Origin of the sequence: Shouchella tritolerans (assembly GCF_025770735.1) — a bacterium.
Classification (GTDB): domain Bacteria; phylum Bacillota; class Bacilli; order Bacillales; family Bacillaceae_D; genus Shouchella; species Shouchella tritolerans.
Map to the genome: position 1 here is coordinate 1 of NZ_JAODPB010000002.1, position 115,343 is coordinate 115,343.

Here is a 115,343-nt window from a genome sequence, read left to right on the forward strand (position 1 = left end):
TCCCATGGCGTAAGCCAGTAAGACCCCTTAGAGATGATGAGGTTGATAGGTCAGAAGTGGAAGCGTGGCGACACGTGGAGCGGACTGATACTAATCGGTCGAGGACTTATCCTATACATTCTTGACAATTGAGTATTTCGGATTTAGTTTTGAAAGAATCACCGATTCTTTCCATATCCTTCAGTGCAGACGAAACGATTCGCCGCATCTGAAGTAAAATGATTGACAAAGAGAAGCAAGAAGGTCGAGGACCGGAAGTGTTCGACTGAAGGAGCGTACAAACGTACGTGACTGAAGAAGAATCACGAACGAGACGAAGAGATTCGCCGCTTATCTGAAGTCAAAAAAGAGCTACGAAGAGAAGCAAGGAGTTCGAGGACAGGAGTGCTCGAAGAAGGGAGCGTACCCAAACGTACGTGACCGACTGAGAGACACGAACTGGACGAAGAAATCCGAAGCTTATCTGAAGTAGAGTCCGGTGACAATGGCAAAGAGGTCACACCCGTTCCCATGCCGAACACGGCCGTTAAGCTCTTTTGCGCCAATGGTAGTTGGAGGCTTCCTCCTGCGAGAGTAGGACGTTGCCGGGCTTACATATCGTTCCACAGTAGCTCAGTGGTAGAGCTATCGGCTGTTAACCGATCGGTCGCAGGTTCGAATCCTGCCTGTGGAGCCATTAGGAGAGCTGTCCGAGTTGGCCGAAGGAGCACGATTGGAAATCGTGTAGGCGGTGTAAAACCGTCTCGAGGGTTCGAATCCCTCGCTCTCCGCCATACATAAAAGGCCCGTTGGTCAAGCGGTTAAGACACCGCCCTTTCACGGCGGTAACACGGGTTCGAATCCCGTACGGGTCACCATCCATTTTTGAAGATAATAAATAGAATTGTAGGAAATGATGGAGGATTAGCTCAGCTGGGAGAGCATCTGCCTTACAAGCAGAGGGTCGGCGGTTCGAGCCCGTCATCCTCCACCATCGCACTCAAATTAGAGTAAAGTAATCCCACATTTGTTGATAACGACGCGGGGTGGAGCAACGAGCGAAAGCGAGTTGTCTCGACGCAACCAAGCTTCCCCGAATAGGCTAGCAGAGGAAGAGACAGCCTCCTCTATCAACCAATAGTAAAGCAAATCCATATTTATTCCTAACGACGCGGGGTGGAGCAACGAACGAAGTGAGTTGTCTCGACGCACCAAACATCCCCGAAAAAGCTATCAGAGGAAGAGACAGCCATGCTCTTTCAATCAATAGCACAGCAAAATTTCATTTATTCCTAACGACGCGGGGTGGAGCAACGAGCGCAGCGAGTTGTCTCGACGCAACCAAGCTTCTCCGAATAAGCTAGCAGAGGAAGAGACAGCCTCCTCTATCAACCAATAGTAAAGCAAATCCATATTTATTCCTAACGACGCGGGGTGGAGCAACGAACGAAGTGAGTTGTCTCGACGCACCAAACATCCCCGAAAAAACTATCAGAGGAAGAGACAGCCATGCTCTTTCAATCAATAGCACAGCAAAATTCATTTATTCCTAACGACGCGGGGTGGAGCAGCCTGGTAGCTCGTCGGGCTCATAACCCGAAGGTCGGCGGTTCAAATCCGTCCCCCGCAACCAATACAAAAACAAAAAATGGTCCGGTAGTTCAGTCGGTTAGAATGCCTGCCTGTCACGCAGGAGGTCGCGGGTTCGAGTCCCGTCCGGACCGCCATTTAAATAGAAGGGCTCGATAGCTCAGTTGGTAGAGCAACGGACTGAAAATCCGTGTGTCGGCGGTTCGATTCCGTCTCGAGCCACCATCATGCGATTTGGGCCGGTCTAGCTCAATTGGTAGAGCAACTGAATCGTAATCAGTAGGTTGGGGGTTCAAGTCCTCTGGCCGGCATCACTTATCAAAAAATCATTGACATTTTGATCAATTACGGATATGATAAGTATTGTCTTTTGAAACTGGAGGGGTAGCGAAGTGGCTAAACGCGGCGGACTGTAAATCCGCTCCCTCAGGGTTCGGCGGTTCGAATCCGTCCCCCTCCACCATTTTCATAGGGGCATAGTTTAACGGTAGAACAGAGGTCTCCAAAACCTCCAGTGTGGGTTCGATTCCTACTGCCCCTGCCAACTTGAATTGTTTAACCATATATCGATATGGCGGTTGTGGCGAAGTGGTTAACGCACCGGATTGTGGTTCCGGCATTCGTGGGTTCGATTCCCATCAGCCGCCCCATTTAAATAGCAATGGGCTATAGCCAAGCGGTAAGGCAACGGATTTTGATTCCGTGATTCCCTGGTTCGAATCCAGGTAGCCCAGCCATATGCGGAAGTAGTTCAGTGGTAGAATATCACCTTGCCAAGGTGGGGGTCGCGGGTTCGAATCCCGTCTTCCGCTTTAGTTTTTACGGCGGCATAGCCAAGTGGTAAGGCACGGGTCTGCAAAACCCTTATCACCGGTTCAAATCCGGTTGCCGCCTCCAATTTAAAAAATAAGTTGTTTAGTCCTAGATAGGCCGGGGTGGTGGAATTGGCAGACACACAGGACTTAAAATCCTGCGGTAGGTGACTACCGTGCCGGTTCGAGTCCGGCCCTCGGCATCTCATGAAACGAAATGAAGAAAATTGCGCCCGTAGCTCAACTGGATAGAGTACTTGACTACGAATCAAGCGGTTAGAGGTTCGAATCCTCTCGGGCGCGTATGCAAACTGACCTTAAAATGGTCAGTTTTTTTGTTTTTAAATGACTTCCTTCTCTTTTAAACGTAACTGCTTTTCACAAGCAGAATAAAAGGAGGAGGCGTTTTCCTTTATGAAAAACGACGAATTGAAAGCAAGTTCATACGAAGCAAAGGAAGTGCAGGACAAGGCTTTTGCTCATTTGACAGAAACGCTGCAACAAATTGAGGATACAAGGGTTGTTTACATCGATGACTTTATTCCTGAAGGGGAAGAAGAAAGTGACCAAACGAAGTATTTTGAAGAAGCGTTAGGCGACGGAAATGTCAAACTGATTTTAGGACCAAAGCGGTATTATGCAACTGTCAAGCTACCAAGTCGAACCGTGCTTGAAGGACAAGGGATGGAATTAACAACGATCCAAACTCCTGATCATGCGCCAAGTTATGAATGGACGGTGTCGGTAAAGGATAAAGACAATGGCGCCGAGTATATTGCCGTTCGTGATCTAAGCTTAGACGGCAACCGAAGAAGGGGCGTAGAGCCGGCCGGGGGCAGCCGTTCCAGTTGCTTAACATTCCATGGTGTAAAGTACGGTTGGGTAAATAATGTATTTGCCTACAACAGCACATTGCATGGATTTGACGTTACGTCGACAGGTCTAGATTATCATTATGGCGGAGATGGAACAGTTGATACAGGACCTTCCCAATATGTGTGGATTGATGGCTGTAAAGCAACTGACTGGATCGATGATGGGTTTACTACACATCATAGCGAATACATCACCATTTCCAATTGCTATGCCTATGAACCTACTAGTAGAGGAAATGCAAATGGAATTGAGATCGATGACGGAAGTCGCCATGTGCTTCTATCAAACAATTATTCCACGGGTTGTTATGGCGGCATCGAAATTAAAGCCCATGCCAACTCGAGTGCAGCGAACAATGTCCATATTCTTGGCCATATTTCTAGGGAAGACACACGTAGCTATAACTTCCGCCATATCGGCCATCATACTGGCGATGATCCTGATTCAAAAACGGCCTATCACATTACAGCTACTAATCTTGTGTCGCTGCATCCAAACAAAAAAAGAGGGTTCCAAAACAATACAGATCCCCGTGCTCTTGTGATTAGCGCTTATACGAATGTCAGCATTACCAATTTTACGGCAATTGGCGATCTATCCTATGACTTTGGCAATACGCCTGTCATTGCGATTCAATACAAAGCGAAAAATGTATCCCTTAATGGCATTAACGTAAGCCGTTTTCATAACGCTAGCGACGCTATCATTGTATTTGGTGGAGGAAACCGTGGCGACCACATTTCTTTGTCAAATATTCATATTTATGATGCAGGCAAAAATAACGGGATATACGTCGGCAGCGGACATAGCAACGTCTCCATTTCCAATGTGAATGCAATTAATTCTAAGGGAGAGGGAGAAAATGCAGTGGAAGCGGCGACAAACTCTGTCAACATTAGCGGTGTATCCGTAACTGGATACAAGTCTGCTGTCCGCAGCGGTGGCGTCGCCTATAAAGAGCCAATTACAGTGATCAAGGGAGGCGCACGGATCGCTTCAAGTACAGGGGCGCCGTCCACCGAACAATCGATCATACTTGCAAGCACTTCGTCGCCAACAGCTTCTGCTTCTAAAACGATGGTGGCTGCCTCATCTAATTCCCACTCAGTTGGCGAAGGGGCAATCGTCCTAGGAAGTGCAGGCAATTCACGGGCCCAAGGACCTCGGAGCGGCATCCTTAGCTCCAGCGGCGCAGTTGCTGGCCAGTCAGGAGGGGCATTTGGCTCGATGGTACTTGCGAGTAATTTGGTTTCCAACCCAAATGGCTATTCTGTAGTCGGCGGGTATGGGGCTTCAGGCAACCCAAGCAGCGCCAATATCAAGTGGGAGCTTAATAGCCGTACTGGAACAGTCCGAGCTGCGGGCACGCTATCAAGTGCACAGACGTTTACCGATTATGCCGAGTACTTCGAAAGCATAGATGGAAACCCCATTGCCACTGGCCTGCTTGTCACTCTTGACGGAGATAAAATCCGCGTGGCTGAGGAAGGAGACGATATTCTTGGTGCTATTTCTGAAACAGCAGGAGTCGTTCTTGGAGAATCGGCACTTTATTGGCAAGGCCGATACTTAACTAATGAATTTGGCGGCATTGTCTATGAGCCGCAAACAATCCGCACGTATGATGTCGATGAAGACGGCAATACGCTTCCTACGTATACAGAAGAGGTTGTCGAACTGCCATTAGAAAATCCTCAATATGATCCAAGGCTGCCTTACACTCCACGCAGTAAGCGTAAAGAGTGGAATATCGTTGGTCTAACAGGCCAAATTCACGTCCGTGTCTCTGACTCTGTCCAGCCAGGAGATTATGTAAAAGCCAACGGTGGAATAGGCGTGCCAGGAGAAAATGGACCGATTAAAGTCATGCGCCTTACAAAAGCGTACGATGAGGACAAGGGATATGGTGTCGCTTTGTGTTTTATCAAGTAACCATTGTATAGGAGAGCAGCAGCATTTTTGCTGCTCTCTAATTTATTTTATATTGATGGTTATTTTTTTATTAAAAAGTATTGACGATATTATCAATGCGTGGTATATTAGTTCTTGTCAGTTGATGAGAGCAACATAGTTTCTCAAAAAATGGGCCGGTGTGGCGGAATTGGCAGACGCGCACGACTCAAAATCGTGTTCCTTCGGGAGTGTCGGTTCGACCCCGACCACCGGTATTAGGTGCCAAACCTAAGTAATAGCAAAGTCTATTACACGAGAGCTTTCTACTTTGTAGGGAGCTTTTTTCATGTTTTGATTCCACTATATTGTTTGTAAGATCGTCTCTAGGCTAATAACTGTTTAATTTGTGCTATTTTTTCTTCTACTCCAATGTATGGCCCTCATTACACGCCATAAACCATTTCGAATATGACGAAAAAGAGAGAGCCGATATTTGTGACGTTCTCACAAATTCTCGGCTCTGCGTCTTAGCGTCTGGCTCTTTAATAACTGACATATTTAGTTGTTGTACATTAATTTAGGTTTTTCTTTTTGCATTTTGGACAGAACAACGGGAAGTTTTCAAGTATTAAAAGGTAACTTTGTGCAGCAACTGCGATGTCCCTAATTTCATTCCTGTTTGTTCTAGTCCATCAAACTGGACAAATGGGTGCCGTCAGCATTCCAGAAATTTTGTACGTTAAGCGAATTTCAACCTAAAAGAGTCGAATCCCTGCCCCAAGGAAACGACCGGGCTAATTTCGTGCGCACGAGTTCGTCCAACAAACCTATCAAATCACCCTATTTGAACCAAATACCGACAACACAATGTTGATTGCTCTTACTTTATTTTAATCGCCTGTAACAGAAGTAGGGGCGGCATCTGTCGCTCGATCGGCCTTAAATCCGGAAGCGAGCAGCAGGACCAAAAATCCCCCTGCGATGCCCCATAAAATGAAGGCATTTGAGCCAACTGCGTCCAGTCCGCCGAAGTACATCACTTCCCGTAGCCCTCCTGCCGCGAACCGCAATGGCGTCCAAGAATAGATCCAATCTCGCGTCGTCTGCGATAAGAACTCTGGAGCCACATTCAGCAGCGGCATGGAGAAGAACATCAGTAGTACGAGCAGCGGTATTGCCGGGAATCCGATCCAATTCAGCAAGGAAGATTGCAACAAGAAGAACGCCGATCCGGACAACCATAAGAACAACCAAGTATCCCCCACGTTCGCCAGTTCCATGCCGTACCACGACGAAGCCATCCATACGGTGAAGCCTGACGCTATGCCAACGGTCGCAAGTCCCCCGATAGCTTGCACCGAGCTGACTGTCCATCTCCTTGAACCCGCGGCGACCGCCTTCTGACTAGCCAGGAACAAGACGACTCCGGTCACCAGGCTGCCGATCCACATGATCTGGATCAACAAACCCGGCGCGTTCCCCGACGCATTATTCACCCCCGGCGGATGCACGACTTCCTCCTGAGTTTTAGCCGCTTCAGCCGGAATTTGCTCCGTTTGCTGTCCGATCTGCCCAAGTAGCTGCTGCAATAGTTCCCCATTGATCATATTCATCGCTTGTCCCATTGCCTGTCTTACGACCAACGAGGCTTGGGTGTTCATACCGTCGTTGGAGATGATCTTCACATTAGGATGAATCGGCGAGTGAGTTGTTAACGAGAGTAAATCGCTGCTTAGATCCTCCGGAATCACCATCGCTCCGTAATATTCGCGTTTATCCAGTCCTTTCCGAGCCTTTTCCTCAGAATCGACCACATGCCATGCGAACGGCATTGCCGGGTTCGACACCAACTTTTCACGGATCATTTCCCCTACCGCAAACGTTCCTCCAGTCGACAGCTCCGCCGGCTTATCGAGGATAACGAGAGCCACCGGGAGTTCCTTTGGCTTCGACCCAAGCACCGATCCCATCATCGCTACCCCGAATATAGTTAGCACGATCAGGACGAGCACCATTCCCAGCCACATCGTTTTTTGTGCCAGCATTTTCATGATCCTCTCCTCCTCGTAAGATTGTTGATTATTAACCGCAATATTCATTTGTGAAAGGCTTGCCTATTATATGGCTACACCACAAGGTCACTTAATTTAATTGTTATAAACAACGCTTCCCATCCATTTGATGACAAAATTGATTACTCAAATACATTCCCGAAACGAAAGACATCACCGTAATGACATTTGGCGATGCCTTTCTTGAGATTTAGCTACACAAACTTTAAAATCTACTGTTCGCATTTTTTCGTTTTTCTGCTGGCAAGATGGCCTCGATGACGTCCCAATGCTCAGCGATCTTTCCATCCTCTACGCGGAATAAATCGTAGAAAGCGGTATGCTGACCATCAAATAGGCCTTCACTCCCTGTAAGAACAAAATCGCCTTGCCCGATGACTTGATGAACATGAGTATATTGAAACTCAATATTTTTCTCCTTCAGAGCCTGTAAGGCAGCGTGAAGGCCAGGAAGACCGTCGGCTATATGGGGACTATGCTGAATGTAATTATCTCCATCAAAGTAAGAGGCAAGCAGGTCAGGGTTCTTCCCAAGCAAGATGTTCTCAACAAAGCTTTTGACAAATGCTTTGTTGGCCTCCGTCTTGTCGATATCCTTGATCGTAATCGGTCCGTCAATCATCGTATGATTGCTCGGTGTCTTTTCCACCATCTCTTGCAAATTATCCCAATGCTCAACGATTAGTCCATTCTCAAAACGGAAGATATCAAATACGATTTTAGGGCCGTGAAAATCATATACAGAATGAAGAGCCACATAATTTCCGTCGACTAAAGTCCGCTTAATGCTTACCTTAGTACCAATCTCCTTTAAATGATCAAGTGCGCCAAGCATGGCTTCACGACCATCGATTAAAGCCTGGTTGTGTTGAATATATTGATCTGGATGAACGTAAGCCGCAATCGCTTCGGGGTTGCCGCTCTCAAAACTTTTCAGTACGGCGACTGCCTTACGAACAAGCTCATTTTGATGGTTAGATGTCATTGGAATCTCCTCCTTGGAATTTTTTTGGTCATTAGATAAATAATGAACAATGCGTTGTTTATTTATCTGCTGCTCATTATAATAGAGGTTAATATAACGCTCAATATTCAATATTTTTAGTTATGATGGATAACAGACAACTTATAAAACTTTGTCGCTTAACGACCTAAATAAATTTAGGGGGAACGAAAACAATGAAGAAGAAAACCGACTTAAGAATACTGCGCACGAAACAATCGATTCGAAAGGCGTTTTATGAGCTTATTCAGGAAAAAGGATACGAGGCGATAACGGTCCAGGATATTGCCGATCAGGCTATGATCAATCGAAATACATTTTACCTCCACTACCAAAACAAGCCTGATTTATTAGATACATGTATGAATGAACTGTTAAGCGATTTAAAGGATGCAATCCTTTTTTGTCCGATCAGCATGAATCCTTTCAGCATTTCTCTACTCGAGACAGTCATGCAAACGGTACTGGAGCATATTTCTCTAAACATGACCTTTTACCGTTCCATGTTAATTGAAGAGAACCGAATCTATCCGTTTCAAGCGAAAATGGAGCATATCATTAAAGATAAATTAATGGAGGGGTGGAAACCTGCTCAGGAAAACGCCCCATTAGCGATATCCAATGAATTGCTGATCGAATACCTCGGATCGGCTTTCATGGGGATTGTCATTTGGTGGATTAAAAACGATAAGCCCCTTTCTAAAGAGGTGGTTTCATCTCAGTTTAGTAAAATTGTTGCCTATGGGCACTTAAGAGCTGGCGGCATCGCCGTAGAGGAATAAAATGAGCGAGAGTAGAAGAGAATTAATTAGGATTGACATATCGCAAAATGTAGATATAATAAAAGGCATGGATCCAATTAAAGTGTTCAAAGCGTTGTCTAACGAGTCGAGATTACAGATTTTACAGTGGCTTAAGGAGCCTGAAAAACATTTTGTGCCCCATGAAGGAGTGGATATGAAAGAAATCGGGGTGTGTGTCAGTCAAGTGACGGATAAGTTGAACATGACACAGTCGACAGCATCGCAGTATTTGTTCATTCTACAACGGGCCGGACTGATTCGAACTGAGCGGATCGGCAAATACACGTACTACAAACGAGATGAAGAGAAGATCAGTGAGTTGGCTGCATATTTGAATCAGAAACTTTAATCTGAACTGAATACCTTAAACGTATTCAGTTTTTCGGCCCTACATATCGACATATCGCGATATATAAATTGATTAAAAGGATCCTCGTATCAATAAAAAAAGGAGAAGTGAATGCATTGTCTAACACGTGGAGAGTCTATTTATTGGCTTTAGTTACTTTTTTAGTGGGTACATCAGAGTACGTTATTTCTGGCATCTTAGATAAAATCTCGGATACAATGGGTATTTCTGTTACTTCTGCGGGACAGTTAGTCACGATTTTTTCCTTTGTATACGCCATTGGCACCCCGATCCTTATGGCGTTGACTGCTAAGGTGGAAAGACAAAAACTGCTAGTTTGGGCGCTAGGTATCTTCGTAATTGGGAATGTACTGTCATTCGTTTTGCCTGGCTATGCATCGTTTCTCGCCGCTCGCGTCATCATGGCTCTAGGCGCGGGAATGGTCGTGGTAACTGCTTTGGACATCGCCGCGAAAATTGCTGCCCCAGGCAAACAAGCCAGCGCGATTGCTACCGTGGTGATGGGCTTTACGGCTTCTTTGATTATCGGCGTGCCGCTTGGACGTATCGTTGCAGCACAGTTCGGATGGAAAGCTGTTTTTGGTATATTGGCACTGGCCGGTCTGGTGGCTATGTTCGTTCTGTACGCCATCATCCCTCGAGTTCAAGGGGATAAACCGATTCCGTTGTCCAAGCAACTTGCCTTTTTGAAAAACGGAAACGTAGCGTTAGGACTTGCGATTACCTTTTTCTGGCTCGGCGGATACTCGATCGCCTACACCTACATTTCACCGTATCTACTTGAAGTTGCCGGATTGAAAGAAGGGATGCTGAGTGGAGTGCTGTTGGCTTTCGGCATCGCTAGCCTCCTCGGATCCAAATTCGGCGGTTTCAGCACGGATAAATGGGGGGTATTCCCGACGCTGTCAGGGGGGATGCTCTTGCACGTCATAGCGCTGCTTCTCCTCTCTTTAACCGTTACCTATACCCATTCGTGGCTGCCGATTGTCATCCTCCTGATTTTGTGGTCGTTTGCGGCATGGTCCTCCGGTCCAACGCAACAAGTCAATCTAGTTCGGATTGAACCGAATTATTCTGGAATCATGCTGAGCCTGAACCAATCCATGATGCAGTTGTCCATGGCTGCGGGCGCTGCAATCGGAGGCGTCATGATCGACCGTGTGTCTCTATCATCCATTACATGGGTCGGGATGGTTGGAGTCGCTATTGCGATCGTGGTAGTGACGTTCTTGAGGATGCGAATGAGTGCCGGCAGTCAAGGTACCGGAGAGTATCCTGGATGAAGTCTAAAAAGGCATTCATTTAATGAATTGAAGTTGCACCTGATGGCAAACGACTAAAATGCATCATCTTCTGGCTTTCGGAAGATGATGCATGACAACTAAATAACACGAGGAGAACCGTATCACAAATAGTGGTAAAGCCCAGGATCAAGGCTGTGATGATGCGTTCTGCAGAATTGGAAGAGGAAATTTAAGGAATCAAGTTTTAACCTAACCTGAAGACAAGAACTTGATTCCATTGATGTAAAGGACAGTGCTTGTTCAATCATCTACAGACCTTGCCCTAGCTGGGTAGGGAGGCACCTCAAATGAATTAATAATCGGTAATGTTTCCGCACCAGCGAGTGATTCCTTCATTTATGGTTTGCATTGGATTTGGATCGGATAGAGGAATCGCCCAGGCAATATGTCCATCCGGCCGAATAAGCGCTGTGTGGACGTCGTTCCAATCCGCGTCAGCCTCGGCCAAAGAGGCATGTACAACTTGAAGGTTGCTATACGTTTCCCATTGACCGCTAATCTGTTCATTAGAATGGAAATGCAACAAAAGAAAAGTACCTTTGTGCAGGAGCGGATAGGAGTTCATCAATTGTCCATCTTTCAGCTTTAAGCTGAGATCCTTGAACCGTTTCCCGTTTAAAGGATGGGAAGGTGCTTCGGCGTCGGGTGCATAATGTACATCCATGGCGGAAATCTGTTCAGCGATTTGATAATTAGCCTCCGGTATCTGAATCAGATTCGCCAGCATGCTTCGCAGTTCCGTGATGGGAGGAGTCACATCCAGAAGCAGGGTTTGGACCTCGGTATTCCGGAGCAAGGCCGTATTCCATGGAAAACGTTCGGCATGATAACTGTCCAATAGCCAGTCCGGAGCCCAGCCTTTGATTGCTCCTGCAAGCTTCCAGCCTAAGTTCATCGCTTCCTGTAAGCCGACGTTCATTCCCTGTCCACCAGCGGGAAAATGAATATGCGCCGAATCTCCCGCCAAGAACATTCGACCATTCCGATAGCGTCCTGCTTGCCGCGTCGCATTTCCGAAACGGGACATCCATTTCACATCGTTCAATCCTAGGTCGCTTCCGGTTGTACGGATGAGCGATGAACGAAACTCTTCCAATGTAACGGGCTCATCCTTAGGGATGTTACGTCTCTCCATATCGATCATCAAGACCCGATAGATATGATCATTGATCGGCATGATGCTGACCAATCCTTGTTCTGTAATCCGGGATATGACACTCATAGGAGCCAAATCAGATAGAACGGCATCGCCCAGAATCGCCGTGAAGGTCGCATCTGTACCTGCAAATGATATATTTGCATGTTTGCGAACCAAACTCCTAGCTCCATCCGTATCTACCACATAAGCTGATCTTAACGTTGTTTCTCCATGAGGTCCCGCGATCTTAACGTCAACCCCATCCTCATCCTGGTGCACAGATAGAGCCTCAACCTCTCTCCAGACCTCTGCGCCAAGGCTAAGCGCCCATTCCTCCAGGACCTTCTCCGTCTCACTCTGCGGTAAAAAGAGAGTGTGATTGGAAGAGGAATCCAACACCGAGAAATCCAAAGGAGTTTCTAATCCGGCGAAATGACCTCTCGAAAGTAAGCGGCCTTGCTTGATTAATTGTGATTTCACTCCACGCATATCTAAAATTTCCAGGGTGCGTGGATGTACGGTAAGCGCACGTGAATATGGAGTTGTCTCCTTTAGTCGCTCAATGACGCAGACTTTTACACCGGCTAATCCCAATTCTCCAGCCAACATCATGCCGACAGGACCGCCACCGATCAGGATGACTTCATAATTCATATCAATAACCTCTTTTCTTAAACATTATGGGAAGATCACGATAGCGTCTATTTCGATAAGCCATTCAGGATCGGCTAGCGCTTGAACGCCTATATAGGTACTTGCTGTCTTCGGCCAGTTAGGGCCAAACACATGAAATCCTGCGTCAAAAATAATCGAAATCAATTCCGGATTGTGGTTTACCACAAAAATATTCATTTTGGCAATGTACAATGGATCCGCTCCCACGGCTTCCAATGCATACTTGAGATTGGTGAACACTTGAATCGCTTGCGTATAATAGTCCCCTGAACCGACCAATGCGCCTGTTTCATCCACAGAAACCTGACCTGAGATGAAGGCCAGTTTGGAGGCAGTAGTTACCACGACATGAGAAATGACAGATGTAACCTTATCCGTCAATGTCTTTGGATTCACGATTTCCACAGGCAGGTATACACCTCCTTCATTAATTATTGTTTCGTTAGAAACTTTTCTATTGCTTGTAAAAATGGATGTAATAAAAATTACATATAATTTTAGTTTCCTATGAAACAATATCATTGTACTTGGTTACCCTTTATCCTGTCAATCCCAACGTCAATATGAGTATGACCGTTTGTTTCTCAGAGAACAATCTATGATATAATAAAACAAATGAGTCAAGGAGCCAGCATAAGCATGGATACTGTCAATAAAAACAAAACCGCCATTCATGAACGATTCGTTCAGTTTCTTGAGCAAAAAGAGCAATATGAAACTCGAATAACTGCCACATACCTGGAGGATATCCGGAAGCATATTGAATCGGAATTCAGCTTGAATATGACGGAACTGCACACCATTGCGTGCATCGGAGAGCAGGAACCGATCAATCTCACTTCCATCGCCGAGAGAAGCAATTTAAGCAAAGGAAATACATCCAAGATCGCAAATAAACTGCTAAAGGCAGGTTGGGTGCGAAAAGCCCAACTCAACGATAACAAAAAGGAAGTGTATTTTCGGCTAACGCCTGTCGGCAAAAAGCTGTTTGCTGCTCATGAGGAGCTCCACGCGAAGGAAAAGCAACGGATGTACGAGTTTTTGGAAAGATACAACGAACGCGAGCTTGAATTTATCAAACAGCTGTTTGAAGATATGGTTGACTTCTATCGCTGACATACCTCAAGAAACCAGAAAAAAGTTTTTACCAATTTATCGAATCCTATTCTGAGACGGAGTTACGAACGATCGGAAAATTTATGAGTGATTTGTTGGCGCGTGCCGCAAAACTCTACGGAAGGGAAGTTAGGAAGAATGACAACCTTAAAGATTGAGGATTTAAGATCCAAGATTGAAGGGAAGTAGATTTTAAAAGGGCTCACACTGGAGGTTCATGGCGGCGAGATTCATGCGATTATGGGGCCTAATGGGACGGGAAAAAGCGGGCCATCCCAAATGCGAAGTTACGGATGGCAAGGTGGCATTGGACGCGGACCTTTACCCAAATCTGTATGCAGAACGGGTTTGTAGTAGAACGAATGGAATAGGCTCAATAATCACTTATAATTTCAGTAATAGTTGGTGGTGTAGAAAATCAATGAACGTATTTTCTAAAAGAACAAAAATGGTATTTGTATTGCTCATTTTATTATTAACGATTACAGGATGCTCCACCAAAATGCCTATATTTTCAAATGAAAATCAATCTTTATCTGATCAACCTCAAAATACGAAACCTGTAGAAAATGCTGTACCTGAAACACCAGTTGCCGAAGTGAAGGACATACCACCAAACAAACCGGTTGATTATGATCCTGCCTGGCCGGACCGTTCGGTGAAGTCTTCTAACGGGCATCTTGTGAATACTTGTGTTCCGGATGAGCTGCGCAATAAAGCAACTACATTAACAACCAGTGATGGGGTGTATCTGTCTGCACTTGTGCTTGGCAGTGGAGATAAAGGAGTCCTGCTTGCACACGAGCAAGGTTATAACATTTGCTCTTTTCTTGACATGGGAACTGAACTGGCTGACAGTGGGTATCTGGTTGTTATTCCTGAATATCGTAATCATGGTGCCTCACAGAATTTTCCGGAGGATAATCAGAATATAGATCGTGATGCAGATGCTGCCTTAGGTGAGCTCGAACGATTGGGTGCAAAAAGAGTATTTTTGGCAGGAGCATCATGTGGCGGTAGTACAGCAATCATTGCAGGCGTTCGTCAGGCGCTGCCTATTGAGGGGCTGATTATTCTTTCTTCTCCTGCACAATGTGGGCCCCTTGATTCAATTCCGAGCGTTGAGAAGATTAAAGCACCATCCATGTTTGTTTTTTCACCTGGCGATTATGGAGGCTCAATTGAAAAAGAAGTGCGCCAATTATATCAAGCATCCGGAGCAACGGATAAAGAGCTAATTGTGGATGAGAGTGGTTATCACGGAACAGATATGTACCATAGGGGAGAGCACGGTGATGCCTTAAAGTCCAAGCTTATTGACTTTGTTAAAAAGGTATTTAATTAAAGTAAATACCTTTTGTAACAAAACCGTGGTTGATAAGAATTGTCAATTAATCCGGCCAAAGGTGCCTGCAAGGTCAAGAGAAAGCCGCTCGTTTCCCGACAGGGGAACTGAGCGGCAACATGATGCAGGATCAGGGGATGACCACGGTCCGTCTACTTTTCTTATTATCTGCTAGACAGTGTATTTAGATTTATTTCGAAACGGTTCTGATTCACCAGTTTTTTGTTCTAAAAGGTCTGAAGAATGCGCGAATGTCATCGGCAAAAAGCTCAGGTTCCTCTAGAGCGGTAAAATGTCCGCCGCGGGGCATCGAAGTCCAGCGGGTTACATTCAGGTTGCGCATGGCCCATTCCTTGGGCGGCAACAGGATATCCGCCGGGAATAGGGCAAGGCCAGTCGGAACCTCGATGTAGCCGATTGGCGGCAAAGAATGTGCATTATCATAATACATATGCGCTGTCGATCCTATGGTGTTCGTCACCCAATACACCATAATATGCGTAAGGAGTTCATCCTTGCTGAATTTTTGCGCAAGATCGCCGTTACAATCGCTCCATGATCGGAATTTCTCCATCATCCAACCGGCCAAACCTACGGGCGAGTCGGAAAGTCCATATGCGAGGGTTTGGGGGCGCGTCGATTGAATGGACATATAGCCGCCCTCCTGAGCCATCCATGCCGAAGCATTATTCTTGTATTGCCGCTCTTCTTCTGAAAGCGTGGCCTGATTAGATGAAGCTATGAGATCTCGGATAATCCCGATATCGGTCAGATGGATTCCGTATAACCGTTCGGGATGGTTTGCCGCCAGGTATCTGGTCACACCGGAGCCCATATCCCCACCGGCGGCAGCGAATTTACTGTAGCCTAATTCTTCGGTCATGAGCTTAACCCACATTTCGGCGACACGAAAATTGTTGACCCCGGGATGTTTAGGGCGGCTGGAGAATCCAAAGCCAGGTAATGAAGGGACGATTACGTCAAAAGCGTCCTCGGGGTTGCCGCCATGGCTGGCCGGATCTGTAAGTAGCGGGATGATTTTTTGGTAACGAAGGTAACTGTCGGGCCATCCGTGAGAAAGAATCAGGGGCAAAGGGTCAGGACCTTTACCGCGTTCATGTACGAAGTGCACGTCGATCCCATCGATCTTGCAGCGAAACTGGGAGAAGCGGTTCAACTTGGCTTCTTGTGCGCGCCAATCATAATGCTCCCTCCAATACGAAACTAACGATTTTAAGTAATTTAATTCCGTGCCCCGTTCCCAATCCGCATTTTCCAATTGATCCGGCCAACGGATGTGATGGATTCTGTATTGCAGATCGTTCAGGATTTCATCAGAGACCTGGATTTGAAAACGTTCAATAGTCAAAATGATTTCCCTCCTCTTCTTAATACATCGTCATTATATCCCTCCAGCCGGTGTGGTACACTGGCATAAATGAAATATTTAACTAATAAAACGCTCTATCGTTTTCTCAAACCATACCATAAAGCGATTTGGTTTTCAGCACATCCTAAATGAAGCCAAGCCTGTTGATTTTCGAAAGTGGCTCTGATCCTAGCATAAACCCCTGCATATGCTCTATTTCCTCCGTAACGTTAATCCCTACGCTAAGTTGGTGTCCTTTAAAATTGTTTTACCACATCATCTGAATCAGTGGAGTAAGCCAGCTCTTTCTGTGATTCCAGAGCGGCCAGTTTGTCCAGCAGGGCTGCCCGGATTTGCTCATAGGCGTCACTGCCCCACGCCATACGTTTCGGACCCTCTCCTTGGTCGACTCGGTGGATAATCTGCTGCGCCATTTTATCCGGATTGCCGACATCCATTTGATCTGCCAAAGTTGTGAGCCATACTGTTACTGCAAGTCATCCAGCACCCCCGGCTTGCGTACCGTTGCAGCTACACGCTCCCCCCTCTCAAGCAATCGGCGAGTTATACGTGAAGCCAAGCCTCCTGACGCTCCTGAAATGAACCATGTTTGCATACTACAATCGTTGTCTTCCACTGAATCATACAAACAACTGGAGGGTGCTAGCCACAGCACGTCTATTCTATTAACAGGAGTAACAGTCTACGGTAGCTGCCTGTCTTGCTCAAGTAAACGCAATAATCTCTTCTCCGTGCCTGAACCGGGCACCGGAACAAAGAAACACCAGTGCAGTCCCGGGTCATTATCGATTACAGCCGCGGAATGGAGCTCGAACTCCATCTCCTGTGCGTTAGGAACACGGAATAAAGCCGTGGCTACGCGTTTTTGTTTGATTTCATATAGCTCCCAGAAATGTACGAACTCCACGCTTTCCCGCATCAAGCGTTCAAACCGTTCCATATATAACGGGTTGTTCTTGTAAAGATCGAAGCTTGCCCGCAGAACGGCTACAGCGTAACGGGCAGCACCTTCCCAATTCACCAGTCTGTTGCGGTAATCAGGCTTTAAAAACATAATGTCCATCATATTCCGTTCGTTGTCCGGCAGACTGCCGAAATCGGCTACGATCAGTTCAGCCGCCCGATTCCAGACGATAACATCCGTACCTTCGTCCGTGATAAAAGAAGGATAATGCAGTTGATTGACGATTTTCTGCAGAACTCCCGTATCCGGCCCCCCGTTACTTGGCACTGTGACGACGTCCGCCACATCTACATTGGCCAGATCGAATAGATGCTTCCGCTCATCTTCGTCAAGCTGAAGCGCTTTGCTGATACTTAGCAGCACTTCCGGCGAAGGATTAACCTCCTTGCCTTGCTCCAGCCAAGCATAGTAAGTCACGCTTATATTGGCAAGATAAGAGACTTCTTCTCTTCGAAGTCCCGGAGTGCGTCTTCGTCCAGGCAGCGGCTGAATCCCGACCTCTGAAGGCTGCAACCTTTCTCTGCGAGATTTAAGGAAGTCACCTAATACGGATGAGGAACGATTCATTTTCAAGTGGGTCACCTCTATTTAATCATATGGAAGATACATATCGCTATTAACCAAATCGGCTAAAAGCACTCTATACAAGATTATTATAGTCTCTATTGAATGCCGTCTCTACAAAAGAGAACCAAAACGAGTACTGAGGCTATTAATCCCGCTAATAGTATAAACATGGTGTGGTTAACCGATGCCTATCGACAGTACGATGAAGATAATTTATGTCAGAGAAGTGCTAAATAGGGGGTTTTTTCTTGAACAGGTATACTTATCAAAACAAGCTAGCAGTAGTCACCGGTGCTTCATCCGGGATTGGGAAAGCGTATGCCAACGAATTGGCGGCACAAGGCTGTCATGTCGTTCTGGTAGCGCGCTCCCAGGACAAACTGGATTCAATGGCTAGGGAAATCAACCGCCAGTATGGCGTACAGGCTTATGCATTGGCTTGCGATTTGTCCAAAGCGAACGCCCCGCGCCAACTGGTCGAACAAATTTCCGAACTGGGGTTGTCCGTGGATATTCTCATCAACAACGCAGGCGTTGGCACTTATGGCCGTTTCGAGGAAATAGCCCCGGAGCGCGAGCAGGAGGAGATTATGCTGAACACGGCTGCGTTAGTCGATCTTACGCACCGGTTGCTGCCTAATATGCTGAAGCGAGAGGATGGAGTCATCGTTAACGTGGCATCGATGGCCGCGTTTATGCCTTGTGCTTATTCGGCCGTTTATGGGGCTACCAAAGCATTTGTATTGTCCTTCTCTGAGGCACTATGGGCGGAAATGCGTGGGCGAGGCGTTCGCGTGCTCGCACTGTGCCCTGGTGCAACCGAGACGGGTTTCTTCGATGCGGTAGGTAGCAAGGAAATGGGTGCGGGCCAAAAGCTCTCGACCCCGGAGAAGGTTGTCCAGGCCGGATTTCGCGGGATTGACCAGGGACGAAGTTACATCATTGATGGTCGTAACAATTACTTTATGGCTCAAATGATCCGATTTTTTAGCAGGCGCGGGGTAGCCTTGATCATGGAACGCATGTCAAGGCCAAAAAGACACGGATAGCGGGATCCGGTTCTTTTGAGGATCTTGCTCAGAATTATTAAGAAAGGTAAGACCTATCAGGATAAAGGAAAAGCCCCTTGCGCTATTGTTTCAGCGGAAGGGGCTAAGCTTAAAAAATACTTTTCGGTCTCTTCGTTGAAGGTGAGCTCGACGCTGCCGATGTGCTTCCTGTCGTCCAGCGTGATCCTCTTCACGATCAGGTGCATTAATGTGAAATGAAAGTTACATTAATTTCTCTTGTAGTAATGCTTTTAATCCTGCTGTATTTATTACATTCCATGGTGTGTTTAATTCTGGCTGAAAGAAGAAGTCGGCATAGGCCAATTGTTCTAATGTGCATCCGGTTTGAATCGCAAGGGAGACCGTATTGATAGTAGCAGTCAAATCAACTGTAGACATGATTTGTCCCCCTAAAATCTCTAAAGTTGTTGGATCGTAAACCAGTTTGAACATAACGGTCGTCTCCGGAGAAAACAGGGCTATCTCTTGTTCCAAGTAAACGGATTTTATTTCAATGCCCAGCTTTTTTGCCGTTTTATCATTCAAACCAGTTGTAGCGAAATAATAATCGAAAATATGCGCACCTGAAGAGCCTTGTACACCAGGAAGCGGATGAATGGCTTCGAATAAATTTTTTACTGCATAATGTGCTTGACGACGCGCGTTGGTTCCTAATGAAACATTCATCCGCATTTTCCCGGGATTGTACCAAACTGTTGTTGCATCCCCAATGGCGAAAATATCGGGATCACTTGTACGCATGTATTCATCTGTTTTAATTCTGCCATCCGGCAATAATTCCCTGCGCCTCGCAACCATTCCGTGTTGGGACGATTGCCGGCAGACAAGATGACCAAGTCAGCTGAATAGGTGCCTTTTGTAGTTACAACCTCGATGACTCTATCATTTTCATCACCGACAAATTCGGTGATCGAGTTACCCAGTGCCAATTCCACATCTCGATCTATCATTTCTTTTTCAAGTACATCCGTAAATTCTTTATCTAAATAGGAGCTTAAAGGACGATTGTTGATGTCCATTAACGTAACTTTTTTCCCTGATTCGGCAAATAATGAAGCTGCTCCAGTCCCAATGTATCCTGCGCCAACAATAACAACGTTTTTAATATCTGGATCTGCAGCATGTCTTCTCATATTGAATAGATCTTGTCGACTGCTCATCGTACCGATGTTTTTTAAATGCTGTCCAGGGACAGGAGGAATAAATGGCTTTGCACCAGGACTTAAAATGATTTTGTCATAACCCTCCTTGCGCGTTTTCCCTGTCGCATGATTGAATATTTCCACTTGGTGATGGCCAGGTTCTACTTTAGTTATTTCAGCATTACCGAAAATGGATACTCCTTGTTGTTGAATGGATTCAAGATCCTTCGTCGGAATGGAAAAGAAGTCTCCTTTGTCATACCATTGAACGTTTGCTTTCGGACAAATCAATTGTAACGCTTCAACCGCTTCAATCCCCCCGTGCGATGCGCCCAAAACAATAACTTTCATTATTACCTCTCCTTTAAATACATTAGTGTATCTTATTTTACGATTAGGATACATCAATGTATCTTAAAAAGTCAATTAGATACATACATGGATCTTATTTATTTAAGATACAGTTTGTTGTATAATGAACGTACAAGGAGAGAATGAGTGATGACGGAATCAAATAAAAGCCGCCGCCGCGGCGACCAATTACAAAATGATATTTATGCAGCAACGTATCGTCTGCTGGAGACGGAAGGGTATAGTGCGATTAATTTTACGCGTATTGCTCGTGAGGCGAAAACCAGTCGTTCGGTGGTTTATCGTTATTGGGATACCCCGTTTGATTTAGCGTTTGCAGCTGTCCGGCAACGGATGCAACAATCGAAAGGGAGATTCGAGAATCTGGATTTTGACAGGGGCAGTCTCCGTGATCATTTAGTATATGTTGGTCAACATTTTATTTTGGAGTCCAACAATGGACCGTTTAGATTGTTTAAAATGCTGTTTTCGGAGATGATTAACCAGCAGGAGCGAGAACGGACAGGCCAGATGTTGGCCGAAGCAACGGATTCCAATATTAAAATTATGGATGACGTTCTTCAACGGGCCATACAACGGGGGGAAATCACAAAATTCCCACCTAAAGCGACCAAACTCATTCTTTTTGAGCAAATTCGCTATACGTTTATGCTTGAAAATGGATTGGTGTCGCATCAGAAATTGGAAGAGATTGTTGATCATGTAGTGTTGCCGGCAATTTTATATTTTTCGAAACAGTGAATTCTCACCTGGAGCACGAATGGGTTAAACTTACCTGTACTAGAACAAAATAAATACAACAGGAACAGCCTATATGGATTCGGTGCTGCTGGTGGTCATAACGGATAACGTATCTACGACCTTCATGGGCACGGATGCTTTTCGGGAAGCGGACATTATTAGCATCACGATGCCGATTACGAAGCACAGCTACATGGTTCGCAATGTACACGACCTTCCTCGCATCATTCATGAAGCGTTCTGCATCGCAAATACGGGACGCAAAGATCCTGTGTTGATCGATATTCCAAAAGACGTAATCAACCAGCGGATGGCGTGTCGTCCAGCAGACACGGTTCAGTTACGCGGATACCATGGAGCCCTGGTACCGAATCCGGCATGAAGATGGCGATCTGCGCGCTTCATCATATACCAGTCAAAATCGTGGTTTTGGATAACCAGGTACTCGGCATGGTTAAGCAGCAGCAGGAATTGACGTACGAACGACGCTACACCCAGATTGATCTGTCCGGCAGTCCGGACTTCGTCAAGCTTGCGGAATTATATGGAAACAAGGGATAAGGGTCACGCAAGGCTGAAGCCTCTAAGGTCTGGCTTGAGGCGCTGCAGACAACAGGACCTGTGCTCGTCGAGTTCGTCATCCCGACCAATGAGAACGTGTACCCAATGGTGCTTGTCGGCACGCCGCTAGATAAAATGATTCTAGGGGACGAATAATAATTGCCCTGAAGAGAAGTCGTTACGCCTCCGGACCGCTCCTGTGGTGGCATGGAACGTGGTGAGGGTAAAACGGAGATGGTAGCTCCAGAACCATTTATATTTTATCGCCGTCCTCCTCTCCAACCAACTATTTACCTAACCTGGAGAGGAATGTGCTTTGGTTATCGAAACGGCGATAATCTTTACACTTTTGACAGTTTTGATGACCACTAATTTTAGAGCCTGAGAGCCTGAGGGCTCTTTTTTTATGAATTAAATTCGGAGGTGGTGGTGCTATTAAAATGATAGATTGGGAGGAAATAAGAAAAGAGTCGGAAACAACTAAAATTACATTAACGGTGTTTCATGATAGAACGTAGTTACAGATAGGGGGGGTTGTTATATGTATGGATTTAGGTAAAAGATTTCTTAACATTATTCGATGACTTTTTGGATATCAGACTTCAGAAATGGAACTTTAATACTATAAATGTCGAGACATCGTATTCCAATAAATTTTCAGGTATGTTAAAATTGTTTCTGTTATTGTAATCTAGTAATCTTATAGGGGGAACCTACATAATGGCAAAGGAAAAAGTTAAAAAGCCGTTTTATAAAAAATGGTGGGTTTGGGTAATTGCGATTATTATCATTGGGGCTGCTGTCAATGGCATTAATGATGAAAACGCGGACTCAAACCAAGCTGAAAGTAAGCCGGCTGTTACCGAATCAGCTAAGGATACGTCAGAAAAGAAAGAAGAGATAGAAGAGAAAGAAGAGATAGAAGAGGAATCAAAAAATGAAGAGGCGAAAGCAGAGGATGACGTTCCAGCGGAATATAATTCTGCTTTAAATAAAGCAGAATCGTATGCAAAAACGATGAGCATGTCCAAAACTGCTATTTATGACCAATTAACTGCAGAAAATGGTGAAAAGTTTTCCGCAGAAGCTGCTGAGTATGCAATGGATACTCTTGAATTTGACTGGAAAGCAAATGCTTTAAAAAAGGCTGAATCGTACGCAGAAACAATGCACATGTCAAAACAAGGAATTTATGACCAGCTGATTTCTGAATACGGTGAGAAATTTACTGCCGACGAAGCACAGTACGCAATTGACAATATAAAGGCCGATTTTAATAAAAGTGCCTTGGAAAAAGCAAAAATTTATCAAGACACAATGGATATGTCACCAGACGCGATAAAAGACCAATTGACTTCTGAACACGGTGAAAAATTTACACAAGAAGAAGCCGATTATGCTATTGAAAATTTAGATAAATAAAACATATAACACGCCCTCAACCAAAGTTGGGGGTGTGTTTGCTTAGAGTTGCATTTTCCTGACAGGACTAATCAGAAGCTAATTGGATTTAATTAGCTGAGTGGACTGTTCATTTGACTCACAGCAAGGGTGTAAGGACTACTTTCCATGTTCTCTAGTTGGTAGCTTTCGAGAAGTTGTGCCGCCAATGTCTCTTCTTGTTTTGACTTAAAAATAGAATAACGTTATAACAATAAGATACCTCGTTGACAATGTTTCGGATCTGCCGGTAATTGACCGCGGTTGTTTCTAGTGGTTGATAGTTGTGAAACGACTCTTGCTCCACAATAACCGAGGGATAGCCGTAGGCAATTTAGGGCTTCATCGGATGTCAACCTTGCAAAATTATTCAACTTTAATTCGAATCTTTGCCGATTTGTTTCCTGTCACACTTACTTGGTTTTAGCTACATAAAAGCGAGCTGTACGCTGAAACACCCTGTCGAACAAGCCGAATGCAAGGGAATACTTCTGAGTGTTTGTCGATCTGCTCGTGTACCCTTACAATGACCGCCAGCGACAGCCATGGAACATTAACCACCTTTATTCGCCTTTCAGGATATCCTCATACTTTTGCTTGATTTTATTCCATTCTGGAGTCAGTGGACCATTTGTTTTAAGTAATTCTTGAAGCTTGTCGCTGATGGACTTATGAATCGTCTGGCTACTTAGTTTATGAAGATCCAATGTGACCAATAGCACCTTCGCCCAATCGAGTGTGCAAGCATCGAATGTGTCGGTTATCGGGGGAAAGAACTTGTCCAGCATGTTTTGCGCAGTCCGATAATCCTCTTTGGAATACGTCAAATCATAAAGGACTTCAAAATGCTTGGCATATTTAGCACTTTCGAGCGATCGCCAAAACACCGAGTCCGGCCGTTCGTCATAGGGTGTTCCGATATATAGCGTATTACCGCTAATGTCAGTAACGATAAATCTTTGGTCGTCCGTTAAATCCTTCAATTTAGAAATGCGGGGATAACCGGAGCGGGGAACTTTGCCGATGTTTTTCTTCAGGTTTGAAGTGAATTCCTTATAGATCCATTCGACATCATCTACTTTGACGTAACACATTGTCGCGTTTTCTGCAGGTATCGTTTTCTTGCTTCCATAAAAGTGGATTTCCAATTCGCCATATCCCATCGAAAGATACGGATTAGGACGTGTAGACCTTTGAAGTGTCGTAAAGCCCAACGCTTCGTAAAATGCGGCTTGTTCCTTAATGGATTGGCAAGGCATGATTGGAATGATTCGATTCATGGCCATTCATCTCCCCTTTAGAATATCCCTTCACTCATTCTGCAACCTCATCGTACTACATTCATGCAAATGGTAATGTTCACTCCTTATTGTACGTATACCGTGCTTATGAATTTGTTGCCAATCGGTCATATACTTGAATGTTTGAGACGTCATGGCTTTAAAGGAATCTAGGCGTTTCGTGTTCAGTTTTAATGAAGTGTATGAAAGAAACTTGGGAAATTTAAAGGAAAGATTAAGTTAAGATGAGACAATGGTATCCCCTTGGCTAAAAGACGACCGGAACGATTCGATAAGTCATAAACTAAACAAAGGAGACCGTTATTTCCGTATTTCTACCATTTATACTATGCATAAATAATGTTTGCTATATTGCGTCAAAGATGGGCGGTTTGCATAATAGTGTGGCTATAAACTCATCACAATGAACTGATCACAATGAACAGAGTAAATCGGCGTAATGCCTAACGGTAGAAGGAACGGGCTTTTTCTACGTAATGGGATTGTTTTGATACCGCCATTGTTGGTCAGATCGTCTTTAGGCTAATAACTGTTTTATTTGTGCTACTTGTTTTTCTACTTCAAGTGTGCCATCCATTACATAATCGGCATGTTTGCTGACGATCTCTTCATGTGTAATAAATATCGGTCTTGCTTCTACTAAATAACATTTGGCCCATTTTAAAATGTCATTGCCAGAAAAATTAGGAAAATCTCTAAGTAGATATCTTGCAAAGGTGATATCCAAGGGGGTTTTTATATAAATGACTTTATCTATGTACATACCCATTTGTTTATTTTCATAACCGATTGGATAATCTAGAAAAATATAATCATATTTGTCTTGTACTTCCTTCAAGTCGTTCATCATCATATCTAATCTATAAGCATTAAAATAATCAGCTGGTTTGTTTAGAATTTCTTTCACATCTGGAGCATTTTCCAATTCATAATTGTCAAAATAAAAAGCGCATGCGCTCGGAAATTCCTTTACTAAAGTCCAGCAGTTACTCCACTAATAGCAATAACTTTAGCACTCATTTATTCAACTCCTATTCTAGGCTTCCTATCTCTTTCTAGCAAATCATGTTAAACCCTGCATCTCATCTAACAATGGATATACCCCACAAATATTTGTTGCTTTTTAAAGCTTGCGCCTACAGTTACTGTAGGTATTACAATGGGGATGAAAGGAGGCAATCAAATGGATGAAACGTATTCAATTGGTGAATTTTCAAAACTGACGGGCATCTCGGTAAGAACGTTGCATTATTATGAGGAGTTAGGTCTTCTAAAACCCTTTAGACAGGAAAACGGACATCGGGTATATAAGATTGAGGACATGGTGGAATTACAGAAAATATTGAATTTGAAGTTGCTTGGCTTCAGTCTAACCCAAATCGGTGAACTGCTGAAACTCCCCAAATATGATCAATCTCTGGTTGAGATGTTGAGGTTGCAACAGCAGGCATTAGAAGTAAAGCTTGTTCAGATAACACAATCACTTGAACTGATAGGCCGTATGATTGCAATCGTTCAGGCTGAGGATCAATTGGAACATCCGCTATTGTTCAGTCTGATTCGTAATATGAATCAGGAAGACATGCAACGGGAATGGGTGGCGAACCATCTATCCGAGTATACAGCACAAACGCTGTTTGATCGGTCAGCGGAGGCGATAAAGAAAATGGATGCGGAAACGGTTCGTTTCTCCCGAGATGTCAAACGATTATCAGAAGGTCCAAGCGATTCCCAGGAGGCTGAAACTGTGATCGGTGCTTATGTGAACTGGGCGATGACTTATATTGACCAGAAGGCAATTGACAATTTTGGAAATTTGGATGAGGAACAGTATACCCAACTTGATCAATTAGTGGAGATGCCATTCAATGAAAGGGAGAGCGCTTGGCTGGATAAGGCATTGAAACATTATTTATCTAAATATACGTTGACTGAACAAGGCGAGCTAAATAGTAAAAACGGCGAATCTCATAAGGCGATTATTACTACGGAATCATGAAAGTTTCGTAGAGTGTGATCGTTCACTCACAATTAAACTGAGGTGCAAAATAGTGAAAAAAGAAAAGATGCAACAACAATTTACGGCATTATCACAAGAAGTCAAAAAGCAAGGGAGTTTCAATGGCGTCGTTCTTATAGCTGTTGGTGGGAAAGCAATAGTCTGTGAAGCGATGGGGGTAGCAGAATACAGCGACAGTGGATCACGCGATTTGACGACGGACTCCATGTTCGAACTCGCTTCTGTATCCAAACCGATTACGGCTCTAGGCATTGTCCGTTTGCAGCAACTAGGGCAATTGCACTGGGATGATCCGATCGCTAACTGGATCCCCGAATTGCCATATCCAGGAATCACCATACGGCATTTGTTAAGCCATACATCGGGCTTGCCTGATTACATGGAGTTATTTGCAAATGTGTGGGATCCTACGCGTTATGCTCGCAATGAGGATGTGTTGCGTATGCTGATTGAGCATCAGCCTGATCCGTTGTTCGCTCCTAATGAGAGTTGGATGTACAGCAACACGGGCTATATTGTGCTAGCTATCCTGATTGAGCGGATTAGTGGCCAGCGTTATGGCGACTTTTTGGACGAGCAGATCTTTCAACCGCTTGGGATGACGCGAACGCAAGTGTATAATCGTCGGGTGGATCCGGGGCCTGTGCCTAATGATTATGCTTGGGGCTACGTCTATCGGATTGGACATGGCGGATATGTCCTGCCTGATGAAGTGCCTGAACTAAATTACGTCCAATATTTAGACGGCTTGCAAGGGGATGGGATGGTCAACAGTACAGTTGGCGATTTGTTGCGATTGGATCGAGCCTTGTATGATAATGAGTTCATTGATCCCATGCTGCGTCAACTGATGTTTTCGCCAGTGAAGATGAATAATGGTGAAACATTTCCCTATGGAATAGGCTGGCTAATTGAACATGACGATCGGTTTGGGAACATCGCTCACCACACCGGAGGATGGCCGGGATACTCTACATGGTTCAAACGCTATATTGATCGTGATATGACATTGATTATGCTACAAAATGGAGAGCGCGATCATGGGTACACGCAGCAGTTGGTGAAAAGCCTCGAACAGATTATGGCTGGAGAAGATTACGATGTACCGCGCCCTTTAGAGATAAAGAAAGTCATTCCCCTCGATCCGAAAAACGTAGAGGCGCAGCTTGGAAAGTACAGATTTGCCAACGAGACGGGAGATTCACTTGACGTAGCAGTATACGTAGAGCAGGATAAGCTCTATATGAGGTTAGGTAATGGGATGATATTATCGTTGCTGCCACTGACATCGACCCGTTATTATGAAGAACAGACGGCGACAGAGCTTGAGTTTTTTGAGAGTGAAGATGGCAAGGGCATGCGTCTAATTTGGTATACAGAGGATGATCCGGAAGTTGCTGAACGGGTGGGCTGTTGACACGCTACGCTTTGTGAAAGAAATGACCATCAATGATGCCGATTCCGAGCAATGATGGTCCGTTTTGGTGATTTTAATTACCATTCCTGAAGCAAGTGCTTCATGTTAATTTATCAATAGAAAGGAATGTATGGACTACATTTTCAAGTCTCAATAACGTTGATTGGAAAGAGAGTAAACAAACTTCTTAACAAACGGTCCATATATGAAGATCTGGGAAGAGACATCGAATGTATTGAGTACATTGACTTGGAAATAGGTCATTATATGTAGTTTGTCTTTACAGGATGAGGCACAGAGAGACAAAATTACTTCTGATCGTTAATAAATTATCGAAAATAAGAGGAAAACAAAAAATGGATATTGATAACGGGAGGTGTTATTTCAAAAATGAAAACTTATTACTGTGGCTTAGAGGTTACTTTAGATGTAATTGGAGGAAAGTGGAAGGCTCTTGTTTTGTATTATTTGATAAAAGGACCAAAGCGGACGAGTGAGTTAAAGAGACTGATACCAAGTATTACTCAAAAAATGCTTATTCAAACGCTTAGAGAATTAGAAATGAGTGGGCTCATACTTAGAAAAATGTATAATCAAGTACCTCCGAAAGTCGAGTATTCAACTACTGAACTTGGTCAATCTCTTGAATCTATTTTGGAAGCACTTTGCAATTGGGGTGGAATTTATGCAGAGAGCTCATTCGCCCAAGATGAATTCGAAATTTTGCATATGGATTAAACGTATAACGATGTACGAATGTCCCCACGCATCTCATTTGTTGAAAGAAATGCGTGGGGACATTCTAGTTTTTATCTGAATTAACGTTCATAAATCCAAAGCCTAGTCCAATTTACAATAACCAATAATAATATAGTAGAATTTCTGGAGTGGATGAAGTTATTGAGCGAAGTGGATCACCATAGTCCCAAAAATGTAGTTTTCATTTCATTTTTAATCAAGGAATGCGTGTATGACTACAATGGAAAACACAATTATTACTTTTTGGTTACTATATAACTAAAAAGTGTGTACTTTTCAATTTGACACTTTTGATTCATAATGACTCTTGTGCGATATAGGGAAGGAATGAGGTTTCAAAAACATGTTAAAGGGGTGTGACTATGTCCACAAATCAAGTTATTCTAAATATCCGTTTCAAAATAAAACCAGGTAAGAAAGAAATTTTCCGCGACAGTCTCTTTGCAATGATTAACAATTTCATAAACGAACCTACCTTCGTAACGGCCATCGTCTCCGATGATATCGATAATTCGAATGATCTTGTTATTTATGAAATCTGGCAAGGTACAAGAGATAGTTGGATACAGGAAGAATTTCCAAAGCCTTATCGCAAAGAATACGAAGAGGCTCTTACTAGTTTAATTGATGACAGAATTGTTAGCTGGCTTGAGCCTATCGGTGAATGGGGAAGCCAATTGACAAATGTTACTCGTTAAGTAAGACGTGATGATCTTGGTGGAGGCTTGATAAGCTCCCACTACAATTTTTATTTTTTTGGTTGAAACAACGGTATTCTTGCCGCTGTTTTACGACGATCTGTTTGGAGAGTCGTTTGGATTAAGTCCTTGAATCCGCTAAAGATAACGTTCCACTGAGCTGCGTTTGGCAAGAGAGGCATAATAGTCCTTGCCTCGGAGAAAAGCAGTATCTAAACAGTAGATGGGGGAATGGCACAAAGCTAAACTTATTTTTAGTTCGGTGCAAAACAGCAGAGAGGATAGGGGCCTCGACAGTTCTTTATTACGCTTAATTATTGAATTATAAAAAAATTCAACTAAAGGAGCTTTTAAATGAATAATACAGAACAGATTGTAATCATTGCACACCTCCAATTAAAACCTAATTCAGACAAGCAGGCTTTTTTTGCAAATTTGAAGACATTGTTTGACACTATGTCAAAAGAACCGACATTTGTAAATGCCATTGTTCATGAAAATGTTGATAATCCTGATGAAATGGTGTTTTATGAAATATGGAACTGCTCTAAGGAAACTTGGCTAGCAGAAGAAGCATCCAAAGCTTACCGTCAAGGTCCCTTAATGAGAGCTGCAGAATTTCTGTCAGGAAGAGAGTTTAGTTTTTACACAACAATGGGTGAATGGGGAACTACAATTACAGCAGGTAAGCATTTTTCCTAATATAAATGTTAACCAGTTAATCTGACGTCAGTAATCCGCTAGCGTCAGATAAGCAGGAGCTCATATAAGAGTATGCTCATAGTAAGCTGGCTTGAACACACTAGTGAATGGGAAGGCCACTTAACCAATGTACCCGTTAAACTAACGGCGAGGAAATTTGGTAGAAACCATTATCGTTCAGGTAGAGAAGGCAGAAGAACGACTGAAACCTACTTAATGATCTTATTTATGAAAAAAAAACTGATTTCAAAAGCAAAATATGAGCTTCACCAGGTCTATAAAGGTAAAAAGATCTCGTTACTTCTACAACCATTCTTGTCACCTTAAAAGGAAAGGTAGTCACTATCCCTTTTCTCGATTTTGGCCTTGAGCTGCAAGGGAATAGGAGTGTAAGAAGAGTGCTGGCAGCCCCCCACTAATCCAACTCCCTATTTTTCCCCGGCTTTGCGGCATACAGTTTCCGATACGTCTCTGGCGTCATCCCTTCTTTCTGCCGGAACGTGGCGACGAAGTGGCTCGCATCGCGAAAGCCGACCGCTTCCCCGATGCGGCGAACGGTCCAGTCGGGACGGGAAGGAAGCCATTCTTTTGCTTTGCGGAGCCTTAATTGGATCAAATAAGCGTATGCCGTCTGGCCGAATAGATCGCGAAAGCGTTCGTTCAGCTGCCGTTTCCCGATGCCGAGCTGCGCCGCCATTTCCGCCAATCCGATTTCTGGGTTGGCGTATTCTTGTTCGAGCCAGTGAAGCAAGTCATGGACTCGATCTAGCTGTTTGGAGATAGGTGGCCGTTTATCGGTGCGGGCTTCTGTTCGAAGCAATGTCAGGAAGCGGTATAAGTCCGCGGAGTAGCGCCATCCCGACGGATCGCCGCCAGATTCGGCAAAGGCAAGCAAGCTTTTCATCTGGTGGGTGATTGGATCGTGGCCAGCCCCCCACTGAAAGTGTTCAATGATGCTCCATCCCAGTGATTGGACGATGGTCCCAGCCGTGCTCCCGTGAAACGTGATGTAACCGGTTTGCCAGCTGTCGCTTCTTGGCTTGTAGTGGTGGGGGGTGCCTGGCGCGAGGAGAATGCCTGATCGTTCTGGCATGTTCCAGGTGCGCCCGTTCATCGACAGTTCGCCTTCTCCTGCCAGCGTTTGAAGCCAATGGTAACACGGGTACCCATGTGGCCTTGTCATCGGTTCTTGGTTATATTGAATGCCGATTGTCTCTAGCTGCAAGGGCAACAGCTCCGATGGGGTGGCAGGGACGGCTCGACGCATCTTACATACCTCCATATTCTTATATACGTGTACATCAATTTTATATTGGATCTAACGATTACAACACATATGATTAAACTATTAAATGCAGTTTTATCATATATGGCGAGGTGTGGCAAGATGATTAATGCGAAAAAACCGAAGATTTGGTACGGCGGTGATTACAATCCTGACCAATGGGATTCATCGGTTTGGGATGAAGATTTACGTATGTTTAAACTGGCGGGGATCGACGTGGTGACGCTCAATGTGTTCGCTTGGGCAAAAAACCAACCGGACGAGAATACATATGACTTCGGCTGGCTTGATACGATGATGGATAAGCTGCATGAAGACGGGATTGGCGTCTGCCTTGCGACGAGCACGGCCGCCCATCCGGCTTGGATGGCGCGCAAGTACCCTGATGTGCTCCAAGTTGACTTTTACGGGCGCAAACGAAAGTTCGGCGGACGTCATAATTCCTGTCCGAACAGCCCGACTTACCGTAAGTATGCAGTTCGCATAGCAGAAAAGCTTGCCGAGCGTTATAAAGATCATCCAGCTTTGCTTATTTGGCATATTAACAACGAGTATGGCGGGGCAGGCAATTGTTACTGCGATAATTGTGAAACCGCTTTCCGAGAATGGGCGAAGGCGCGTTACGGTTCCCTTGATGAAGTGAATCGAGCCTGGAATACCGGATTTTGGGGGCACACGTTCCATAGTTGGGAAGACATCGTTTTGCCTAGCGGACTGAGCGAGGAGTGGACAGGTGCGAACGGGCGGACGGAGACGAATTTCCAAGGAATCTCCCTCGACTATATGCGCTTCCATTCCGACAGTTTGCTCGAATGCTACAAGCTGGAATACGAAGCAGTCAAAAAGCATACGCCGTCCATTCCTGTCACGACCAATCTGATGGGCGCCTTTAAAAAACTGGACTACCATAAATGGGCAAAGCATATGGATGTCGTATCATGGGACAATTACCCACGGTTTGATACGCCTCACAGTTACACGGGGATGATGCACGACTTGATGCGCGGTTTGAAGCATGGACAGCCGTTCATGCTGATGGAACAGACGCCGAGTCAGCAAAATTGGCAGCCGTACAACTCGCTTAAACGTCCTGGTGTCATGAGGCTATGGAGTTACCAAGCAGCGGCGCGGGGAGCCGATACGATTCTATTTTTCCAGCTTCGCCGGTCAATCGGAGCCTGCGAAAAATATCATGGTGCCGTGATCGAGCATGTCGGCCATGAGCATACCCGTGTTTTTCGAGAATGTGCTACGCTCGGGCAGGAGCTTGGCAAGCTTGGCGATACGCTTCTCGATGCTAACGTCCAGGCGAAAGTCGCATTGCTGTTTGATTGGGAGAACTGGTGGGCGGTCGAAATGTCCAGCGGCCCGTCGATCGATCTTCGCTACGTGGACGAAGTCCATAAATATTATGATGCCCTTTACCGTTTAGGCATCTCGGTGGACGTTGTCGGCGTGGATGCCGATTTGAGTAGGTATGATCTTGTCATTGCCCCTGTGATGTATATGGTGAAAGCAGGTATAGCTGACAAGCTTGAAAAATATGTACATGGCGGCGGCTCGCTCATCACAACCTTTTTCAGTGGCATCGTCGACGAGAATGATCTAGTTAAAACAGGCGGATATCCTGGCGAACTTCGGAAACTGCTTGGCATATGGGCGGAGGAAATTGACGCCTTGCTTCCGGATCAACGTAACCGGATTGTCCTCTCAGAGCCAGCTTCTGGATTAAAATCGGAATACGAGTGCGGCATTCTTTGCGACTTGATCCATTCAGAAGGAGCCGAGGTTAAAGCGGTGTACGGCGACGATTTTTACCGGGGCATGCCAGTTCTGACTGTGAACAAATTTGGGGCAGGCCAAGCCTGGTATGTGGCGACTAGCCCGGAAGCGTCGTTCCTGCAAGATTGGTTGTCTCAGCTATGCTCTTCCATTGGCATTCACCCTCTCATTAACGATACGCCAGTAGGAGTGGAAACGACGCTTCGTTCAAAGGAAGGTCAATCGTATCTTTTCGTACTCAATCATAACGAGAACCCTGTCAGTATCAAGCTTGGCGAACGTGCTGGCGTTGAGCTGCTGAGCGGCCGTACGCTCGGTGGCGAACAAGAGGAGATTGCAGGCCGTGATGTATGGATTATTAAACAGAAGCAATCGTTCTTAGGGGCGTGAACGGATTGCCAGTAATCGAAATGGGAAGGACCAGGCCATGGTTCATTCGCGTTGAACCATGAAGATGAAACGAACAAATCGAGCACGCCGAGGGTGGCCAATATCATTGTTGGCCATCCGTATGAATGCATAATGGCGAAGTTGGTGCGTATTAGTAGCTTCTTTTATAAGGCCTGAGAGATTGTTGAATTACTGAGATTAATAGAAAACACATGGCAGGATGGCCGTGCGCAAACGACGACGTATGCGAGCATTTGTCTTCATTCTAGAACGGAATTGCCCCGTTCTAGTCTAAGCGGGACCGCGAAAGGGGTTAGGTGAAGATGCATGCATTTGAAAACCTAAAACAGCAGTTTTTGCGGCCATCAGATGAATTCACACCGATCCCGTTTTGGTTTTGGAACGACAAGCTGTCAAGGGAGGAGATCCTTCGGCAAATTCAAGATTTCCATGCGAAGGAGGTTAGCGGTTTCGTTCTTCATCCGCGGATGGGCTTGCCTCGAGAAATGCCATATTTGTCGGATCCCTTTATGGAGATGATTGAGGTCGCCTTATCGGAAGCCGAGAAGTTGGGCATGAAAGTGATTTTGTACGATGAGGGCATGTACCCTTCTGGTTCCGCCTGTGGGATGGTCGTTAAAGAAAATGGCGCCTATGCTAGCAGGGGGTTGGAGCTTAGGGAGTACCCGTGTCAAAATCAATTTGTGCGGCTTCCCATTTCCTTGCAGCAAGGTGAATCGCTCGTTTCTATCCAAGCCGTGCGTAAGCTGTCGGAGCATCAGATCGAGGCGGGCAGTGCAGTCGTTCTTTTTTGTGAGAGCGGTGTAGTTGAATTTGCTCCACCGAAGCAAGGCGACTGGTCGGTATTGGCCTTTGTCGATACGCCATCACGGGGGACGATACGCGGTGTTCATCCTGGACAGGACGACGGAGAGCCTGATGCGCCACTGGCCGCAGATTTGTTAAACTTAGATGCAGTGCAATCGTTTATGAGACTCACGCATGAACGCTATTATGAAAAATTTAGCGACTATTTTGGCACAACGATTATCGCCATGTTCACGGACGAACCGGATTTGCTTGGCCGAGGGCATGTACCTGGCTTAAAGCCATGGACGAGATCGTTTTTAAGTGACTATGTGGCAGATGGTGGCGACGAGCGGGATTTGCCGGCGCTTTGGTTGGATGCTGGGGAAGAGACCGGTGCCATTCGTTCCCGTTTTGCTGGAGCAATTCGACGCCGTTTAAACCAGACTTATTACAAGCCGTTAGCCGATTGGTGCGAGGGGCATGGCATTGGGCTGACTGGACATCCTGCTGGAAGCGACGATATTGGACTGCTTTCTCATTTTCATATTCCTGGTCAAGACATCGTGTGGCGCTATATCGCCCCTGAGGAGAACAAAGCGCTGACAGGCGTTCATAGCACAATGGGCAAATGCTCGTCTGATTCGGCTCGCCACCGCAATAAACGGCGGAATGCAAATGAATGTTTCGGCGTTTGCGGCGTTGAAGGCGGTTGGTCCCTTAGTGCCGACAACATGAAGTGGTACTTGGATTGGTTGTTTGTTCGCGGTGTCAATCTCATTATCCCCCATGCTTTTTATTATTCCATTCGAGGAGAACGGAGAGACGAGAGGCCGCCAGATGTCGGGCCGAATAATAGTTGGTGGCCGGAATACGCCAAGTTCTCCCGCTATATGAAGCGGCTGTCCTGGCTAATGACTGATTCTTTGAACAGTGCCAAAGTGGCTGTTCTTGTCGGCGATTCTTTCTTGCCGTGGCGTATCGTTAAGCCGCTGTACGAGTCTCAAATCGAATTTAACTACTTAGAAGAACAATTGTTGAACGATTGCTGCGAAATTAGCAATGGAACGATCAAAATCGCCGGGTATTGCTATGAGGCGATATTGATCGAGCGTGGCTATCAGCTGGCCCATTCTAGTTGGCAACGCCTCAAGAAGTTTGTTGAGGAAGGAGGCTGCATATTCGAGCTCACTGCAAAGGACGTTAATTCTCCAGACATTGGACAATGGCAGGTGGGACAAGAAACGGAGGTTCCGGCATTGTTAACTGGAATGCTTGGGACCAATTATGAAATAAAGCCTGCTTCTTCCTCTATACGGATCAGTCGAATCGAAAAACAGGGGCGGTTATTTTATGTCATCGTGAACGAAGGGGAAACAGCATTTCAAGGAAAGCTGCGTATGAATCAAGGGGGACTTATCGAATATTGGCGTCCTTGGACAGGAGCGTATGACGCCGCAATCGGTGAACAGGCGGCGGATCATCTAGCCGTACCTATATCCGTAGAGCGGAGAGAATGCTTAATCGTTGCCGTTGATCCGAGTCGGCCACAGCAACAGGGCAGAAAGCAGCCTGTAAGAAAACAGAAGGCAATATTAGATTTATCTCAAGGCTGGCGGGTGATCGAGGGGCCGTGGAAGGGTGAATTAGCTGCGCTATCTTCATGGACGAACTGGGAAGGCTTGTCAAATTTCTCGGGAACGGTTGTTTACGAGACTACATTCGAGATCGAAGAGCCGTTCCAGATTCTTTTATGGAGACTAGATTTAGGCAATGTGTACGAAATCGCTCGATTGTCGGTGAATGGAAAAGAAGCTGGCGTTCAATTCTGGAAGCCTTACGTGTTCGAAATTGGCCAGTACTTGCGACCAGGCACAAATGTTTTGCATGTATCCGTTACGAACAGCTTGGCTAACCGTTACGACAGGAAATCGTTGCTGTCTGGACTGGTGGGACCGATAAGGCTGTATGGTTTCAGGGTAGATGGAATGGAAAGAAAGGATCGATCCAATTAAGGCAAGAGCTATTAGGAGTTACAACACGGTTGCCGGTATAAAAACGTTAAAACTAGAGTGGGAGTAGAGATCAAGTCTGATCGCTGCTCCCATTTTGTCTTAGCTCGACCATTTTTTCTACCATTGCTCCTTATTCAAGGGATTTCACTAAGGATGGGGAAGTAATTTTGTCTGTCCGTTGTAGGTAAATGTACTTATAATTAATCTATAATCGATTATGAATCACGACTACTAGTAGAGTGGTGAAATCATGCTAAGCGCAAGGGAATTTCATTTAACAAATAAGCTGTTGAATACGAAAGCTCCGATTAGAATCAAAGATTTGTCAATCGAGTTTGGGGTGAGCACAAGAGCGATTAAGTATGACCTTGAAAATGTTCGCAAATGGTTTAAGTTGCAAGGGACGATCGTCAATTCCCAGACAAGCAAGGGGATTTGGCTTCAATGCAGTGATCGGGAGCGTGCTGAATTAAGGCGGATTTTGGCACAATTCAAGCGATCGCAAATTTACCCAGATCAAACGATGCGTGTCAGAAAGATTATTCTGACCCTGTTATGGACGAATGATTATAAAACGGCTGCTCGGTTATCGGAGATGCTAGCGGTGAGCAGAAACACGATTTTAAGCGATTTGAATCATGTAGACGAGTTTTTAAAGTCATGGAATATTGAGTTGGAGCGAAAGCAAAGAACAGGGTATCGCCTTCATGGCAATGAACTGCAGCTGCGGCTGATGCTTGAGCATATTATTTACAACAGCTTAGATGATTATCAAATCTATAAGCTGACGACTCGAATTACGAAAAAAGAGCGGCAAATCGAGATTGGCACGATATTGGAAGAGCCATTAAAACCTATTTATGAAATAGCTGAAAGTCATATGAGCGCGTTCTATTCGCCATCCTTGGCGTCTTTGTTGCGGCTCTCTGATTTGTTGAAATTCCTACTGCGGCTCACCTTTTCGGTTAAAAGATTAACGATGGGGCGTACCATTCATAGCTATCGGATGTTGGAGCGCTCTCATGACCAAGATGATCTCTCCTTGTTTCTAGTGACCGTGATGGAGAAGGTCTACACAGATATGCAGTTGCCGTTGCTCGAGGAAGAATACGCGTATGTATCAGGAAATATAGAAAAAGCATCTGAACAAATGGACATCGTCGACATTACCGAGAAGATGATTCAGTATGTAGGCGAGCAAGAAGGAATCAACTATAAAAAGGATCCTAAACTTTATAGCAATCTGCTCTCTCATTTGTCACTGAGGCTTCAAAATGGCTCATTTTATTTAAATGAAATGAACCCAATGGAGGACGAAGTGAAAAGAAACCATGCGTCTCTATTTCAAAGCGTCAAGGAAGCTTGCCGCAAGTATGTGAAACAACACACATTGGTAGCCCAAGATTCTTTTATCTCTTTTATTGTTTTGCACTTCCTCGTTTCTTATGAAAATACATTTAAACCAAAAAAGAAACTAAAAGTTTTATATGTATGTTCAACAGGAAGAGGGGTTGCCCGGTTAATCAAAAATCGGGTAGAAAAAGAAATTCCTGCCGTCGATATTGTCTGTTATTGTTCCTTGCTTGAAGTGGAAGAGATTTGTCAGGCCGAAGAGGTGGATTTGATCATCAGCGTTTTTCCGGTGGAAGCCGCCGTTCCTGTTGTCGTTGTCGAGCCGCTGCCTGCAAAAAGAGATATCGAGGAAATTCGCAAACAAGTCCGAGCGATGATCGGTTCAGACGATGAGCAGACGAACGAGCTGCTGGAGAACAATGAGTTTACGATAAGTGAAGATAGTGAGAACCTCAGCCAGGAGATTATTTTAAAAGGCTTTGAAGCTGCTCACGCATTATTGGAAGCCTTTCCAATTAAATCAGAAGAAAGATGGAAAAATGCGTTTATGATGCACGTTTTTCTAATGGTTCACCGCTATTACTTTGATAAGCAATACGATCAGTACCTATATGCAAATTATCAGATGCTAGACAGCGACGAGAAAATGTTCCATAGCGTGCAGCAAATTTTAAAGGACAAAGATTTACATGTTCACGAAGCTGAAATCATTACTCTTTTACAGTACTTAAAAAAATGGAAGTGATTGTATGAATCAAGGCATCATCATCCAGAACGGCTTAGTGATTGACCCGGAAACCTCAACGATTAGCAAAAAAGAGATTGGCATCATCAATGGTGTTTTTACTGCAGTAGAAGATGTGATACAGGTAGGTGGAGAGATTCAGTATATCGATGCAACCAATCATTATGTTGCGCCAGGTTTGATCGACTTACATGCTCATGTTTTTGAAGATTATACCGAGCTGGGGATTGAGCCCGATTTAGTAGGGATCGATCAGGGAGTCACGACAATCGTCGATGCCGGCAGTGCTGGGTACGAGAACTATCCAATCTTTAAGGAAACCGTGATCGAAAAAAGCAAGACAGAAATATTGGCCTTTTTAAATCTGTCACGAAAAGGCTTATGTAATGGCCTATCTGAGCTTGCCAAATTAGATGAGTTAATGACGCTAAAAGAAGCAAACGAGATCTTCCAACAAGAGCAGAGCCTTGTAGGCATAAAAGCGCGTATGAGCGGTTCCGTTGTGAAGAACAGTGGAATCAAGCCATTAGTCCACGCCAGACAGTTGGCAGACCGGCTTGGCAAACCAATCATGGTCCATATCGGGAATCCACCGCCGCCTTTACATGAGATCTTTCCCCTTCTTCAACAGGGGGATATTGTCACGCATGCTTTTCATGGAAAGCAGCATGGAATTTTAACTGAATCAGGAGACATGATTCCGGAAGCAAGAAGTGCCATTGAAAGAGGTGTCCGCTTCGATGTGGGGCACGGCACTTCGAGCTTTAGCTATAAAACAATGAAAAGATTTAAGGACAATTATGATCTCCCATTTACGATAAGCACAGATATTTATAAAAACAACTATGCAACTCCAGTAGGCAGCCTGATGGTGACGATGACCAAGCTTCTTGCACTAGGGTACCCATTGACAGATGTTGTTGCCGCTGTAACAAAAAGAGCAGCCGATACGCTTCATTTAACAGAGCAAGGGACATTTCGACTTGGATCGATAGCAGATGTGACGATATTCGGCCTCAAAGAAGAAGGAATGTCTACGCTCATTGATTCAGAAGGCGAACAACTGAGCTATTATCAAGTGCTTACCCCATATATAACCGTTAAGACTGGAAAGGTGGCATACACGAAGGAAAATGGAAGGGAAAGTGCAAGAATTATACCGTAAGAGCGAAAACTCGGAATTATGCATGGAAGTGATGCGATTTACAGAAAACCTATTCAGGCAAGAACATATTCAGATGACAGACGCGCAGAAGCTATCGTTATTGTCCCATCTTTCAGCGATGGTCTACCGTTCCACCCATAAGGAACGAATCGAGCCTGTCGATAAACATCTATTTCAGGAAGTATCTAAGCAATCAATCGAAATGGCAGAAAAAGTGTGCAACAGATTGACGGATTTGCATGAGGATGAGAAGTACTTGCTTTCTATCCATTTTGAAACAGCTAAAATGAAGGCTTAATAATTGGAGGGGGAACGTCAAAATGAGTCAAGTTGTGGTTGTTATTGGGGATCGTTTAGGCAAAGGGCATCATGTAGCAAAAGGTGTTGAAGCTGCTGGTGGGAAGGCGATTGTCATATCCGGCGTTGGTGCGGACATGCGCCTTGGTGATGTGATGCATACAGAGCATGCTGATATCGGTATTTCATTCTGTGGAAGCGGTGGAGCAGGTGCCATCACTGCGCAAACAAAATACGGCTACCCAGCACATTATGGCATGCGTTCTGTTGATGAAGGCATCACAGCCATTAATGAAGGAAAAAAAGTACTCGGTTTTGGTTTTATGGATACAGAAGAGCTTGGCAAGAGAATTACGGAAGCCTATTTAGAGAAAGTGCAAGGGTAAATCTGATGGAGAAGATGGTCCAGCACACAGTGATAGTAAGTGGCAAAGGAAAGTCAAAGGAGCTTGCCATTAACACCGCGCTCGGGAAAATCCAGAGAAAAGTGATGGATGAGTATAAAGCGATGATTATCCGTATTGAACCTGTAAGCATCCATGTTAATGAAGCAATTGAGCATACGTACACGGAGCGCTTTTTGCTCTTTTTCTTCCCGAGAAAAAGAAGCGAGTATACGGTCAAGATAGAAGTGGATGTAAAGATTACACTGCTGAAAGTAGAGGAGATTCCTTTTAAAAAAATCGAGTCGCCTGATGGGATTGTAAATCATATTTTCCGCAATGGGCAAGTAGCGGATAAATAGCGGAGGAGAAACATATGGAGATGATAGAGGTAGCAATAAAATCAATCATTATTGGTGCTTTTGTCGGTGTCGGTGTCGGTGCTGGGGCTGCCCGGATGTTCCATGCACCAAAAGCACAAGGAATGGGGGCATTCCGGACACTTGGGGAGCTAAATGCCTGTGCGGGAGATGCGGCATCCCACTTTTCATTCGGATTAGGCTTCTTCTTTAATGCGTGGGCGTCCTCTGTCGGGGCAGGTGCCTTCACACAAGATGTTGACCACCGCATCATTCCTAACTGGGCGGCAGCGGTATTAATGCGCAAAGGCAAGCGCCCAGAAGATACGCTACATAATCCGAAAAAAATGGCGATTTCAGGCGGCATTATTGGGATTATCGTCGTTGCCTTTTTGAACTTAACAGCTTCTGCGATTCCGGAATCATTGCAAGCGATTGCCGTCCACGTCCTTGTGCCGGCAGCAAATTTGTTAATCGATCCGATTATGCCCGTCATTTTCTGGTTGGCCGCATTAGACGCTGGCAAGCGCTCTGGTTTCTGGGGCACGATTTTCGGTGGTGCTGCCCATTTGATTATGGGGAATGCTGTTCCAGGTGTGGTGCTTGGAATATTAATCGGCAAGGGAGTCGACGATAGCGGTTGGACGAAAGTAACGAAGACATTGCTTATTTCTGTTATCGTTCTCTTTATTTTAAGCGCATTTTTCCGTGGCTTCGATATTCAGTTATTGGAGAGCATGAACATGGCTCCACCAGAATGGCTTTTAGACTTTCATAAACTGTTAGGATTAGAGGTGAAGTAAGGTGACAACGCAATCAGAGTCTCTCGCTGAAAAAGATATGTATAAAACGTTTTGGTATGCGGACTGGTCCTTTCCCATTTTTGTCGCCCTTCTTTCGTCAGGCATTTTTGCCGGAACGCATATGTACTATGTGTATAAAATTGGCGCTTTTAATGATGTAGCAATTGTCGCTATGTTGGAAGCCGGGATTCAAGGAGCAGGCTACGGGGCAGCAGCCGCTTTTGGAGCGAGCTTTTTATTCGCCCGCGTGTTGGAAGGAGCGCTCGTAGGGATATTAGATATTGGCGGATCCCTGCAAACAGGTCTTGGCATAGGCGTGCCGGCGATCCTGCTAGCGTCGGGTATCACAGCCCCGATTGAAAATTTTATCCTTTCCTTGCTAACAGGCGCTTTGTTAGGGGCACTCGTTGGCTATGCCATTTTAGCGATACGCAAATTAACAGTCGGTCAATCCAACTCTACGTTTGGTGCTGATATTATGATGGGCGCAGGAAATACATCGGGCCGCTTTCTCGGACCGTTAATTGTCCTTTCTGCAGCAAGTGCCTCGATCCCCATTGGAATTGGTTCAACCATTGGTGCGGCGATTTTCTATATATGGAAAAAGCCAGTAGCAGGCGGAGCGATTTTAGGCGCCATGATTTTTGGCGCAATATTTCCAATCTCTTTAGAATAGGATGAGTGAGCGATGAGTTTTTTTGCACAGTTGGGTCTTCGTAAAGTCATTAACGCCAGTGGGAAAATGACGGCTCTAGGTGCGTCTGCAGTCAGTGATAAAGTCGCAGATGCGCTAAAGCGTGCCGCGCAAGATTATGTCGATATCGATGAAATGATGGAATTCGCCGGCAGTGTGATCGCTGAATACACAGGAGCGGAAGACGGCTGCCCTACATGCGGCGCAGCCGCAGGAATTGCCATCGCCACAGCTTCGGTGATAACCGGAAAAAATCTTTCATTAATCGAAAGAATGCCGGACTCCGAAGGGCTCAGGAATGAAGTGATTATTCAAAAAGGCCAGCAAGTTCATTTTGGTGCCAGCATTGCCCAAATGGTGCGAATGGGTGGCGGGAAACCTGTCGAGGTTGGCAATGCGAATAAGGTCGAAGCGGATCATATCGAACAGGCGATTACAGAGAAAACAGCCGCACTTCTCTATATAAAATCCCATCATGCTGTTCAAAAAGGCATGCAGTCCCTTGAAACAATGATGAGGATTGCTAAGGAACACCAGTTACCATTCATTGTTGATGCAGCGGCAGAAGAAGATTTTCAAACATATATCCGAATGGGAGCAGATATCGTTATTTACAGTGGGGGAAAAGCATTGGAAGGTCCCACTTCTGGTTTGATTTGCGGGAAAAAGAAATGGATGGAAGCGTGCCGCATGCAATACAAAGGGGTTGGCCGGCCAATGAAAGTTGGGAAAGAAGGAGTTGCCGGACTTATCGCCGCTTTGAAACAATATCCGCTTAAGGAAGACAATGGCGATGAACAAATTGAACGTATGACAAAGCTGGCCGATGCTTTGGCGGATGTGAAAGGATTACATTGTTCGATCAAACAAGACGAGGCCGGAAGAGCGATTTATCGTGCGCAAATTCAAGTCGATCCTAGCAAAGCAGGCATGACAGCGGCAGAGCTTCTCCACCGTCTTGAATCAGGCAACCCAGCCATCTTTTTACGCCATCATTATGTAAATGTTGGGATTTTATCAGTTGACCCCCGTCCTTTACTGAAAGGACAAGAAGACATCATTGCAAGTGAAATCAAACGGATAGTGAAAGAGGGGCAGTCCTCATGAACCAAAAAGTCATTTTCAACGTATTGGCCAAAGATGTAGAAAACGCAAAAGAGTTAGTGCAAGTTGCTGGAGACCGTGTGCTCATAGGCGTAATGGTCAAACATTTTCCATCGGCCAAAGAAGCCATTGAACAGGTGGAATTGTATAAAAACAACGATATTCCTGTTTCAGTAGGGCTAGGTGCTGGCGACCCTGCGATGTGGAAAATCGTTGCTGATGTTTCCGCCAAGACGGTGCCAAACCATATCAATCAAGTCTTTCCAGCAGCTGGCTATACACGTGGGCGAATGAGCGAGCTAAAGGCGTCAACGACACTCGTCAATGCACTGATCGAACCAACTGGGACAGCTGGTCAGGTCTATATTTCCACTGGGCCTCACAGTGCTAATTTCAAAGAAAAAGTTTCCTGTGAACTGGCTGCGGCCATGCTTGCTGAAATTGGTGTAGATTCCGTCAAGTTTTATCCGATCGATGGAGAAAAACGTCTTGATGAAGTCGCAGCAATGGTCAAAGCAGCTGTCAATGCCGGTTTAACGATCTTTGAGCCGACAGGAGGAATCGACTTGGACAATGTCGAGCGCATCGTCCAAGTCTGTCTCGACAACGGGGCAAAAACGGTGATTCCTCATTTGTATACATCACTGATTGACCAAAAGACTGGCAAAACAGAAGTGGAGAAAATCAAGCAGTTAATCAGCTTAGAATGGAAGTAAAAGGATGAAAAAGAAAGGCGCATATGCAGTCATTTTTGATATGGACGGTGTGATTGTAGACAGTGAGCCTGTTTATATCGGCAATTAAAGATTTCTGTTCCCGAGGAAATCAGATTGCAATTGATTGGTGGCTGCACAAAACGGAAATGGCAATTGATTAAGGAGCATTGTGTGCTTTCCCAAACGGTAGAAGAACTAACCCAATATCAGTACGAATACTTTCAAGGAAAAGAATGTTGCTTTAAGGACATTCAATTTCCCGCAGTCCGGCTTTAATTGAAAGCCTTAAAAGCAATGGAGTCCGTATAGCATTGGCATCTTCGTCTGACAGAGAGAGAATCAACCGAATAGTAACAGATTGTGGATTGGCGCATCTATTCGATGTGGTTGTGAGCGGAGAAGAATTTGCGGATAGCAAGCCGGATCCAGAGATTTTCCTGCAGACGGCGAAATGGCTCGGCCAAGCTCCGGAACCATGCATTGTCATTGAAGACTCATCGAATGGCTTACTAGCAGCAACCCGAGCAGGCATGAAAAAAGGTGGGGGAAAGCATCGGTCTATTGCAATGGATTTATCGCTGGCAGATATCACAATCGATTCATTGGAACAGTTAAGCCCTACCCTGTTAGAAGAGATGGTATAAGCTCACTTGAAGGAGAAAAGCGAGAAAGGCGCTTTTCTCCTTTTTGGTATAGTGGAATCAAGTTTTCTGTAAGACAAGAAAAACTTGACGTTCAGGATCGCTTCCTTTAATATACTAAATGTAAAGCTTTACATATATGTTTTAACTTTGTTGTGTGAGGCTTTACATTATTTATTACTCCAAAATGTAAAGCTTTACATTAAATTGATTGAATTCAAATCTGAAACGAGGGGAAATCATGAATGACAGACAAAAAGCTCAAGAGATTCTTGATGCGTTAGGTGGAAAGGAAAATGTAGCTGCTGCTTCCCACTGTGCAACACGGCTACGATTGGTTTTGAATGATGAAAGCAATGTTAATCAGAAAAAGCTTGAGGATATGGATATTGTAAAAGGGACATTTTCTACAGGTGGTCAATACCAAATTATCTTAGGGAGTGGGACCGTAAATAAAATTTATCAGGAGCTTGCAGCTTTAACAAATATGGAAGAAATGTCCACTGTCGATGTGAAAGATGCAGCGAATCAAAAATTAAATCCGCTTCAACGATTTGTAAAGATGCTATCTGATATTTTTGTCCCAATTATTCCGGCGATTGTCGCTGGTGGTTTGTTAATGGGGCTTAATAACGTCTTAACAGCCTCAGGACTGTTTTTTGATGACTTGTCGTTGATCGAAGCATATCCAAACATGGCCGATTTGGCAGCGCTCATTAATACATTTGCCAATGCGCCATTCGTTTATTTGCCCGTTCTCATAGGATTTTCGGCCGCAAAAAGGTTCGGAGGAAATTCGTTTTTAGGTGCTGCCTTAGGGATGTTAATGGTTCATCCCGATTTGTTAAATGGGAATGACTATGCTGTAGCAAAGCTAGAAGGCACTGTGCCTGTTTGGAATATCCTTGGCTTTAACATTGAGATGGTAGGCTACCAAAGTACCGTATTACCAGTATTAGTTGCCTCCTACATTTTGGCTCAACTGGAGAAGTTTTTGCGAAAGATCGTCCCAACTGTTTTAGATAATTTGCTAACGCCATTATTAAGTCTGTTTATAACTGGTATTTTAACGTTTACATTCGTTGGACCACTGACTCGTTCTGCTGGTTATTTCTTAACAGACGGCATTGTTTTCCTATATGAAACAGCCGGACCTATCGGCGGGGCGATTCTAGGTTTCTTATATGCACCTTTTGTCATTACCGGAATGCACCATAGCTTTATTGCGATTGAAACACAACTGCTGGCAGATATGGCGAAAACGGGTGGGTCATTTATCTTCCCAACAGCAGCAATGGCAAACATTGCCCAAGGAGCAGCCGCACTTGCTGTCCTATTTATAACGAAAAGTCAGAAGCTAAAAGGAGTGGCTTCCGCTTCAGGTATTTCAGCATTACTCGGGATTACTGAACCTGCCATGTTTGGGGTTAATTTAAAACTTCGCTATCCATTTTTTGCAGCACTCGTTGGAGCCGCAGTTGCTAACGCTTATATCACATTGAACAATGTTTTAGCAGTCGCTTTAGGTGCTGCAGGATTGCCGGGGATTATTTCAATTCGCCCTGATTCATTAATCCATTATGTGATCGGCATGGTGATTGCGTTTGTCGTGACATTTAGCTTAACCGTATTGCTTTCAAAGCGTTATAAAGACAAAGCATAGGGAGTGTGAAACTGCTCCTCTCTTTACTCGAGGAAGGTGATTAAATGGAGTGGACGAGAGAAAGACGTTATCGAAAGATTGAAGAGGCAACAAAAGAAGAGATCATGCTACTAAAAGAGAAAGTATCCGCCAGTCCTTGGAGGCAGTCTTTTCATATTCAACCAGAAACAGGTTTATTAAATGATCCAAATGGCTTCTCCTATTATAATGGTGAATACCATTTATTTTATCAGTGGTTTCCACTAGGACCTGTTCATGGGCTTAAATATTGGTACCATACAAAATCCACCGACCTTGTTCATTGGGAGAATGTTGGGATCGGGATAGAGCCTACAGCTTATTTTGATTCGCATGGCGCCTTTTCTGGGACAGCTTTAGAGCATGAGGGGTTGCTTTATCTTTTCTATACAGGGAATACACGGGATGCCGATTGGGTTCGACATCCTTATCAATGTATGGCGACGATGGATAAAACGTATAAGGTCAGCAAATTTCCAGCGCCGGTCATTGATCATGTGCCAGAGGGCTATACGGATCATTTTCGCGATCCAATGCTGTTCAAAAAACAAGGCCAATTTTATGCGTTAATCGGTGCTCAACGGGAAGACAAAACAGGAAGCTTGGTCATTTATAAGTCGATTGACCTTCAGTCATGGAATTTTCACGGTGAATTGGAAACGAAACTCGATTCATTTGGTTTTATGTGGGAATGTCCAGGTTATTTGGAGATGAATGGAAAGGGGATATTGATCTTCTCCCCACAAGGCTTAAAGCCACAAGGAAATCATTATCAAAATCTTTATCAAGCTGGCTATTTGATAGGAGAGCCGCTTGATTTCGAAGAGAAACAATTTCATCATGGCAAGTTTCAGGAACTGGATCGTGGCTTTGACTTCTATGCACCTCAAGTAATGAAAGATCCAAGTGGAAGGAACTTATGTGTCGGTTGGATGGGGCTCCCAGAGATCGAATACCCAACAGATAAACATGGCTGGGCCCATTGTTTAACAATCCCACGGGAGCTCATTCTAAAAGGGAATCAATTGCTACAAAAACCAGTACCCGAATTAAAAAAACGAAGAAAAGAAAAAGTCGAAAAAACGTTTAAGCTGGTGAATGAAACACAGACATTCCCAGATTTTAAAGGGGCTATCTATGAATTACTTTGCGAGTTCGATGCAGGTAGCGCACAAGTAGTAGGCATTAACATTAGAGAGAACGGAACAGAGAAAACGGTAATTAAATACGATAAAGCCAAGCAGATGATCGTTTTAGACCGGACGAGTGCTGGCCAACCATTTGCAGAGGAATACGGCACGGTACGAAAATGCTCCTTTCAAGGAGAATTCGTGAAGTTCCATATCTTTGTTGATCAATCTTCGGTAGAAGTCTTCATTAATGACGGAGAGGAAGTGTTTACGGCAAGAATATTTCCAGATGAAGCAAGCACGGGAATTCGTTTTTTTTCAGAGGGGGAAGCGAGCGTAAGCGCTCGTAAATGGGATTTCTAACATCGCTTTAAAAAGTAAGTTATAATACTTCCATAGCATGTATTCTGGGAGAACGTTAAAATGAGAAAAGACATTAACATTACGGAAGTTGCAAAGGAGGCAGGGGTTTCCATTGCGACGGTGTCAAGAGTGATCAACAACCCCGAAAAAGTAAAGCCAAGCACCCGTGAAAAGATCGAAAAAATTATTGAAGAAACTGGTTACCGTCCAAATATCCTTGCTCGAGAATTAGCTGAAAAAAGAACACGTCTTGTTGGCATCATTGCCCACAGTATTATTGGGGAAGGGATCCCGAATAGCATTTATGGGATTAGCGAAGAACTAGAAGCGAGAAATTTTAACATTATGATCGCTTGTACGAATGGCGACTTTGAAAGTGAGAAAAAGAACTTTCATATCTTTCAATCCAAGCGAGTAGAAGGGATTTTATTTTTTACGAGAACGTTTAAAAAAGAACACGAAGAACTGATCAGTCGCTTACCATTCCCTGTTATTGTCTTACTGCAAGAAACGGAGAAAGAAAAAATTCCATACGTTGCTTTCGATAATTTCCAGTTTGCAAAAGAAGCTACAGAGAAGTTAATAGCCTTTGGTCACCAACACGTTGCTTTTATTGGTGGACCAAAGGATTCCACTAATAGCCAAGAACGTCTAAGAGGATTTCTGAACGCTTTAGAAACGAAAGGGCTGCCTATCGGGGAAAAACAAATCTACAACGGTGATTACAGCATTGAATCAGGCTATGAAATTACCAAGCAATTAATGATGAAAAATAAAGACGTGACAGCTATCGTGGCGGTTAACGACGGGATGGCGATTGGCGCGATTAACTGCTTGATTGCAAACAATATCCGAGTTCCTGATCAAGTCTCTGTGTTAGGTTTAGACGATACAACACTTGCGAAAGCATCAAGACCCGCCTTGACAGGAGTCCACTATTCCTATAAAGAACTCGGGAAAAAAGGGGCTATGATGCTGCTGAGGCAAATTGAAGAGCAAACGTATCGGTTTGAGAAAGAGATCATTCCATATGAGATAAAAATACGTGGGAGTGTAGCACAAGTAGAAAGGAAAGAGTAGGCGTAACCATGGCCATGAAAAGAGAAGAGACTTCCCGTTTCATTGTGGGGCAGATCAACATTTAAGATGGCTGATGTAGGTAAGACAACGTTCGACCTCTATAAGAAAGCCGCACAATTAACAATGGCAAATGCTGCGTGAGATATTGTGCCTTGTTGCCCTTGCTGCCCAAAAAGCCCCGTGGCGAGATCTACAATCCCTGCGGATCAGTGGTTTCTCACCGAACTAGATGGCATCAGAATCGAAGTCGGGGGCGAGCTGGAAGTCACTTCCGATGATCAAAGCTTTGAACTTGCCAAGGCGATAACCTAGATCAGCGCCTTGGCATTGATTTCAGTAATGAGCTGGCGATTGAAAACAGTCGTCTTGAACGCCACTTGCTGGGAGCTAGCGAATGAGATGTCTTTCGTCGGACGCGTGGGATCGAAGTTCTCTTCTAATGGGTATTCCTGTTCCACGCCGCGGCTTCCTTAAACGAAAAATAGGAGGCTTTTAACGATAATACTTCTTTCTATATTGTAAAGGAGTAACCGAGACGATCTGTTTAAAAACCCTGCTGAAATAGTTCGCATCATTAAATCCAACCGAAAACGCAATCTCGGTTATGGGAGTATCTCCTTGAAGATAAAGTTTTGCCTCTTCTACACGCTTAAGATTTATGTAATACATCATGTTCATGTTCGTCTCTTCCTTAAATACTCTAGATAAATAGGTTGGATTTGTTTTAACCACGGCTGCGACGTGTTTCAAAGTCAGTGGTTCTTCTAAATACGATTGAATATAATTGATCGTCTTTTTTATCAAGGGAGAATAATGTAAGGTTGACGCTTCTACTACCGCATCGCAATAAACCTCCACCATCGATCTCCGAATCGAACTAAGTTGATACAGGTTTGATGATCGCTCTATCAACAAAGCAAATCGCTCAGAGAGAGAATGAACATGAAGAGGATCTACCCCGCCATTCACGGCCGCAATTCTGCATAGCGTTGTGAAAACGTAGGTGATATTTTTGGTTGCACGAATCGGATTATCAGGGAATCGGTAAGACAAATCGTTATTCGAAAGCGTAGCCAGAAGTTCGAATACTCTTTTTTTATTCCCTGTCGCAATAGCGTTCATTATTTTCTTTTCTTGATCGTACCTAAATCTTATAATACGAGGATCCATCTTAAGGACGGAGACATTATCTTTAATAGAGTTCCTCTTCATCGTTGAACGGATTTCTTGCGCAGGAGTATGTTCGCGTAACAATAGATTGACTAGCAATGTTCCGATCGCATTGTATTCTTTTTTTGTTAAAGCTGGAAGCGACTTATAGAAATGTTCTATTTGAGAACGTTTACCGAGAGGCAGAGCGTTATTGGAAAGCTCTTTGTTAAGGAATGTTAATTCTATTTCAGTTGAGATGAAAGGACCTACGATGATGGAGCCTAGGATTTTGTCTTGCTTCCAAATCCCTGCCGAAACATACTCGATGCCGGTTGAGTCCACATGATGTTGGAATGTCTGAGGGGAACAGTGATGGAGGCGCTCGGTTATGTAACTGTATTTATTATCCGGATTTGCTGGGACTGAAGGAAGCATTAGGCTTTCATATTTTTGCAAAACGGTCCCTGTAGAATCCGTAAGTCTAATGTCAATTTTAGTTACAGTATTTAATAAGCTACATATTTGTTCAAAATCTTCATATGTAGGATTTGATTCCATTTAAGGCACCTCTTTTTATTAGAAAAATATGTGCTAAAAAAGTAAATATAATTATATCTTATCATTTGTTAATAGAATACTATTAATACACCGCGATTTGCAAACGCTTTCGCATGAATGGGAGTATTAGTCCTTTTAAGTTCGATAGTGGGCACTGAATCGAAGAACAGTGGTTTCTTGAACTAACCGATCCAATAGGAACGAGTGCCTTGTTATCAAGGAGACGCCGCTTGTAAGTGGGACTCCGCAAAAGGGACCAAAACGCAATAAGAACCTACTAAAATCAGAAGTAAGGAGGGTCACTTCTTTATGATCACACTTGTTTACCCGGATCAATCACCAAAGATACAATTTGCAATCAGTAAACTTAAAAAAACGTTAACCGAATTGGATCAAATATGGACTGTTGCCTTAAAACAAGATGTAGACACTCATAATATCATTGTGAAAAACAGAAAAGGACATACTAGAAATGGAGTTTCTGTTAAACCTTCACTAAGTTCAGAAGGTTTTCAGATTCGACATTCAGTTCTTGAGGGGAAATCTACTTTCTATATTCTATCCGGCGATGACTCTGGCGCTATGTATGGAATTTTTGAGCTTTGTGAACAACTTCAAAATCGGGGCCTTTCAAATATATGTGAATGTACCATGAACCCAAGATTTTCATTTCGTGCGTTGAAATTTAATCTTCCGTGGTCGTCTTATAGGAAAAATCACTCTTTTGACATACAAAAAGAAACGGTGCGCGACCTTACGTTTTGGAGATCATATTTAGATATGATGGCTGAAAATCGCTTTAACGTACTGACTTTATGGAGCATGCACCCATTTCCATATATGATTAAACCTAAAAACTTTCCAAAAGCGACCCCTTATACAGATGAAGAGCTAGCAGATTGGAAGCATTTTTGGACATCGTTATTCCAAATGGCAAAAGATCGTGGAATTGAAACGTACTTAGTGACTTGGAACATATTTGTCTCTGAATCGTTCCGTGAACACTACGATCCGAATTCGATTAGTGATGAGGAGTTTTATCATCATGGAGATGGATATTCGACGGATCCAATCAAACAATACAATCGTGAATGTGTGACACAACTGATCAATGAGTATCCAGATCTTACTGGCTTGAGCACGTCCTTAGGCGAAAGAATGAATGGCCTGTCTCCGAAAGAGCGTCAGAAATGGATTGAGGACGTTTACTATCAAGGTATGAAAGATGCCAACAGGCCTGTTAAGTATATTTATCGTGCTCCTTTTACTATTGATCCATCTATTACAAGAGAGGCCATTGAAAAAAATGATTTTCTGCCAGAACCAGTTTGGTTGGAATTAAAGTTTAATTGGTCACATGCCTATTCAACTCCAAAGCTACGAATCACGCACGGAGGTCGAAGTGATAAATTAACGGAATATTGGAATCCAGATCCGAAAAATTACAAAGTTGCATGGATGGCTCGCAATGAGGATTTTTTCACTTTACGCTGGGCGCAGCCAGACTTCATCAGAGAACATATTAAGGAAAATGGTCATGATTATGTAGGAGGATATTTTATCGGATCGGAGTGTTTCATTCCTGCCTATGATTATTCTCACTCACGGGAAAGTGATCATTTCCAATGGTCTTATGCGTTCGAAAAACATTGGCTATATTACATGTTATGGGGAAGGTTATTATTTGATCCTTCAACACCTGATGAAGTGTTCGCACAGGAGCTGGGACGCCGATATGGTCAATCGAATGGACGTCCGCTGCTTGAAGCATATTCAGCTGTTAGTAAAATGCCATTGGCACTTGCATCCTCTTTTTTAACCTTATGGGATTTTACTTTATATGCTGAAGGGTTTCTCTCGACGGATACTTCCGGATATAACTCAGGCAAAGCATTTATTTCGCTTGAAGATCTATTAAATACAAAGCCAATCGAATCAACATACCTATCTATTCGTGATTATGTAAATCGCAAAATGAATCAAGAATCGACTGAAGGATGGGTGACTCCGATTCAACTAGCTGAGACGTTGGAGAAGGATTCACAGCATAGTCTTGAATTACTTGCATCGATTGCGGATCATGATTCACCTGTTCTGTGCTGTGAAAAAGCGGATATTAAGGCTTGGGCTTACTTAGGATTCTATTTTGCTGATAAACTACGTGCTGGAGTTTGTTATCAAATGTACTTAGAAACCGGAGATGAATCTGAACGTCAAAAGGCATTACAGTGGTTAGAATCACCACATGCTATAAAGCACTGGGATGATCTTATTGAAGTGACTTCATCTCATTATGGGGAGCAGCCACTCATGCACTTAGGAAATACACCATTTTCGTGGAAGTTGTTCCGTCCACAAGTTTTGGGAGATATTGATTTTGTCCGTGGTGAGAAAAAGGAGGCATCTCAAAATCAATAAAACCATAAAAGGCCATAACTTTTTCAATCATACAAGACTAGAGTTACTGAAAGGTTGCTCTAGTCTTGTTTTTATATTCGATAAAGTCAGACAATTCTTACGTGGATGGGCTATCCTCGTAAAAGAGCCTTGAACATACTCTTTCCGTATTTAGTGTTCTTTAAAATGTAGATTTAGCGAATATCCATTTTTACTTTTTGTGATCTTATTTAACGAACTATTCTGACATTTAAATTAACTCGTGGACGGCATAAGAGAGATATTTATCTTTTCTCCATATTAAGCCAAGCGAGAAATGCAGGGGGTCTCTCAGTTTCACTGTGAGAAGCAGTCTCTCCCTAGGACAATCGATGTAGTTTTAAATTCCTTTATTATTGTAGCATTTTGTCATATAATGAAATATAATAGAATAATAGATTAATTCCAAAGTCTTGATAGTGTCACATTTTCCCATATATAAGCATGTATCTATTAAGGCTACCAACACAACTGGAAAGGGAGTGATGAATCTGGGATTTGCAGCTCATATTAGAGAGGCTGATCTTGCGGTTCAAACAGTCGGTGAGCATTCAGCAGAAACAGCGTTCTTGGCAAGGGAATTTGGCAGGAAGCTGCAAGTAAAGAACATGGCGGAACTTAGCGGTTTTCTTCATGACATGGGCAAATGGACGAGTGAATTCAGCGGTTATCTTCACAAGGTCGTGATTGACAAGGAACGATTGTCGCCCTACATTGACCATTCCACGGCCGGAGCGAGATATTTATATGAGAACTACTATATTCACGACGTCGGTAAACAGCCTGGGATCGAGCGATGGGCGCAAAATCTGGTCGTAGAGGTCGTTGGGATGGTAATTCTCTCGCATCATTCCGGTCTGCAGGATTTCATAGGGGAAGATGGTAAATCAGACTTTATCCGGAGAGTGCTTGAAAAGGAACTGCCCTATTATGAGGAAGTGGTTCGCAATTTTGAACAGTTCCATGAAAATACGGCCACGGTGAAACGCCTGATGCAGGAATCTACCCAGGAAATGCAGGATATTTTGAGCAAATTGCTGGAGCTACGCCGCGAGTTTCAACATTATCCCTTGCTACTCAGTCTAAGTTTGATTATGAAGACGGTATTCAGTTGTTTGATCGACGCAGACCGGACTAATACCAGAAGGTTTGAAGAAAATGATCATAGTCCGCTGCAAGTCAATGTTCAGTCTTTCTTTCAACAATCGTATCGACATCTGATGGAACAGGTGGAGAAGTGGGAGGCGGGTGGAAGCGAGAGCCGCATCGATGAATTGCGTAGCCGGATGTCCGCTCAATGTGATGATTGGGCGTCTCGCCCAACCGGCATATACACCCTGTCAATTCCGACTGGCGGCGGGAAGACGTTCGCGAGCTTGCGGTACGCCTTGAAGCATGCGCTGGAGGAACAAAAAGACCGCATCATCTACGTGGTTCCTTATACAACCATACTGGAACAGAATGCGGCTGCTATCCGGAAAATCATTCAAAATCAGACCAGCGTTCTGGAGCATCATGGCAATGTCATTGATGACAAACTGCTGGATCATGACTTTGATTACTATGGTCAACCCCTACATAAACAGCTGCAGTTGGCCAGGGATAACTGGGACTACCCGATTATATTTACAACGATGGTGCAGCTTCTGGATGCCTTCTATGCGAAAGGGACGAGAAAAGCCAGAAGATTACATAATTTGATGAACAGCGTCATTATTTTTGACGAGGTGCAGTCGGTACCCTTTCAGCATTATCATTTATTCAATGAAGCAGTGAACTTTCTCCACTATATTGGGGGCAGCAGTATCTTGCTGTGTACAGCCACACAGCCTGCCGTGGCTGATATGCGCTATCCGCTGCATCTCTCGACGAACCATGAAATGGTCGCAGATTTGGATCAGGTGGTCGAGGCATTCGAGCGTGTGGAGTTTCAATTGGAGGACCAGGCTCTTGCCGGTATGGATGAAGGGCGGTTGGCCGACTATGTGCAGCAGCTGTACGAGCGGCACCATTCGCTGCTTGTGATTCTGAATACCAAAAAGAGTGTACAGCAGTTGTTTGAAGCGATGACCGGAAAGGGCGCAAGACATGTTTATCACCTTAGCACGCTGATGTGTCCGGCGCATCGAACAGTTATTCTAGATGAAGTAAAAGAGAGATTAGAAACCGGTGAACCCGTTTTGTGCATTAGTACCCAATTGATTGAGGCGGGGGTGGATATTAGTTTTCAAGCTGTGCTGAGAGCGGTAGCTGGATTGGATTCGATTGCCCAGGCAGCCGGACGATGTAATCGTCATGGCAAGGAGGGTCGAGGTTATATCTATCTAGTCAATGTGTCCGATGAGTATTTGGATCGTGTGCCGGAGATCAAGCATGGCAAAGCCGTGACCATTGACTATATATTGAATGACCCTGATTACAGGCGCCGGTTGTTGCATCCTGATTCGATTAGGCGCTACTACCAATATTATTATCATCAGCTACATCATCAGAACCGGATGACCCATCCCAAGTTGCAGCGAGAGCTGATCGAATTGATTGACGAGAACAAGCTATTCAAGGAGTATCAGAAGACGATCCTGCCTTCCATGTATAAAACATTAGAAGCGCATTTTCAAGCGATTGATTCTCCGACAACCACCGTTCTGGTCCCTTATGGACGGGGAAAAGAAATTATCGTGCAATTGAATGAAGAGATCCGAGACTTGTCCATCTTCAATCAACTGATCAAGGAAGCTCAACAATACAGCATAAACGTGTTTTCACAAACATTGCTTGAGCTTGGCCAGACCAGTCTAGTTCATGCCTTATATGGAAAGAGCATCTATTATCTCGATGAACAGGCATACAGCGATGATTATGGACTGGCTGTCGATGGCGGCGGTTCGGCTGTCCTGTATTCCTATTAAAAACGGATTACATTAGAGGAGGTGTTTTACATGCGCAATCAGATTGAATACGTCGTCCATGGCAAATACGCACTATTTACCGATCCGATCACCAAGATTGGCGGCGAGAAATTTACCTATCAGGTGCCGACTTACGAAGCGCTCAAAGGAATAACGGAATCCATTTACTGGAAACCTAGCATTACGTGGATTGTCGATAAAGTGAGAGTCATGCATCCGATTCAGACCGAGGTAAAAGGGATGCGTCCGATCAGATATCATGATAACAAAAATGACCTCGCTTACTACACCTATTTGCGCAATCCGTGCTATCAGGTACGGGCTCATTTTGAATTTAATCAACTTCGACCAGATTTGAAAGCAGATTGGGTCGAGGAGAAGCATCATAATATTGCCAAACGCGCTGTCTTAAAGGGAGGGAGAAGAGATATCTTCCTTGGAACTAGGGAATGTCAGGGCTACGTCGAGTACGCTGCATTTGGTTCCGGTACAAGCTATTATGACAACTATGGAGAGATTGCCTTTGGTCCAATGTTTCACGGATTTAACTACCCAGATGAAACGGGCGGAACGAAGCTGGAAACACGTCTGTGGGCAGCCGAAATGGTTAACGGGGTGATTGACTTTCCGCCGCCAGAGCAATGTGAATGGGTTCGGCCGGTGAAGGAAATGGACAGAAAATCATTTGTATTGGGGCAAAATATGCAACTGATTACCAAGGAGTAGAAGGAAAGGAGGGAGGGCCGTGGCCTGGATGCAACAGCTTCAAACTATGTATGATAAAAACAGTGGTGAGGTAGGGGAGTTTGCCATTCGTCAGAAGCAACGCTTCACTTTGCTGCCGATTGCACACATGACGCAAGGGGTGCAAGTGACGATTACCGTAACGGCAGAAGGCGAGTTTTATAAAGCGGAAGTTGTGCCTAAGGAGGATTCGCGAACGATTACGCCGATGACGCTTGATTCGGCCAACCGCTCAGGGGAAAAGGTGGCTCCTCACTATATTCACGACAAGTTGTTCTATGTGGCGGGCGATTATATAAAGTTCGGCACTAACGCTAAGCGAAACAAAAACTTTGGGGAATACATGAAACAAATGGAAAAATGGGCGAGCTCTGCTTATGGCCATCACAAAGTCATCGCGGTCACAAACTACGTGACCAAGGGGCAAGTAATTCAAGATCTCATCGCAGCGGGATTGATCAGGCAGTATCCAGATGGGAAACTCATCGAGAAGTGGGACGACCGCGCATCTCAGGTACTGAATACGGATAAACCGCCGCTATATCAGCTGCTGCAGCAAACCATCTTCGATATTGGCGTCCGTTTTACAGTTGTCAAGCCGCATCCGGCAGATAGGGACATCTGGGAGGACAAAGAACTGTTCGAGCTTTTTATTCAATATACGAATGAGGTGCTGGCTAAGGATAAGGAAAGATTACTTTGTTATGCTACAGGTAAGTTAGATGGGAGGATGTTGCCTACCCAACATGGTTCGGGAATTCGCAATGCTGGTGACCGAGCGAAGCTGATTTCTGCAAGTTCCCCCCATACCTTCCGCGGCAAATGGAAAGAAGCAGAGGAAGCAGTTCAGATTGGTTACCACGCATCGCAGAAAGCGCATCATGCCTTACGCTGGCTGATTCAACGGCAGGGAAGTTATGTTGATTCTAGATATTTTGTTGTATTTAGGAAGCTCGGCGAAACTGCAACGGACGTATTTGCGTCGTCGCTGGATTTGCTGACGGCGCTGCAGAGTCCCGGCGAAAGGGAGGAAGATGCTGAACGCAAACGAGGTACAGGAATCGTTGAAGCCAATCAGGTGTCAAAGGCGCTACAAGGATTGGCCCACAGCTTCGAGAGCGATTTCTTTGACCAGACGATCGTCATGGCGCTGGATGCGGCCACGACAGGACGATTATCGATTGTCTATTACCAGGAAGTCGACAGTAAGCTTTACTTGAGCAATCTGAGGCATTGGCATGAAACCTGCCGCTGGCTGCAGACCACTAAAGAAGAACACAAAGTGATTACGTACATAGGTACGCCTTCTACTTACCGAATTTCCCAGGCTGTGTACGGGGAGAAAGCCGATGTAAGGATGAAGAAGGAATTGTACACCCGGCTGCTGCCTTGCATTGTCGAGAAACAGGCGATCCCTAAAGATATCGTTTACTCCATTTTCGAACGTGTGAAGAATCCGGAAAGTTTTAAAAATACGAAGGAATCATGGGAAGCTACTTTAAACATCGCTTCCGCACTGATCAATAAAATGTATGAAAAGGAGGGATTGAATGTGGCTTTAGACGTGAAGAATAAATCCCGTGATTATTTGTTTGGGCGTTTGCTGGGGATTGCGGAAGTGATGGAAAGCCGGATTTTGAGCGAGCAGAAAGAAAATCGCGCCACCAATGCAACGCGTTATTTCAATGCTTTTGCCAATCGTCCGGCCAGAACATGGCTGGTGATCCGCAAACAATTGCAGCCTTATTTCAATCGGATGGGGAAGAAGGCAACGCATTATCAGATTTTGATACAAGAAGTTGAAGCGTCGATCCGCGAGTTGGACATGAACAATACGGCATTATCACCGTTGTTTCTAATTGGTTACAGCAGTCAGGTTCAAGAATTATATAAAACGAAAGAGGTAGAGAAGGATGACAGTGCTGCAGAATAAAATTGATTTTTCGGTTGTTTTTACAGTAAACAAAGCCAATCCCAACGGAGATCCGCTGAACGGCAATCGACCTCGTCAGGATTTTATGGGCCATGGTGAAGTGTCGGATGTGGCGCTTAAACGTAAAATACGCAACCGGCTGCAAGACGAGGGAGAATCCATCTTTGTCCAGTCGGATGAACGAAGAAATGACAGCTATCGCAGTCTGAAGGATCGGGCGGAATCGGTTGAGGAACTGAAAAAGTTACTCAATGATACAAAGGGCGATGAAGATATCGCAGCAACGCTGGCTTGTCAGCAATGGCTGGATGTGCGGGCCTTCGGGCAAGTCTTTGCGTTCAAGGACAATAAATTATCCATTGGTGTGCGGGGGCCGGTGTCGATTCATACCGCAACCAGTTTGGACCCCGTAGACGTCGCCAGTATGCAAATTACCAAGAGTGTCAACTCCACCACTAATAAAAAGAATCCGGGCGAGAAAACCCCGGATACGATGGGGATGAAGCATCGGGTAGATTTTGGCGTCTATGTGTTTCATGGCAGCATCAATCCGCAATTGGCAGAGAAGACGGGATTCACCGAAGCCGATGCCGAGAAAATCCGGCAGGCGTTGATCACACTTTTCGTAAATGACGCCTCCTCTGCAAGACCCGATGGAAGCATGGAGGTTAACAAAGTGTTGTGGTGGAAGCATTCCTCCAGGATTGGCCAGTATTCGTCGGCCAAGATTCATCGCGCTCTAAAGATTAATAAACAAGCCGAACAGGTTCATTCGATTAACGACTATGACATCTCGATAGAAACATTGGAAGGCTTGGCATGTGAAGTATACGATGGTCTATAACGAAGACGACTTTCTTATGTTGTCCGGCATTCAACATTTTGTTTTCTGTCGCAGACAATGGGCGTTAATCCATGTTGAGCAGGAATGGCAGGACAATGTTCTGACACTGGAAGGTCAACTGGTCCATAAGCGAGCTGACAACGCCATGAGCAGGGAAAAGAGGGGCGAGCTGCTCATTGTACGAGCCCTCCCTCTTCAATCTGCAAGCTTGGAAATCAGCGGGATTTGCGACGTTGTGGAATGCGTTCAGCATCCTGAAGGCGTGCCGATTGCTGGAGAACAAGGAACTTATCGCGTTCATCCTGTAGAGTACAAACGTGGTAAAACCAAGATTCATGACGCGGATCGCCTGCAGCTAACTGCGCAAGTGATGTGTTTAGAAGAAATGCTCGTCCATCCGCCGATTCCCGTTGCTTATCTTTATTACAATGAGACTCGAAGACGCGAGGAAGTAACCATTACAGATGAACTCCGAAATAAAGTGCGGGACATCACAACGGAGATGCATCGCTATTTTCGACAGCGACATACCCCAAAAGTAAAGACGGGCAAGCATTGTCGACAGTGTTCGTTACGGCATATTTGTTTGCCCGAACTGTTGAATAAAGAGAAAGCCTCCGCCTATATAGAAAGGATGTTACGTTTGTGAAGAAGCTGCAAAATGTCATCTACGTGACGCTCCCGAATGTTATCTTGCTCTATCAGGCGGGAATATCAATCTGCTGGTTGATCATCAATCGATTGCGAAGGTCCCTTTGAACAACCTGGAGGGAATCTGTACATTTGGTCACCAAGGCATCAGTCCTGCACTGATGGAGGAATGCCTAGAACGAAAGATCAGCATTTCATTCTTCAACCAGAACGGCAGATTCCGGGCAAGAATCACGGGCACGATCGATGGCAATGTAACTCTGCGCAAGACACAGTATCGATGGTCGGATGATGAAGAGCTCAGTATAAATATTGCCCGAAATTTTATTATCGGCAAAGTATATAATACGATCCATATGCTGAAACAAGTCAGGAAGTCTCATGCCTTACGAATTGAGCTTGACACTTTGAATGAAACGATTGAGCATTTGAGCGGCAGGATTGACGAGCTGAAGCGGGTGGATAATCTAGAATCCTTGCGAGGGCTGGAAGGAGAAGCCGCATCCCGCTACTTTCAGATCTGGGATCATTTGATTTTGCAGCAGAAAGAGTCGTTCTTTTTCCACGGCAGGTCAAGAAGGCCGCCGCTGGATCGGACCAACGCTTTGCTTTCTCTAGCGTATAGCTTGCTGGCCAATGAAGTGACCTCCGCCCTTGAGAGCGTGGGGCTTGATCCTTACGTAGGTTTTCTGCATCGGGATCGACCGGGCCGAAGGTCGTTGGCCTTGGATGTAATGGAGGAATTGAGGCCTGTGATGGCTGACAGATTTGTCCTGAATCTGATCAACCGCAAGCAAATCCAGGCCAAAGATTTCAAGGTAAAGGAAAACAGCGCCTGTCTGCTCACCGATGAAGGGAGAAAAAAGTTCTTCCAGCTATGGCAGGAGCAGAAAAATGTTCAGATCGAGCATCCGTTTCTTAAAGAAAAAATTAAATGGGGCTTGCTACCGCACATCCAATCGTTGCTCTTGGCCAGACATGTACGCGATGATCTGGACGTTTATCCCCCATTTATGTGGAGGGGATAGCTTTGTTAGTGCTTGTAACCTACGATGTGGCAATTACAACAAACGGCGGAGCGACCAGATTGCGAAGAGTGGCTAAGATCTGTGAGCAATATGGTGTTCGAGTTCAAAATTCTGTTTTTGAATGCATTGTAGACGCGACCCAAAAAAAGAGGTTAGAAATGGATTTGATGAAGGTGATTGACCAGCAGTCTGACAGTATTCGAATCTACCAGTTGGGTAATCAATACCGCAATAAAGTGAATCACTTCGGCGCCAAGGAAACGCTCAATGTGGAAGACCCTCTCATCTTTTGACGGCGTTGGAAAACCTGAAGTGAACATGAAAACCTAGGGAGGTTTTCCGGAATTTTTCGCTGATTTGGCTGTTTTTGTCAGCGAAACATGGAACTTGAACACTCCAGGGTTGAGATTGACGCAACATCTTGTGTTATAGTGTTAGTGAATTACAAAATGTTGCGGTCTCCCTCTGTATGAGGGAGTGGATTGAAATGCTTTTTCCTTTGCAGTTTTGATATTGTGGCAAGGTCTCCCTCTGTATGAGGGAGTGGATTGAAATCCTCTGTTCTTTTCTACAACTAAGTTGTAGATTTCGTCTCCCTCTGTATGAGGGAGTGGATTGAAATATCAAAGTAGATTAAGTCGTTTACGTCAACGTCAAGTCTCCCTCTGTATGAGGGAGTGGATTGAAATTAGTTTCTATGCTGTTGGTAACGGGAGCCAAAAGCGTCTCCCTCTGTATGAGGGAGTGGATTGAAATGCTATGATGGTCGGTGCTGGCCATACGGTGGATCTGTGGATAGGTTACACTTAGTTGGACAAATCCTCTAAGGTCTACTAGACAAGATGGAATCATCTAATGAAGGGATTGGGATATCATGACTGAAGTCAAAGGTCGGCGAAGAAGTTTCACAGCCGAATTTAAGAAACCCGCTTGTGAAACTTTATGCTTCCGGAAAACCTAGAGCGGAAATCATCCATGAATATGAACTTGCTCCATCTGCTTTTGATAAATGGCTTCGTCAATACCAAACAAGTGGCGCATTCACAGAGAAAGAAAATCGCACGCCTGAACAAGAAGAGCTGATCCGCCTACGAAAAGAAAACCAGAGGCTTGCCATGGAGAATGATATGGGAGACTTGCGGCGCTGATCATGGGACGAAAAGAGACGTGATTTGTCAAAGTCACGAAATCTACCCAGTGGCTGCCATGTGTGCGATTTTGAACATCCCACGTAGCACGTTTTATTATGAAGCCAAGCAACGGGATCACGCGGAAGAGGAAGAACAGCTAACCGCAATCATTAGCGATGTTTTTCGTCAAAGCCGAGGGATCTATCGCCAGCGCAAAATCAAAAAAGAACTTAAAAAACAAGGGTGGACGGTTTCACGCCGCCGCATTGGCTGAATCATGAAGGCACAAGGACTTGTATCAACATACACGATGGTACAATTTAAGCCGACGAAATCCGTGTGCAACGACTCAGAAATAGGGAATGTCCTTGACCGGAAGTTCCAACAAGAAAAAGCGCTAACCGTGGTCGGCAGTGATCTAACGTATGTGCGGGTCGGTTCAAACTGGCATTCTATTTGTATCATCATTGATTTATACAACCGCGAAATCATCGGTTACAGTTCTGGTCCAAACAAGAATAAAGAGCTCGTGGAACAAGCCATGGCTAACATTCCCTATCTCTTACAGAAGATTGCTCTGTTTCATACCGATCATGGTAGAAAGTTTATCAATCACAAGATGGACCAAACACTAGTGACCTTTGGAATCGCCCGTTTGCTCAACAACAAAGGCACTCCGTATGATAACGCCGTCGCAGAAGCCACCTTTAAAGCGATTAAAATTGAGTTTGTATCGAGAAGGGTTTTCCCTAACCAACACGAACTTGACCTTGCTTTACATTGGTTTAACCATATACGCCTCCATGGTTCACTCGACTATCAATCGCCCATCGATTACAAAGCCTTGCACCTTTAAAAATTTGTCCAGTTTTGTGTTGACATTCCAAGAAGAATTGAATGTGCTTTTAAAAGACATTTTGACAAATGGTTAGAAAACGAATGAATTTAAAAACATTGACCCTCAAGTTGTTACGTTACTAATACGGGGGGACCATAACAGTCACAATGTCTTTGGATCAAAATGAGCCGAATTTGAGCCTGGAAATGTACAGTAAAAAGATGATAACGCATGTATTAAAAATGGTTCATTAATGTCTTCATTTTTGAAAAATTAAATCGTAAAATTGAATACTTCTTTTATGGAGCAGCTTTTTAATTGGAGGGAATATGATGGGATCTAATCATAAAAATCTTGGTGGAAGTAGGAATGCCAGCAATAATTTCGATACTACGAATGGTGGTTTTTTATGGAAGGTAACTAATAATGAAACAGTCATGTACGTATTCGGTACGATCCATCTAGGAGATGACTAAAGACACAAGTGCAAACACTGCAAAAGAACGTTCGACATTTCAAGAACTTGCCGAAAGAAACGGAACAAAGCGCTTTGGATTGGTTAAATAGAGATTACGAAGCGTTAAAAAAAATTCGTGAAGATTACGAAGAGGCGGGTATTAATAAAGAATATTTTGAGCAGTTAAATGATCAACGTAATCTAAAAATGTCAAAGAAGCTTGATCAAACCATACAGTTCAATCAAGATCAGACATTCTTTGTCTTTGTGGGTACATTTCATGTCATTCTTGAACCAAGTATCCCTACATTATTAGAAAAAGAGGGATATAGAGTAGAAAGAATTTTATAATCTATGTGGACGTTATACGTGTTAAATTTTCATCTACAATCCGTTTCATATCATTTAATAAGAAACCGGTCTAAGCTGCATGATTTGGCTGACATGGTTCAAACCAATTTCATAAGTTCCTTGTCTTTCAAGATTGATAATCTTGAAAGGGTTAGTCCTTCCTATGCTTGTTAAGGAAGAAATATCCTACTTATGGGAGGTTTAAACCTTAAGATGAACGGTAAAAGATGCATATGAATGAAACGGAGGAGAATGACACATGAAGCACATAAAAGAATTACTGACCCAAAAAATAGGACTTGGAACAGCACCACTTGGTAATATGTTTCGTGAAGTGCCAGAAGAAGAAGCCCAAGCGACGATCAAAGCAGCCTGGAATGCAGGCATTCGTTATTATGACACAGCACCATTTTATGGGGCAGGTCTGGCAGAGCTTCGTTTAGGGAAGTTTCTCTCCAAGCAAAATCGAGATGACTATGTTTTAAGTACAAAGATCGGTCGCGTCATTGAAGACGAAACGGAGGAAAAAGAAGGCCTCTTTACGAATGGTCGAACCAATAAAATGACAACAGACTACTCTGCAGAGGCTACGCACACCTCCATTGATCAAAGCATGGAAAGACTGCAGACCAATCGTCTGGACTTTGTGTTTGTACACGATCTGTCACCTGATTTTCATGGGGACGAATGGATCGCCAAATTTGAAGAAGCGCGAACAGGTGCTTTCCTTGTACTTGATGACTTACAGAAACAAGGTGTCATAAAAGGATGGGGTCTCGGTGTAAACACAACAATCCCAATTGAGCTTGCCCTTCAACTTGAAGAAGTGCATCCAACTATTAGTTTACAAGCAACCCAATACACCCTTCTTGATCATGAAGACACACTGCGCAGAATGATGCCTGAAGTCGAGCAATCGAATTCAGCCATTGTTGTAGGTGCACCGTATAGCTCGGGAGCCCTACTTGGCGGAGATCACTATAACTACGGTGAGATCCCACGAGACGTTCAAACGAAAATCAACAAAGTAACAGAAGTAGCAGAGTCTTACGGCGTCAGCCTAAAAGCAGCAGCGCTACAGTTTTCAACAGCGCATCCAGCTGTAGCTGCGGTCATTCCTGGATCAACGAGACCCGATCGCATTAAGGAAGACCTCGAAGCCTTACGAGAGAAAATCCCAGAAGCGTTCTGGCAGGAATTAATTGAAAAACAACTCATCTCAGCGGTCGCACCATTGCCGTTGTAAAGGAAAGAGACATCCAGTGTTTGTGCTGGATGTCTTTTTATCTGAAAGGAACGATTCAAAACCTAACAAAAAAGGAGACGCGTTGCTCATGGTAAAATCTTAAGCTAGGCATTAGTCGCAACAGGCTGTTTTCTTCCCGCTTGTGAATAAGATTTCGCACTGGGCAAGAAGGAATGGTATCTTATTTACAGATAATCTTACGAACGACAATTGAACTGTAAAAAAATATATTCGGGCACATGCTGCGAGAATCTAATTCACGTTCGTTTAAGTTTTCTTGAGGTGCACTGGAAATTGGGTATAGGTATGAGCTAAAGCAGAATTTTTCAACTAACCATAACATGTCTTATGAAGAAAGAATGGCTACAGTATATACCGATGTTATAGCTGAAAAAGAAATTTATTTCTCGAAATGGCTTTCAAAATTCGTAGATTCTTCAATTTAGTTACATGAAGGCATAAGGACTTGTATCCACCTATACCGTGGCTCCATTTAAATCAATGAAATCCGTGTGCAGTGAATCGAAAATAGGGAATACCCTTGATCGGAAGTTCCAACAAGAAAATGCGCTAACGTATGTACGGGGCGGTTCAAACTGGCATTATATTTGCATCATTATTAATCTATACAACCGCGAAAGCATCGGTTAAGTTCTGGGCTAAACAAGGACAAGGAGCTCGTGGGACGAGTCACCGCTAAAATTCCATATCCTTTACAGGAGATTGCTCTGTTTCATACCGATCGTGGTAGAGAGTTATCAATCACAAGATGGACGAGACACTAGCCACCTTTGGAATCGCCCGTTCGCTCAGCAGCAAAGGCACCTCGTATGACAACGCCGTCGCAGAAGCCACCTTTATAGCGATTAAAATTGAGTTTGTGTCGAGAAGGGTTTTCCCTAACCAACACGAACCTTGCTTTATTTGAATTGGACTCAGGACCGGGTGGTATTTGGGGTTGACTATATCAATCGGGGAAAATAAAGCGGCAAGGTGCTGCGGTATATTAAAGAGCTCGCCTATGCTCATCCGGATCAAGTAACAGCCACAGCCGGCAATCAGGAGGAAATGATGCTCGATTATTACCGGTCAGGGGACAAGCTGTGGCCAGTCATGGCGGCCGCGAACGTTAGAGAACCTGAACGAAGCTCTTAATCGAGCGTAAATGGATGAGTACATAGAGTGGCTTGGCGAATTATCCCTCATCTATCAGGACGACCATTTTATCTATATCCATGCGGTAAATCCTTATGAACCGTTGGACTAGTAGAGCTGGTATATTTTGTGGATGACGGAATCGGAGTTCTACAGTATAGTTGGGGAAACTTTGTTTATCCTCACAGGTAGCAAGCCGGTTGTTCATGGCCATACCCCCATGGAAAAAATCTATTGTGATGGCATTCATCTCAATGAGGATCTTGGATGCAACCCACTTACTATCAAAGAAGCACGAGTAAAGTGGATACTAAGGGCAAGGCGCTTTGTTGTTTTTCTACTAGCAGTTGCACATCCCGCAAGGATTAAATGCGCCGAGCTTGGTCCTGCGGGATGCCGTCTGATCGAACGAACAAACTTGTTTATGGGATCCCCTCTGCTCACTTTCTTACATAGGTGAATCTGGTTTACTTTGATCATCAATTTTTACAAGCTTTCGCGGCTCTTGTTCTTTTTTACCGTACCAGAGCAATACATCGGCGAATAAATCTAAAATACGGATGAAATTTTCCTTGTCTTCCTCTGAAATTTTGTCTGCGTATTGAAAGATTTCCTCAAAGCAGAGCTTGTAAACAAATCGCGTATATTGTTCGTACACTTCGCGTCCTTTGGCAGAAGGCTTAACATAAATATCTTTACGATTTCCGCTTAAGTGATACTTTTCCAGTAAGCCTTTTTCTGTTAGGTGTTTAACATTCTTTGAGAACGTGCTGCGGCTGACTCCAAGGCGCGCAGCCATTTCGGACATTTTCTCATCCTTCTCCTCAGCCTCTAGAATATACTCTAAAGTTTGAATCTGTGATGCGGAAAATGTTATATCTGTGCCATAGCTTCGCTGCTGCTTATAAGTATTGGAATAGGCGTTACCATACTTAATGATCTTCTCAATAAGGGCTCGATGCTTCCCCATCCATTCTAGTTTCATTAATAAATCCCTTCCATAGTTAAATCGTGTTCCTTTAGAAAGGATCATAACATATTCTGATTACGTATTTCACAGACCTTTACAATTAGATACGTTTCTCTAGCCACGCAATGGCTTCTGCAATGACTTCATCGCGGCTCGGCTCGTTGAAGATTTCATGCATCAAATGAGCATAAATTTTTAAAGATTTATCAGCGGATGCGATATCTCCATAAAAATCACGGGAATCCTGCTCGCTGACAAGGCCGTCATTCGCACCATGCATGACAAAGACCGGATCAACGAAATCTTCAGCATACTGCTTTAGCCACGCTACACCCTCACCTAAACTATTAAACAGATCTACGGAAATTTGCTTTTCTACAAGCGGGTCATTCGCATAGGCCGCTACAACTTCAGGGTCGCTGCACACTCCGCTGCCAAGTTCATTCGGAAGATAAATGCCCGCGGGAAGAGCAAGCGGGAGTTCCCCTGCAACCTGGGTATTATAGCGGGTAAGTGCTCCCGACAACACGATTCCTTTTACTTTGCCCGGGTATTTAGTACCAAATGCTGCTGAGGCAAAGCCACCCATACTATGTCCAATCACAAACACGGGTATATTGGCGCTTTCCTGCAATGCTTGATCAACTATTACATTAACGTCATCAATAATTTGGTGAAAGTTGCTATAAAATGTGCGTTTGCCTTCTGATCTGGCATGGCCGCGGTGATCAAAACGGTATACATTGAAGCCGCGCGTATTTAAGTTTTCCGTCAAATAGTCGTAGCGTCCGGCGTGCTCACATAAGCCATGAACAATGACGACGGCAGCCCTCGCATTGTCTACCAAATTTTTTACAAAGTAAAGCTTTGTACCATCAAAGGATGGGACAGTAGTTTCAATAGAATCCATGAGTCATGTCCTCCTTTTGTATCCAGTTAAAATAAAATTGTTTCTTACAGAAATAATTTTATCATCAACAGCATAGTTTGTATATAAGAAAATGAAGCGGTTACAAAAAACGTTATCCGCGCAGTGAGATTGATCGCATCGGCTAATGTTAATGTGGTTGCTTAGAACGGATACTTACTGAAACAAGTATAAGCAGTTTGCAGTTGCTTTACAGACCATTTTTGGTGAAAGTTAGTTAATCTGCATCGCTATCGAAATGCGAGTAAGACATAGGAAAGATAGCAACTGAAAAGAAATCCTCATTTGTCACTTACGATAAACTAGAGACCAGAACAAGTTTGAAGGGACAAATGGAGGAGGGATTACATGAACAATCAGCAAATTGTTCCGCATTTATGGTTTGATAAGGAGGCTGTAGAGGCAGCGGAATTTTATGTTTCGATTTTTCCAAATGGCAGGATCACAAATAGGACAACAATTCGAAATACGCCTTCAGGAGATAGCGACGAGGTTTCTTTTGAAATTGCAGGATATTCATTTATGGCGATAAGCGCTGGACCTTATTTCCAGTTCAATCCGTCGATTTCATTCTTTTTGAACTTTTATCCTTCCAAAGATGAAGATGCCCGGGAAAAGCTTGATGAGCTGTGGGGAAAATTGTCTGAGGAGGGTACAGTGTTGATGCCGCTTCAGAAATACCCATTCAGTAAGCGCTACGGTTGGATACAAGATAAGTATGGTGTGACATGGCAACTTATCCTGTCTGATCCTGTTGATGAGGAACGTCCTTTTATTATTCCGGCGATGATGTTTGTCGGAGATATGTGGGGCAAGGCGGAAGAAGCTAGAGACTTCTATGCCTCGGTATTCGCAAATTCACGCCTCGGCGAAATTGAGCGTTACTCGGCAGGTATGGAACCTGATAAAGAGGGGACGGTCATGTACGCAGACTACCAGATTGGAAATCAGTGGTTTGTCGCTATGGACAGTGCAGAATCCCATGCTTATCGTTTTAATGAAGCGATCTCTTTGTTAATCTGTTGCGAAAACCAGGATGAAATTGATTACTATTGGGACAAACTATCAGCCGACCCGAAAGCAGAGCAATGTGGCTGGTTGAAGGACAAGTATGGTGTCTCGTGGCAAGTGTGGCCGACCGTTCTGGGAGAGATGATGCAGACGGGGACGAGAGCGCAGCAAGATCGTCTTACTCAGACCTTTCTTCAGATGAAAAAATTTAATATTGAAGAGCTGAAGAACTCATTTGAAGGGAACTAAATGCAAGTTCTTGTAAAAAGGAACGCCACCATTTGGTGAATGCTCTCCATCCATATTACAACGGAGATGCTATTCACTTAAATGGTGGTTCTAGGCGTTCAGGCATGGTGAAATTTACGTCGATACGTGATTTTTTTCCTTGATCCTTCGTTTGTTCAAATCAACCGCTGATAATGGCGAAATGCTCCAACAACAAGCAGACATGAAGCTGCAAAGAGAAGAGCCAGGTAACTTCCGTGTTGTAGTACAAGGCTCCAATCCGGCTGAGCGCCAAGCACCTCCCGTCCTGCTTCAACCGCCCAATTTAGCGGGTTGAAACGGGCGATGACCTCAACCCAATGGGGCACTAATTGCAAAGGCATAAACAAGCCTGACAGAAACAATAAAGGCATCGTCGCAAAGCTGACGGCAGCCGTTAAGCTAGATTCGTTGCGGACGATCAACCCAAGTGAGATGGATAAGGCGCCCATCGCAAGCCCTAGCAGCACGGCAATCAAGATGAGCTGGACAATGCCTAACAGTCCTCCACTAAAGCTGGCCCCTAGTATCGCGGCGACACCAATCATAAGCGCAGCCTGAAAGGATAAGGTCAATGCATCTTGCAGTAAAGAGCCGAGCAGCAAAGCAAGACGACTTATCGGTGAAATCAACAACCGGTCAAGCACTCCATCTTTGTAGTCGCTCAGTACGCCCATGCCGCTGTATGCCCCAGCCATCATCGTGCTCATCATCACAATCCCTGGCCCAAGATAATCGATATAAGAGCTGGCAGCAAAACCAGGAATACTCCCTATGCTGGAAAAGACATGGCCGAACAGAATCATCCACAACATTGGCTGTACCACTGTTATGATTAATACAAACGGGGAGCGGAGCAAGCCTCTCAAATAACGCATGAATACCCATCCTGTATCCGTAAACAGCTTCATGAAGTCTCTTCCTTCCTTAATGTTTTTCCTGTATACAACAAGTAGGCATCACCAAGATCAGGTCTTGATACCTTAATAGAATCTACTGGTATATGTTGTTTTTCCAGTAGTCTGATAACATTAGGGAGCTTCTCAGCTCCGTTCTCTGTGACGACATGCAATGTGAATTCATCTTGGGTTTCCGGCTGTTGAACGTTATAAGCTGCAGCGAGCACTTGCGCAGCCACTTGAGCTTCTCGGCATTGGATCGTAATCGTGTCCCCGCCAACCTTGTTTTTCATCTCCTCTGGCGTTCCCTCAGCAACGATTCTGCCTTCATTCATAAATGCGATCCGGTCAGCTAGCTCGTCGGCTTCTTCCATATAATGAGTCGTCAGCAAAACCGTCATACCAGCATCGCTTTGCAACTGCTTGATCATTTGCCACAGCTCCGCACGAGATTCGGGGTCAAGTCCGGTAGTCGGTTCATCAAGAAAAAGAAGCTTCGGGCGATGAATAATCCCCATTGCGAGGTCCAGCTTTCTTTTCATCCCGCCAGAGTAATGTTTGCTCAGTCGATCGGCAGCCTCTTGCAAATGAAAGACAGTAAGCAGCTCATTTACTCTTTCTTTAAGCGCCTTCTTAGGCAGGCCGTAAATTCTGCCTTGCAGCATTAAGTTTTCCCTTCCTGTTGCTGTCGGATCGACGCCTGAGTTTTGGGCGACACATCCGATCGTTTGTTTATTGATTTTGGAAGAGCCAAAATAGCGGATTTCCCCTTGATCGGCTGATGCCAAGGTGGTCAGGATGCGAAACGTTGTTGATTTGCCAGAACCATTCGGTCCTAGCAAAGCATAAATGTCTCCTTCTGCTATCGTTAACGACAAATCTTGAATCGCTTTTCTTTTTTTCCCGTACGTTTTTCTAACCTTTTTCAACTGAATCGCTGCATTCATGCGTTCGATTCACCTGCCTTTCTTTCCTTTTCCTTGATCGCTTCTGTAATAAAATCAACCACTTCCTTGGTCATCGGATAAAACATAACACCGTTACTTTCCTCTTTTATTGCGTTCCAGGCATTGCCTAAAAATTCGTCATCATGCCCAAACATTTCATAGGTTCCTTCCATCCAGCGTTCAGCAAGTTTTTGGGCGATCGGAGAGTCAGGTCGTTCATGGATGTTTTCCCGGATTTCATAAATAAGCGCTACCCACCGATCCAATTTTTGCTGATCCATATTAACAGACAGCATTTTTTCTTGCTGCTCCCGGCTCATATACCGATCGAGCACTTTTATTGCTTCTCGTTCACCTTGCTGAAACATTTGCATAACGCCAAAAATTAGGGGCCAATTCACCTGTTTTTCAATCTGAATTGAATATAAAATCCCTTGCAATGAGCGTTGAAGATCATCCAGCCTTTTCTTTTCTTCATCAACCATTAACAGCTGCTCGGTAAGCGCTGTTTCCCACGATGGGGGAGGTTCCCTCAGAATAAACTGAATTTTTTCTAAGGAGAATCCTAAATACTTTAACGATAAAATTTGCTCCAAACGCATTACTTCTTGATCGCCATACAAACGGTGGCCGCCTTCAGTGGCGGCAGCAGGTTTCAGCAAGTCAATCTCGTCATAGTAGTCAAGTGTTCTAACTGTAACGCCTGTTTTTTTGGAAAGCTGGCCGATTGTGTACATTACTAGCCTCCTTCAAATCTAAGTGATTGGATTTATTATAAAACAGCACGTAACGTGGCGTTCAATCCCTAATTTTCATTTTGAATGACATACAGGATTTATTTTTGTTAAGAACATAGGCAAAGTGTTAACCAAATTGCCGCTTGATCCAGTCGAAGGAAGTGTGGGGGTGAGCTTTTTTGTAGGAGAGGCTAAATAGGCACTACGTACAGTAACTATGAACCTGTGCTAACGGATAAACGCTCATGTCATCAGTGGCGAGAGTGGACTACCAGTGACATGAGCGTTCATCGTTTTGGAAGGGACTCTTTTTATACAGTCACATCAAAGCGTAAAATAGTAAAACTTACTCATTTAATAGTGGGATTTCCCGAAGTAAGTTCTTTAAATTAATAGCATCCCACGGCATATGCTCCGTTATCCCTAATCCAACGACATTTGTTTCTTTAGATAGTTCTTTAATCAGACTCTGTAATTGCGGTATCTCCATCGTTCCTGCAGCGGAGAAATCATAAGGCGATTCAGGGTTAGCGAATAATAAAGATCGGAATGCTTTTGGGTCAAGGACATCTAAATCAATATGAATAGCAAGGTGCTTTATATTGCTTGATTTAATCCACTCTTTTAAAGGTTCAGTACTATTCAGTAATTCATTTGACCCAGCTGTTTTAATTTCTAGTCTTTGGACGATTTCTAAATCTTGTTCTGTAGGAGTATCTAAACCCGCTATAAAAACATTTTCAGGCTTTAGAGGGATTTTTACATGTTTTGCGAACTCTTCATCTCCTTCTCCCAAAAGATTTCCAAGCGGTAATGTATGCCCGTAGTCATACCCGACAATTCTACCCAAATCACTATGAGCATCAATCCAAATTAAGCCTAAATCCCCGCCGTATCGTTCGTTTAAATAAGCAAATGGCGCTTGTTCGACTAAGCAGTCACCACCAAACATAACGATGCGATCTGGCTTATGAGCATCAATAATATGTTGAGCAGCTACTAATTGTTCAAGTAATTGTTTTCTCCCATACGTACCATTCTCGTTTACAAGAGGGGTTCCATCATAAGCATGAACAGGCACACGAATAAGAGGTTGATCATTGTTTGGGGCAAGCCAAGCAAGCAGTTCGGCTCCAAAAAAGTAGTTAGGATTGTTTCCCCCTTGCCATTGGGGCATTAATAGGCGTACTGTTTTTTGTGTCATCGTTTTTCTCTCCTTTACTTCAAAGTAAGGTTAGTATAAACTGGGCACAAATAAAAAAGTAGTACGCACTATTTTGATAGGTACTACCCGAAAGGATAGTGTAAATTTATGAGTATGGCTGAATACAAAGGCAAAGTGAAACATATTCAAGATACGCCTTTTGGTTATACATTGTCTGTTATTGGCGGCAAATGGAAAATGGTTATTATTTACCTTCTGGCAGAAAACGAAACGGTTCGCTTTAATGAATTGAAAAGACAAATAGGAACAATTACTTATAAAACATTAAGTTCACAACTGAAAGAATTGGAAGCTGATGGTATGGTGAAACGGAAAGAGTATCCGCAAATCCCTCCTAAAGTCGAGTACAGTCTCACTGAAAAAGCAGAGACATTATTACCTGTTTTGGAGGAATTATGTGAATGGGGAGTCGCTAACCAAAAAAATTAAGTCGAGTTTTTCTCTTTTTTAACTCACGATTGCACGCCTTTTCCAAGTCCGTAAGGTTCAGTTTTTCGAGGATAGATAGGGGAGGGGAGCACAGTGGATTGCACGTGCCGTTCAGCCCCGTATGATGCATAACTCGTCGTGAAATGGTTCGTATCACTGCAAATAAACAGCTGATAAAATACATTATCAATAAACTGTAATCATCCTAAGTGGTTTGCTTATTTTTCACATGTCTTAAAGAAACCATATGTTGAATACCGCTTTTTTTAGCTGCAGAGGTGGAAAGCTGTTTTCGTTTGTATTCTTCAAAGCCCAGCTTGCGATACAATTTCATGGCAGGCAAGTTGGTATCGGCTACTTCCTCTATCATGTATTGCTCAAACGGTGTCATTTCCATAATGGTATGGAGAAGGTGAGAAGCTGCCCCCTGGCTTCTGAATTTAAGAGCGGTGCCAACAAATTCAATCGATCCGGTGTTAGACGGAGGATGTTCAAAAGGTTTTTCAAACGCCCGTTTTAAAATGATCCCTGCTAACACTCCTTTATAAAGGCCCAGGAATTTCCTTAGCTGTTTTCTGTCCAACTGTAACGATAAGGTATGGCAGTCAGTACATGCGGCCATAGCTGCAATTTCCTGCCCAGATACAGCTACATAAAACTGATCCATTTTGAACATATGAGCAAAAGCGTTGGCAATTACTTTTTTGTCATTGGAGAAATAATCGAGCCATTGGCTGAATCCATCGGCAAATATATGGGCCATTTGATTTCTTGCATCATGGGGCATTTGATCTGCTCTAACTACTTCGAATGGCGGGCGAATGTTCATGCTATTTTTCTCCTTCCTTAGAAAGTCCAGCAATAATGATTTGTACAGAAGGCATTATAAATCGTTCTTTTAATGTCATTTTCATAATGGCCAGTCCCTGTATAGTTGAAAAAAAGTGCATCGCCATTTCATCCGGTGGTCCTTCCTTAAATTCATTTTTTTCCTGTCCTCTTTTGATTAAATCAGCTGTCGCCTCCAGCATTTGTTGATTCAGTCCCACGATTTCATGATGTTTCTGGCTGGCACCTCCTGAGAAGAAGGACTGTGTCATCAGAACCATCAAGTTGGCAAGGTCGTCACTTGTGGACAAATCGCTATATATTTCTTTTACAAATTGCTCAAGTTGTTTTTTAGGTGAATCCCCCGTGCGGAATGAATCAACTACTGCTTGCAGCCCGGCCATGGCGAAATCCACTAACTCATGGAAAAGGACTTCTTTGTTTTTATAATGTCGGTATAACAAGCCAATGCTGATACCCGCTACATCGGCAATTTGCTGCACATTCGTTGAGCCATAACCTTGATGAACAAACAGGTGCATGGCGGCAGATTGAATTTTATCACGAGTTGCGCTACGCATTTTTTCGAATTGTTTTTTGGTACGGGGCATAGCTGTAGTTGCCTCCTCATTTTTTATGAGTGAAATTTTACTCATTAATTATAAAACGAAAAGACGATAGAAGGCAAGCAAGTAAAAAACATGGAAGAGGTTACGCTCTGTTCCCAAAATGTCTTGACTTTGAGCGCACGCCGGTTCCAGTACGACAGCGCTAATCGGACCTTTCGGATCAAGACGACCGTCATACGGCTAATTACGCGGTTTTTCGATGCTGATAACCGGATGTGTACTGTACATTCGGCGGTTTGATCCTGGTGTCTTGTTGAACGATATCGTGATCGTGTCTAAGAGGTATATCTGTTCGACTCCTCGATTGAAGAGAACGTTTGGCTTGCGCGCTAAGACGCTTCGAGCGAGGAGCTTAACGAAGCCGGGCACGCGACCGTTGCAGAACAGTAATCGTCATTGCTCACAGACCAGTCACGCTTGCGGCAGCGGATCAAGCCGTCGCTTTTGAGGCTGGGCGGGTGGAAGAGATTGGATTTTCAGCAGAGTTTCGTGCTTCAGATGGAATGTTTGCCAAGCTATACGGTCGAGCGGGCCCACAGCTGGCATGTGCCGAACGGGAAAATTCCTGACGCGTTCGACATTATTATGGAGAATGAGCTTTTCGAAAAGCAAATTGATTAGGCTTTAGTCCAGGAAGAAGGTTAAAAGGACGGTTAATCGAATAGTTGCCTTCCAAATCGTTCGGTGTTAAAAATAAACTGAAGGTCATTTTTGCTGGTGTAAAAATATGGGAATTCGATCGTTAGTAGGTGTTTATGACGATTAAGATAAAATGGCAGAACCGGGGTGACCATTTGTACGGTATCGTTCCGGTAAAACATCGAATGCAAGGGGATAAACCGCGATGCTACGCAAAATAACGGCAATTGCAACCCCAAACTGACACCTTTGCAACCATAAGTAGGTGGCCGTAAAGGAGCGACTTGTTTACGATAAGGTTGAGGTGAAGAGAATGGAATTTTATCGAAAATTAAAAAAATTGAGAGCGCAAAAAGGATGGTCCCAAGAAGAATTTGCCGAGAAGCTTCAAGTCTCCAGACAAGCGGTAAGTAAATGGGAGAACGGTCAAGGTTATCCGGAAACAGAAAAGCTCGTGAAGATGAGCAGGTTATTCCAGGTTTCACTCGATTACTTATTAAAAGAGGAAGATCAGCCCCTTGGGGAACAAGGGACGACTGAGGAAGGCTACTATGCCAGTCAGGAAGTTGTGGAAGCCTATCTTTTAAATAAGAAGCAGGGTGCAAAAAAAATCGCAGCTGGAGTGGCTGTTCTTATCGCCTCGATCGTATTGCCTATGTTTTTTCAAGAAGCTTTTGGCTATGTGTTGTTTATGATGGTTGTTGCTGTTGGAGTGGCCATCTTAGTGTGGCAAGGCTTAAGCGTAAAAGCGTACAAGGAACTTGAAACACAACCATTAGTTTTTGATGATTCGTTTATTCAAGATTTTAGACAGAAAAGCTTGGCCAACCGTAAAAGGTATGGAATATTAATCGTTACCGGAATTGTAATCATTATATTAAGTTTTGGGATCCCTTTTTTGACTAACGACACAGATCATACAGACAGAGATCCCCTCTTAGCCCTAATGCCGCTGACATGGGCATTTGCAGTGTACTTGTTCATTATTGCAGGGTCGGCAATGGAATGCGAACGATTGGTTACTAACAATGAAGAATATGTAAAGGAATATGAGAAATATGAGCAATTGAGCAAACATGGCTGGATTCATGCGGTAATTTGGCCCTTGGCGACTGTTATTTTTCTGGCAATCGGTTTTATTTGGAATGCTTGGCATCCTGGGTGGTTAGTGTTTCTGGTTGCCGCCGTTTTTACAATCGCTTATACGGCCTGGAAAAATAGCAGGGATTAGTCTCAAGCGGACAGACTCCCTTGCTCGATGTGTCCGGATCATAAAACCTGCAGCCCCTCTGTCCACAGAGGGGCTGGCTTTCATTCATTCCAGCCATGCATATATCTCTGCAACGCTTGCGGAATTAGGGTGGAGCCGTCTTCCTGCTGGTGATTCTCCAGCAGCGGGATCAATATACGGGGCGAAGTGATGGCGGTATTGTTCAGGGTGTAGCAAAATTGCGTCTTGCCATCGGCATTCCGGTATCTGATGTTTGAACGGCAAAAATCCAGCAGATTGGAGGCGGAGTGAGTCTCACTGTACACTTGGCAGCTTGGCATCCAGGTCTCAATATCCTATTGTTTGTAGGTTTTCTGAGACATGTCGCCGGTGAATACGGCCATGACGCGATAAGGAAGCTCTAGCAGCGATAGGATCTCCTCAGCATTGGCCGTGATCTCTTGCAATAGCTGTTCCGACGTCTCCAAACTGGCTTCACACAAAATGACTTGCTCCACCTTGGAGAACTGGTGTAACCGGTACAAGCCATGAACGTCTTTTCCTGACGATCCTACCTCATTGCGGGAAGCAGGTTGAGATGGCAGCTAGTCGGATGGCTTAGTGACGTCCACAATTTGTAGTCTTTTGTACTTCTCGATTGCGTATCTTAGAGTCGTTCGTGGCATGGTGCGGGCGCGCTTATCCAGGAAAGACTTCAGCTTATCTTCGTCTTTTTTGACGGCTTCGCGAATAAAAACTGCGACAGCTTTATTGATTCATTAGTTTCTTTTTCTTAGCCTGAAAATCCATGACACTGACGGCGCCCATTCTCACTTCATAATAATCGCTCTTCAGAAGTCGTTCGACTTCCGTTAAGGCATTTCCGTAAATTGCTTGGCAATTTGGAAGACTGTGCGCATGTTGAGACCTAGGCACTTTGTGTTTTCATCTGAGTCTTTAAACATTTTTTAATTTTTGTTACCTGCTTCATTTTGGTGCTGCTGTAATTCATGTATAAAGCGTTCAGCGGTAAGAGTACTCATGTTTTCAAAACGCCTTTCGATTGGTGGAATAATCGTATAGCAAACTAAGAATTCCATATTTCTATTGTGTTGCTGAAATCTCGAATTACTCTTTAAAATAAATGCGAACAACGATCCATCAACTGCTGCTTGATTTGCTCAGGTTGATGTGTTTCCACAACAATACGCTCGTACAAAGACGAGGGATCCAATTCGAGGATTATAGTCGAATGTCGTTTCGAGTAAGCCATAAATGTCCGCTTTCCGTTATGAAAAAAGCGTCCTGTTCGGTAAAAGGGTAGTGAGACACCTCCAGTTGGTAATGCCGTAACGCGTTCATGGAAAGACCCAGCCTGCACAGATTTAATCGCACTATAAGGAATCGTCAATTGTCGCTTAAAACCTGTAATGGCTGCTAGCCCTGAAAACGTCAAGACAACTTTAGTAGGGTCAAACTGAAATTCAATATTCATCGTTACTCTCCTTTACTTGTTGGTTTTGAAGTAGGGGAATCATCATAGAAGCAAATAGACGCGTTTTTCTCTCAGGTGTTGGCTTGTTTGCCGCAACCTGCTCCAGCAGTTCATTAATACCAGAAACAAATGACGCGAATTCTTCATCCGACATATGGAGCGGCGCATTCCAGTAGCCGAAGCCATCCGTCTCATAGTGCTCCGCCGATGTTTTACTCAGATAAGTGGTTGCTTGTTGCAGAAGATTGGCATGGAAGATGGAGAAGTATCGCATATGCTCCTCTTGAGAAGCGGAGTATGCTTCGCTTCCCGAAATGGACAAGTTTTCTTTTACAGCTGCATAGACGCGTTCTTCTTGACCGTGTATCTTGTTAATCTGGACGACTTCAATTAATTGAGCTTCCAACATCAGCTTCATATGGCGGTACAGGGTCGCTTGCGGCACGTCTCCAAGTGCTTCAGCCAATTGTAAAATCGTCTGAGATTCTTCCATAAGCAACTGCTGAATTATTCGCATGCGTACGGGATGAAGTAGTAAATCGGCTTTTTTCATAGGTAACCTCTCGTATTTATAAATAACAGCTTGACATGTTATTACTATTTTATAAAATGATAATAGCATGACGAAACTTTTATTGCAAGAATTTCATTCATACGAATGAACGGATATTAAATGAAAGTAGGGATGATTATCATTTTAGAAGAAAAGAAAAAATGGATGGAGAAACGATGGTTCCAACTCGTGCTCATTATGATATTGGTAGTTGTATTAGGAAGCGCGGGTTTCATCTACCAACATCAGAGCTTGAAGGCCGATGCGATCCAAAATCCGCCAGTAGGCAAAATGGTTGATCTTGATGGGCAACAGATGCATGTATACACACAAGGTGAAGGAGATATTACAATTGTCCTGGCTTCGGGGCATGGCACAGAAAATCCATATGTAGATTTCTATCCACTGCATGAGAAGCTCTCCAAACAAGCCAGAGTGGTCGTTTATGATCGATTTGGTTATGGCTGGAGTGATCAAACATCGGTTTTAAGGGATATTGATACTATTACGGGAGAATTGTCCACCTCCCTGCGTGAAAGTGGAGAGAAGGGGCCTTATCTGTTCGTAGCCCACTCAATTGCATCTCTTGAGGCTATTCGCTTTGCACAAACGTATCCAGATGAAGTCGCAGGTATTGTTTTGCTTGATGCAGGCAATCCGATATTTTATAAGACCTATCATACACCTTCCAAAGCAACGCAGAAGTTTATGCAATTGTTGAAAACTAGTGGAACTCTGCGTGTTTTGTCCCACGTTCCATCTGTTGTAGAAGCCTTACTAGAGCCAGAAGAGGGATATGGGCAAGATATTCCTGAGTCACTTAAAGAGATGCAGCTAGCGACGCTATTAAAAAATTTTTCAAATGACACAGTCATTGACGAAATGCTGCATCTGCAGTCAAATGCCAAAAAAGTGGTCGATGGCGGTCATCTTGGCGATCTACCATTAATTTGGTTCACAGCGGGAAGCAGTCAGCAAGTGATCGAGGGGTGGTCGGAGTCTCAGGAAGAATTGGCAGAATGGTCTACAAACCATAAACAAATTATTTTAGACAATGCGGGACATTATGTGCATCATCATGAGCCAGAGCTTATTATTGAGGAAATTTCAAGTTTAGCAGAGCTTTTGCGTCAAAATTGAACTGGAACAATTCACATTTCAATATTTTGAATAAGAAAGATATACATAGTTGTACTACTTCTTATTTGATTACTTAAAAATCCTGTCTTTGTTCATTGGGTGGTAGGTGGAACGCATTCGTCTCGTGCTCAGAAATATAAAACCGCTCATGGAACAGCTTGGATTGCGCCGCATGAAACGGCTTACCGAGCAATTTTCCGCAACGCAACTGATTCGAATTTTCTTGACGCATGAAGGCAATCTCGATATGATTGCCCCGGTGCACTGGAAGATCTTCGAGGAAAACATGATGGAATCGTTAACAAATACGATGAAATATGCACAGACCAGCGTTGTGACAGTCCATATTCAGGTGTTGAATACGATGATTAAATATATGATCTCCGATCACGGCAATGGTGAAAGGCAAGTAATTAAAGGAATGGGTATCATCGGGATGGAAGAGAGGGCTTCCACTGTCGGGGACGTAGCATAAGGCGAGGAGGATTTCAGGGCGTTATACGAACAATATAACGAAAGTGATTTTCAGTTGTCTGCTGTTCAAATAAGATCAACGTCAATTGGTTATCTGCTTATTTTGATGATGTTTTCCGCGTTCAATTTATCCGGAATAATGATCAAGAAAAAGGAAACCGAACATATCGGCGGCTGTTGTGCACGCCTGTAACGGGCACTATGTATACAGCATCCAATATGGTTGTAAACATGCCTGTCATGATGCTCCAAATTGGAGGAACATTGCTCGTTATGATTGTCTTTTTTCATATGAGCCCGGGGATATCGGCTTGGCTGCTGTTTATCGTTTTAATGTTTTTTGCTCTAGTAGCGGTCAGCTTGTCTCTCATGATCGTTGCACTTGCGGACAATTCGATGAAGGCCAGCGCCTGGCAGACCTTAATCATTATTCCTACCAGTCTTTTGGCCGGGTGCATGTTCCCGGTAGAGTATCATACCGACTTACATTCAAAGTATCGCAAAATTTTTGTCGCAATATTGGCTGCTTGAAACGATTGGTCTACGGCAGGAGGACAGTATGCTGAGTGACATCATGTTGAATCTTGTTATTTTGCTGGCCTTCGCATTGATGCTCTTTCTAATTGCCGTATATAAGTTCAGCAGAAGTCGGGAGTTAAAATCGTTTTACTGAACTTCCTGGTAATAACTTTAGTAAACGCGCTTATCGTAAAAGGCCCTTATAAGGCGAAATGAAAACCGCCGGTTCTACCGGCGGATACTTCCTATCAGGGCTCCAGGCGTTCCAACCCGTCTAAGTATTTTTGCAAAGCCTGGGGAATCCGAATGGAACCATCTTCCTCCTGATGATTCTCCAGCAGTGGGATCAATATACGGGGCGAAGCGATGGCCGTGTTATTCAAGGTGTAGCAAAATTGCGTCTTACCGTCTCCATCCCGGTAGCGAATGTTTGAGCGGCGGGCTTGAAAATCCAGCAAATTGGAGGCCGAATGAGTCTCTCCGTACGCTTGCCGGCTTGGCATCCAGGTCTCGATGTCCCATTGTTTGTAGGTTTTTTGGGACATGTCGCCGGTGCATACGGCCACGATGCGATAAGGAAGCTCAAGGAGCGACAGGATCTCCTCCGCATTGGCCGTGATCTCTTGAAAAAGCTGTTCCGATGTATCCAAATTAGCTTCACACAAAATCACTTGCTCGACTTTTGCAAACTGATGCAACCGGTACAAGCCATGGACGTCTTTTCCTGCTGATCCCACTTCGTTGCGGAAGCAGGTAGAGACGGCAGCAAGTCTGATCGGCTCTGCGACGTCTACCATTTCATGGTCGTAATACGACACAAGGGGCACTTCAGACGTTCCCACCAGCCATCTGTCCTCCTCTGCCATTTTAAATGTTTGGTCTTGGCTAAGCGGGAAGTGTGCGGTATTCAGCAAGGCCTCTGTCCGGACCATGAGCGGCACTTCAAGCAGCTTGAAGCCTTTTTGGACCAACACGTCAATGGCCAACTGCTGCACTGCCCGGTGCAAGATCGCTCCCATACCCGTCAAGTAGTAATTGCGGCTGCCGGCAGTCTTAACGCCGCGGGGGATATCGATCATCTGATGGAGCTTTCCAAGCGCTACATGATCTTTTGGTTCAAAAGCAAACGTTGTCGGTTTGCCGACCCGTTTTATCTCTACATTGTCATCATCGGAGCCGCCTACCGGCGTATCTGGTGACACGACATTAGGTACATAAAGCATGAGCTGTTTATAGTGGTTCTCGACTTCTTTATACTCCTCTTCAATAGTGTGTAAACGTTGATTGATTTCTTTCACACGTTTTTTGTGGTGGTCAACTTTCTCAGGCTCATTGCTCCGCATAAACACGCTGATTTCTTGGCTGAGCCGATTCCGATCTTGCCGCAGCTGCTCCAACTCGTGGAGTAGGGCTCGCCGTCTGTCATCGTATTTAACTAATTGAGGGATGGAGATGGGGATTCCCTTTTGGTCCGCGATCGTTTGCACTTCCGCTTGGTTTTGCCTAATCCATTTGATGTCCAACATGGCAACGCACTCCTTTTTAATGAGAATACAAAAAAGCGCTCTCGTCCGATTGGGACGAGGAGCGCTTTTCTCGCGGTGCCACCCAAATTGACCGAACAGCATAACTGTCCAATCCACTTAGTTCCGCGGTAACGGGCGGGTCCGGTTAACTTAGGGGGAACGGCTTCCCCTTGACGAAAACGCCTCCGAGTTGGATTCTCTTCATTGGCCTAATGTCGTTATTTTCTATAGTATAGCGCAGACTACGGATTGTATTCAAGCGCATAATGAGAAAAGTTCGGACTGTACAGGCTGCTGCTTTCTTAGATGACCTGCTTCTTCATTCGTTCTTTTTTAAACGTAAATAGTAGTCCCGTGTGCTTTTATCAAACTTCTCAATCGCATATCTAAGCGTAACCCGAGGCATTGTACGGGCATGTTTATTCAAGAATGATTTTAATTTTTCCTCGTCCCTTTTACCGGCTTCACGAATAAAACTGCCAACCGCTTTGTTGATTAACTCTTCTTTATCGTTGACAAGTATTTCAGCAATAGCAAATGTATCTTCCAAACGGCCGTTTTTAATAAAGCTTAACGTACTTACAATCGCCGTTCTCCGCTCCCAAATATTCGGGGAATGCGCCATTTCGTACAGCTTATCTTTGGGTTTATCCAGCAGATAGGTTCCGACTACAGAAGGAGCGGCACGGTCGACAAAATCCCAATTGTTGATACGGTCATGCCTATGAATGTAAAGGTCGTACAAGGCCTGTCTATGTTCATCTGTGAGCTTCTTTTTCTTGGCCTGGAAATCCATAATGCTGACGGCGCCCATTCTTACTTCATAATAATTATTTTCTAAGAGCTGTTCTATTTCTGTTAGGGGCATGTCCGTAAATTGCTTGGCAATTTGGAACACGGTACGCATATTTAACCCAAAGCACGTCGTGTTTTGGTCTGAGCCCTTAAAGAATTTTTTCATTTTTTCTTTGTCCGCTTCATTCTGATGGAGTTGCAACTCATCAATAAAACGTTTAGCTGTAAGGTTGCTCATCATCCGAAACTCCTTTTAGGTTAGTGAGACAATAGGATAACATATTTATGATTTTTATACTTCTTTTTAATTGCTCCTTTTAACATAAAGGAGTGCACCTTTACGGCAAGCGATGCGTCCAGGCACGACTTGGCCGACTGCATTTCGGTTTTGTTAGGACAGTCGACAGGCTTTTTTGTACAATGTAAAAAGAAGCAAGGGTCGTTCTACATTCTAACAAGCGCTGGCTAAAAAATAGGTGAATGGGTAGGAAAGTACGATTATGAATGGTAGGTGGGTATACATGTTTTTAAAACGGATTGAATTGCAGCGGGAAAAAATTTCTTCTTTTCAATCGTATCCTTTTTCTATTCCCGTTATGAAACATTTTCATAGGCTTGATTTGAAGAGCAATGTCACTTTTTTTGTCGGCGAAAACGGCTCAGGAAAATCAACATTGCTAGAAGCAATTGCCGATAAATGTGACTTTAATACGGCGGGGGGCGGACGGAATAATTATTATGAAGTAGAAGCGTCAGAATCCGCGCTTGGCGAGTATATTCGCCTTTCATGGTTGCCAAAAGTTTCAAATGGTTTTTTTCTTAGGGCTGAGTCTTTCTATCAGTTTGCTTCCCATATTGATGCAATCGGTATATTCGATGCATACGGGGGTCGTTCCTTGCATCATCAGTCACACGGCGAAGCATTTTTGTCACTTTTTACGAATCGATTCAATAAAAAAGGAATTTATCTACTAGATGAGCCTGAGGCGGCTCTGTCGCCACAGCGGCAACTTTCGTTTCTAGCGATTTTACATGATTTGGTTTCGGCAGGGGAAAGCCAATTCATTATTGCGACTCACTCTCCTATTTTATTAGGCTATCCACATGGAACGATTTTTAGTTTTGATCAGGATGCGATCAAAGAGGTTGACTATGAGCAAACGGAACACTACCAATTGACACGGCATTTTTTAGAAAATCGTGAGCTGTTTTTACGTAAGATTTTAGGAGAGTGATTGCTGACGATTGATTACGTTTGCCTCAAGTCAAGGGAGTGCGAGCTACATAAAGGGAGGCGCTCATTTGCAAACGAACGTGTATTTAGTCCGTCACGCCCATTCAACGTACACAGCAGACGAGCTTGGAAGGCCATTATCAGAAAAAGGGATTGTCGCTAGCGAGAACGTGAGAAGGCTTTTTGCAAACAAAAAAATCGACGCTGTCCTCTCAAGTCCATATAAGCGTGCGATTCAAACTGTGGAATGTGTGGCTGCTGAAATTGGGAAAAAAGTGATTATAAAAGAGGGCTTTAAAGAGCGGCGTTTGTCTGAAAAGCCGATGGAGGACTTTCAAGCAGCGATTGCAAAAGTTTGGGAAGACCCTACGTTCTTTTGGGAAGGGGGAGAATCGAACGTGTCCGCTCAAAAGCGGGGCGTTCAAGCACTGCTAAACGTGTTGGAAGAATATGAAGGGAAAAACATTGTCGTAGCCACTCACGGCAATATCATGGTTTTAATAATGAATTTCTTTGACCGAAGCTATGATTTTCTTTTTTGGAAAAGCCTTGGGATGCCTGATATTTATGAGCTCGTGTTTCAGGGCAAAAAACTAATAAAAGTCGAAAGGATTTGGAATGGACCAGGTGAATGCTGATAGCAATAAGCGCTATTTTAAGGCGAAGTGGTTTCGTTTATATAAGTAATTGGTTCGCACATTTTTCTGGTTGGTTGGCCTAATTGGATCGCGGGCACCCTGGAAGGAGTTTGTAGGATGAATAAAACGTATTTTATTTGGATTGGGATCCATTTCCTTGTATGGATGGTTGCAATAGCAAGCAGGACCACTCATTTAAACGAAATTCAACTTGCGAGTCTTTGTTTATTTTTTCTCTTGCTGTTTTTGCTCCCACTGTTTGCAGGAAAACCAATGATGCAAATGACGTTGTTCCTTATCCAAATTTTGGCGACTACTGTTATCTTTTATCCGATCGAAACTGGGTTTTATCCCTTTTTATTATTCGTTCAGGCGTTAGTCCTCGCTGAGGCTGTTTTTTACTTACCACGGTTAAAAAGTTTGATTGTCATTGGTGTTCAATTAAGCTTTATGCTATTGATCGTAGCTGAAGTTCGTCTTTCGATTTCAGAACTGGCTTGGATAGGCTTATTTTATCTTTTGCTACTCATGTCTTTGTTGTATTATCAATCGATCCATAATCGGCAAACAGAATTAATACAAAAGCATGGCGCTTTACTTGAAGAATACAGGAAAATGAAAAGGCGACTTGTGACAGAGGAGGAGCAGGCGAGGCAGGGCGAGCGGATGTTGATTGGCCACGAGATCCATGATTCTGTCGGTCATAAACTGACAGCACTGCTTATGCAATTTGAAGCCTTCCGACTAACTGCCGCTGAAAAGGATAAACCAAAAATCGCGGACCTTAAAAAACTAGCCGAACAAAGCTTAGAGGAAACTAGGAAGGCTGTGAAATCCTTTAAACAAAAAGATGTAGGTGGGTTACAGGGTGTGATCCGTCTAATTCGGCAACTGGAAATGGAAAGTTTTATGAAAATTCATTTCTCTGTTAAGCACGGTGCCTTTGCTGCATCGTTGTCAGGTGAGCAATCCTTTGCGATCTACCGTGCTGTACAAGAAGCGCTTACGAATATAATGAAACATAGCTCTACAAGGGAGGTTAGAGTACTGTTTGAATCACCTGGTGGAAGTATATTTCGCTTTGAAGTGACGAATGAGGCGACTCCGAATCCCTATTTCCAAGAGGGCTATGGCTTAAAAGCGATGAGAGACCGATTAGAAAAAGTGAATGGTTCTATGGAAGTTATTCATGATGGTTCACAATTTGTCGTCAGAGGAAGTATACGATTAGCTGATCGGAGAGGATAGAATGATTAAGGTGCTGCTAGCAGAAGACCAAGTCATGGTGCGGCAAGGGTTAAAAGCAATGATCGAAACCGATGAAGAGATCAAAGTAACTGGAGAGGCTGACCATGGGAGAAAAGCGCTTCGTTTATGTGAAACGCAAGTTTTCGATGTGGCAATTTTAGATATTCGCATGCCTGAAATGGATGGAATTGAAGCGGCCAAGGTGATGCGCTTGCGTTATCCGAAAATGAAAATATTGATGCTGACAACGTTTGATGATCATCAGTACGTGGTTGAGTCCTTAAAATTAGGCGTTAATGGTTATATGCTGAAAAACGGCGACACGGAATCATTGATTCGTTCGATTAAAAGTACTTTAAATGGAGGTCTTTCCCTTGAGGATCAGGTAGCTGCTAAAGTAGTGCCTACTCTTCTGCAAAATCAAGAGGTGCCATCTGTTGATCCTAGCCTAACGCCTAGGGAACGGGCGATTTTAACTTGTATAGGAGAAGGGCTAAATAACAAAGAGATAGCAGAGCGATTAGGCTTGTCAGTTGGCACAGTTAAAAATCAAACGAGCCAGATTTTTGACAAGTTGGCATTAAGGGACCGGACCCAACTGGCCATTTATGCGATTCGCCATCAGCTTGTGTGAGTGGAGAAAAAGTGACGAAAGTAACAACAGTCATTTGAACGAGTGACCGGAGTCAGTAGGGACTTCGGTTTTTTTGTTTTAAGCTACATGAAAGAAAGTAAAAAAGGGAGGCTTCTCTATGCTTGAAACGATACAGGTAAGCAAATCATTTAAAGGGAAGAAAGTAGTACAAAATGTTAGCTTGTATTTGGATCATGGCGAATCGGTTGGTTTAATAGGCCCAAATGGGGCAGGGAAATCGACTACCATTTCAATGATCTCCACATTAATTAAGCCTACAGCCGGTGAAATTAGGCTAAAGGGAATGAATGTTGTAAATAAACCAGGCGAGATGAGAAAGGTATTAGGAATTGTGCCACAGGAATTAGCATTATACGAAGAGTTGTCAGCATATGAAAATCTTAAATTTTTTGGTTCCATCTATAAAATCAGAAACAAAGACATAGAAGGAAGAATCCAACAAGCGTTAGAAATTGTTGGATTAGCCGATCGCCGCAAAGAATTGGTGAGAACGTTTTCTGGTGGGATGAAACGAAGAATGAATATTGCGGCAGCCTTGTTGCATCAACCACAAATCCTCATACTAGATGAGCCTACTGTCGGCATTGACCCCCAATCGAGAAATCATATTTTGGAAACGGTGCGCATGCTAAATGAAAAGAGGGGAACAACGGTTTTGTACACCAGCCATTATATGGAGGAAGTGGAGCAACTTTGTGATCGGTTATACATTATGGATCATGGTGAAATCATTGCTTCAGGTACAAAGGCTGAGCTGCTTAGCATCTTATCAACAGAGGACACAATCAAAGTGGAGCTTAGTAAAGGTGACCCCGGTTTTGTTGAACAAGTAAAAGCGCTGAATGGTATTCGCGAAGTAGAGGGCTCTCATGTGGAGTTGAAGATGATTGCAAAAAAAGGAAGCAATTTAATCAGTGAGCTCGTACATCTTGCTGAACAGCATCGTATTCAAATTATTAATTTTCATACGGAAACGCCAAGTTTGGAGGATGTGTTTCTTCACTTAACTGGACGTAGGCTACGGGATTAAGGGGGGCCACTATGCGAAGTTATATAAAAAAAGACTTGCTCACATTTTGGCGTGATCGGAAAGAGCTTATTACTGTGCTGGTGCTGCCGATTCTATTAGTAGTTGTGCTCAATTTTGCTTTTTCTGGGTTGCTTGGAAATGATGAGGAAGCGATCGATTTACATGTAGCGATCGTCAATCAGGACGATGAAACAGAAGCATCAGCACAATTAAAGGAAAAATTGCTTCATGATGCTTCATTCTCAGAACAAGAAGCACAAGAACTAGTGCAACGAACAAATGAAGTGCGCCCAGTGGAGATACTACTCGACTATTTCGAAAGCGACGAATTAAAAGAGTGGGTGACTGTTTACGAAATAGAGGAGTCAGAGGCAGTCAAAAAAGTAGGTGAGGAGGAGATAGATGGCTTTCTTCTTATACCGGACGGCTTTACTGCTGATAGTTTGTATGCCGCGGTAACTGGAAAATCTCCGACTACAACGCTGACGTTTAAGAGGGATAAAGAAACAGGTGACACTAGTGCATTATACAATATCATTCACGGCTTTATGGATCATTTAAATTACCACTTTGCTATGGAAAACCTCTCCGGCGCTACTGAAATAGAGGTGAAGCTTCCAGAAGGAGGCTTTGAACAGGAGGAAGCAGCGGAGAACTTTTCATTAACGCAATATTTCACGATTACGATGGCCATATTGTTTGCTTTATTTACCGCTATGACCGTCGCTACAAAAACAGGGCAGGAAATAAGGCAACAAGTATTTAATCGCATCCTTATCGCGCATCAAAATCGATTGCTGTTTCTAGTTGGAAAAACGGTTTCAACTTTTTGCTTGGCTTGGCTGCAAATCATGCTTGTCTTTACGTTGGCCCATTTCATTCTTGATGTATTCCCTGAGCGAACGGCGAATTTTTGGTTAGGACTCTTAGGAATCGTTACCTCGGTCTCTTTAGCAATTGCCGGCTTAGCTGCTATATTCACCACCATTTTACTGAGAATGAAGAAGGTGGAGGCTGCAAATGGCCTATTTATGCTCGTCATTATACTGTTTGGTGTCGTGGGAGGCAACTTTGTTCCAATTTACATCTTGCCTGATTGGTTGCAACAAATTGGTGAATGGACACCAAATGGTGTTGCATTAGTCATGTTTACAGAATGGGTCCGGTTCGAACAAGTAACGTCGCTAGTTGGCCCAAGCGTCTTGTTGATCTCATTCTTTGCTTTATGTAGTATTGCTGGTTTAGCCTTTTATCCTAAAAGGGGGGAAGCGTAGTGAAACCAGTATTATGGGCGCAATTTATGAAAGATAAGCGAAACCCGCTTTTGCTATTATTATTAATGGCTGGCAGCATCCTCGCTACACTCTTATTTACTGGCGGTGTTCATTCGCCGACAACAGTCGCTATTTTTAGTGAGGAGGAGAATGCCTCAAGTATTGAGAAAAAATGGGAACAATTATTGAATGGGGATGATGCATTCCAGTTTATCATCGTTGATCCTGAGCAAGCCCGGGAGGACATACGAGCTGGTCAACTCGATGTGGCCGTAAAGCTAATGGAAGCAGATTATAAACTCATTGCCGCTGGCGAATTACCTAGCGTCGCTATTGTTCAACAGCATGTTGATAAAGTCTTTCAACGGGAGGCATACGGTAGGGCGATTTCGGCTCAGGACGGAAGTAGCCGCGAGGAGTTTGAGCGGTATTTGAAGGATGCCCCTTTTCAGGTAGAAGTACAAGGCATTGACCGCGAGGAAACGATTGAGTATAACATGACGACGCAGCTATTGTTTGCTTTTACTTTTCTAGTCTCAATGTTTATTGCCGGTTTTAAAGTGAACAATGTGATGTACGATAAAATTTCTGGCGTATGGAATCGAATGATTCTGTCGCCGATAAGCAAAACCAGCATGTACAGTAGTTATCTTTTATATAGTTTTTTAATAACCATGTTTCAGATTTGCGTCGTGCTGATCGTGTTTAAGTATGGTTTAAATTATGAGGTAGGAGACCAACTATGGCTTGTCGTTTTAATCGCAGCATTTTTTACTTTTAGCATGATAAGCGTGGCGATGCTTATTACCGGTTTTGTAAAAACGCCGGAGCAATTTTTGGCGATTTACCCTTCGCTTATCCCCATTATGCCGCTAATTAGTGGGGCATATATGATGCCTGGGACGATTACAAACCCTGTGCTGCTGTTTATTGCCGATTTATTTCCGCTGACACATGCGATGGACGCCATTATGGCTGTCATCTTTTATAATGCTGGTTTGCAGGATGTGGGCATGTCATTGTTGGTTATGGTGTTGATTGGAATTATCGCAATGGGACTAGGAATTAATCTAATGGAACGAAGAAGCCAGTAAGAATAACGATGAAGCTTAAAGCAAACAACGCTCTCGTCTAAAATTAAAGGGAGGAGAGCGTTGTTTACGATCATAGGGAAAGAAAACCATTGGCCACGTTCAAAAGCCTAGTGAGTTATTAGGAATGCCTGTTTTTCGTAATGTTTATAAAGGGAATGAAACTTGCCATTGTAATTTTTATGCCATGGTTTCTTTTTTCCGCAAAAGTGGAGGATGACTGTTTGCCGCAGTACGGCGTCAATGTCAAAACGGCCACCGCTTTTTAGTTTGTAGTAGCGGTAATAACGAGCATCGTAATTATAAAGACGTTCATCGACATTTTTAATTTGAGGAGAATACAGGGCGTTTAATACATCTTGGTCAGGAAGGACAAGACGATTCCTGTATTTTTCAACGTAGGCAAAAATGTCGTTTATGTCCATGGTTTCCCGTTGCTTGGCTAAGTTCATAAGGAGGACACCTGAATTGTAGTATGCTTCCATTTCATAAGCATTCAGTCTAAACTTGTTGATTTCTTGGATGTTAATAAAACTATGCTGTGCAGCTGCATACAAATAGGAATCAACATTGGTGTCATACAGATCGCGAATCGGGTTTAGCACCAAAATATCGGGATCTAAGTATAAAATGCGGTCAAGCTCCGTTGGAAGAAATCGATAGGCCAACAAACGGTAATACATTTCAGATGAATAATGTTTGACGACGGGCGCGCTGGCAAATAGCGTCTTGTTCGTTTCTACAATGATCAATGTATGCCCTTGTTGGTGCACAAAATGCTCCAGCTGTTGAAGCTGTTTTTTTGGAATGGACGAATGGACTAAGTAAATGGTAAAGTCTTCGTTTGCATTATTCATAAATAGCGATGTCAGCATTACTTGTAAAGGTTTTAAGTAATGAGCGTTAAGCGTCACCAATATATTCATGGCATAGGATCCTTTTTAAAAGTATTAAAACTGGTTTTATTATCGCAAACACAGCGTCTAGAGGCAAGTGTTCGAATGTTTGTCGCTTATCCCGTTGTTAGCGGCTTACCCCGGTAACTATCGATATTCACCTATGCCAAATGGACAACGAAACCCTTTTTCAATTATGTTATGCTATGGATAGGGGAAAGGGAGTGGCGAGTGAATAATGGATTATTATGTAAAACAACGTATTTTCTCATTTAAAGATCAGTTCACGGTTTTTGACGGGAATGAGGAACCGATATACAAAGTGGACGGCAAATTGTTTTCCTTTGCAAACCAATTAGCGATCACAACCGTAGATGGGAAGCCAGTCTTGCAAATTAAAGAGAAATTGTTTTCGTTTTTGCCTCATTACACGATTTCGAATGAAGAAAAGGAACTATGCCACGTAACAAAGAAACTTACTTTCTTTCGTGCCAAATATGAAATTACCCCCCTTAATTGGACGATAGAGGGTAGTTTGCTGGACCATCATTATCGGGTGGTCGGGGATGGCAAGGAAATTATGAACGTCGAGAAACAATGGCTGAGCTGGGGAGATACATATCATCTAACCATTCATGATCAGCGCCATGAGACAATAGGGATTGCCTTAATGATTGTCCTTGATATGGTGCACCACCAGGGGAAAAACCATTCAAACCAATAACACGAAAAAAAGCGCCGGAAAAATCCAGGCGCTTTTGGTTGTCGACAAAGTCGATAACCGCCCTCAGACTGATAGAAAACGCTTGTCAGACGAGGAGTGCAGGCGAGGGAAGATGCGAATAGAACGTGGGTTCATGAGCATATGACCGAGACAAACGACGAAGTATGCGAGCGTTTGTCTACAGTCTGAAGCGCCGGAAAAATCCAGGCGCTTTTGGTGTTTACTGCAATAAGCTAATTCAGGTTACAGCCTTTAATTGTTAAGGGCAGTACGCAATGTCTCAATATTGTTCTCCATAATCGAGAAATAATCCGCGCCTGCTTGTTCATCCTCTTGTGTAAGGGCTTCAAGGGGATGAATCGTCAGTGCTTCTGCGCTAAGATGGTCTTGAACGACTTTAGCAACGGAAGGAGTAATATTGGGCTCAAACACTACGTAATGTAAACCAAGTTCTTTTGCTGTTTCTACCGTTTCAACAAGTTGGTTTTGCGATGGTTCATCTGTCGGGGAAATGCCAGCAATCCCGATTTGTTTAATGCCATAACGTTCTTCCCAATAACCGTAACCAGCATGAGAAACAATGAATGTGTCGACTGAAGCATTGTCAACCATTTCCTGCATTTGTGTATCAAGCTCTTCAAACTGTGCCTTCAATGTTTCAAAGTTATCATTAAAATAGGCTTCTTGTTCAGGCTTTAGCTCAACGAGCATGTCTTTAATCGCTTCTGCCATTTCAATTGAACGAATTGGGTCAAGCCAGACGTGGGGGTCTTGGTCTCCATGATGATGATGGCCATCGTGTGAGCCGCCCTCCTCATGGTCGTCAATCTGAATCGTTACCGGCTCGCTTTCGGCAATGACGTTGTGGTCTTCGTCAAATTGTTTAGCGACGATTTGGAGGCCGTTTTCTTCCGCTGTTCCAGTGTAAACATCGGAATGGTTATCAGGTACGACTTCCCAAGCATCTGGATCAGCCCCATCTTCATCAGCCGCAAGTGTATACCAATGCCAATGGTCACTGTTTTCAGGGGATTGTGCTGTTAATTCAACTGTGTCGCCAGAGTGGTAATGGTCGGCAAGCCCGTCAATGGTGGCTGCAGCGATATCCCCTGCTTCTCCTTCATTGTCATGGTGGTCATGTCCATGTCCATCTTCCCCGTCATGGTCGTGATGATCATGCTCGTCTTCAGCTTCATGATTATGGTCGTCATCATCATGTTCATCCCCGTGATCATGTCCATGATCGTGGTCGTGTGAACGAGCGATTAAATCTGTCGCAGCGGAAGCTTCTAATGTGACGACATCATGACCTTCAACGGCAGAAGTAATTTTATCGGCAAATGGTTCTAGACTTGCCCCGTTGTAAATGAAAGCATCGGCTTCAGCGACGTCGATCATCGTTTGTGGCGTTGGCTCATATGTATGGGCGTCGGCGCCTACAGGAACGATGTTTTCAACCTCCACAAATTCGCCACCAATTTTTTTCGTCCAATCTTCATAAGGAAAAATCGTTGTGTACACAGTGATTGTATCTTCTTCAGAAGGACCAGACTGGCTTTCGTTTGCCGGCTGGCAAGCGCCTAACGCAAGCACGGACGCGCTGGCTATCATCAAATATTTTCTCATCAGTCTCTCCTTTTCTAAGCGTAATGTTTACGATTTATAAAAGCAAACTTGATTATATCGAAATAATTCTTATTTGTGAAGGGTTTATTTTAAGTTTATGATTTTAAGTTACTAATTTTTCCTTGAAAAATCGATTGTCTCCATTTAATGTAAGAGAACGGGCGAGGTGGTGACCGAATGATTCAAGCAATTGCCCATCGCGGCTATTCGTGCAAATACCCAGAAAACACGCTGTCTGCGTTTGAAGCGGCAATCCGTTTAGGATTTTATTGGATTGAAATGGACGTGAGGCTTACGAAAGATGGCGTACCGCTTATTATCCACGATCCAAAAGTTGACCGGGTGACGAACGGCAAGGGGTACGTAAAAGATTACTCCCTTGCTGCGTTAAAAGAGTTAACGGTATATGAAAAAGAACGACTACCTACATTAAAAGACGTGTTTGCTGCTTTTGCGGGCCGCTGCAAAATGGCGATTGAGCTAAAGAAAGACAAAAACGGCGACAATGGCATTGAGCAAGCTGTATACCAATTGATTAAAGACTATAACTTGGAGCAGGATGTTTATATCAATTCATTTAACCATGCGTCCATTGAAAGGATGCGGGAACTTTCTCCAGCGCTTGAGCTTGGCCTTATTCAAACGAAACCAACAAAAGCATTGTTTCCATATATGAAGACAATCAATGCTTCCTCTCTGGCTATTCACATCCGCCATTTCAGCAGAAAATTCGCGGAGCAGTGCAGTCGTGAAGGTGTGCAATTGATCGTTTATAACGTCGACAGTGTCCGTTTGATAAAAAAAATGAGCAACTTCCCTAATGTCCGTTGCACCGTAAATGAACTGGAACGGTTCAAGAAGTGGTATAAGCCAGTAGACGGTTAGTTGGCATATAATTCGGAAAGCGATATTGACAGTCGATTCATCGTTAAGGGGAGGCAGCTATGGAAGGAAAGAATGTCTTTTTGCGTGAGTTTAAGATCGATGATTGGCATGACGTCCATGCGTATGCCTCGCTTGAACAAGTCTGCCGGTACCAGACATGGGGCCCTAATAACGAAAAAGATTCACAAAACTACGTTAAACAAGCGATTGTAGATGCTCGCAAATGTCCTCGGGCGAGGTTTGTATTTGCGATTGCTCAAAAAAATAAGGAGCGCGTGGTCGGGGCCGCCGAGCTAGTTATCGACGTTGCTAACCACAGCGGCGCGATTGGCTACATTGTCCATCCTGATTATTGGGGACAAGGCGTAGCAACAGAGGCAGCTACATGCCTGATAGACGATGGATTTAACCGGCTTAAACTCCACCGCATATGGGCTACATGCGATTCTCGTAACATTGCTTCTGCTAAAGTATTAAAGAAGGTCGGGATGCAGCAGGAAGGGCGCTTGCGGGATCATCTGTGGCTGAATGATGGCTGGCGTGACTCGTTTGTCTTTGGCCTATTAGAAGATGAAAGAAGCGGACAGTAGCGGTAAATGGGGAACGGCGCTTAAGATAACGCTTTGGCTAACTGTGGCAATATGGTACAGTGAACATATAAAAAAACGAATGAATAGAAAGAAGGCTGTTTAATGGATAAAGAAACGGTTGTGTTAGTACGCAAAAAAAGTCCATTGCCATTAAAAATAGGGAAAGTTGCCCTCGGCTTTATAGGCATTGCTGGTGTTGTTGCTGGAATAGCAATTGCTTCTTTAGAAGCGAAAAGCATGGTGCAGGCCTTTCTCATTTTGGCAGTTTCGATTATTTGTGTAGGCTTATCGTTGCTGCGCGTGCAAACGGTTACGTGTCCTCATTGTCATTCGGAAACAACAATCCATACGTTGACAGTCGATTTTGAATGTAGAAGCTGCTTGAAGCCGACTGCAATAAAATGGGAAAAGTAATTCTGGCCAATTTGCTACAAACCTCTTTTTATTTTCTATCAGATTCTTTATAATAGGCTAGGGAAACTAAATAAACGAACAAAGCATCAGCTCGTATAATAGCGGTAATATGGTCCGCGAGTCTCTACCAGGCTGCCGATAACGGCCTGACTACGAGTGGTCTTTTTCAGTTGCTATTTTCAAAGCCGAAAGATCACTCTATTTTTATAGTGATCTTTCGGCTTTTTATTTTGAAAGGAGAAAGCAATGGAATTACTAAAAGAAGCGATCCGTAAGCGGGGAAGTGTGCTGTCGAGTGGCGTGCTTAAAGTTGACCAATTTTTAAACCACCAAGTCGATACCAACTTGATGAGCGCAATTGGCGAGGAATTTGCCCGCCTATTTGCTGATGAACATGTAACGAAAGTCGTGACAATCGAGTCGTCTGGTATCGCTCCAAGCTTTATGTGCGCCCATTCTCTTCAAGTGCCATTGATTTTTGCTAGAAAGAAGAAATCAGTGACGATGGACAAAGAAAACGTCTATTCGAGTCGAGTATACTCTTTTACAAAAAAGGAATATTCGGAGGTGACCGTTTCAAAGGATTGGCTTTGCGCCGGTGACCGTGTGGTAATCATTGATGATTTCCTTGCAAATGGACAAGCTGCTACAGGACTCGCTCAAATCGTCGAGGAAGCAGGTGCAACGGTAGCCGGGATTGGCATAGTGATCGAAAAGTCTTTCCAAGATGGAAGGGCGTTGCTTGAAGGAAAAGGCTATCGGATTGAATCGCTGGCGCGCATTTCTTCACTAGAAGGCAACAAGGTTCAGTTTGTAGAAGAATCTGCACAGTTTGCTTACAACAAATCTTAAAAAGGGCGGAATAAACAATTTATGAATGGCCATTATCCTTTATTTAAAAAACAAGACATTGATGCATTTTTTGCTCTTTTTCAAAACAATCTCGCAAACTTTGTTGTTATAACCGTCACCCTACTGGGAATGGGATTTCCAGAGTCTCTTGTCTTTGGCCGCATTATTCCTGGCGTGGCTGTCGCTGTTATTGCCGGAAACCTCTATTATGCACACATGGCCAAACGGCTAGCGAAGAAAGAAAAACGTACAGATGTAACGGCGTTATCCTATGGCGTATCCACGCCTGTCATGTTTGTGTTTCTGTTCGGTGTTACCGCTCCGGCTTTGGCGATGACAAACGACCACGAACTGGCCTGGAAAATAGCTGTGGCTGCTGCTTTCTTATCGGGCCTTGTTGAAGCGCTCGTTGCCTTTTTTGGCAATTGGGTCAGAAAGCATACGCCGCGTCCGGCGTTATTAGGCGCATTAGCCGGGGTGGCGTTTACGTTTGTTGCCGGGGAAATGTTGTTTTCTGTTTTTGATGTGCCTGTCATTGGCCTTGTGGCCTTGTCGATCATTTTGCTTGGCTTTGTGGCAAAAGTCGGGATGCCGTTTCGCATTCCTACATCCCTTTTTGCGATTATGATTGGCGTCATACTGGCGTTTGCACTAGGCTACCAATCTAGTTCAGACGTTACAAATGCTTTGGGAAATGTTGGTTTCTATCCGTTTTTGCCAACGTTGGCAGCGTTTGAAGGCATGTCAGCGTTGTTTGGCGCTATGATCGGCTTGCTCGGCATACTCATTCCTATTACGATTTACAATGCGATTGAAACGATGAACAATGTTGACGCAATGGCGGCAGCAGGCGACTCATATGATGTTCGTGAATGCCAGGCAGTAGATGGCATTGGCGCGATGCTCGGCGCTTGCTTTGGAGGCATGTTCCCGACAACTGTGTATATTGCAACAGTAGGCGCTAAGGAAATGGAAGCTGGTAGGGGCTACAGCATCTTAAATGCAGTGATGTTCTTATTTGCAGCAGCAACTGGCCTTATCGCTGCCTTTTCGGCACTAATTCCGATGGCGGCAATTGCGCCGATTCTTGTCTTTGTCGGCATGTCGATGATATCGAGTACGTTTGCCAATAACGAGAAAAAGTACTATCCTGCGGTTGCGTTAGCTATGCTTCCTTATATCGCCAACTACATGATGACGCGTTTTAACAATAGCGCAGGGGAAGTGGTGGCAGGCATTTCTGAAGGGATTGTGCCTCTAGGACAAGGAGCAATGTTTACAGCTATAATCATTGGCGCTATTACTGTGTGCCTCATTGATCGAACGTTCCATAAAGCGGCGCTTTTTGCCGGGATCGGCGCTGTCCTAGCTTTCTTTGGCTTTACACATGCACCTTCCCTGGCTATCAATGCGGCTTTCGATTACACGATTGGCTATGCCCTAATTGCCTTGTTCTTTGTCTATATCGGTCTCCGTGAACAAAAGCAAGAAGCCTCGCTAGCGAGAGAACAAGCAACGAAAGCAGCCTAGAAACGGTGTAGACATCGATCTACCGATGCATTGACAACTTGTAACGCTCACATAACAGGAATCGCTATAAACAAAAAAGTCGGGAGTGCTCCCGACTTTTTTGTGCTAGTTGCTTACTTTTTTCCAAACATCCCACTGTCCCGATTCACTCGGATTCTCACCTTGCGTCCACCATTTCGCTTCGTATAGCTGGCCCTCATAGAGCACCCGGTCGCCAGCGACATAAATAGTGGTAGCATTCCACTCCTGTGGTCCTTCGGGTACTTCTTCGGAATCAGTCACTTTTTTCCAAACATCCCACTGCCCCGATTTGCTTGGGTTCTCGCCTTGCGTCCACCATTTCGCTTCGTATAGCTGGCCTTCATAGTAGACACGATCGCCGGCAGTGTAGATCTCATCTGCTTGCCATTCTTGCGGTCCATCAGGCTCCTCATAGCAATCAGTTGCCTTTTTCCAGACGTCCCACCTTCCTGAATCAGCAGGATTTTCCCCTTGTGTCCACCATTTGGCTTCGTAAAAATCGCCTTCATGCTCGACGCGGTCGCCAGCTGTATAAATGGCGGTTTTGTCCCACGCTTTATAATCGCATGCTGGCAGCTCAGGTTCTGGTTCAACTGGTTCTTCGATAAAACCGTATGTGGATGGATTTCTCATGCCTGGCGTTCCAAAATAAGTTTCTAGCGAACCCGTTATCCGTACTTGCTTGCCAATGTTATCAGGATTGTTGACTAAGTTTAGCCCATTTCGGACAGGGGTGCCGTTCACAAGCTGAACAGGCAACATCTTCGTCCGGTCTGTCTCATCTGGTGAGTCTGCCAATAACAAGTTAGAAGGGGCGTGGCTTCCTTCACCGATAATAGGGCGATTGTTATTGATCGACCCGACAATGTAGCCCTTGACTGCCTTTGTGCCTGAATTGTTGGCGATTGCTTCTGCCACAGTCAGTGTTCCAGTCGGCTCTTCCGGCTCTTTGCCTTCAATGGCAATGCGGCTTCCTTCTGTATAATCGATTGGCTCTGTTTGTGTTGATACATAATCAACTACAGCTTGCCAAACAGGGCCGTAGCTGTCATCAATGGCCGTGCCGAGGTTGTAATAGGTTGAAGCATGCATATAGTCGTTATAAGTGACGGTATACGTTCCATCAAGGTCAAGTGGTTCACCGTTTTCAAGTAGTATAGTCACATCGCTAAAGCCGCTGTTCTCGTCTGGAATGAGCGTGTAAGTGAAGCCAGAACCTTGCAAATCAACGCCTCGATGGTAACGTGATTGTTCGAGCAAAACTTCTTTTAAGCGGGAACCTGTCGTTTCGACAACAACAAGGGTGTTGCCATAACGGTCAAGCGCTTCAATTTGTTTGTCCGTAATTGAGCCTGGAGGAATTTCTCCAGTGATGGAAGAACCGTTTAAAAGCGCAAAGTCGCTGCCTGTTTTAGCTCGAATTGAATCGGCGTATAAGTTGCCAAGGCCAACATCTTGTTTGTTTTTGTTTTCAGAATAAAGGCCTGTGTTCGTCGAGCCGATGATCTCCCCTGGATTTGGCGCAGTTGGGTCGACTTTTAAAGCAATCCGCCCCTCGCTTTCATAGTCAAGCGGGTGGCCTGCAGCCGTACGTTCCAAAGCATATTGTTCCATTGCCGTCGTCATTAGGCCTACTGTTTCTTGTAAGATTTCGCCTTCAAAATGGTAGCCTGATCCGCCAGTGCCAATATAGTCAGCAACTGCGACTTTATAAGTGGAGTCTGCCTCAAGTGGCTGGCCATCGATTGATACGTTCACGTCAATAAAGTTGCCTGTCATTCCTGTTATTATTTCGTAGTGGAGACCTGATGTTTGCAAATCGATTTGGTTGCGATCATCACGGGCGTATGAATAGGCGATGACGTTTTCGATCGCTTCGCCTGTCATTTCAATTACCATAATCTCGTTGGCAAAAGGCTCAATTTTATAGATATCGTTTAATGTCACTTCGCCTGGGGCAATGCTGTCGCGGATACCGCCATTGTTCGTTAAGGCGATATCTGCATCGGCAAAGGCGCGCATTGCATCTGTCCAAAAATTGCCGAGAGGAGCATCGCGATCATAGCGCCCGTCACGGGATAGCCCGGTGTTTGAATAGCCGATCACTTTGCCGAGAAGCTCATCCATCTCTTCGTTGTACTTGTCAATAACAGCTTGGACGTCTTTATCCGTTTCTGTTAAGGAGGATACAGCTGTAAGCTGGCCTGAAACTTCTGTCACCTCATCAGTCGTTTCATTGTAGGTAAACTCAAGTTCACCAATATGTTGCAAATTGGAGCCAGTTTGGACAATTGGCGTGCCGTTTACGACGGCAGGGGCGTTTAATGTCGTATGAGAATGGCCGCCTATAATGGCATCAAAATACTCGACCTCATTTGCAAGGCGGCGGTCTTGGTCGTAGCCGATGTGAGTAAGAGCAATAACGACATCAGCTTGACTTTCTAGTTCGTCTTTATAAGCAAGCGCTGTTCCAATATAATCATTATCGAAATCCATACCAACTACATTTGCTGGTGCTGTTGCTGGTGGCGCTTGCGTTAAGCCAAATAATGCAACGGAGATGCCATCCGCATCTAATAACACATAAGGTTTCGTATTTTCGACATCCGTCGCCCCTGTATCAAGGTTGGCGGCAAGCCAAGGAAAGTCTGCATGTCCCATGTTCGTTTTTAAATGGTCTTGCCCGTAGTCGAATTCATGGTTGCCAATGGTAAACGCATCTAAGCCAGCAAGGTTAAATACATCAATCATTGGCTTTCCGTTGTTTAAATCGACGACAGGGTTGCCGCTCGCAAAATCACCGGCATCGACATATAGAAAATGGTCGGATGTTTGCCGCTTTTTCTGTATGTAAGCTGCCACTTTCCCATACTCGTCAAAGCTAGCATGGATATCATTGGTGTGAATGATATGAAGCGTTTTTTCACCTGTTTCTCCAGAAACGGATTGTGGGACGGTAAAACAGAAGAATAGAGCAAAAACAAGCAGAATCAAGGGTTGCATCGATTTTCGTATCGGCATATTATTCCTCCTTAAAGATGATCAGCACCAAATGGGCTTACTCAAATCATAGCAGAAAAAAACGTTTAATAGTGTTTTATAATGTAATAGATTGTAAAAGTTACGCTAAACAAAAAGGAGGCACGAGCTTATGACAGAAAATTCGATCTATTTAACAAGACAGATCACCTGCCTAATGGCAAGCACCTATCGGTAAGCAGATGTTTTATCAGCCTTTTTGGCTGTAATCATCATTGGCAATTAGCATTTCAAGTGCAACGACAAATGCAGCAAGGGCTGCTTGCGACATCAGCTTAATGTGGATGGTAGACATATAGTGGTTTAGCAAAAAAACAACAGGAAGTGTGAATGTATATCTTATGCAAAACTCTAGTATTTTTTGAAGCGGTCTGCTTGCGACAGCAGGGAGAAGCAACGTATTGAACACTTTAGCAAACAATTCAATAAAAATGCCGATCAGCAAAAAAAGCAAGACAAACAAAGCTAATGCCTGAACAGAGTCATAGTGGATGCCAAGCAGTTGGAACAAAACGGCCATCCCTAAATAATATAAACCAAAAACGAAAGCGAGCGCCGCTGCTGAGATGACAATAATAAAAAACACGGTCACGCATACAGTGAGCAGCGAAGAACCCTTATGCATCAAACCCCTCCTTATAGCAAAAGCGTAAGGCGCCCGGTAATCAGCGACAAGCGCTGGAGGACCAGAAGATGAAGTAGCATTTTACTTCAGCGGCTGGTTCGAAGCGACTCGAGCTGATGGCGCCTGAAGCTAGACGATAGCAAAAGCGTAAGGCGCCCGGTAATCAGCGACAAGCGCTGGAGGACCAGAAGATGAAGTAGCATTTTACTTCAGCGGCTGGTCCGAAGCGACTCGAGCTGATGGCGCCTGAAGCTAGACGATAGCAAAAGCGCAAGGCGCCCGGTAATCAGCGACAAGCGCTGGAGGACCAGAAGATGAAGTAGCATTTTACTTCAGCGGCTGGTCCGAAGCGACTCGAGCTGATGGCGCCTGAAGCTAGACGATAGCAAAAGCGTAAGGCGCCTAAACGAGAATCGAACAGCCAAAGCGGAGAGTTTGGCTGTTCAGCCATTAGGCCGTTGCTGTTTCTTTTAGCACAGTCACAATTTCTGCTGAGCGGGCAGAAATCGTTGATGGGCTAACGCCGTACTTTTTAGCAAGTGCTTTTTGTGTAGCGGAAATAGGCGCAATCGTTTGAAGGGCGTATTCCATCGCAGCAGCGTACGCTGCTGGCTTGCGGATTGCCGGATTGTGTTCCTGGCAAAACTGGTTCCATTTCTCTAAGGCAAGCATTTCAATTTCCGGCGGGCATCGATCAAGGCGGAGGCCATTGAGCAATGCTTCGGCTGTTTCCTTTTGTTTGTCTGTATGCCAGCGGAACTGATCAGGAGCAACGGTCGGAGCCTGTTCGCTATTTAAAAGGGCTGACAACAGCTGTGGCCACTTCTGCAAAAAGGCGTCTTCTGTTTCGTTTACAAACGAAGCGACTTTTTGTTTGATAGTAGCTGTTTTTTCAGGCAAATGGCTAATAACAGGGCCAATAAAGGACATATGCGGATCAGATTTTGCCGGAAAGCCGATGACAGTGGAGCCTGGTCGTGCGGTCTTCTCATGCTCAGTTGGCAATATATGGTCGATCTGCTGTCCCGTTAACAAATCGACGCTTTTGTACACGCGCTCATCCGTTTGCTGTTTAATTTCAAGAACAGCTGGGCGTGTTTGTTTCCAAGTTTCCAACAGGAAAGCCGTTTTCGGGCGTTTAAGCTTTCTCTTTTTCCCTTCATAAAAAACATCAAAAATCGTTGTCCCGTCCTCTTGAATGGGCTTTGTAAAAATCAACCAAACAAGCAACATGCTTGAAAGTGTTTCAGTCACCGTTTTATCTGCTTCAGGATAAACGGAATGGTAGCTTTGCACCCAATTTGTTAACTGTTTTTGATAGCGGGTAAATGCCATGTAAAGCAATTCTGTTTCAAGCTGGTTTAGTTCGTCTTGCACGACCATTGCCTGGTTAGTTGAGCGATTCATACAGCATTTTTTATATTTTTTTCCGCTCCCGCATGGGCACAGATCGTTTCGTTTAGGCATCGATGTTCCTCCTTATGAATCAACTCTCCTATTTTAACAGATTCCGCAAAGAAAAAAAGGTGTTTGCCTGTTTTGGCAAAAACGCAAGAGACGGAAAATGCTGGCACATAAGGAAGATGAGTAAGTTATCGAAATAGCGCCCACACTTTAGACTGTGCGATTTTTGTTTTGACAACTATGAAAACTTCTGCTACAGTATGAACAACACATTTTCATAAAAACACTCTTATAACGAGAAGCGGAGGGACTGGCCCAATGAAGCTTCAGCAACCATTCATTGCGATGAAAAGGTGCTAAATCCAGCAAAGGGAACTTTGGCAGATAAGGGGATTCATTTCGTGAGAACAACACCCTTTCCAGTCCCGGAACGGGTGTTTTTCAATTTTATAGATGCAAACAGGTGCGGCTTCGGCTGCTTAAAAGGGGAAGCTGGTGAAAATCCAGGACGGTCCCGCCACTGTGACACGATTACACAACATTCGTGAAGTCAGATTGCCTGCCTGCTTGTACTGCTTGACTCTACGTGGATATAGAGAGGAGTGGATAACAAAGCCAATAGAACGTTTGTGTCTAGGCACGAGTTAACAATTGGCTAACTTTCCAATCCCCTTTTAACTGCGTAAAGGGGATTTTTTGTATGGGCATGATAAAAACATGAAGGGGTGGAGAAACTTGAGCAAAGTGAGAAGTTCATCATTAGGGTATCCGCGGATTGGCGGCCAGCGAGAATGGAAAAAAAATCTTGAGGCATTCTGGGCAGGAAAGCGCTCAAAAGCTGCTTTTTTGCAGGAACAGAAATCGTTAAGGCTATCTTATTTGCAAAAACAGCAACAGCTCGGCCTTGATCTTATTCCAGTAGGCGATTTTAGTGATTATGACCATGTGCTAGACACGGCTGTTGCTTTCGGAATTGTGCCGGAAAGGTTTGCGTATGATGGCGGAAAAGTGGAAGAGGAAACGTATTTTGCAATTGCCCGGGGAACCGATGATGCTGTCGCAGCCGAGATGACAAAGTGGTTCAACACCAACTACCACTATATTGTCCCAGAGTTAACGGCTAGCAGAGAACCAGCTCTTGTCGATAACCGCTGGCTGCGTTTGTACGAAGAGGCGAAAAATGAGCTTGGCATTAACGGCAAGCCGGTACTCCTTGGCCCAGTCAGTTTTGTGAAACTAGCAAAACAATATGGAAATAAATCCTTCTCGGAGCATGTGCAGACACTTGTGCCTTTGTACGGACAAGTACTTGCCGAATTGGCACAGGCAGGCGCGCCATTGATTCAAGTAGATGAACCGATTTTGGCTGGCGATGTGACCGAAGCAGAGTGGGCTGTTGTTGAGGAAACGTATCAGTCATTAGCGCAACGAGCGCCAAACGCCAAGCTTTTGCTGCAAACCTATTTTGAGAGCGTTGATGACTATAACCGCTTTATACAGCTTCCGGTTGCTGGGCTGGGATTTGACTTTGTAGCTGGAAAAGAAGAAACATTGCAAAATCTTCGTTTAAAAGGGTTTCCAAACGATAAGCTGTTAGCACTTGGCGTTATTGATGGGCGTAACATTTGGCGGACGGACCTTACAGCTGTATATGGCGAACTAGAGGAAGTGTTGGAGGTTGTCGAACGGGAAAGGCTCATTCTCCAGCCGTCATCTAGCCTATTGCATGTGCCAGTAACGGTCCAATCAGAAGAGAATATTGCAGATGAATTAAAAGAAGCGATTGCATTTGCGGATGAAAAAATAAGCGAAATCGTTTCATTGGCGAAAGTGGTCAACGGTCAAGAGCCACCTTCGTTATTAGAAGCGAGCAAACACGCGTTAGCGCGATTAAATGCTTCAGAGGCCCGAAACAATCAATCGGTCCAACAAGAAGTAGCGCAAATCAGCAGCGAAGACCCATCTCGTGGCTTAGATGCTCCTGCACGGGCCAAGTTGCAAGCGGCCAAACTGAAACTGCCGCTGTTACCGACGACGACGATTGGCAGTTTTCCACAAACAAAAGAGATCCGTAAAAAACGGTTAGACTGGCGCAAAGGAAAATTGGACAGTACTGGCTATGAAACGTTCATTAACGCCGAGATAGACCGCTGGATCGCTATCCAAGAACAGCTCGGGCTCGACGTCCTTGTCCATGGCGAATTTGAACGGACAGACATGGTTGAATTTTTTGGCGAAAAGCTTGGTGGCTTCCAGTTTACTACATATGGCTGGGTTCAGTCTTATGGGTCACGTTGCGTCAAACCGCCTATTATTTATGGAGATGTTTACTTTAAAGAACCAATGACCGTGAAAGAAACGGTGTATGCCCAGTCCAAAACAGACAAACCTGTTAAGGGGATGCTAACTGGCCCAGTAACGATTTACAATTGGTCGTTTCCAAGGGCTGATATTACGGAAGGCGAGGCGGTTAATCAAATTGCTCTCGCTTTGCGCAAAGAAGTCCTTGCCCTTGAAGAACATGGGATTGGTGTCATTCAAGTAGACGAACCTGCTTTGCGGGAAGGATTGCCGCTTAAGCGCGCCAAATGGCAAAGCTATCTTGACCAATCGGTAACGGCCTTCCAGTTGACGGTCAACCAAGTAAAGCCAGAGACGCAAATTCATACGCATATGTGTTATTCTGATTTCCAAGATATTATCGAAGCAATTGACGGGCTTGACGCAGATGTCATTTCAATCGAAATGTCCCGTAGCCATGGCGAACTAATTTCATCATTCGAAGATTACACGTATAATAAAGGCATTGGCCTCGGCGTGTATGACATTCACAGCCCCCGCGTCCCGGCTAAAGAAGAAATTGCCCGTAACATTGAGCGTGCGCTGAATGTCTTAAATCCAAAGCAATTTTGGGTCAACCCAGACTGCGGTTTGAAAACACGGCAAGAACCAGAAACAGTGGCCGCATTAAAAGTGATGGTAGAGGCAGCGAAAGAAGCCCGGCAAACACTTGAGACGAAGACCATTTAACTTTTTGGCGACAAAGCACTCAGACTGTAAACAAACGCTCGTATATTTTCGACGTTTGACAAGCGTTTTCTATCAGTCTGAAGGGCGGTTATCGACTTTGTCAACAACCTCAGCATGGGGCGTCTGCCCCATGCTTTCTATGCGTTTAAATCAGTTGGCTTTTGCTTGTTTTTGGGCTTTGCAACACTGCGGGCGCCTTCTATGCCAAGAAATACACACATGACAAATAGAATGAAGGAAGCGACGGCAAGAAGATAATTACCTGCAAGAAAATTCGAATACATCATGATGAGGAGCGCTGATGTGGTGACAATGAACATAAACACCATTGGAATAACCACAAACAATGCTTTCGATTTTGTTTTCACTAGCCATAGCGTAATGGCAAGCAGCGCCAATGCCCCAAGCATTTGGTTGGCTGCGCCAAACAGCGGCCATACGCTTTGCCATGTTCCAGAAAGGGCAAGCGTAGCTGCGCCTATTAAACCGATTATTGTAGCTATATGCTTGTTATGAAGAAACTGCAAATTCGTGCTTTCGCCTAGTTCCGTAACCGCATAACGCATGAGCCGCGTTGCTGAGTCAAGTGTTGTCATTAAGAATGCCGATGCGGCGAGAGCGGTAAACGTAACTCCGGCTGCCACAGGCAATCCCCACGTGTTCATAAAGTGGCCGATGCCAACGGAAAACACACTAATCGGATCGTTCAGTTCGGCCATGAGCGCGTTAAATTCGCCAAGTGTCAAATAAGCAACGGAGCCAATCGCAATGATGGCGACAAATGCTTCGATCAGCATTGAACCATAAGCGACAAAGCGGCCATTTTTTTCGTTATTCAGCTGTTTGGACGTCGTTCCTGAGGAAACGAGTGAATGGAAGCCAGAAATCGCCCCGCAAGCAATCGTAATAAACAAAATTGGAAACAGAAAGCCAAGCGTATCATTATAAAAACCAGTAAAGGCAGGCATTTGGATAGTTGGCCTAGCGATTAATAAGCCTAAAAAAGCGCCGCCAATAAGAAAATAGAGCAAGAATGAATTTAAGTAATCCCGTGGCTGTAACAAAAACCAGACAGGTAGAATGGATGCCAAATAGGCGTAGACGATTAAAATGAGCGACCAAGCAGTGGCGCTAAAAGTGATTGGAAAGTTTAGGCCAACCCAAATGGATAGCGCCATGGCGATGACGCCAAGCAACGTCGCGAGCGCTAAATGGATGCGCACTTGGTTGACGAGAACGCCGAAGCCCATTGCAACAGCGATAAACAAAAGGGAAGCAGTGGCCGCACCTGGAAACGACACAAATGTATTTGCGACAAGAATGATAAAGACGCCAATGATCAAAATTAACGTCGCTATCGAAAAGGCTAAGAACATTAACTGCCCACGTTTCCCCATATGCTCTTTAATGACTTCGCCGATTGATTTGGCTTTATGGCGTATGGAAGCTTGCAAAGATGCATAATCATGGGTGCCGCCTACAAAAATGCTGCCTATCATAATCCACAGAACGGCAGGCAGCCATCCGAACACAATCGCCGCGATTGGCCCAGTGATCGGACCGCCGCCTGCGATTGTTGTGAAATGGTGGCCAAGAAGTACAGGCGTTTTCGTCGGAATGTACTCCTTCCCATCATAAAGCGTATGTGCAGGCGTTTTTCGATCTCCGTCAACTTTTAAACGGCGCTCCAAGTATTTTCCATAAGTGAAATAGGCGACAATTAACAAAGCACCGCAAATGAGCATAAGCGTTACAAAATTCATAAGACCACCTCACGTTTGATAGATTTGCAGAAATGGTTCAACAAAGGGCTTTCCTTTTCTGTGCGCATAAAGCTGGCTTCCGTCATGAAGCAAAATTCCCACATAGCGTTCTACCCAGCCATGCATGCCCCATTTGATAAATGATAAGCGGCGGCAGCGCTGCGCCGCCTGACGCAGCTCAGGTGAAGGCGCTTTTTCCGTTAATAGAAATCCGACGTAAATCGACGACATATGCTGAGATGAATGGTTCACGTTTGTTTGAATATGAGCATCAAGCTCGTGCACAAATTCAGAAAACGCTTCCATTGTTGCTTCTTTCGGTTCATAAAAGAAAAAGTGCTGGTTGTTTTCAACGCTCCATACAGTTGCTTTCTTGGAAAGGACATAACGTTCATCGCGCCGTTGATAATGGGCGCTGAAGCGCAGTGGGAGATGGCCAAGGTGGTCGTCTTCATACACATCAAACTGGTGCTTCAAAGCGTTTTGCAGTTGGCGTAAAGGTAATTCGATTGGCATGGTGCACCTCATTCAAAATTGGTAGCGGTTACATACGTATGTTTAGTATACCTTTATTAAATCGATAATTCAATTCTTTCTGAAAAAATATCAGTTCTGTGTTCACCAGATCAGAGCCTCCTTTCGAAGTTTACATATAGAGGGAAAGGGAACAGAATAAAAAAAGCCTAAAAGGAGTTCGATAAGATGAAACTTTTTATAAATGGCGAATGGGTCAGCGAAGGGCTGGATGTGTTTGACGTTGTTAATCCGGCTACTGGCGAAGTTGTCGGCTCGGTGCCGAAAGGAGGAGCGAAGGAGGCAAAAATCGCCGCCGATAGTGCCTACGAGGCGTTGCCGGCATGGGCAGCGCGTTCAGCTTATGAACGAAGCGCAACATTAGAGGCGTGGCATGATCTTATTGCTGAACAGAAAGAGGAACTAGCTCGATTAATGACAATGGAACAAGGCAAACCAATCAACGAAGCGCGAGGGGAAATCACCTATGCCAATTCATTTATAAAGTGGTATGCAGAAGAAGGCAAACGCATATACGGGGAAACCATTCCGGCCTCATCCCCTGATAAACGTTTATTTGTGGTAAAACAGCCTGTGGGTGTCGTCGCCGCGATTACACCGTGGAATTTCCCGGCCGCCATGATTACGCGAAAAGTGGCACCGGCGTTGGCGGCAGGCTGCACAGTGCTGATCAAACCAGCATCGCAAACGCCATTGACTGCATTGAAGCTAGCAGAGCTTGCTGAAAAAGCCGGGTTGCCAAAAGGCGTGCTCCATGTTGTTGTTGGCTCAACTAGCGAAATCTCAAAAGCGTGGCAGGAAGACGAGCGCGTCCGCAAGTTGACGTTTACCGGCTCTACAGAAATCGGTCGTACTCTTATGAGTGAAGCGGGGCAAACCGTTAAGAAAATTTCTTTGGAACTTGGCGGACATGCACCGGTCCTTGTGTTTGAAGATGCCGATATCGATAACGCTGTCCAAGAAACAATCGCCTCCAAATTCCGTAATGGCGGACAGACGTGCGTATGCGCCAATCGTATATATGTGCATGCGTCCATTGCACAGGCGTTTACAACGAAAATGAAAGAAGCAGTCGAGCAGTTGAAAGTGGGGAATGGGTTGAACGAGGAGACAGACATCGGCCCACTGATTGATGAAGATGCAGTTGATAAAGTCCTTACCCATATTCAAGATGCAAAAGACAAAGGGGCAGAAGTACTAACAGGAGGAAACAGCAGAGACGGGCTGTTTATTGAACCAACTGTCATAGCAGGAGTAACCGACGACATGGCATGCATGTCAGAAGAAACGTTCGGGCCCCTTGCGCCGATATCTACTTTTAAGACAGAAGAAGAAGTCGTCAAACGGGCAAATGATACAATTTACGGGCTTGCCGCCTACTTATTTACCACTGATCTAAACCGCGGGATTCGAGTTACAGAAAAGCTGGACTACGGTGTAGTCGGTTTAAACGACGGCGGCCCATCGGTTGCCCAGGCGCCGTTTGGTGGTTTCAAGCAAAGCGGGGTTGGCCGTGAGGGAGGCCGTGAAGGATTAGAAGAATTTCTTGAAAGCAAGTACGTTTCTTTAAAAATGTAAAGCTAAGCTGCGCTCAGAGCGCAGCTTTTTAATAATCTATTAATAAAATTAATAGTAATCTAGTGAATTAAATGTAATAAGAGTATAATAGAATACTAGTATGGAGTAAATCTCCAAAAAAAGCATGATGAATAAAGGATTACCAACAAAAAAAGCGAATTTTTAATCAAAAAAACGCTTGTAATTAAAATGATAGTAGTGTAATCTATTAACAAATGATAGATTTGTAATATTCGTACGGTCTATTATCTGAAAAAAATAACTAAAACATGTAGATGGAATAATAGTCATTGATCAAAAAAATTTATTTATTATTTAGTACTCTAATATCCATTTTTACCTGGAAGATTTTAAACATTTAATATTCATTTGCGTCTTTAACCACTCTAATTGTTATAATGTGGCATTAACTTTATTTGCTAATGGTGAAAATTTAATCAGTCTTTGTGTAGTCCCACCAGAGTTTTAGATTATCTTTTAAAGGGGGTGGAAACCATTGTAACAAATTGAAAGCATTTCATGTAAAAATTCAAAAGTTGAATTTACATTATTTACATTAAATTTAAAAATCAAAATTTTGTGTAGTATTTATGACTGGTATTTACATTTATTAGTTTAGGAAGAGGGTTAATTTGTTTTCGCAATCGGACAGTTTTATAGGCGATTTAGAAAGTCGTTGGTCAAGTGATCGCCTGTTGACTGTAGCAAATCTTCTTCGGAGGGTCATTTAAACGATGGATCAAACAACGACAAATAAGTTAGTTGATGATGTTGAAATGAAAATTAACCAAGGCCGTTTTTCTGAAGCTTTTATCACTCTCTACCATGGATTAGGCAATATACGCAAACATGCTTCAAAAGAAGAGTGGAAGCACTTTATAACCCAATATCGTCAACATGAAATAAGCCGCTTTTTCTTGCAAGAACCATTTTCTCGCAGATCATTTGAAAAACCCCGTGGCTATGCGGGTGATCCCGTAATGATTGACTTTATTTATGATTATGATACAGCAATATCGCCACCTTACGAGGATAGACAAACAGATATTTCCCGGCTTCTAAACTATGAAATTAACCGTATATGTTGTTATCCTTTTAATGCTGTTCGCGAAAGAAAACGTATATTTTCTAAAAAGATTGATCAAACAACAGAGCGGGTTGCAAATCCTTCTATTTTGTCTATTGCTTCTGGCCATTTAAGAGAAGTACAAGAGAGTGCTGCGTTTAAAAACAAAGGCATTGGCAAGTTTGTTGCCATTGATCAAGACAAGGAAGCTCTTTCGGTCGCTGGAGAAATCATAAAGGACTTTGGAGAAACGATTCCTGCCTCTGTAGTGGATATCATTATGAATGAAGTATCTCTTCCTAAGTTTGATTTTATATATAGCGTTGGTGTTTTTGATTATTTGCCAGACGGAGTGGCTAAAAAATTGACTAACGAATTAGTTCATTTACTCAATCCCGGTGGTCGATTGTTAATAGCCAATTGGCTTCCCAATATCCCTCCTATTGGTTATATGGAAGCGGTACTGGATTGGTGGATCACTTATAGGAATAAGGAGCAAATGCAAGAGTTAGTAGAAGATATATCAAAAGAAAATATTAAAAATGTCGAAATTTTTACAGAGAAATACGAAATAATTATTTTTATAGAAATTGAGAAAGTGGGGGGCGAACTCTTCCAAAAGTAAAGGAGATGGGAAAAATGAAACTGCATGAGGTACGCAAGCAAATATCGACCCCATTGGGGGCTCCTGCCTATCCGGTTGGACCTTATTATTTTCGCAATCGGGAGTACTTGAACATTCTATACCGTACGGATATAGACGCTTTGCGGCGTGTCGTCCCTGAACCGCTTGAAATTGATGAGCCTTTAGTCAAATTTGAAGTCATGTACATGCCAGATGTTACTGGTTTGGGGGCTTATACAGAATCAGGCCAATTGATCCCGGTAAGCTTCAATGGGGAGAAGGGTGAATACCAACACGCGATGTACGTGGACAATCTTCCTGCGATTGCGGCAGGACGGGAAATTAGTGCATACCCGAAAAAACTTGGCTCGCCAAAATTGTATATTGATTCGGATACATTAGTCGGTACGCTCGACTATGGGTCCCTGCGTGTAGCCACAGCTACAATGGGGTATAAACACCAGGCTCTCGACCAAGAGCAAGCCCGTCAAGAAATTTGCAAGCCAACATTTATGCTCAAAATTGTGCCCGACTATGATGGAACGCAGAAGGTATGCAGACTGATGCGTACCGAGATCAAAAATCCGACGATTCATGGTGCCTGGACGGCCCCGGCCCGGCTGCAATTATTTGCCCATGCACTGGCCCCGTTAGCAGATCTCCCAGTGCTTGAGGTGGTATCAGCTTCACATATAGTTACTGATTTGGGGTTATCGATGCCGGATGTTGTTTATGACTATTTGGCAAAACAATAGGGGATTGGGGGGATTAAAATTTTAACCGGAAAGAATTTTTTAGTAACGGGTGGTTCGAGAGGTATAGGAAGAGCAACTGTTATCAAACTGGCGGAACAGGGAGCTAATGTTACATTCACTTATAAAGAAAATAAAGCTGCTGCAATGGAACTGTGTAATGACGCAGCTAATGGAACAGGGAAAGTAAACGGTATTCAAGCGGATGCAACAGATTCTTCAGCCGCTTCCGAAGTAATAGAAATGGTCTGTAAAAACAATACCCAACTGGATGGTTTGGTAGTGAATGCTGGGATCACTAGAGATAGCAATTTAGTGATGATGGAAGAAGACAACTGGAATGAGGTGATTTCTACTAATCTAACGGGGACGTTCAATTATTTAAAAGCAGCATCCTATCAGTTTATTCGACAACGTTCAGGTTCAATCGTTTGCGTTAGTTCAGTAAATGGTTTGATTGGAGTATCTGGACAAGCCAACTATTCCGCTTCAAAGGCTGGCCAAATTTCATTGGTTCGGTCATTGGCACTTGAAATAGCAAGATTTAACATAAGGGTGAATGCTGTCGCACCTGGTTTTATTAATACGGATATGTATCAATCCTTAAATGAAAAAATTAGGCTTTCTAAAGAGAGATCTATTCCTCTAGGAAGGCTAGGTGACCCGGAAGAAGTTGCAAATGTAATCTGTTTTCTATTATCAGAACAGGCTTCATATATAACAGGGTCCGTCATAAATGTAGATGGCGGTTGGAGTGCATAACTATCATAAATGAATTTTATACTAGGAGGAATTTCACAATGGAAACAAAAGAACTAAGAGATGAATTGAAAGAGCTCGTCGCCGATGTGATTGAAATGGATGAATTTGCGGATGATGATCATTTTATTGAAGATTTAGGTGTTGATTCTATGGTGGCATTGGAAATTATTTATGAAATTGAGAAAAAACTCAAAGTTGTTATCCCGGTTAAGGATATCAAAGGAATGGAAACATTAAATGATGTTATTAGGATTGTGAGCGAGAAATTAGATTCAAAATTATAATTTGTGGGGGATTTATAATGGCTAACAGAGTTGTAGTAACTGGATTAGGTGTAATATCACCTATAGGCACGGGGGTTCGGAATTTTTGGGATAAGCTTTGTCAGGGCCAATCTGGAATAGAAGAGATTACAGCTTTTGATGTAAATGAGTTTACGGTTACTCGTGGAGGAGAAATTAAAGACTTTAATCCCGTTGAATTCCTAGCCAATACCCATGCAAACAAAATAGCCAGAACTTCTCAGCTTGCAGTTGCTGCAGCTCAAATGGCTAAAGATGATGCAAAATTAACGTCATTTACAGATAAAGCAAGAGTTGGTGTGTGCATAGGAACAACGATGGGAAACCAATCCGTCCTTGAAGATGACCATGATAGTAGAATTAATAATAATCCAAATACTGTACCTCCATCGATCTTTGCACACCCGGGTTCATACTTATCTGCCAGTGTATCAAAGCATTTGGAAGCGGAAGGCCCTTCCATGACGATCCCTACAGCGTGTGCTGCTGGAAATTATGCGATTGGGCAAGGCAGTGAATGGATACAAAGCGGCGCCGCGGATATGGTCTTTGTTGGCGGTTCGGATGGAATATCACGAAGCTGTTTTGCACTTTTTCACAGATTGGGGGCAATGGCGCCGGACATTTGTCAGCCATTTGATAAAAATCGCAAAGGGATGATAGTTAGTGAAGGGGCCGGAGTATTGGTTTTAGAAAATCTAGATACGGCTCTCAAACGAGGCGCCCATATTTACGCGGAACTGCTAGGCTATGGTCTTGCTTGTGATGCTCACCATCCGACTGCCCCACATCCTGAAGGACTAGGCGCACACATTGCAATGAATAACGCATTGAAGGATGCAAAAGTCGAGAAAGAACAGATTTCTTATATAAGTGCTCATGGAACAGGTACCCATGCTAATGATTTAACCGAATCTAAGGGCTTGCAGTCATTATTTGGATCATTACTAGATCAAGTTCCAACCAGTTCCATAAAATCAATGCTCGGGCATACCATGGGGGCGGCCAGTGCAATTGAAGCAGTATCGTGCGTTTTATCTATAAAACATCAAATACTGCCTCCCACCATCAATTATTCGACTCCCGATCCGGAGTGTATTACAAATGTTATCCCAAACAAGAGCATAGATCGTTCTGTTCACACCGTCCTTAGCAATTCCTTTGCTTTTGGAGGCAATATATGCTCAATTCTATTAGGAGAGATCGCTAATGTGGAATGACAAAGATCCGGTTGTAGTGTCAGGTATGGGATCTGTATCCGTATGTGGAACGGATTATAACAAACTATGGGATCATCTGATTGAAGAGTCCAATGCAAAAAATACAAGTCCACTTAGCAATGACTTTTTAGACCTGCCTGTCATTGAAACTATTCGTGTGAACGATTGGAACCCGGAAGATTTAATCGGCAAGCGTGGGTTAAAGTATCTTTCGCTTAGCACACAGTACTTATTGAGTGCTGCCGTCCGATGCTGGCAAGACGCCGGATTGGGTGACCTCCATCCAGTGTCGGAATCAGGATCTTTAGACTTGGGGATTGTGGTGGCAAGCAACTTATCCGGGCTCCAAGCTATGTCAAATTATGATTA

101 protein-coding genes, 17 tRNA genes, 2 rRNA genes, 7 pseudogenes, 1 CRISPR repeat array and 3 riboswitches (1 of these 131 running past the window's edge) are annotated in these 115,343 nt (G+C 44.1%); of the genes and pseudogenes, 91 read left to right on the forward strand and 36 right to left on the reverse strand.

All coding sequences use genetic code 11. From position 1 onward, the window contains the following. The 20 genes from N6H06_RS06225 to N6H06_RS06320 form a co-directional block, all read left to right on the forward strand. Positions 1-114, forward strand: a 23S ribosomal RNA gene (locus N6H06_RS06225); the annotation flags it as partial. Between the two features lie 360 nt (positions 115-474). After that, positions 475-590 (forward strand): 5S ribosomal RNA (gene rrf / locus N6H06_RS06230). An 11-nt stretch (positions 591-601) separates the two neighbouring features. Continuing rightward, positions 602-676 (forward strand) — tRNA-Asn (locus N6H06_RS06235). A 3-nt stretch (positions 677-679) separates the two neighbouring features. Then, positions 680-773, forward strand: a tRNA-Ser gene (locus N6H06_RS06240). Between the two features lie 9 nt (positions 774-782). Further along, a tRNA-Glu gene (locus N6H06_RS06245) sits at positions 783-857 on the forward strand. Positions 858-897: 40 nt separating this feature from the next. Beyond that, positions 898-973 (forward strand) — tRNA-Val (locus N6H06_RS06250). A gap of 562 nt (positions 974-1,535) precedes the next feature. Beyond that, positions 1,536-1,612 (forward strand) — tRNA-Met (locus N6H06_RS06255). A gap of 17 nt (positions 1,613-1,629) precedes the next feature. Beyond that, positions 1,630-1,706: transfer RNA gene (locus N6H06_RS06260), tRNA-Asp, on the forward strand. A 12-nt stretch (positions 1,707-1,718) separates the two neighbouring features. Continuing rightward, positions 1,719-1,794: transfer RNA gene (locus N6H06_RS06265), tRNA-Phe, on the forward strand. Between the two features lie 13 nt (positions 1,795-1,807). Further along, positions 1,808-1,880, forward strand: a tRNA-Thr gene (locus tag N6H06_RS06270). Between the two features lie 67 nt (positions 1,881-1,947). Then, positions 1,948-2,032, forward strand: a tRNA-Tyr gene (locus tag N6H06_RS06275). Between the two features lie 7 nt (positions 2,033-2,039). Then, a tRNA-Trp gene (locus N6H06_RS06280) sits at positions 2,040-2,113 on the forward strand. Between the two features lie 30 nt (positions 2,114-2,143). Then, positions 2,144-2,219 (forward strand) — tRNA-His (locus N6H06_RS06285). A gap of 12 nt (positions 2,220-2,231) precedes the next feature. Then, positions 2,232-2,306: transfer RNA gene (locus N6H06_RS06290), tRNA-Gln, on the forward strand. 3 nt (positions 2,307-2,309) lie between these two features. Beyond that, positions 2,310-2,381: transfer RNA gene (locus N6H06_RS06295), tRNA-Gly, on the forward strand. 11 nt (positions 2,382-2,392) lie between these two features. Then, a tRNA-Cys gene (locus N6H06_RS06300) sits at positions 2,393-2,466 on the forward strand. A 32-nt stretch (positions 2,467-2,498) separates the two neighbouring features. After that, positions 2,499-2,584: transfer RNA gene (locus N6H06_RS06305), tRNA-Leu, on the forward strand. A 26-nt stretch (positions 2,585-2,610) separates the two neighbouring features. Continuing rightward, positions 2,611-2,684, forward strand: a tRNA-Arg gene (locus N6H06_RS06310). A 111-nt stretch (positions 2,685-2,795) separates the two neighbouring features. Then, the gene (locus tag N6H06_RS06315) at positions 2,796-5,189 is read left to right on the forward strand and encodes a peptidase G2 autoproteolytic cleavage domain-containing protein (protein WP_263705882.1); all 2,394 of its coding nucleotides are present in this window, start codon (positions 2,796-2,798) and stop codon (positions 5,187-5,189) included. Between the two features lie 154 nt (positions 5,190-5,343). Continuing rightward, positions 5,344-5,425 (forward strand) — tRNA-Leu (locus N6H06_RS06320). A 297-nt stretch (positions 5,426-5,722) separates the two neighbouring features. On the opposite strand, the gene N6H06_RS23230 is transcribed toward N6H06_RS06320, so the two are convergent. From N6H06_RS23230 to N6H06_RS06330, 3 genes are all read right to left on the reverse strand, one after another. Further along, positions 5,723-5,818 carry a cysteine-rich KTR domain-containing protein gene (locus N6H06_RS23230; RefSeq protein WP_450103992.1) on the reverse strand — a complete coding sequence of 32 codons (96 nt, stop codon included), beginning with the start codon at positions 5,816-5,818 and terminating at the stop codon, positions 5,723-5,725. Between the two features lie 222 nt (positions 5,819-6,040). Continuing rightward, entirely contained in the window at positions 6,041-7,201 is a 1,161-nt protein-coding gene (locus tag N6H06_RS06325; RefSeq protein ID WP_263705883.1) for a YhgE/Pip domain-containing protein, read from the reverse strand. A gap of 226 nt (positions 7,202-7,427) precedes the next feature. After that, positions 7,428-8,207 (reverse strand): nuclear transport factor 2 family protein, encoded by a 780-nt coding sequence (locus tag N6H06_RS06330; protein WP_263705884.1) that lies wholly within the window; start codon positions 8,205-8,207, stop codon positions 7,428-7,430. Positions 8,208-8,401: 194 nt separating this feature from the next. On the opposite strand from N6H06_RS06330, the gene N6H06_RS06335 reads away from it, so the two are divergent. From N6H06_RS06335 to N6H06_RS06345, 3 genes are all read left to right on the forward strand, one after another. Continuing rightward, the gene (locus tag N6H06_RS06335; protein ID WP_263705885.1) at positions 8,402-9,007 is read left to right on the forward strand and encodes a TetR/AcrR family transcriptional regulator; all 606 of its coding nucleotides are present in this window, start codon (positions 8,402-8,404) and stop codon (positions 9,005-9,007) included. 67 nt (positions 9,008-9,074) lie between these two features. Then, positions 9,075-9,377, forward strand: coding sequence for an ArsR/SmtB family transcription factor (locus N6H06_RS06340; RefSeq protein ID WP_062747952.1), 303 nt, complete (start codon positions 9,075-9,077; stop codon positions 9,375-9,377). 116 nt (positions 9,378-9,493) lie between these two features. Beyond that, on the forward strand, positions 9,494-10,681 hold the full coding sequence (locus N6H06_RS06345; protein ID WP_062747860.1) for an MFS transporter: 1,188 nt from the start codon (positions 9,494-9,496) through the stop codon (positions 10,679-10,681). Positions 10,682-10,994: 313 nt separating this feature from the next. On the opposite strand, the gene N6H06_RS06350 is transcribed toward N6H06_RS06345, so the two are convergent. Both N6H06_RS06350 and N6H06_RS06355 read right to left on the reverse strand, forming a co-directional pair. Further along, positions 10,995-12,494, reverse strand: coding sequence for a monooxygenase (locus N6H06_RS06350; protein ID WP_263705886.1), 1,500 nt, complete (start codon positions 12,492-12,494; stop codon positions 10,995-10,997). A 24-nt stretch (positions 12,495-12,518) separates the two neighbouring features. Next, positions 12,519-12,920, reverse strand: a complete 402-nt coding sequence (locus tag N6H06_RS06355) for a RidA family protein (protein ID WP_095305604.1) — start codon at positions 12,918-12,920, stop codon at positions 12,519-12,521. A 234-nt stretch (positions 12,921-13,154) separates the two neighbouring features. Here N6H06_RS06355 and N6H06_RS06360 point away from each other — a divergent pair, with 234 nt between their 5' ends. From N6H06_RS06360 to N6H06_RS06370, 3 genes and pseudogenes are all read left to right on the forward strand, one after another. Beyond that, the gene (locus tag N6H06_RS06360) at positions 13,155-13,631 is read left to right on the forward strand and encodes a MarR family transcriptional regulator (protein WP_062747856.1); all 477 of its coding nucleotides are present in this window, start codon (positions 13,155-13,157) and stop codon (positions 13,629-13,631) included. Positions 13,632-13,820: 189 nt separating this feature from the next. Further along, positions 13,821-13,950: pseudogene (locus N6H06_RS06365) on the forward strand (ATP-binding cassette domain-containing protein); the annotation flags it as partial. A gap of 102 nt (positions 13,951-14,052) precedes the next feature. After that, a complete protein-coding gene (locus tag N6H06_RS06370; RefSeq protein ID WP_249413815.1) occupies positions 14,053-14,976 on the forward strand; it encodes an alpha/beta hydrolase in 924 nt (307 codons plus the stop codon). A gap of 211 nt (positions 14,977-15,187) precedes the next feature. On the opposite strand, the gene N6H06_RS06375 is transcribed toward N6H06_RS06370, so the two are convergent. From N6H06_RS06375 to N6H06_RS06385, 3 genes are all read right to left on the reverse strand, one after another. After that, positions 15,188-16,345, reverse strand: a complete 1,158-nt coding sequence (locus N6H06_RS06375) for an epoxide hydrolase family protein (protein ID WP_263705887.1) — start codon at positions 16,343-16,345, stop codon at positions 15,188-15,190. A 257-nt stretch (positions 16,346-16,602) separates the two neighbouring features. After that, positions 16,603-16,803, reverse strand: a complete 201-nt coding sequence (locus tag N6H06_RS06380) for a Rossmann-fold NAD(P)-binding domain-containing protein (RefSeq protein ID WP_263705888.1) — start codon at positions 16,801-16,803, stop codon at positions 16,603-16,605. A gap of 245 nt (positions 16,804-17,048) precedes the next feature. Continuing rightward, positions 17,049-17,897 carry a helix-turn-helix transcriptional regulator gene (locus N6H06_RS06385; protein ID WP_238583325.1) on the reverse strand — a complete coding sequence of 283 codons (849 nt, stop codon included), beginning with the start codon at positions 17,895-17,897 and terminating at the stop codon, positions 17,049-17,051. Positions 17,898-18,145: 248 nt separating this feature from the next. Here N6H06_RS06385 and N6H06_RS06390 point away from each other — a divergent pair, with 248 nt between their 5' ends. Beyond that, complete coding sequence (locus N6H06_RS06390; RefSeq protein ID WP_263705889.1) at positions 18,146-18,946, forward strand: SDR family NAD(P)-dependent oxidoreductase; 801 nt, start codon at positions 18,146-18,148, stop codon at positions 18,944-18,946. Between the two features lie 222 nt (positions 18,947-19,168). Here N6H06_RS06390 and N6H06_RS06395 read toward each other — a convergent pair whose 3' ends face one another. After that, entirely contained in the window at positions 19,169-19,633 is a 465-nt protein-coding gene (locus N6H06_RS06395) for an NAD(P)/FAD-dependent oxidoreductase (RefSeq protein WP_263706327.1), read from the reverse strand. 21 nt (positions 19,634-19,654) lie between these two features. Continuing rightward, a pseudogene (locus N6H06_RS06400) lies at positions 19,655-20,514 on the reverse strand (NAD(P)/FAD-dependent oxidoreductase); the annotation flags it as partial. Positions 20,515-20,610: 96 nt separating this feature from the next. Here N6H06_RS06400 and N6H06_RS06405 point away from each other — a divergent pair. The 3 genes and pseudogenes from N6H06_RS06405 to N6H06_RS06415 all read left to right on the forward strand — a co-directional run bounded on the left by N6H06_RS06405 (position 20,611) and on the right by N6H06_RS06415 (position 23,205). Then, entirely contained in the window at positions 20,611-21,222 is a 612-nt protein-coding gene (locus N6H06_RS06405; protein ID WP_212953047.1) for a TetR/AcrR family transcriptional regulator, read from the forward strand. 43 nt (positions 21,223-21,265) lie between these two features. Beyond that, positions 21,266-21,939 (forward strand): annotated as a pseudogene (locus N6H06_RS06410) (thiamine pyrophosphate-dependent enzyme); the annotation flags it as partial. A gap of 564 nt (positions 21,940-22,503) precedes the next feature. Further along, positions 22,504-23,205: an Ltp family lipoprotein gene (locus N6H06_RS06415; RefSeq protein WP_062747838.1), complete on the forward strand. Its 702-nt coding sequence runs from the start codon at positions 22,504-22,506 to the stop codon at positions 23,203-23,205. A gap of 581 nt (positions 23,206-23,786) precedes the next feature. Here the strand turns inward: N6H06_RS06415 and N6H06_RS06420 are convergent. Together N6H06_RS06420 and N6H06_RS06425 are read right to left on the reverse strand one after the other, a co-directional pair. Beyond that, positions 23,787-24,509: a VOC family protein gene (locus tag N6H06_RS06420; protein WP_263705890.1), complete on the reverse strand. Its 723-nt coding sequence runs from the start codon at positions 24,507-24,509 to the stop codon at positions 23,787-23,789. Positions 24,510-25,041: 532 nt separating this feature from the next. Next, positions 25,042-25,431: a nucleoside/nucleotide kinase family protein gene (locus N6H06_RS06425; RefSeq protein WP_263705891.1), complete on the reverse strand. Its 390-nt coding sequence runs from the start codon at positions 25,429-25,431 to the stop codon at positions 25,042-25,044. 276 nt (positions 25,432-25,707) lie between these two features. Here N6H06_RS06425 and N6H06_RS06430 point away from each other — a divergent pair, with 276 nt between their 5' ends. From N6H06_RS06430 to N6H06_RS06450, 5 genes are all read left to right on the forward strand, one after another. Next, positions 25,708-26,523, forward strand: coding sequence for a MerR family transcriptional regulator (locus N6H06_RS06430; protein WP_263705892.1), 816 nt, complete (start codon positions 25,708-25,710; stop codon positions 26,521-26,523). A 52-nt stretch (positions 26,524-26,575) separates the two neighbouring features. Beyond that, positions 26,576-27,961: a serine hydrolase domain-containing protein gene (locus N6H06_RS06435; protein ID WP_263705893.1), complete on the forward strand. Its 1,386-nt coding sequence runs from the start codon at positions 26,576-26,578 to the stop codon at positions 27,959-27,961. Positions 27,962-28,351: 390 nt separating this feature from the next. Beyond that, the gene (locus N6H06_RS06440) at positions 28,352-28,699 is read left to right on the forward strand and encodes a winged helix-turn-helix transcriptional regulator (RefSeq protein WP_062747833.1); all 348 of its coding nucleotides are present in this window, start codon (positions 28,352-28,354) and stop codon (positions 28,697-28,699) included. Positions 28,700-29,082: 383 nt separating this feature from the next. Next, on the forward strand, positions 29,083-29,418 hold the full coding sequence (locus N6H06_RS06445; RefSeq protein ID WP_263705894.1) for a putative quinol monooxygenase: 336 nt from the start codon (positions 29,083-29,085) through the stop codon (positions 29,416-29,418). Positions 29,419-29,772: 354 nt separating this feature from the next. Next, a complete protein-coding gene (locus N6H06_RS06450) occupies positions 29,773-30,120 on the forward strand; it encodes a putative quinol monooxygenase (RefSeq protein WP_062747829.1) in 348 nt (115 codons plus the stop codon). Between the two features lie 415 nt (positions 30,121-30,535). Here N6H06_RS06450 and N6H06_RS06455 read toward each other — a convergent pair whose 3' ends face one another. Then, positions 30,536-31,387 carry an AraC family transcriptional regulator gene (locus N6H06_RS06455; protein WP_263705895.1) on the reverse strand — a complete coding sequence of 284 codons (852 nt, stop codon included), beginning with the start codon at positions 31,385-31,387 and terminating at the stop codon, positions 30,536-30,538. Between the two features lie 120 nt (positions 31,388-31,507). Here N6H06_RS06455 and N6H06_RS06460 point away from each other — a divergent pair, with 120 nt between their 5' ends. From N6H06_RS06460 to N6H06_RS06530, 15 genes are all read left to right on the forward strand, one after another. Continuing rightward, positions 31,508-33,577, forward strand: a complete 2,070-nt coding sequence (locus N6H06_RS06460; RefSeq protein WP_263705896.1) for a beta-galactosidase — start codon at positions 31,508-31,510, stop codon at positions 33,575-33,577. Positions 33,578-33,900: 323 nt separating this feature from the next. Continuing rightward, positions 33,901-36,399 (forward strand): glycosylhydrolase-like jelly roll fold domain-containing protein, encoded by a 2,499-nt coding sequence (locus N6H06_RS06465; RefSeq protein WP_263705897.1) that lies wholly within the window; start codon positions 33,901-33,903, stop codon positions 36,397-36,399. A gap of 250 nt (positions 36,400-36,649) precedes the next feature. After that, positions 36,650-38,497 carry a BglG family transcription antiterminator gene (locus N6H06_RS06470; protein ID WP_263705898.1) on the forward strand — a complete coding sequence of 616 codons (1,848 nt, stop codon included), beginning with the start codon at positions 36,650-36,652 and terminating at the stop codon, positions 38,495-38,497. Between the two features lie 4 nt (positions 38,498-38,501). Next, on the forward strand, positions 38,502-39,662 hold the full coding sequence (locus tag N6H06_RS06475) for an amidohydrolase/deacetylase family metallohydrolase (RefSeq protein WP_263705899.1): 1,161 nt from the start codon (positions 38,502-38,504) through the stop codon (positions 39,660-39,662). Next, positions 39,643-39,960 (forward strand): PRD domain-containing protein, encoded by a 318-nt coding sequence (locus N6H06_RS06480; RefSeq protein WP_193754486.1) that lies wholly within the window; start codon positions 39,643-39,645, stop codon positions 39,958-39,960. The genes N6H06_RS06475 and N6H06_RS06480 overlap by 20 nt, the downstream gene beginning before the upstream one ends. A 22-nt stretch (positions 39,961-39,982) precedes the next feature. Then, positions 39,983-40,345 carry a glycine-rich SFCGS family protein gene (locus N6H06_RS06485; protein WP_263705900.1) on the forward strand — a complete coding sequence of 121 codons (363 nt, stop codon included), beginning with the start codon at positions 39,983-39,985 and terminating at the stop codon, positions 40,343-40,345. A gap of 5 nt (positions 40,346-40,350) precedes the next feature. Continuing rightward, positions 40,351-40,704 carry a DUF4312 family protein gene (locus N6H06_RS06490; protein ID WP_062747813.1) on the forward strand — a complete coding sequence of 118 codons (354 nt, stop codon included), beginning with the start codon at positions 40,351-40,353 and terminating at the stop codon, positions 40,702-40,704. Positions 40,705-40,718: 14 nt separating this feature from the next. Further along, positions 40,719-41,504, forward strand: a complete 786-nt coding sequence (locus tag N6H06_RS06495) for a DUF4311 domain-containing protein (protein ID WP_035204369.1) — start codon at positions 40,719-40,721, stop codon at positions 41,502-41,504. Positions 41,505-41,541: 37 nt separating this feature from the next. Then, positions 41,542-42,180 carry a DUF4310 family protein gene (locus N6H06_RS06500; protein ID WP_062747944.1) on the forward strand — a complete coding sequence of 213 codons (639 nt, stop codon included), beginning with the start codon at positions 41,542-41,544 and terminating at the stop codon, positions 42,178-42,180. A gap of 12 nt (positions 42,181-42,192) precedes the next feature. Then, entirely contained in the window at positions 42,193-43,305 is a 1,113-nt protein-coding gene (locus tag N6H06_RS06505) for a DgaE family pyridoxal phosphate-dependent ammonia lyase (RefSeq protein ID WP_263705902.1), read from the forward strand. Further along, a complete protein-coding gene (locus N6H06_RS06510; protein WP_062747809.1) occupies positions 43,302-44,018 on the forward strand; it encodes a KDGP aldolase in 717 nt (238 codons plus the stop codon). Before N6H06_RS06505 ends, N6H06_RS06510 begins: the two co-directional genes overlap by 4 nt. A gap of 275 nt (positions 44,019-44,293) precedes the next feature. Then, positions 44,294-44,662: an HAD family hydrolase gene (locus tag N6H06_RS06515; RefSeq protein ID WP_263706329.1), complete on the forward strand. Its 369-nt coding sequence runs from the start codon at positions 44,294-44,296 to the stop codon at positions 44,660-44,662. 238 nt (positions 44,663-44,900) lie between these two features. Continuing rightward, the gene (locus N6H06_RS06520) at positions 44,901-46,322 is read left to right on the forward strand and encodes a sucrose-specific PTS transporter subunit IIBC (RefSeq protein ID WP_062747806.1); all 1,422 of its coding nucleotides are present in this window, start codon (positions 44,901-44,903) and stop codon (positions 46,320-46,322) included. A 44-nt stretch (positions 46,323-46,366) separates the two neighbouring features. Beyond that, positions 46,367-47,833, forward strand: a complete 1,467-nt coding sequence (locus tag N6H06_RS06525; protein ID WP_263705903.1) for a glycoside hydrolase family 32 protein — start codon at positions 46,367-46,369, stop codon at positions 47,831-47,833. 60 nt (positions 47,834-47,893) lie between these two features. Further along, entirely contained in the window at positions 47,894-48,913 is a 1,020-nt protein-coding gene (locus tag N6H06_RS06530) for a LacI family DNA-binding transcriptional regulator (RefSeq protein WP_062747802.1), read from the forward strand. 308 nt (positions 48,914-49,221) lie between these two features. Here the strand turns inward: N6H06_RS06530 and N6H06_RS06535 are convergent, their stop codons facing one another. Both N6H06_RS06535 and N6H06_RS06540 read right to left on the reverse strand, forming a co-directional pair. Beyond that, entirely contained in the window at positions 49,222-49,371 is a 150-nt protein-coding gene (locus N6H06_RS06535) for a hypothetical protein (protein WP_179290884.1), read from the reverse strand. Positions 49,372-49,405: 34 nt separating this feature from the next. Then, positions 49,406-50,623 carry a helix-turn-helix domain-containing protein gene (locus N6H06_RS06540; protein ID WP_062747800.1) on the reverse strand — a complete coding sequence of 406 codons (1,218 nt, stop codon included), beginning with the start codon at positions 50,621-50,623 and terminating at the stop codon, positions 49,406-49,408. Positions 50,624-50,932: 309 nt separating this feature from the next. Between N6H06_RS06540 and N6H06_RS06545 the strand changes: the two genes are divergently transcribed. From N6H06_RS06545 to N6H06_RS06605, 13 genes and pseudogenes are all read left to right on the forward strand, one after another. Then, a complete protein-coding gene (locus N6H06_RS06545; protein WP_263705904.1) occupies positions 50,933-53,041 on the forward strand; it encodes an alpha-glucuronidase family glycosyl hydrolase in 2,109 nt (702 codons plus the stop codon). Positions 53,042-53,544: 503 nt separating this feature from the next. Next, positions 53,545-55,968, forward strand: a complete 2,424-nt coding sequence (gene cas3, locus N6H06_RS06550) for a CRISPR-associated helicase Cas3' (RefSeq protein WP_263705905.1) — start codon at positions 53,545-53,547, stop codon at positions 55,966-55,968. A 30-nt stretch (positions 55,969-55,998) separates the two neighbouring features. Continuing rightward, entirely contained in the window at positions 55,999-56,694 is a 696-nt protein-coding gene (gene cas5c, locus N6H06_RS06555) for a type I-C CRISPR-associated protein Cas5c (protein WP_263705906.1), read from the forward strand. Positions 56,695-56,722: 28 nt separating this feature from the next. Further along, positions 56,723-58,645 (forward strand): type I-C CRISPR-associated protein Cas8c/Csd1, encoded by a 1,923-nt coding sequence (cas8c, locus tag N6H06_RS06560; protein WP_263706330.1) that lies wholly within the window; start codon positions 56,723-56,725, stop codon positions 58,643-58,645. Further along, entirely contained in the window at positions 58,626-59,489 is an 864-nt protein-coding gene (gene cas7c, locus N6H06_RS06565; protein WP_263705907.1) for a type I-C CRISPR-associated protein Cas7/Csd2, read from the forward strand. The genes cas8c and cas7c overlap by 20 nt, the downstream gene beginning before the upstream one ends. Next, a complete protein-coding gene (gene cas4 / locus N6H06_RS06570; protein ID WP_318527504.1) occupies positions 59,467-60,138 on the forward strand; it encodes a CRISPR-associated protein Cas4 in 672 nt (223 codons plus the stop codon). The genes cas7c and cas4 overlap by 23 nt, the downstream gene beginning before the upstream one ends. A gap of 91 nt (positions 60,139-60,229) precedes the next feature. Continuing rightward, entirely contained in the window at positions 60,230-61,168 is a 939-nt protein-coding gene (gene cas1c / locus N6H06_RS06575; protein ID WP_318527538.1) for a type I-C CRISPR-associated endonuclease Cas1c, read from the forward strand. A gap of 2 nt (positions 61,169-61,170) precedes the next feature. Then, on the forward strand, positions 61,171-61,461 hold the full coding sequence (gene cas2 / locus N6H06_RS06580; protein ID WP_263705908.1) for a CRISPR-associated endonuclease Cas2: 291 nt from the start codon (positions 61,171-61,173) through the stop codon (positions 61,459-61,461). 164 nt (positions 61,462-61,625) lie between these two features. Further along, positions 61,626-61,924: a CRISPR direct-repeat array (repeat unit 32 nt; unit sequence GTCTCCCTCTGTATGAGGGAGTGGATTGAAAT). 118 nt (positions 61,925-62,042) lie between these two features. Then, positions 62,043-63,154 (forward strand): annotated as a pseudogene (locus tag N6H06_RS06585) (IS3 family transposase). A gap of 466 nt (positions 63,155-63,620) precedes the next feature. Continuing rightward, on the forward strand, positions 63,621-63,944 hold the full coding sequence (locus N6H06_RS06590) for a TraB/GumN family protein (protein WP_263705909.1): 324 nt from the start codon (positions 63,621-63,623) through the stop codon (positions 63,942-63,944). A gap of 259 nt (positions 63,945-64,203) precedes the next feature. After that, positions 64,204-65,190, forward strand: a complete 987-nt coding sequence (locus N6H06_RS06595) for an aldo/keto reductase (RefSeq protein WP_263705910.1) — start codon at positions 64,204-64,206, stop codon at positions 65,188-65,190. A 462-nt stretch (positions 65,191-65,652) separates the two neighbouring features. After that, a pseudogene (locus N6H06_RS06600) lies at positions 65,653-66,103 on the forward strand (DDE-type integrase/transposase/recombinase); the annotation flags it as partial. A gap of 80 nt (positions 66,104-66,183) precedes the next feature. After that, positions 66,184-66,345 (forward strand): hypothetical protein, encoded by a 162-nt coding sequence (locus tag N6H06_RS06605; RefSeq protein WP_263705911.1) that lies wholly within the window; start codon positions 66,184-66,186, stop codon positions 66,343-66,345. Positions 66,346-66,793: 448 nt separating this feature from the next. Here N6H06_RS06605 and N6H06_RS06610 read toward each other — a convergent pair whose 3' ends face one another. Then, positions 66,794-67,330, reverse strand: coding sequence for a MarR family winged helix-turn-helix transcriptional regulator (locus N6H06_RS06610; RefSeq protein WP_263705912.1), 537 nt, complete (start codon positions 67,328-67,330; stop codon positions 66,794-66,796). An 85-nt stretch (positions 67,331-67,415) separates the two neighbouring features. After that, positions 67,416-68,225 carry an alpha/beta hydrolase gene (locus tag N6H06_RS06615; RefSeq protein ID WP_263705913.1) on the reverse strand — a complete coding sequence of 270 codons (810 nt, stop codon included), beginning with the start codon at positions 68,223-68,225 and terminating at the stop codon, positions 67,416-67,418. Positions 68,226-68,591: 366 nt separating this feature from the next. Between N6H06_RS06615 and N6H06_RS06620 the strand changes: the two genes are divergently transcribed. Beyond that, positions 68,592-69,503: a VOC family protein gene (locus N6H06_RS06620; RefSeq protein ID WP_263705914.1), complete on the forward strand. Its 912-nt coding sequence runs from the start codon at positions 68,592-68,594 to the stop codon at positions 69,501-69,503. Positions 69,504-69,658: 155 nt separating this feature from the next. Here N6H06_RS06620 and N6H06_RS06625 read toward each other — a convergent pair whose 3' ends face one another. The 4 genes from N6H06_RS06625 to N6H06_RS06640 form a co-directional block, all read right to left on the reverse strand. Beyond that, a complete protein-coding gene (locus N6H06_RS06625) occupies positions 69,659-70,432 on the reverse strand; it encodes an ABC transporter permease (RefSeq protein WP_062747784.1) in 774 nt (257 codons plus the stop codon). Next, a complete protein-coding gene (locus tag N6H06_RS06630) occupies positions 70,429-71,367 on the reverse strand; it encodes an ABC transporter ATP-binding protein (protein WP_263705915.1) in 939 nt (312 codons plus the stop codon). Before N6H06_RS06630 ends, N6H06_RS06625 begins: the two co-directional genes overlap by 4 nt. Continuing rightward, a complete protein-coding gene (locus N6H06_RS06635; RefSeq protein WP_263705916.1) occupies positions 71,364-72,104 on the reverse strand; it encodes a MerR family transcriptional regulator in 741 nt (246 codons plus the stop codon). Before N6H06_RS06635 ends, N6H06_RS06630 begins: the two co-directional genes overlap by 4 nt. Before the next feature lie 346 nt (positions 72,105-72,450). After that, the gene (locus N6H06_RS06640; protein ID WP_263705917.1) at positions 72,451-73,308 is read right to left on the reverse strand and encodes an arginase family protein; all 858 of its coding nucleotides are present in this window, start codon (positions 73,306-73,308) and stop codon (positions 72,451-72,453) included. A gap of 108 nt (positions 73,309-73,416) precedes the next feature. Between N6H06_RS06640 and N6H06_RS06645 the strand changes: the two genes are divergently transcribed. Then, a complete protein-coding gene (locus N6H06_RS06645; RefSeq protein WP_011246271.1) occupies positions 73,417-73,758 on the forward strand; it encodes a winged helix-turn-helix transcriptional regulator in 342 nt (113 codons plus the stop codon). Between the two features lie 205 nt (positions 73,759-73,963). Here N6H06_RS06645 and N6H06_RS06650 read toward each other — a convergent pair whose 3' ends face one another. Together N6H06_RS06650 and N6H06_RS06655 are read right to left on the reverse strand one after the other, a co-directional pair. Further along, positions 73,964-74,587: a GNAT family N-acetyltransferase gene (locus tag N6H06_RS06650; RefSeq protein WP_062747777.1), complete on the reverse strand. Its 624-nt coding sequence runs from the start codon at positions 74,585-74,587 to the stop codon at positions 73,964-73,966. Between the two features lies 1 nt (position 74,588). Further along, positions 74,589-75,242 (reverse strand): TetR/AcrR family transcriptional regulator, encoded by a 654-nt coding sequence (locus tag N6H06_RS06655; RefSeq protein ID WP_263705918.1) that lies wholly within the window; start codon positions 75,240-75,242, stop codon positions 74,589-74,591. A 441-nt stretch (positions 75,243-75,683) separates the two neighbouring features. Between N6H06_RS06655 and N6H06_RS06660 the strand changes: the two genes are divergently transcribed. Then, positions 75,684-75,836, forward strand: a complete 153-nt coding sequence (locus N6H06_RS06660) for a hypothetical protein (RefSeq protein WP_263705919.1) — start codon at positions 75,684-75,686, stop codon at positions 75,834-75,836. 331 nt (positions 75,837-76,167) lie between these two features. Then, positions 76,168-77,085, forward strand: a complete 918-nt coding sequence (locus N6H06_RS06665; RefSeq protein WP_062747773.1) for a helix-turn-helix domain-containing protein — start codon at positions 76,168-76,170, stop codon at positions 77,083-77,085. Positions 77,086-77,165: 80 nt separating this feature from the next. On the opposite strand, the pseudogene N6H06_RS06670 reads toward N6H06_RS06665, so the two are convergent. From N6H06_RS06670 to N6H06_RS06685, 4 genes and pseudogenes are all read right to left on the reverse strand, one after another. Further along, a pseudogene (locus N6H06_RS06670) lies at positions 77,166-77,705 on the reverse strand (aminoacyl--tRNA ligase-related protein); the annotation flags it as partial. Between the two features lie 21 nt (positions 77,706-77,726). Continuing rightward, a pseudogene (locus tag N6H06_RS06675) lies at positions 77,727-77,840 on the reverse strand (DNA alkylation repair protein); the annotation flags it as partial. Positions 77,841-78,199: 359 nt separating this feature from the next. After that, a complete protein-coding gene (locus N6H06_RS06680; RefSeq protein ID WP_062747768.1) occupies positions 78,200-78,559 on the reverse strand; it encodes a PH domain-containing protein in 360 nt (119 codons plus the stop codon). Further along, positions 78,549-79,112, reverse strand: coding sequence for a helix-turn-helix domain-containing protein (locus N6H06_RS06685; protein ID WP_062747766.1), 564 nt, complete (start codon positions 79,110-79,112; stop codon positions 78,549-78,551). Before N6H06_RS06685 ends, N6H06_RS06680 begins: the two co-directional genes overlap by 11 nt. Positions 79,113-79,232: 120 nt before the next feature. Here N6H06_RS06685 and N6H06_RS06690 point away from each other — a divergent pair, with 120 nt between their 5' ends. From N6H06_RS06690 to N6H06_RS06700, 3 genes are all read left to right on the forward strand, one after another. Further along, positions 79,233-80,252: an alpha/beta fold hydrolase gene (locus N6H06_RS06690; protein ID WP_263705920.1), complete on the forward strand. Its 1,020-nt coding sequence runs from the start codon at positions 79,233-79,235 to the stop codon at positions 80,250-80,252. A gap of 106 nt (positions 80,253-80,358) precedes the next feature. Then, positions 80,359-80,727, forward strand: a complete 369-nt coding sequence (locus N6H06_RS06695; RefSeq protein WP_263705921.1) for a sensor histidine kinase — start codon at positions 80,359-80,361, stop codon at positions 80,725-80,727. A gap of 128 nt (positions 80,728-80,855) precedes the next feature. Continuing rightward, the gene (locus tag N6H06_RS06700) at positions 80,856-81,257 is read left to right on the forward strand and encodes an ABC transporter permease (protein WP_263706336.1); all 402 of its coding nucleotides are present in this window, start codon (positions 80,856-80,858) and stop codon (positions 81,255-81,257) included. A gap of 236 nt (positions 81,258-81,493) precedes the next feature. Here N6H06_RS06700 and serS read toward each other — a convergent pair whose 3' ends face one another. Together serS and N6H06_RS06710 are read right to left on the reverse strand one after the other, a co-directional pair. Then, complete coding sequence (serS, locus tag N6H06_RS06705; protein WP_062747760.1) at positions 81,494-82,771, reverse strand: serine--tRNA ligase; 1,278 nt, start codon at positions 82,769-82,771, stop codon at positions 81,494-81,496. A 319-nt stretch (positions 82,772-83,090) separates the two neighbouring features. Further along, positions 83,091-83,804 (reverse strand): DNA alkylation repair protein, encoded by a 714-nt coding sequence (locus tag N6H06_RS06710; RefSeq protein ID WP_062747759.1) that lies wholly within the window; start codon positions 83,802-83,804, stop codon positions 83,091-83,093. A 283-nt stretch (positions 83,805-84,087) separates the two neighbouring features. Between N6H06_RS06710 and N6H06_RS06715 the strand changes: the two genes are divergently transcribed. The 7 genes from N6H06_RS06715 to N6H06_RS06745 all read left to right on the forward strand — a co-directional run bounded on the left by N6H06_RS06715 (position 84,088) and on the right by N6H06_RS06745 (position 90,739). Further along, positions 84,088-84,801, forward strand: a complete 714-nt coding sequence (locus N6H06_RS06715) for an AAA family ATPase (RefSeq protein WP_263705922.1) — start codon at positions 84,088-84,090, stop codon at positions 84,799-84,801. Between the two features lie 67 nt (positions 84,802-84,868). Continuing rightward, positions 84,869-85,438, forward strand: coding sequence for a histidine phosphatase family protein (locus N6H06_RS06720; RefSeq protein ID WP_263705923.1), 570 nt, complete (start codon positions 84,869-84,871; stop codon positions 85,436-85,438). A 117-nt stretch (positions 85,439-85,555) separates the two neighbouring features. Next, a complete protein-coding gene (locus N6H06_RS06725; RefSeq protein ID WP_062747755.1) occupies positions 85,556-86,686 on the forward strand; it encodes a sensor histidine kinase in 1,131 nt (376 codons plus the stop codon). A 1-nt stretch (position 86,687) separates the two neighbouring features. Then, complete coding sequence (locus N6H06_RS06730; protein WP_212953116.1) at positions 86,688-87,320, forward strand: response regulator; 633 nt, start codon at positions 86,688-86,690, stop codon at positions 87,318-87,320. A 118-nt stretch (positions 87,321-87,438) separates the two neighbouring features. After that, the gene (locus N6H06_RS06735) at positions 87,439-88,371 is read left to right on the forward strand and encodes an ABC transporter ATP-binding protein (protein ID WP_212953119.1); all 933 of its coding nucleotides are present in this window, start codon (positions 87,439-87,441) and stop codon (positions 88,369-88,371) included. An 11-nt stretch (positions 88,372-88,382) separates the two neighbouring features. Next, positions 88,383-89,645, forward strand: coding sequence for an ABC transporter permease (locus N6H06_RS06740; RefSeq protein ID WP_263705924.1), 1,263 nt, complete (start codon positions 88,383-88,385; stop codon positions 89,643-89,645). Continuing rightward, entirely contained in the window at positions 89,645-90,739 is a 1,095-nt protein-coding gene (locus tag N6H06_RS06745; RefSeq protein WP_062747747.1) for an ABC transporter permease, read from the forward strand. Before N6H06_RS06740 ends, N6H06_RS06745 begins: the two co-directional genes overlap by 1 nt. 107 nt (positions 90,740-90,846) lie before the next feature. Here the strand turns inward: N6H06_RS06745 and N6H06_RS06750 are convergent, their stop codons facing one another. Further along, the gene (locus N6H06_RS06750) at positions 90,847-91,662 is read right to left on the reverse strand and encodes a glycosyltransferase family 8 protein (protein ID WP_263705925.1); all 816 of its coding nucleotides are present in this window, start codon (positions 91,660-91,662) and stop codon (positions 90,847-90,849) included. 208 nt (positions 91,663-91,870) lie between these two features. Between N6H06_RS06750 and N6H06_RS06755 the strand changes: the two genes are divergently transcribed. Further along, a complete protein-coding gene (locus tag N6H06_RS06755) occupies positions 91,871-92,356 on the forward strand; it encodes an LURP-one-related/scramblase family protein (RefSeq protein WP_062747743.1) in 486 nt (161 codons plus the stop codon). A gap of 252 nt (positions 92,357-92,608) precedes the next feature. Here N6H06_RS06755 and N6H06_RS06760 read toward each other — a convergent pair whose 3' ends face one another. Further along, a complete protein-coding gene (locus tag N6H06_RS06760) occupies positions 92,609-93,982 on the reverse strand; it encodes a metal ABC transporter solute-binding protein, Zn/Mn family (protein WP_263705926.1) in 1,374 nt (457 codons plus the stop codon). Between the two features lie 177 nt (positions 93,983-94,159). On the opposite strand from N6H06_RS06760, the gene N6H06_RS06765 reads away from it, so the two are divergent. The 5 genes from N6H06_RS06765 (at position 94,160) to N6H06_RS06785 (ending at position 98,253) form a co-directional block, all read left to right on the forward strand. Beyond that, the gene (locus tag N6H06_RS06765) at positions 94,160-94,867 is read left to right on the forward strand and encodes a glycerophosphodiester phosphodiesterase (RefSeq protein ID WP_263705927.1); all 708 of its coding nucleotides are present in this window, start codon (positions 94,160-94,162) and stop codon (positions 94,865-94,867) included. Between the two features lie 59 nt (positions 94,868-94,926). Then, positions 94,927-95,457, forward strand: coding sequence for a GNAT family N-acetyltransferase (locus N6H06_RS06770; RefSeq protein ID WP_263705928.1), 531 nt, complete (start codon positions 94,927-94,929; stop codon positions 95,455-95,457). Between the two features lie 102 nt (positions 95,458-95,559). Then, positions 95,560-95,871 (forward strand): hypothetical protein, encoded by a 312-nt coding sequence (locus N6H06_RS06775; RefSeq protein WP_062747735.1) that lies wholly within the window; start codon positions 95,560-95,562, stop codon positions 95,869-95,871. Between the two features lie 71 nt (positions 95,872-95,942). Further along, positions 95,943-96,044, forward strand: a riboswitch (purine riboswitch). A gap of 73 nt (positions 96,045-96,117) precedes the next feature. After that, positions 96,118-96,723, forward strand: a complete 606-nt coding sequence (locus tag N6H06_RS06780) for a xanthine phosphoribosyltransferase (protein ID WP_062747733.1) — start codon at positions 96,118-96,120, stop codon at positions 96,721-96,723. Between the two features lie 21 nt (positions 96,724-96,744). Next, complete coding sequence (locus N6H06_RS06785; protein ID WP_062747731.1) at positions 96,745-98,253, forward strand: hypothetical protein; 1,509 nt, start codon at positions 96,745-96,747, stop codon at positions 98,251-98,253. Between the two features lie 105 nt (positions 98,254-98,358). Here the strand turns inward: N6H06_RS06785 and N6H06_RS06790 are convergent, their stop codons facing one another. The 3 genes from N6H06_RS06790 to N6H06_RS06800 form a co-directional block, all read right to left on the reverse strand. Then, on the reverse strand, positions 98,359-101,295 hold the full coding sequence (locus N6H06_RS06790; protein ID WP_263705929.1) for a 5'-nucleotidase C-terminal domain-containing protein: 2,937 nt from the start codon (positions 101,293-101,295) through the stop codon (positions 98,359-98,361). A gap of 208 nt (positions 101,296-101,503) precedes the next feature. After that, positions 101,504-101,938 (reverse strand): regulatory YrvL family protein, encoded by a 435-nt coding sequence (locus N6H06_RS06795; RefSeq protein WP_263705930.1) that lies wholly within the window; start codon positions 101,936-101,938, stop codon positions 101,504-101,506. Between the two features lie 450 nt (positions 101,939-102,388). Continuing rightward, the gene (locus N6H06_RS06800) at positions 102,389-103,405 is read right to left on the reverse strand and encodes an SEC-C domain-containing protein (RefSeq protein ID WP_062747728.1); all 1,017 of its coding nucleotides are present in this window, start codon (positions 103,403-103,405) and stop codon (positions 102,389-102,391) included. Between the two features lie 223 nt (positions 103,406-103,628). After that, positions 103,629-103,733: riboswitch (SAM riboswitch) on the forward strand. A gap of 53 nt (positions 103,734-103,786) precedes the next feature. Then, a riboswitch (cobalamin riboswitch) is annotated at positions 103,787-103,923 on the forward strand. 154 nt (positions 103,924-104,077) lie between these two features. Here N6H06_RS06800 and metE point away from each other — a divergent pair. Continuing rightward, positions 104,078-106,372 (forward strand): 5-methyltetrahydropteroyltriglutamate--homocysteine S-methyltransferase, encoded by a 2,295-nt coding sequence (metE, locus tag N6H06_RS06805; protein WP_263705931.1) that lies wholly within the window; start codon positions 104,078-104,080, stop codon positions 106,370-106,372. 137 nt (positions 106,373-106,509) lie between these two features. Here the strand turns inward: metE and N6H06_RS06810 are convergent, their stop codons facing one another. Both N6H06_RS06810 and N6H06_RS06815 read right to left on the reverse strand, forming a co-directional pair. Next, positions 106,510-108,135 carry a carbon starvation CstA family protein gene (locus N6H06_RS06810; protein ID WP_263705932.1) on the reverse strand — a complete coding sequence of 542 codons (1,626 nt, stop codon included), beginning with the start codon at positions 108,133-108,135 and terminating at the stop codon, positions 106,510-106,512. A gap of 9 nt (positions 108,136-108,144) precedes the next feature. Continuing rightward, positions 108,145-108,651 carry a hypothetical protein gene (locus N6H06_RS06815; protein WP_062747722.1) on the reverse strand — a complete coding sequence of 169 codons (507 nt, stop codon included), beginning with the start codon at positions 108,649-108,651 and terminating at the stop codon, positions 108,145-108,147. Positions 108,652-108,837: 186 nt separating this feature from the next. Here N6H06_RS06815 and N6H06_RS06820 point away from each other — a divergent pair, with 186 nt between their 5' ends. The 7 genes from N6H06_RS06820 to N6H06_RS06850 all read left to right on the forward strand — a co-directional run. Next, the gene (locus N6H06_RS06820) at positions 108,838-110,247 is read left to right on the forward strand and encodes an NAD-dependent succinate-semialdehyde dehydrogenase (protein ID WP_263705933.1); all 1,410 of its coding nucleotides are present in this window, start codon (positions 108,838-108,840) and stop codon (positions 110,245-110,247) included. 734 nt (positions 110,248-110,981) lie between these two features. After that, the gene (locus tag N6H06_RS06825; RefSeq protein WP_263705934.1) at positions 110,982-111,938 is read left to right on the forward strand and encodes a class I SAM-dependent methyltransferase; all 957 of its coding nucleotides are present in this window, start codon (positions 110,982-110,984) and stop codon (positions 111,936-111,938) included. A 14-nt stretch (positions 111,939-111,952) separates the two neighbouring features. After that, the gene (locus N6H06_RS06830; RefSeq protein ID WP_263705935.1) at positions 111,953-112,693 is read left to right on the forward strand and encodes an acetoacetate decarboxylase; all 741 of its coding nucleotides are present in this window, start codon (positions 111,953-111,955) and stop codon (positions 112,691-112,693) included. 18 nt (positions 112,694-112,711) lie between these two features. Continuing rightward, on the forward strand, positions 112,712-113,452 hold the full coding sequence (gene fabG, locus N6H06_RS06835) for a 3-oxoacyl-ACP reductase FabG (protein ID WP_263706338.1): 741 nt from the start codon (positions 112,712-112,714) through the stop codon (positions 113,450-113,452). A 38-nt stretch (positions 113,453-113,490) separates the two neighbouring features. Then, positions 113,491-113,736 (forward strand): acyl carrier protein, encoded by a 246-nt coding sequence (locus N6H06_RS06840; protein WP_263705936.1) that lies wholly within the window; start codon positions 113,491-113,493, stop codon positions 113,734-113,736. Positions 113,737-113,753: 17 nt separating this feature from the next. Next, on the forward strand, positions 113,754-114,974 hold the full coding sequence (locus N6H06_RS06845) for a beta-ketoacyl-[acyl-carrier-protein] synthase family protein (RefSeq protein WP_263705937.1): 1,221 nt from the start codon (positions 113,754-113,756) through the stop codon (positions 114,972-114,974). Continuing rightward, a protein-coding gene (locus N6H06_RS06850; protein WP_263705938.1) for a beta-ketoacyl synthase N-terminal-like domain-containing protein crosses the window boundary here: on the forward strand, positions 114,964-115,343 show its 5' portion. The gene runs 871 nt beyond the window's last position; only the first 380 of its 1,251 coding nucleotides appear in the window; its start codon is at positions 114,964-114,966; its stop codon lies off the right edge, out of view. The genes N6H06_RS06845 and N6H06_RS06850 overlap by 11 nt, the downstream gene beginning before the upstream one ends.

Excerpts from the sequence above, each read along its gene's own strand:
- N6H06_RS06640 (WP_263705917.1), bottom strand. The coding sequence starts at position 73,308 with ATGACACAAAAAACAGTACGCCTATTAATGCCCCAATGGCAAGGGGGA.
- N6H06_RS06845 (WP_263705937.1), top strand. The coding sequence starts at position 113,754 with ATGGCTAACAGAGTTGTAGTAACTGGATTAGGTGTAATATCACCTATA.
- N6H06_RS06645 (WP_011246271.1), top strand. The coding sequence starts at position 73,417 with ATGAGTATGGCTGAATACAAAGGCAAAGTGAAACATATTCAAGATACG.
- N6H06_RS06490 (WP_062747813.1), top strand. The coding sequence starts at position 40,351 with ATGGAGAAGATGGTCCAGCACACAGTGATAGTAAGTGGCAAAGGAAAG.
- N6H06_RS06395 (WP_263706327.1), bottom strand. The coding sequence starts at position 19,633 with ATGAATGTTTCATTAGGAACCAACGCGCGTCGTCAAGCACATTATGCA.
- N6H06_RS06840 (WP_263705936.1), top strand. The coding sequence starts at position 113,491 with ATGGAAACAAAAGAACTAAGAGATGAATTGAAAGAGCTCGTCGCCGAT.
- N6H06_RS06335 (WP_263705885.1), top strand. The coding sequence starts at position 8,402 with ATGAAGAAGAAAACCGACTTAAGAATACTGCGCACGAAACAATCGATT.
- N6H06_RS06825 (WP_263705934.1), top strand. The coding sequence starts at position 110,982 with ATGGATCAAACAACGACAAATAAGTTAGTTGATGATGTTGAAATGAAA.
- N6H06_RS06440 (WP_062747833.1), top strand. The coding sequence starts at position 28,352 with ATGAAAACTTATTACTGTGGCTTAGAGGTTACTTTAGATGTAATTGGA.
- N6H06_RS06450 (WP_062747829.1), top strand. The coding sequence starts at position 29,773 with ATGAATAATACAGAACAGATTGTAATCATTGCACACCTCCAATTAAAA.
- N6H06_RS06385 (WP_238583325.1), bottom strand. The coding sequence starts at position 17,897 with ATGAATCGTTCCTCATCCGTATTAGGTGACTTCCTTAAATCTCGCAGA.
- N6H06_RS06510 (WP_062747809.1), top strand. The coding sequence starts at position 43,302 with ATGAACCAAAAAGTCATTTTCAACGTATTGGCCAAAGATGTAGAAAAC.
- N6H06_RS06735 (WP_212953119.1), top strand. The coding sequence starts at position 87,439 with ATGCTTGAAACGATACAGGTAAGCAAATCATTTAAAGGGAAGAAAGTA.
- N6H06_RS06765 (WP_263705927.1), top strand. The coding sequence starts at position 94,160 with ATGATTCAAGCAATTGCCCATCGCGGCTATTCGTGCAAATACCCAGAA.
- N6H06_RS06520 (WP_062747806.1), top strand. The coding sequence starts at position 44,901 with ATGAATGACAGACAAAAAGCTCAAGAGATTCTTGATGCGTTAGGTGGA.
- N6H06_RS06785 (WP_062747731.1), top strand. The coding sequence starts at position 96,745 with ATGAATGGCCATTATCCTTTATTTAAAAAACAAGACATTGATGCATTT.
- N6H06_RS06635 (WP_263705916.1), bottom strand. The coding sequence starts at position 72,104 with ATGTACACAATCGGCCAGCTTTCCAAAAAAACAGGCGTTACAGTTAGA.
- cas3 (WP_263705905.1), top strand. The coding sequence starts at position 53,545 with ATGAATCTGGGATTTGCAGCTCATATTAGAGAGGCTGATCTTGCGGTT.
- N6H06_RS06710 (WP_062747759.1), bottom strand. The coding sequence starts at position 83,804 with ATGAGCAACCTTACAGCTAAACGTTTTATTGATGAGTTGCAACTCCAT.
- N6H06_RS06405 (WP_212953047.1), top strand. The coding sequence starts at position 20,611 with ATGACGGAATCAAATAAAAGCCGCCGCCGCGGCGACCAATTACAAAAT.
- N6H06_RS06755 (WP_062747743.1), top strand. The coding sequence starts at position 91,871 with ATGGATTATTATGTAAAACAACGTATTTTCTCATTTAAAGATCAGTTC.
- serS (WP_062747760.1), bottom strand. The coding sequence starts at position 82,771 with ATGTTGGACATCAAATGGATTAGGCAAAACCAAGCGGAAGTGCAAACG.
- N6H06_RS06740 (WP_263705924.1), top strand. The coding sequence starts at position 88,383 with ATGCGAAGTTATATAAAAAAAGACTTGCTCACATTTTGGCGTGATCGG.
- cas5c (WP_263705906.1), top strand. The coding sequence starts at position 55,999 with ATGCGCAATCAGATTGAATACGTCGTCCATGGCAAATACGCACTATTT.
- N6H06_RS06415 (WP_062747838.1), top strand. The coding sequence starts at position 22,504 with ATGGCAAAGGAAAAAGTTAAAAAGCCGTTTTATAAAAAATGGTGGGTT.
- N6H06_RS06465 (WP_263705897.1), top strand. The coding sequence starts at position 33,901 with ATGCATGCATTTGAAAACCTAAAACAGCAGTTTTTGCGGCCATCAGAT.
- N6H06_RS06455 (WP_263705895.1), bottom strand. The coding sequence starts at position 31,387 with ATGCGTCGAGCCGTCCCTGCCACCCCATCGGAGCTGTTGCCCTTGCAG.
- N6H06_RS06815 (WP_062747722.1), bottom strand. The coding sequence starts at position 108,651 with ATGCCAATCGAATTACCTTTACGCCAACTGCAAAACGCTTTGAAGCAC.
- N6H06_RS06690 (WP_263705920.1), top strand. The coding sequence starts at position 79,233 with ATGAAAGTAGGGATGATTATCATTTTAGAAGAAAAGAAAAAATGGATG.
- N6H06_RS06350 (WP_263705886.1), bottom strand. The coding sequence starts at position 12,494 with ATGAATTATGAAGTCATCCTGATCGGTGGCGGTCCTGTCGGCATGATG.
- N6H06_RS06615 (WP_263705913.1), bottom strand. The coding sequence starts at position 68,225 with ATGGATTCTATTGAAACTACTGTCCCATCCTTTGATGGTACAAAGCTT.
- N6H06_RS06545 (WP_263705904.1), top strand. The coding sequence starts at position 50,933 with ATGATCACACTTGTTTACCCGGATCAATCACCAAAGATACAATTTGCA.
- N6H06_RS06460 (WP_263705896.1), top strand. The coding sequence starts at position 31,508 with ATGATTAATGCGAAAAAACCGAAGATTTGGTACGGCGGTGATTACAAT.
- N6H06_RS06780 (WP_062747733.1), top strand. The coding sequence starts at position 96,118 with ATGGAATTACTAAAAGAAGCGATCCGTAAGCGGGGAAGTGTGCTGTCG.
- N6H06_RS06325 (WP_263705883.1), bottom strand. The coding sequence starts at position 7,201 with ATGAAAATGCTGGCACAAAAAACGATGTGGCTGGGAATGGTGCTCGTC.
- N6H06_RS06595 (WP_263705910.1), top strand. The coding sequence starts at position 64,204 with ATGAAGCACATAAAAGAATTACTGACCCAAAAAATAGGACTTGGAACA.
- N6H06_RS06650 (WP_062747777.1), bottom strand. The coding sequence starts at position 74,587 with ATGAACATTCGCCCGCCATTCGAAGTAGTTAGAGCAGATCAAATGCCC.
- N6H06_RS06795 (WP_263705930.1), bottom strand. The coding sequence starts at position 101,938 with ATGCATAAGGGTTCTTCGCTGCTCACTGTATGCGTGACCGTGTTTTTT.
- N6H06_RS06360 (WP_062747856.1), top strand. The coding sequence starts at position 13,155 with ATGGATACTGTCAATAAAAACAAAACCGCCATTCATGAACGATTCGTT.
- N6H06_RS06525 (WP_263705903.1), top strand. The coding sequence starts at position 46,367 with ATGGAGTGGACGAGAGAAAGACGTTATCGAAAGATTGAAGAGGCAACA.
- N6H06_RS06770 (WP_263705928.1), top strand. The coding sequence starts at position 94,927 with ATGGAAGGAAAGAATGTCTTTTTGCGTGAGTTTAAGATCGATGATTGG.
- N6H06_RS06685 (WP_062747766.1), bottom strand. The coding sequence starts at position 79,112 with ATGAAAAAAGCCGATTTACTACTTCATCCCGTACGCATGCGAATAATT.
- N6H06_RS06680 (WP_062747768.1), bottom strand. The coding sequence starts at position 78,559 with ATGAATATTGAATTTCAGTTTGACCCTACTAAAGTTGTCTTGACGTTT.
- N6H06_RS06630 (WP_263705915.1), bottom strand. The coding sequence starts at position 71,367 with ATGAATGCAGCGATTCAGTTGAAAAAGGTTAGAAAAACGTACGGGAAA.
- N6H06_RS06530 (WP_062747802.1), top strand. The coding sequence starts at position 47,894 with ATGAGAAAAGACATTAACATTACGGAAGTTGCAAAGGAGGCAGGGGTT.
- N6H06_RS06620 (WP_263705914.1), top strand. The coding sequence starts at position 68,592 with ATGAACAATCAGCAAATTGTTCCGCATTTATGGTTTGATAAGGAGGCT.
- N6H06_RS06760 (WP_263705926.1), bottom strand. The coding sequence starts at position 93,982 with ATGAGAAAATATTTGATGATAGCCAGCGCGTCCGTGCTTGCGTTAGGC.
- N6H06_RS06730 (WP_212953116.1), top strand. The coding sequence starts at position 86,688 with ATGATTAAGGTGCTGCTAGCAGAAGACCAAGTCATGGTGCGGCAAGGG.
- N6H06_RS06470 (WP_263705898.1), top strand. The coding sequence starts at position 36,650 with ATGCTAAGCGCAAGGGAATTTCATTTAACAAATAAGCTGTTGAATACG.
- N6H06_RS06380 (WP_263705888.1), bottom strand. The coding sequence starts at position 16,803 with ATGGATGTCGGCAATCCGGATAAAATGGCGCAGCAGATTATCCACCGA.
- N6H06_RS06540 (WP_062747800.1), bottom strand. The coding sequence starts at position 50,623 with ATGGAATCAAATCCTACATATGAAGATTTTGAACAAATATGTAGCTTA.
- N6H06_RS06505 (WP_263705902.1), top strand. The coding sequence starts at position 42,193 with ATGAGTTTTTTTGCACAGTTGGGTCTTCGTAAAGTCATTAACGCCAGT.
- N6H06_RS06775 (WP_062747735.1), top strand. The coding sequence starts at position 95,560 with ATGGATAAAGAAACGGTTGTGTTAGTACGCAAAAAAAGTCCATTGCCA.
- N6H06_RS06610 (WP_263705912.1), bottom strand. The coding sequence starts at position 67,330 with ATGAAACTAGAATGGATGGGGAAGCATCGAGCCCTTATTGAGAAGATC.
- N6H06_RS06340 (WP_062747952.1), top strand. The coding sequence starts at position 9,075 with ATGGATCCAATTAAAGTGTTCAAAGCGTTGTCTAACGAGTCGAGATTA.
- N6H06_RS06330 (WP_263705884.1), bottom strand. The coding sequence starts at position 8,207 with ATGACATCTAACCATCAAAATGAGCTTGTTCGTAAGGCAGTCGCCGTA.
- N6H06_RS06430 (WP_263705892.1), top strand. The coding sequence starts at position 25,708 with ATGGATGAAACGTATTCAATTGGTGAATTTTCAAAACTGACGGGCATC.
- N6H06_RS06750 (WP_263705925.1), bottom strand. The coding sequence starts at position 91,662 with ATGAATATATTGGTGACGCTTAACGCTCATTACTTAAAACCTTTACAA.
- N6H06_RS06790 (WP_263705929.1), bottom strand. The coding sequence starts at position 101,295 with ATGCCGATACGAAAATCGATGCAACCCTTGATTCTGCTTGTTTTTGCT.
- N6H06_RS06625 (WP_062747784.1), bottom strand. The coding sequence starts at position 70,432 with ATGAAGCTGTTTACGGATACAGGATGGGTATTCATGCGTTATTTGAGA.
- N6H06_RS06665 (WP_062747773.1), top strand. The coding sequence starts at position 76,168 with ATGGAATTTTATCGAAAATTAAAAAAATTGAGAGCGCAAAAAGGATGG.
- N6H06_RS06495 (WP_035204369.1), top strand. The coding sequence starts at position 40,719 with ATGGAGATGATAGAGGTAGCAATAAAATCAATCATTATTGGTGCTTTT.
- N6H06_RS06725 (WP_062747755.1), top strand. The coding sequence starts at position 85,556 with ATGAATAAAACGTATTTTATTTGGATTGGGATCCATTTCCTTGTATGG.
- N6H06_RS06830 (WP_263705935.1), top strand. The coding sequence starts at position 111,953 with ATGAAACTGCATGAGGTACGCAAGCAAATATCGACCCCATTGGGGGCT.
- N6H06_RS06500 (WP_062747944.1), top strand. The coding sequence starts at position 41,542 with ATGTATAAAACGTTTTGGTATGCGGACTGGTCCTTTCCCATTTTTGTC.
- N6H06_RS06820 (WP_263705933.1), top strand. The coding sequence starts at position 108,838 with ATGAAACTTTTTATAAATGGCGAATGGGTCAGCGAAGGGCTGGATGTG.
- N6H06_RS06420 (WP_263705890.1), bottom strand. The coding sequence starts at position 24,509 with ATGGCCATGAATCGAATCATTCCAATCATGCCTTGCCAATCCATTAAG.
- N6H06_RS06800 (WP_062747728.1), bottom strand. The coding sequence starts at position 103,405 with ATGCCTAAACGAAACGATCTGTGCCCATGCGGGAGCGGAAAAAAATAT.
- N6H06_RS06715 (WP_263705922.1), top strand. The coding sequence starts at position 84,088 with ATGTTTTTAAAACGGATTGAATTGCAGCGGGAAAAAATTTCTTCTTTT.
- N6H06_RS06445 (WP_263705894.1), top strand. The coding sequence starts at position 29,083 with ATGTCCACAAATCAAGTTATTCTAAATATCCGTTTCAAAATAAAACCA.
- N6H06_RS06370 (WP_249413815.1), top strand. The coding sequence starts at position 14,053 with ATGAACGTATTTTCTAAAAGAACAAAAATGGTATTTGTATTGCTCATT.
- cas8c (WP_263706330.1), top strand. The coding sequence starts at position 56,723 with ATGCAACAGCTTCAAACTATGTATGATAAAAACAGTGGTGAGGTAGGG.
- N6H06_RS06475 (WP_263705899.1), top strand. The coding sequence starts at position 38,502 with ATGAATCAAGGCATCATCATCCAGAACGGCTTAGTGATTGACCCGGAA.
- N6H06_RS06655 (WP_263705918.1), bottom strand. The coding sequence starts at position 75,242 with ATGAGTAAAATTTCACTCATAAAAAATGAGGAGGCAACTACAGCTATG.
- N6H06_RS06315 (WP_263705882.1), top strand. The coding sequence starts at position 2,796 with ATGAAAAACGACGAATTGAAAGCAAGTTCATACGAAGCAAAGGAAGTG.
- cas7c (WP_263705907.1), top strand. The coding sequence starts at position 58,626 with ATGACAGTGCTGCAGAATAAAATTGATTTTTCGGTTGTTTTTACAGTA.
- N6H06_RS06810 (WP_263705932.1), bottom strand. The coding sequence starts at position 108,135 with ATGAATTTTGTAACGCTTATGCTCATTTGCGGTGCTTTGTTAATTGTC.
- N6H06_RS06485 (WP_263705900.1), top strand. The coding sequence starts at position 39,983 with ATGAGTCAAGTTGTGGTTGTTATTGGGGATCGTTTAGGCAAAGGGCAT.